A 114,495-nucleotide genomic window follows, 5' to 3' on the forward strand; every position below is an offset into this window, starting at 1 on the left:
CCCCCAGGGCGACGACTGGGACGACGCACTGCTCGGCGACGACGAAGCCGCCTCACTGATCCTCGGCCTCCAGGACCGCGAAGTCCGGGACATCGCGGCCGAGTGGATGGAAGGGGAGGAGGCCGCCCCCGCCCTGCGCCTGTGGCGGGCCCTGGCCCGCCGCTGCGTCGGCGCCTACGGCGAGCACGCCGCGGCCCCCCTCACCCTGGCCGGCTGGGTCTCCTGGTCCACCGGTGACGAGCCGACCGCCCGGATCGCCCTCGGCCTCGCCCTGAGGGCCGACGCCGAATACCGCTTCGCCCAACTGCTCCACCACGCATGCAACGAGGGGATCGACCCCGAGGGGCTGCGGCAGTGCCTGAGGGAGGAGCGGCGCCGCCGCGAACCGAGGCGCAGCCGGTCCTCGGCCGCCACCCGGCCGCCCGGACGGCGGGCCCGGACCGCTCCGCGCCGAGGCCCCCGCCGCACCGCCGGGAGCGGGCAGTGAGCGCGCGCCGGCCGTCGTACGGCGGTCGCCCGCGGTCGCCCCGCGCCGGGTCGGAACCGCCCTCCCCGCGCGGGCTCCGTCCCCGGAGCACCCTGCCGGAGCCCGGGCCCGTGACCCGGGCGGGGGTGGGGGCGTTCAGCTGGGGGGTGGTGCCGCCCCGACCGCGCCGCCACCCGGCTGAACCCACCGGAGCGCAGACAAGGCGACGCATGTCCCACCCCGCACCTCCCCGCCCGACCGCCGTACCCGTGGCCCGCAGGCCCGAACTGCCGCCCGTGCACGGCGCCGTCATCTGCGTCGCCGCGCCCTGCCTGGCCATCTCGCCCGAGCACGGCCAGCTCACCGGGCAGGGGATTGACGGCATCTACCGCTCCGGGCGCCGGCTGCTCTCGCGCTGTGTGCTGCGGATCGGCGGCCGGGACCCGGTCGCCGTCCAGGGCCGCAGCCTGGGCGCCGACCGGGCCGGCTTCACCGCGACGGTGCGCACCGGAGCCGAGCCCGGCCCCGACCCGGACATCGGTGTGGAACGGATCCGCCACGCGGACGGCACCGAACGGATCACCCTGCGCAGCTTCACCGCCCGGCCGGTGCGGCTCAGTGTGGAACTGCTGCTCGGCACCGACCTGGCGGAACTGGCCTCGGTCGCCGCAGGCCGGGCCGGCCCGGAGCTGCCCGCCGCGGTGCACGCCGCCGGCCTGCGCTGGAGTACCGGCGAGGCGCAGGCCGTCACCACCGCCGAGCCGGCACCGGAGGACGCCGTGGCCTCCGCCGGGCTGCTGCGCTGGCAGCTCGAACTGGGCCCCGGCGAATCCCGCACCATCGCACTGCGCACCACCCAGGACCGGGTGGTGCGGGCCGCCGCCGGCCAGGTGGCGAACCCGCTGGCCGACGCCAGGGCGGAAGGGGACGATCCGAGGGCCGAGGCGTGGTTCCGCACCAGCGTCGAGGACCTGCGCGCGCTGCTCTCCCGGGATCCGCAGGAGCCCGGCGACGCCTTCGCGGCGGCCGGGGTGCCCTGGCGGCTGGGCCTGGCACCGGCCGAATCGCTCTGGGCCGCCCGCATGGCACTGCCGCTCGGGACCGGGCTCGCCGCCGCCACCCTGCGCATCCTCGCCCGGACGCAGACCGGCGGGAGCGGCAGCGGGGCGGGGAAGATCCCCGGCCCCCTGCGCGGTGCTGGCCTCCAGCTGCCGCCCGCGTGCACCGGCACCGAGGCGACCCTCGCCTTCCCCGCGCTGCTCGCCGAAGCCCGTCTGTGGGGCATGCCGCAGGACGAGGTCGCCCTGCTGCTCCCGGCCGCCGAACGGTGCCTTGCCTGGCTGCGCGGCGCCTTCGGCACGGACGGCTTCCTGGCCGATCCCGACCCCGGGCCGCGCCGCTGCGAGACCCAGGCCCATGCCCACCGGGCCGCCGTGCTGGGGGCCGACCTCCTCGCCGGCTGCGGACGGCCCGGCGCCGAGGAGTGGCGGGAGCGGGCGGCCGCACTGCGCGAACGGTTCCGGGACGCGTTCTGGATCGACGGCCCGGACGGCGGCCGGCCGGCCGCGGCCCTGCATCCCGACGGTCGGCCACTGCCGCGGCTGACCGGGGCCGCCGCCCACCTGCTCGACGCCGGGCTGCTCAGCGGCGGCCGGCTAGCGCCCGGGCTCCTCGACGGGGTCCGCGCCGAGCAGGTGGCCCGGCTCCTCGGCACCCCCGCCATGGACTGCGGATGGGGGCTGCGGAGCATGGCCCTCAAGGAGCCCGGACACAATCCGTACGGCCACCGCTCCGGCGCGGTACGGGTGCACGAGAGCGCCGTGGCCGTGTCCGGCCTGGCCGCGGCGGGTTTCGAGAAGGAGGCCGCGGGCCTGCTCAGAGGCCTGATGGACGCGGCGGAGGCCTTCGGGTACCGGCTGCCCGAGATGTTCGCGGCGCAGCAGCGGACCGCCGGCAGCGTTCCCGTCCCGCACCCTGCCGCCTGCCGCCCCGCAGCCGTGGCCGCGGCCGCGGGGGTGCATGTACTGACCGCCCTCGCCGGCATCCGCCCCGACGCCCCCGCGGGCACCGTCGCCCTCGCACCCCTGCCCGGCGCCCCCCTCGGCGCGATCCGCCTCGCGGGCCTGCGGGTGGCGGGAGAGGCGTTCGCCGTCCGGGTCAGCCGGCTCGGCCTCGCCATGGTGGAGGAGGCCGCGGATGCGCTCCAACTGGGTGTCTAGGCTGTGGCCGCAAAGATTTGCCGGAGTCGCGGCGTGCGGTGCGGTGCATCGCACGGCGGAGGGCCACGGCTCGTACTGGACGTACCTGCGGGGTCCGACAACGCGGCGAGGTGCCGTACCGGGCGACGTGACCCGGTGAACCGGCGCCGGCGGCGGCCGTCGTGCCCGCCGGGCACACCCGCCGGCCCGCGGGCTGTCGTCTTCAAGGTCACCAAAGCGCTGTTTATCGTCAGGCAGACGACTATGATCGCGGCATGTCGCCCTACGACCCGTCGGCCTATCCGCCCTTCGCAGTCACCGTCGACCTGGTCGTGCTCACCGTGCGGCGCCACGCGCTCTGCGCGCTGGTGGTCCGGCGGGGTGAGCAGCCGTTCCAGGGGCGCTGGGCGCTGCCCGGCGGATTCGTCCGCGGGGACGAGGACCTCGCGGCGGCCGCCGCCCGGGAGCTCTCCGAGGAAACCGGTCTGTGCGCCCACGATCCCGCCATGCCCGGCGCGGGCAACGGGGCACACCTCGAACAGCTGGCCACCTACGGTGATCCGAAGCGCGATCCGCGTATGCGGGTCGTCAGCGTGGCGCATCTGGTGCTGGCTCCGGACCTCCCCGCCCCCCGGGCCGGCGGCGACGCCAACAGCGCCCGCTGGGCCCCCGTCGACGAACTGCTGGCCGTCGGCGACGAGAGCACCGCGGGGCTCGCCTTCGACCACGCCCGGATCCTGGCCGACGGCGTCGAGCGGGCCCGCTCGAAGATCGAGTACTCCTCGCTGGCCACCGCCTTCTGCCCGCCCGAGTTCACCGTCGGCGAGCTGCGCCGCGTGTACGAGGCCGTGTGGGGCGTGGCCCTGGACCCGCGGAACTTCCACCGCAAGGTCACCGGCACCCCCGGCTTCCTGGTGCCCGCCGGAGGGACGACGACCCGTCAGGGCGGCCGTCCGGCCCAGCTGTTCCGCGCCGGCGGGGCGACCCTGCTCAATCCGCCGATGCTGCGCCCGGAGGTCTGACGACCCGTCGGCGGCATGCGGGCGCCCGCGCCCGCATTCGGTCCGCCGGTCGGGGTGAACCCGGCGCAACGATCGGCGCTCCATCGGATCGGTTGCGCCGAAAATCGGACATATCGCGTTATCTTGCTTGCGGTACTCACCCTGCCGCAGAGCGGTCTCACCCCCCGCGAGAGAAGCGATGCTCCAGGCCATCGGACTCACCAGCAAACCACGCACCGACGCCCCGCCCGTCGTGGACGACCTCACCTTCGAGGCCCGCCCTGGGCATGTGACCGCCCTGCTCGGCGAGCCGGGATCGGGCAAGACGACCGCCCTGCGGCTCATGCTCGAACTCGAACCGGGCCGCGGCGTCACCTACTTCCGCGGCCGTCCGCTGCACCGGATCCCGCATCCCGGCCGCGAGGTCGGAGTGGTGCTCGCGGACGTCCCCGGCAACCCGGCGCGGACCGTACGCAACCAGCTGCGGATGCTGTGCGCCGCCGCCGGGGTGCCCGCCTCCCGGGCCGACACCATGCTGGAGGTCGTCGGTATCGCCGGCCTGCGCGACCAGCGCCTCGGCTCGCTGTCGCTCGGCATGGAGCGCAGGGTCGCCCTGGCCTCGGCGCTGCTCGGCGATCCCTGCACCCTGCTCCTCGACGAGCCGGCCGCCGGGCTCTCCCCGCGCGAACGCGGCTGGCTGTACGGACTGCTGCGCGGCCACGCCTCCCTCGGCGGAGCGGTGCTCTTCACCACCGCCGACGCCAAGGAGGCGGCCCGGAGCGCCGACCGGGTCGTCAGCATCGAGGCGGGCCGCCTCGTCGCCGACCAGGAGGCCGCGGAGTTCGCGCGGACCCGGCTCAGGCCGCGGGTCGCCGTGCGCACCCCGCACGCCGCCCGGCTGGCCGACGTACTGGGCCGGGAGGCCCGTGCGGCCCGGCGGGCGGTGGAGATCGTCGAGGAGAGCGGCAGCCGCCTGTCGGTGTACGGCAGCAACTGCGCCGAGGTCGGCGAGGCGGCGTTCCGCCACGGCGTACTGGTCCACCAGCTCGCCGACGAGACCGGTGACGCCGGGGCGCCCGCGGCCCCGGTCCCGCACGCCCGGGCCGCCGCGACGGCTGCCCCCGCCGCGGCCGTACCGGATTCCTCCGGGGAATCCGGCGGTTCCCGCGACGCCCGCTCGCGGCGGCCGGCCTCGGCCGTGCGGCGCGTCGGAGGCCCGCTGCGGCCGCTGCGCTACGAGCTGCTGCGCGTCTTCGGCACCGCCACCCCCCTCCTGACGGCCGGCCTCGTCGTGGTGGTCTCCGTCCTCACCTCCCTCGTGCTGGCCCGGGCCGGGCAGACCCCGCAGAACCGGCTGCTCGCCGCCTGGCCCGAGGTGCTGCCGCTGCCGCCCGCCGCCCTGGGCGCCGGACTGCTCGGCGCACTGGCCTTCGGTGAGGAGTACCGCTATCCCGCCCTCGCCGCCGACCGCGGCACCGTGCCGCGCCGGCTGGGGCTGCTCACCGCGAAGCTCGGCGTCTGCGCCGTTCTCGCCCTGCTGCTGGGTGGCCTGGCGGTGACGGCCGACGCCGCCGCGCTGGCGCTCGTCTTCGACAGCGGCCCCCTGCGCACCCCGGCACAGTGGCTGTCCCCGGCCGCGAGCTGGGCCGGCCTGCTGATCGGCTGCGCCTGGGCCGGGGTACTGGCCTCCGGCGTCTTCCGGTCCGCCACCGCCGGACTGGCGGCGGTGCTCGCCGTGCCCGTGGGAGTGGTTCCGCTGGTACGCAAGGCGCTGGAGGGCTCGTCCGCGTACCCGATGAACGGACTGGGGCCCCGGCTGCGCGGCCTGTCCTGGGTGCAGTGGCCGCCGGAGGCGGACCGGCTGCTCGTGGGGGCCCTACGGGTGATGGCCCAACCCGTCGCGACCGCCCTGGTGTTGTCGCTGATGGTCCTGTTGTGCGCCTATGGGTTCACCGGACTGCGCAGCAGGGTCCGTTGGTGATCGTTCCGTGGCCGGAGCGGTCACGGACGGGACCGTTGCAGTCCATGTCGCGTCAAGCGGACCACAACCCCCACCAATTGGCCCGGTTCTTTACGATAAGTCGTCAATTGCGTAGGTGGCACCGATCACCCTTTCGTGTGCTTTTCACCAAAGACCTCAAGGGTCATGGAGGCACGACCGACAAAGGATTCGTGAGTACCCTTGCGCACACCATGATGACCGCCGCCCGCCATGCCGACTCCGGCCTCGCCGGCGCGGGCGAACTCGACCGCTACCCCTACGCGGAGGCCCCCGGGTCCGACCGCGTCGGAGCACCCCACTGGGACGGCGCCGACGTCGAGTTGAGCCGCGTGGGCCGCCGCGCCGCAGGCAGCCGCGGCCGCGGACTGCACGGCCAACTCGTCCAGCAGCTCGGCCAGATGATCGTCTCCGGCGACCTCGGCGCGGACCGCCCGCTGGTCCCCGAGGAGATCGGCCAGCGGTTCGAGGTCTCCCGCACGGTCGTCCGCGAATCGCTGCGGGTCCTGGAGGCCAAGGGCCTCGTCAGCGCCCGCCCCAACGTCGGCACCCGGGTCCGCCCCGTCGCCGACTGGAACCTCCTCGACCCCGACATCATCGAGTGGCGCGCCTTCGGGCCCCAGCGCGACGACCAGCGCCGCGAGCTCGGCGAGCTCCGCTGGACGATCGAGCCGCTCGCCGCCCGCCTCGCCGCCGGCCACGGCCGGCCGGACATCCAGCAGCGCCTCGCCGACATGGTCGAGATCATGGGCCACGCCCTCGGCCAGGGTGACTCGATCACCTTCGCCCGCGCCGACAACGAGTTCCACGCGCTCCTCATCCAGGTCGCCGGCAACCGCATGCTGGAGCACCTCTCCGGCATCGTCTCCGCCGCCCTCCAGGTCTCCGGCAGCCCGATGACCTCCTGCGACCGCCCGAGCGAGACCTGCGTCGCACACCACGCACGGATGGTCGAGGCCCTCGCCGCGGGCGACGCGGCGGGTGCCGAGAGCGCGATGCGCCAGCTCCTGACGGTTCATCCGGAGGTCGAGCGCGTGGTTCCCGCCCCGCGCGAGCACTGAGGGGCGGGTACGTGGGGGCGGACGACAGGTCGCCGGGCCCCGGTGCCCGGGCCCGGCGACACCGGCGTGCGGAGCCGTACGGGGCCGCCGCTTCTCCTCCCCGCAGCCGAGGGGTGTGACCGTATGACCGGCAGCCGCGTACCCGGGGTGTGACTCGGGCCACGAAGATTGGGCGTAACGCTCCGCGAGGACGCGCGATGACTTAAGAGGTGATGGCCGACGGAGGGAAGACAGCAGCCCTTGGGGGTGCTGTGCAGCTCCCCGGCCCCTGCCCGCGCCGCCGGCCCATCCCCGGTCGGTGGTCGTCGGCTCCGGTCCAGCACCACCAGGCCCGGGGTCGGAAGCCGTTCCCATCGTTCCGAGAGGTTGTTCGTGTCGGCCAGCACATCCCGTACGCTCCCGCCGGAGATCGCCGATTCCGAGTCTGTGATGGCGCTCATCGAGCGGGGCAAGGCCGAGGGGCAGATCGCCGGCGATGACGTGCGTCGGGCCTTCGAGGCTGACCAGATTCCTGCGACCCAGTGGAAGAATGTCCTGCGCAGCCTCAACCAGATCCTTGAGGAAGAGGGTGTGACGCTGATGGTCAGTGCCGCGGAGTCGCCCAAGCGCACCACCCGCAAGAGCGTCGCAGCGAAGAGCCCGGCCAAGCGGACGGCCACCGAGCCCGTCAGGAAGACGGCGGCCAGGGCGACGGCGGCGCAGCCCGCCGCGGCCGAAGCCGAGGCCGCGGACCCGCAGGCCCCGGACGCCCCCGTCGAGGAGGCCGCCGCGGCGCCCGCGGCCAAGAAGACCGCCGCGAAGAAGACGGCCGCGAAGAAGGCCGCGCCCGCCAAGAAGGCGGCTGCCAAGAAGACCGCCGCGAAGAAGACCGCCGCCAAGAAGGACGCCGACGAGGCCGGCGAGGACGAGAACCCGGAAGAGGGTCCCGACGCGGTCAAGGCCGAGGGCGAGGAAGAGGACGAGGGCGGGGAGAACAAGGGCTTCGTCATCTCCGACGACGAGGACGACGCCCCGGCCCAGCAGGTCGTGGTGGCCGGTGCCACGGCCGACCCGGTCAAGGACTACCTCAAGCAGATCGGCAAGGTCCCGCTCCTCAACGCCGAGCAGGAGGTCGAGCTCGCCAAGCGCATCGAGGCCGGCCTGTTCGCCGAGGACAAGCTGGCGAACTCCGACAAGCTGGCGCCCAAGCTCAAGCGCGAGCTGGAGATCATCGCCGAGGACGGCCGCCGCGCGAAGAACCACCTGCTGGAGGCCAACCTCCGCCTCGTGGTCTCCCTCGCCAAGCGCTACACCGGCCGCGGCATGCTCTTCCTGGACCTGATCCAGGAGGGCAACCTGGGCCTCATCCGCGCGGTGGAGAAGTTCGACTACACCAAGGGCTACAAGTTCTCGACCTATGCGACGTGGTGGATCCGCCAGGCGATCACCCGCGCCATGGCCGACCAGGCCCGCACCATCCGCATCCCCGTGCACATGGTCGAGGTCATCAACAAGCTCGCCCGTGTGCAGCGCCAGATGCTCCAGGACCTGGGCCGCGAGCCCACCCCGGAGGAGCTGGCCAAAGAACTCGACATGACCCCCGAGAAGGTCATCGAGGTCCAGAAGTACGGCCGCGAGCCGATCTCCCTGCACACCCCGCTGGGCGAGGACGGCGACAGCGAGTTCGGCGACCTCATCGAGGACTCCGAGGCCGTGGTCCCGGCCGACGCGGTGAGCTTCACGCTCCTGCAGGAGCAGCTGCACTCGGTACTGGACACGCTGAGCGAGCGCGAGGCCGGCGTGGTGTCGATGCGCTTCGGCCTCACCGACGGGCAGCCCAAGACCCTCGACGAGATCGGCAAGGTCTACGGGGTCACCCGTGAGCGGATCCGCCAGATCGAGTCGAAGACCATGTCGAAGCTGCGCCACCCGTCCCGGTCCCAGGTGCTGCGCGACTACCTGGACTGAGCCGGCGGGCGGCCCCGGCGCCGGCAGCCCCGGCTGCGGCGCCGCAGGTCGTGGGGGTGGCCGCGCGGGTGCGCTCGGCCACCGGGCATCCCACTCTGGGTTGAGTCATGCACACTCGGAGTCAGGAGGCCCCATGCGTCGTCCCTTTGCCCGTGTCCTGGCGGGCGCGCTGACCCTGGCGGCGGGAACGGCCGCGGCGCCGCTCGCCCAGATGCCCCGGGCGGCCGCCGACAGCGTGGTGATCGGCGGCAAGCCGGTGAAGGCGGCCGACAGCCCCTGGGTCGTGGCCCTGGCCAGCCGTGACCGGTTCGGGGGTACGCGCGACGGGCAGTTCTGCGGGGGTGTCGTCGTGGCCCCGACCCGTGTGGTCACCGCGGCCCACTGCCTGGGCCGGCAGGTGCTCGGCGGCACCGTGGAGTCCGTGCCCGATTTCCGGGTGATCGCGGGCCGTACGGAGCTCCGGGCGGCCGACGGCCGGGAGATCGCCGTGCGCGGGGCACGGGTCAACCCGGACTACGACCCGCAGAGCAACGCCGGGGACCTCGCCGTACTGGAGCTGGCGGAAGCCGTGCCGGCCCACCACGTGCTGCCCATGGCCGAGGCGGGGCACCCCGCGTACGCGGCGGGCACCGAGGCGGCCGTCTACGGCTGGGGCGACACGAGCGGGTTCGGTGACTACGCGTACGCCCTGCGGGCCGCACGCGTGACCGTGCTGGCCGACGACGTCTGCGGGCGCGCCTACCCCGGGGACGCGGACGGACAGTACCGGGCCGCATCCATGGTGTGCGCGGGAGACGGTGGGGGCGGCAGGGACGCCTGCCAGGGCGACAGCGGCGGGCCGCTGGTCGCGCAGGGGCGCCTCATCGGGGTGGTCTCCTGGGGGCGGGGCTGCGGGCGCGCCGACAGCCCCGGCGTGTACACGCGGATCGCCCCGCTGGCCGGCTTCGTGACGGCGCCGGAGAGGGCCGCGCGGCCGGCCGGAGGGCAGAACGCCGCATGGGCGCCTCCGCGGGCCTCCGGGGGGCGGGCAGGGTCCGTACAGCGGCATCGTGTGCCGTAGCCGGACCCCCGACGTGAGGACGGGCGGCGCCCCTGGGTCTCAGGGGTGCCGCCCGTCGACCGGCCTTGCCGGTCCTGGCTCGTCGGATGCGAGGTTCGGCCTGTGTGTCAGCGGTCCTCGGGTTCGGCGTGGGCAGCCGGAGCGGACGTGAGCCGCTCGGTCTCATCCTGTATTTCCGCGGCGATCTTCTTGAGTTCCGGCTCGAACTTGCGACCGTGGTGGGCGCAGAAGAGCAGTTCACCGCCGCTCAGCAGGACGACGCGCAGATATGCCTGGGCGCCGCAACGGTCGCATCGGTCAGCGGCCGTCAGCGGGGTCGCGGGTGTCAGAACAGTAGTCACGTCGCCTCTTCTCTAGCTCGACGAGCTGTCGTACCAGGGTCAACATCCAACCAGGCCGAAAACGTTCCCGCTCGCGGCTTTTCCTCGAAACTTCCTTCCGAAGCTGGCCGGCTGTTGCCGGTTGGCGGCGAAGGAGCCGTATTGCGTTGCTTTACGGTTTCGCGTTGTCAGTCGTGCGCTTGTTGCAGTTCCATCCTCCCCGGCGTGAGTGCCAGGTTGTTCATGAGGACGTGCCCGAACCCTAAATGGTTCATGCGCGGAAGGGAACGTGATGTTTCCTTCACCCGGCCGGGGGATCGAACATCCGTGCGGATCTGCACTAGGCTGAGGAAAGCGCGAGGGTGGCGTTGCATCGGCTCTACCTGGCCTCGGTACCCTTCGACGGGCACCCGAGCCGCCCCTGCGCCCGACCGGGCCAGAAAAGAAATTCAGCGAGGAGCGAACTGCGTGACCGCCGACACGTCCGTGCCTTCCAGCGCGCTGCTGTCCGGAGCAGACCGGGACGGTTCCAACTACACCGCGCGGCACCTGCTCGTCCTCGAAGGGCTGGAGGCCGTCCGCAAGCGACCCGGCATGTATATCGGCTCCACCGACAGCCGGGGCCTCATGCACTGCCTGTGGGAGATCATCGACAATTCCGTCGACGAGGCCCTCGGCGGCTACTGCGACCACATCGAGGTGATCCTCCACGAGGACTCCTCGGTCGAGGTCAGGGACAACGGCCGCGGCATCCCCGTGGACGTCGAGCCCAAGACGGGCCTGTCCGGCGTCGAGGTCGTCATGACCAAGCTGCACGCCGGCGGAAAGTTCGGCGGCGGCTCCTACGCGGCGTCGGGCGGCCTGCACGGCGTCGGCGCCTCCGTGGTCAACGCCCTCTCCGCCCGCCTGGACGTCGAGGTGGACCGCGGCAGCTCCACGCACGCCATCAGCTTCCGCCGCGGCGTTCCCGGCATGTTCACCGAGCAGGGCCCCGAGAGCCCCTTCGACCCGGCGAACGGCCTGCGCAAGGTCAAGCGCATCCCCAAGGGCAGGACCGGCACCCGGATCCGCTACTGGGCCGACCGCCAGATCTTCCTCAAGGACGCCCGCCTCAACCTGGAGACGCTCTACCAGCGCGCCCGCCAGACCGCCTTCCTCGTCCCCGGCCTGACCCTGGTCGTCCGCGACGAGCGGGCCACAGACGGCGCCGGCAAGACCGAGGAGACCTTCCGCTTCGACGGCGGCATCAGCGAGTTCTGCGAGTACCTCGCCCAGGACAAGGCCGCCTGCGACGTGCTGCGGCTGACCGGATCGGGCACCTTCAAGGAGACCGTCCCGGTCCTCGACGACCGCGGCCACATGACCCCCACCGAGGTCACCCGCGAGCTCGGCGTGGACATCGCCCTGCGCTGGGGCACGGGCTACGAGAGCACCGTCAGGTCCTTCGTGAACATCATCGCCACCCCCAAGGGCGGCACCCACGTCACCGGCTTCGAACGCTCGGTGACCAAGACGGTCAACGAGGTGCTGCGCTCGGCCAAGCTGCTGCGCGTCGCCGAGGACGACGTGGTCAAGGACGACGCCCTGGAGGGCATGACGGCCGTCGTCACCGTCCGCCTCGCCGAACCCCAGTTCGAAGGTCAGACCAAGGAGGTGCTCGGCACCTCCGCCGCCACCCGCGTCGTCGCCGCCGTCGTCGCCAAGGAGCTCAAGGCCTTCCTGACCTCCACGAAGCGTGACGACAAGCAGCAGGCCCGCGCCGTGATGGAGAAGATCGTCGCGGCCGCACGGACCCGGATCGCCGCCCGCCAGCACAAGGAGGCCCAGCGCCGCAAGACCGCGCTGGAGACCTCCTCGCTCCCCGCCAAGCTGGCCGACTGCCGCAGCGACGACGTGGACCGCAGCGAGCTCTTCATCGTCGAGGGGGACTCCGCCCTCGGCACCGCAAAGCTCGCCCGGAACTCCGAGTTCCAGGCACTCCTGCCCATCCGGGGCAAGATCCTCAACGTCCAGAAGTCCTCCGTCTCGGACATGCTCAAGAACGCCGAGTGCGGGGCGATCATCCAGGTCATAGGGGCCGGCTCGGGCCGTACCTTCGACATCGACGCCGCCCGCTACGGCAAGATCGTGCTTCTCGTCGACGCCGACGTGGACGGCGCGCACATCCGCTGCCTGCTGCTCACGCTCTTCCAGCGGTACATGCGCCCGATGGTCGAGGCCGGCCGGGTCTTCGCGGCCGTCCCGCCGCTGCACCGCATCGAGCTGGTCCAGCCCAAGAGGGGCCAGGACAAGTACGTCTACACGTACTCGGACAACGAGCTGCGCCAGACCCTTCTGGAGTACCAGCGCAAGAACATCCGGTACAAGGACTCGATCCAGCGCTACAAGGGCCTCGGCGAGATGGACGCGGACCAGCTGGCGGAGACCACCATGGACCCCCGCTTCCGCACCCTGCGCCGGATCAACATCGGCGACCTGGAATCGGCCGAGCAGGTCTTCGACCTGCTCATGGGCAACGAAGTGGCCCCGCGCAAGGAGTTCATCACGAGCTCCGCGGCGACGCTGGACCGCTCGCGGATCGACGCCTGAGCCCGAGGGCACCGCAGGCCGGGGGCGCGCCTGACGCGGGAAGGCCCCCGGCACACCGGTGCCCTTCGCTCCATCACCTGTTGGAGTGAAGAGCACCGGTACACCAGTCCGGAAACGGTCCATTCCGCACATCCTTGTGAGCACGCGGCCAATGCGGCAGCGGACAAGGAGAGTTCGGTGGACAAGCACGAAGGTCGTGATGCCGGAACGATCCGGCTGGACGACCCCTGGTACGACGCGCTGGCCGTCGGCTGGGGAGAGGGCGAGGAGCCGTCCCCGCCACGGCCGGCCCCGACGGGCCGCCCGGCGCCCGGCGCATCCGACATCTACCTGGAAGTGCAGCGCAGCGCCGCCTTCCAGGAGGTCCGGAGCCGCTATCGCCGGTTCGTCGTCCCCGCGACCGCCGGCTTCCTCCTCTGGTACGTCGCCTACGTGGTCGCCGCCACGGCCGCGCCCGGCCTGATGGCCCGGCCCGTCCTGGGCGCGGTCAACGTCGCCATGCTGGCGGGCCTCGGCCAGTTCCTCAGCACCTTCCTGCTCACCTGGGCCTACGCCCGGCACGCACGGCTGCGCCGGGACCGGGCCGCGCTCGACCTGCGCTGGACCGTCTTCGAGCAGGAACGCGGCCAGGGGCGGACCCGGGCGAGGAGGGCGGGCCGGTGACGTCCGAGCACCAGACCCTCGCGCTGATGCTGTTCAGCCTGTTCATCGCGGTGACCCTGGGCATCACCACCTGGGTCAGCCGCAACCGGCACGGTTCGGCAGAGGAGTTCTACGCCGGCGGGAGGCTCTTCTCGCCGATGGAGAACGGTTTCGCCATCGCGGGCGACTACATGTCCGCGGCCTCGTTCCTCGGCATCTCCGGTCTGATCGCCCTCTTCGGCTACGACGGGATGCTGTACTCGGTGGGCTTCCTCGTCGCCTGGCTGCTCGTGCTGTTCCTCGTCGCCGAACTGGTGCGCAACTGCGGGCGCTTCACCCTCGCCGACGTGGTCGCCGCCCGGATGAGCGAGCGCCCGGTGCGGATCGCCGCCGGCATCTCCTCCGTCGTCGTCTCCGTGCTCTACCTCGTCGCCCAGATGGTCGGCGCGGGCAGCCTCGTGGCGCTGCTGCTCGGGAACTCGGGCGCCGCCGCCCGGACCCTCACCGTGATCGGGGTGGGCGCCCTGATGGTGGTCTACGTGGCCTTCGGGGGCATGCGGGCCACCACCTGGATCCAGATCGTGAAGGCCGTGCTCCTGATGGGCGGGGCGATCCTGCTGACGGTGCTCGTGCTGCTGCGCTTCCACGGCGATGTCGACCGGCTGCTGACCACCGCCGCCGAACGCAGCGGGTACGGAGCGGACTTCCTCAGTCCCGGCCTGAAGTACGGCGGGGACTGGACCGCCCGCTTCGACTTCGTCAGCCTCGGCCTCGCGCTGGTCCTGGGAACCGCCGGACTGCCGCACATCCTGTCGCGCTTCTACACCGTGCCCACCGCCCGGGCGGCCCGCCGCTCGGTGGTCTGGGCGATCGCGCTGATCGGCGGCTTCTACCTGATGACCATCGTGCTCGGCTTCGGCGCCGCGGCCCTGCTCGGGCCGGACGAGGTCCGGGCGTCCAACGCCTCGGGCAACACGGCCGTTCCGCTGCTCGCGGCCTTCCTCGGCGGGGGAGCCGAAACGACCGGCGGCGCCGTGCTGTTCGCCTTCGTCGCCGCCATCGCCTTCGCCACCATCCTGGCCGTGGTGGCCGGCATCACCCTGGCCTCTTCGGCCTCCGTCGCGCACGACCTGTACGCCTCGCTCAAGCGGAGGCGCGCCAGGCAGCGCAGCGAGGTCTCGGTGGCCCGGGCCGCGGCCGTGGGCATCGGGGCGGTGGCGATCGCGCTGGGGCTGCTCGCCCAGAACCTCAACGTGGCGTTCCTGGTGGGGCTGGCCTTCGCGGTGGCGGCCTCCGCGAACCTTCCGGTGCTGCTGTACACGCTGTTCTGGCGTCGGTTCACCACGCGCGGGGCCGTGTGCTCGGTGTACGGAGGCCTGGTTCCGGCGGTACTGCTCGTCCTGGTCTCACCCGTGGTGTCGGGCAGCCCGGAGTCGCTCTTCCCGGGAGTCGACTTCCAGCTCTTCCCGCTGCAGAACCCGGGCATCGTCTCGATTCCGCTGGGCTTCCTGGCCGGTTGGCTGGGCACGGTCGGTTCCGGCGAGGAACCGGACGAGGCGAAGCACGCGGAGACCGAGGTGCGCTCCCTGACCGGCGCCGGAGCGGTCTGAGGGCAGGGCTCAGACCGGTCCTTCCGAGGGGAGCCAGGTGTAGCGGTGCTCTGGGCGGCCGGTCTCGCCGTAGCGCAGGGCCAGGGTGACACGGCCGCTGCGTTCGAGGAGCTTGAGGTAGCGCTGGGCGGTCTGGCGGCTGATGCCCGCACGGTCGGCGATCTGCTGGGTGGACAGGGGGCCGTCGGCTGTGCGCAGGACGCGGCGGACGAGCTCCGCCGTGGTGGGGGAGTGGCCCTTGGGCAGCTCGTTCACGGAGCCGGCGCCGGCCAGGGCTCCGAAGATCCGGTCCACCTCGGCCTGTTCGGCCTCGCCGCCCGTGTCCAGGGTGCGGCGCAGCCCGCCGTACGCCTCCAGCCGGGCGCGCAGTCCGGCGAAGGTGAAGGGTTTGACCAGGTACTGGAGGGCGCCGAGCCGCATGGCGGCCTGCACGGTGGCCAGGTCGCGGGCGGCGGTGACCATGATCACGTCGGTGCCGTGGCCGCGCTGGCGCAGGCGGCGGACGAGGTCCAGGCCGTTCCCGTCCGGGAGGTAGTGGTCGAGGAGGACCAGGTCCACCGGATGGGCGGAGAGGAAGTCCAGGGCCTCTGTTGCCGAATGGGCCTGTGCGGCCACGCGGAAACCGGGAACCTTCGCGACGTACGCCGCGTTGATCCGGGCAACACGCATGTCGTCGTCGACGACCAATACGTGGATCGGGGTCTCGTTCACCGCAGGGCCTCCGGGAGTACGACGGAGAATTCCGCCCCTCCGTCCTCTGCTTCACCGGCCCGGGCGCTGCCGCCCTGCCGCTCCGCCAGGCGGCGCACGAGGGCGAGGCCGAGGCCGCGCTCGCGGTGGGACCGGGGCTGTTTGGTCGACCAGCCCTCGGTGAAGATCTCCTCGCGGCGCGCGGCGGGGACACCGGGGCCGCTGTCGCGCACCCGCAGCACGGCGGTACGGCCCTCCGCGCGCAGCTCCACCTCCACCAGGGGCGCGGCCGCGCCGGCGGCGGCGTCCAGGGCGTTGTCCACGAGGTTGCCGACGATCGTGACGAGCCCGCCCGGGTCGACCAGGCGGTCGGGCAGGAGGGTGGCCGGAGCCAGCCGGAGGGGGATGCCGCGCTCGGCGGCGACGGTGGCCTTGCCGACGAGGAGGGCGGCCAGCAGCGGGTCGCGGACCTTCTCGGTGACCTGTTCGGCGGTCGTGCGGTGCACGCCGGCGACGTCGGTCACGAACTGGGCCGCTTCCTCGTGCAGGCCCAGTTCCAGCAGGCCGAGGAGGGTGTGGAGGTGGTTGGCGTGCTCGTGGTCCTGGGCGCGCAGGGCGTCGATGAGGCCGCGGGTGGAGTCGAGTTCGCGGCTCAGGTGCTCCAGTTCGGTGCGGTCGCGCAGGGTGGCGACGGCGCCTCCGTCCGCGGTGGGCATGCGGTTGGCGACGAGGATCCGGGGGCCCTGGACGGTGAGCAGGTCCCGGCCGGTCACGCGGCCGGAGAGTACGTCGGCGGTGCGGCCGGCGCCGAGGACGTCCTCCAGCGGGCGTCCGGCGCAGCCGGCGGTGGTGTCGGGGGCGAGTCCGAGCAGGCGGGCGGCTTCGTCGTTGACCAGTCTGACGCGGCCGTCGGGGGCGAGGGCGATCACGCCTTCGCGGATGGAGTGCAGCATCGCCTCGCGTTCGGCGAGCAGGCCGGCGATGTCGGAGAAGGCCAGGTCGCGGGTCTGGCGTTGGATCCTGCGGGAGAGGAGGTAGGCGGCGAGGGCGCCCGCGGCCAGGGCCCCGCCGGCGTAGGCGAGGAGCCCCGGGACGGCTCCGAGCAGCCGGTCGCGGACGCTGTCGTAGGCGATGCCGACGGAGACCGCGCCGACGATCTCGCCGTCGGCGGCGACGAGGGGGACCTTGCCGCGGGCGGAGCGGCCCAGGGTCCCGTCGTCGATCTCCATGACCTCGCGGCCGGCCAGGGCGTCGCCCGGGTCGGTGGAGACGCGCAGCCCGATCCGCTCGGGACTCGGGTGCGAGCGGCGGATGCCGTCCAGGTCGAGCACGACGACGTACTCGGCGCCCGTCGCCCTGCGGATCCGCTCGGCCGATGCCTGCACCGGGCTGTCCGGCGACGCCCCGGAGTCCAGGAGGCCGGCGGCGATCGCGGGGTCGGCCGCGGTGCTCTGGGCGATGGCCAGTGCCCGCCGCATCGCCTGGTCGTCGAGCTGCGCGCCGAGCGGTGCCAGGAACAGCCCCGTGGCCAGCACGACGACGCCGGCGGCGATGGCCAGCTGGGTCAGCAGGATCTGCGAGACCGCCCGTCTGGGCAGCCCGAGGCGCCGAGCGCTCATGTGGGGGAACCGCATGGGCAGCAACGGTAGGTCGGCCCCGGCACGAGCGGAACATGTGCGCCTCGCTTGTCGGGTACCCCACTCCCGTCGTGCCCGCACCGTGTTCCACGGGTCACCGCGGGTCAAGGCCGCAGGGCGGGGGCCGCCGGCGAACGGTGTGGCGGCCGCTGTGCCGCCTGCACGGGAGCTACGGCATCGGCTGGGGCGGGCGCGGGCCGTGGTACTGGCCGCTCGGCCGCATCCGCAGCGGGCGCTCCTGGTACTCCTCCAGCGCGTGGGCGATCCAGCCCGCCGTGCGGGCCACCGCGAAGACCGTCTCCCCGGCCTCGGCGGCCATGCCGCACGAGACCGTCAGGACCGCCAGCGCCAGGTCCACGTTGGGGTCCAGCCCGCCCTGGCGGGCCGTCACCGCGGCCACCTCGCGGGCCGCGGCCAGGGCGGGGGCGGCTTGCTCCAGCCCTTCCAGCCGTGCGAACAGTGCCCCCGCCCGCGGATCCTCGCCCTGGTAGAGGCGATGCCCGAGGCCCGGGACCCGGCGTCCCGCGCGCAGGTACTCGGCGACCACCGGCGCCGCGCCGCCCTGCTCCAGCACCTCCACCAGCATGCGGTGCGCGAGCCGCCCCGCCGCGCCGTGCAGGGGTCCTTCGAGCGCACCGAGACCCGCCGACACCGCCGCGTACGGATGCGCGCGCGCCGACGCTGCCACCCGTACGGCCAGGGTGGAGGCGGCCAGGTCGTGGTCGACCAGCAGGGCCAGGGCCAGGTCCAGTACGGCGAGCGCGTCCCGGTCCGGTTCCCGCGGTGTCAGCCGGGACCACAGCCGGTGGGCGATGAGGTCGTCGCCGACCGGCGCGGTGCCTGGCGCCCTGCCCGCGGTCCCCGCCGCGGGCAGGGCGCCGACCAGGGTGGGGATCAGGCAGCGCGCGGAGCCCAGTACCGCCTCCTCGGACAGGTCGAAGCGCAGCGGATCGGCCACCGCGGCGGCGGCGACGGCCACCCGCAGCCGGTCGATCGGGCCGCTGTGCGCGGGCAGGGCGTCCACCGCCCTACGGGCCGCTTCCAGCGCCTCCGCAGGGGCGGTGAACCGGGCCCCGCGGCCGGGGGCCCCCGTCCAGAGCCACTCGGCGACCTCCTCGAAGCGGTACTCCGAGGCCAGGGCCACGGCGTCGACGCCTCGGAAGTAGAACCGGTCGGGTTCGATCAGGGTGAGCGCCGTGCGGACGGAGAGCTCACCGGCGGCGGGAGCCGCCGCCTCGCGTCGGCTGCGGCGGGCCAGCGCCTCCACCTCGGCGGCGTCGAAGCTGCTGCCCCGCCCCGCCGGATCGCGGCGGCTGGCGAGCTGGCCCCGGCTGACGTAGGCGTACACCGTCGCCGGCTTCACGCCGAGTACCCGGGCCGCCTCCCGCGTGCTGAGCCTGCGTCCGCCGTCCGTCTGGTCGCTCATACCGAACACCCTACAGATGGAGTGATGTATTGATTCAATCAATATTGACATCGATTGAATCCATCATGGATGGTCGATGCATGAACACCACCGACAGCGCCACCGACAGCGCCACCGACAGCACCACCGAAGCACCTCGTGGCCTCGCGGGAGTCGTGGTCACCGACACCGCGCTGGGCGACGTCCGGGGCCGCGAGGGCTTCTACCACTACCGCCAGTACTCGGCCGTGGAGCTCGCCGCCGGCCGCGGCTTCGAGGACGTGTGGCACCTGATGTTCCGCGGCACGCTCCCGGCGGACGCCGCCGAGCGCGCCGCCTTCGCCACCGAGACCGCCGCACTGCGCCCGCTCCCCGAGGAGGTGCGGGCCGTCCTGCCGGACCTCGCCCGCGCGACCCGGCTCTCCGGCCCGCTGGCCGGGCTGCGCACCGCGCTCTCGCTCCTCGGAGCGTCCGCCGGCTTCCGGCCGGTGTACGACCTGACCCCCGAGCGCCGGGCCGCGGACGCGCTGGCCGCCTGCGCCGCCGTACCGACCCTGCTGACCGCCCTGCACCGGCTGGGCCAGGGCCTGGAGCCGGTCGAGCCGCGCGCGGACCTCCCGTACGCCGCCAACTACCTCTACATGCTGACCGGTGAGGAGCCCGATCCGGTACGGGCCCGCGCGGTCGAGCGGTACCTGATATCCACCGTCGACCACGGCTTCAACGCCTCGACGTTCACCGCCCGGGTGATCGCCTCCACCGGCGCCGACGTCGCCGCCTGCCTGACCGGGGCCATCGGAGCCCTCTCGGGCCCGCTGCACGGAGGCGCCCCCAGCCGCGCCCTGGACACCCTCGACGCGATCGGGACGGTGGACCGGATCGGACCGTGGATCCGCGAACGCGTCCTCGCCGGCGACCGGATCATGGGCTTCGGGCACCCCGTCTACCGCACCGAGGACCCCCGCTCACGCATGCTGCGCGAGATCGCCCTCGGCTTCGGCGGCCCCCTCGTGGACTTCGCCGTAGAGGTCGAGCGCCAGGTGGAGGAGATCCTCGCCGAACTCAAGCCGGGCCGGGAGCTGCACACCAACGTGGAGTTCTACGCGGGCGTGGTCATGGAGCTGTGCGGACTGCCGCGCGAGATGTTCACCCCGACCTTCTGCGCCGCCCGGGTCGTCGGCTGGAGCGCGAACATCCTCGAACAGGCCGCCGATTCGAAGATCATCCGACCGGCCGCCCGGTACACCGGCCCCACCCCTCCGCAGCCGGTGCCGCTCCTCGGCTGACCCGCCCTGGCTACGATCGACCGGATGAACAGCAGGCAGCCCATCCCCGTCGTCGTCCTCGCCGGATTCCTCGGATCCGGGAAGACCACCGTGCTGAACCACCTCCTCGCCGGCCGCGGGGGCACCCGTATCGGCGTCGTCGTCAACGACTTCGGCTCCATCGAGGTCGACGCGATGTCGGTGGCCGGCCAGGTCGGGGACTCGATGGTCTCCCTCGGCGGCGGCTGCCTGTGCTGCGCCGTCGACGGCAGTGAACTGGACGCGTACCTGGAGAAGCTCTCCGCGCCCGTCCACCGCATCGACGTGATCGTCATCGAGGCGAGCGGCCTGGCCGAACCCCAGGAGATGATCCGCATGCTGCTGGCCAACGAGAACCCGGCCGTCCGGTACGGCGGCATGGTGGAGGTCGTGGACGCGGCGGAATTCGACGCCACCCGGGCCCGGCATCCCGAGACCGACCGCCACCTCGCCGTCGCGGACCTGGTGGTGCTCAACAAGACCGACCGGGTCACCGCGGGCGAACGGACCAGGATCCAGACCGAACTCGCCGCGCTCTGCGCACCGGGCACCCCCGTCGTGGGCGCCGACCACGGCCGTGTCGACCCGGAGCTGCTCTTCGACCGCCGGCCCTGGACCGAGACCCGCGGGCAGCTGTCCTTCGAGGACCTGCTCGCGGAGGCCGAGGGCCACGACCGCTGCGCCCACACCCACGCCGCCTACGAGAGCACGGAGTTCACCTCGCGGCAGGCCCTCTCCCCGCGCCGGTTCATGGACTTCCTCGACCGGCGCCCGGCCGGGCTCTACCGGATCAAGGGCTTCGTGTACTTCGGGGTCCCCGGACACGAGGAGCGCTACGAGATCCAGGCCGTCGGCCGCTTCCTCCGCTTCGCCCCGAGGCCCTGGGGGCCGGGCGAACCACGCCTGACACAGCTGGTCCTGATCGGCGCGGGCACCGACGGCCAGGGCCTGGTACGCGAGTTGGAGGCCTGCCTCGAAGAGGCCCCGCAGGACGCGAACCCCGAGAGCATGTGGGGCGTGCTGCGCTACGTGGACCGGCCCGCGGAGGACTGGGGCGACGCCCGCGAGCCGGACCCGTCCGAAGCGCCCTGGACGGATTGACCACGCAGTGCCGAGCCGCCCCTACTTGCCGTCCGAGAAGTTGTGGACGCCCCACCAGCCGGAGGCGTCGTGGTACAGGCCCACGCCGACCTCGGTGAAGTCCGGACTGACCTGCGCCTTGTAGTGGCCCGGGCTGTGGCGCCACATCGACTGGAACTTCTCGGCGGCTTCCTGCGCGGTCATCGAGGCATCGCTCCACCACACGATGTTCTCGCCCGTCCAGGTGCGCGAGCCGGTGTTCAGGTAGGCACGCTCCTCGTTGGAGGAGTGGCCGAATCCGTTCCTCTTCATGTGCTCGGCCCACCTGCGCGCGAAGTCGCCGAGGTCCTGCCTGAGGACGAGGGGAGGCCTGCCGACGGTGGCCCGTTCGCCGTTCAGCAGCTGCAGGGACAGCGTCTGGGCCGTCCGCACGTCCTTCGTGGAGGTGCGGGCACCGGGCACCTTCGGGTCCGGCCCCACCGGACCGCTGCCCGCAGGGCCGCGCGTCGGCTTCGTGGGCCGGTCGTTCTTCGCGGACGGCTTCGCCGAGGGCTCCGCCGTAGCCGCGGTGCGCGAGGGGGCGGCCGTCGCGCTGGGGACGGGCGTCGCCTCGGCCCCAGAGGTCCCTTCCGTCGCACCCGGCTCGGCGGCGGGTGATGCCGGGCCGGTCGGCGGGCCGTCGACGGGGCCCGTCCCGCCCAGGATGCCCGCGCCACCGCCGTCGGGGGCCGAGGAGGAAGCCGTCGCCGCGGTGCGGGCGGGGGCCTCGGCGGATATGAGCGTGTACGCGCTCCCCGCCCCGGTCAGCAGGACCACGGTGGCGACCGCCGTCGGCACGGACACCTTCCTGCGGACCCGGCGGCGGCCACCGGCAGCCCGGCCCGCGTGACGCGGCCCCGACGGCCGGTCCGGTGCCGCCCGGTCCACGCCCTGCCCGAACTCGTCCTCGCGCAACTGCATCGCATCTCCTCAGAGGTGTGACGGCCCACCTGGCCTGACACATGGGAGACCTGTGGGACGGGCGGCGATAACACTTTCTCCACGTGATGCGGGAGATCCGGGTCGGCCGCGTGACCGGGGCGGGTCCGTGCCGTCACCCGGCGGCGGCCGGACCGCCGGAGCCCTCCGCGTACGCGGCCTCGCCGGTGAGGCAGGCGTGACACAGGCAGCGGTCCGGATGCGGACTGCCCGCAGACGTCGCGGCACGGTACTGGAGCGCGTACCGTTCCAGCGCCGCGGAGGCGTCCACCGCGTAGTCCGCCGAGGTGAAGCCGCGCGCGTAGCGCTCCTCGCGCAGCCGTTCCAGGACGCGCGGCGTGTGGACGAGCTTCGGTCGGAAGCCGTACAGGTGGCGCGTCGCCGTGTCGATGACGATCCACCGGCCGGTGTGCCGTTCCCGCCCCGCCACGGTGACCCGGTCACCACCCGGACCCCAGTACACCTTCGCCACGTACACCTTCGCCCCGCCCTTGAAGAACTTCGTTCCCGGGCGCAGTTCCTGGCCGCCGACTCCGCAACGACGCCAGGCCACGACGTTCGCGGCCACCGTCCAGACCGGCTCCGGCGTCCCTTCACCGGACCCGTTTGCCCGCTCCACCTCTACGCGACCTCCACCCCGTACTCGCGCAGGAGGTCCTCCAGGCCGCCGCGGTAGCCCTTGCCGCCGATCACGAAGTCCCAGTCGCCGTTGGCGCGGCGCCGGAACGAGCCGAGCACCAGCGCCGTTTCGCCCGCCCGGCCGTCGGAGACCTCCAGCTGCCCGGCCTCCGCGCCCGCCGCGTCCAGGAGCCGGATCCGGGCGTCGGTGAAACCGGCCAGGTCGGCGTGCGGATCGGCCTCCGGGTCGACGGCGGCCACCAGCACCAGCCGGTCGGCCTCGCGTGGCAGGGAGTCGAAGGAGACCTCCAGCGCCGCCTTGTCCGGCGCCGCGTGCGCACGGGCACGCACCGAACCGTCGGGCGTGCACGGGTTGTTGAAGAACACGAAGTGGTCCTCGCTGAGCACCCGGCTGCCCGTGCACACGAGGGCGCACACGTCCAGCGCGACCCGGCCCGACCAGGTCATGCCGAGCACGTTGTGGTCGTCCGACGGGGCGGGTTCCGCGGCGACGCGCTGCGCCGGGACCGCCGCCGCCGGGCCGCCGCCGAGGCGCCCGCGCAACCCGTACCGGTGCAGGAGCTCCACCAGCTGCTCCCCGGGAACCAACTCCAGCGGCTTGCCGTTGGAGAAGGTGTACGACGTGGGACCGAAGGACGAGGTGGTGACCAGCACCCCCTTGTTCGCCCCCTTGTCCTGGACCGTGCCGTACAAGTCCCGGACCGCCGTGGGCGGCACGGTGTTGCGGTAGCGCTTGACCTGGACCACGATCCGTCCGCCCGTGATCGGGGCAGGGTCGTTCGCCTCGATGTCCACGCCGCCGTCACCGGACCGCTGGGTGGTCAGCGCCTCCATGCCCATCGCCCGGAAGAGCTCCGCCACCAGGTTCTCGAAGGCGATCGGGTCCATCGCGAAGAGGTCCGGCTCGTCCTCGCCGCCGTCCGCGTGCCCGCCGTGGCTGACGACCTCTCCGCCGACCTCGTCGGGCCTGCGCCCCGCGCGTACGGCCGTCAGCTGGTCGGGACGCGCCGAAAGCTGCCCGCGCAGTCCCTCCACCAGGCAGTCCACCGCGCTGACCTGCTCCAGCCGCAGCCCGGTGAAGGTGCTGCGCGGCGCCGGCACCGAGGCCAGTACGAACTGCGCCTGCTGACCCGTCACCGGATCGGGACAGTCGACGAAGCCGTTCACCACGACCGAGTCCAGCACGCCGAACTCGTCCGCCGCGTACATCTCACGCACCACCAGCAGCATGGACTGCGCCAGCAGGTCCCGGTACAGCGCCCGCCGCTCGGTGACCGGGCGGGGCTTCACCTTGTCCTGGTCCGTGCTCGGCAGGTACTGCACCGAACGGGCCTCCGGAACCACCGTGTAGGACGGCAGCTCCCAGTCCAGGACCAGCTCGCGCCTGGCCGGGTCGTACGCCGCCGCCACCTGGCGCGGCAGCACCTCGGGCCAGGCCGTGGAGGTGTACAGCGCGGCCGAGAAGTACTCGACCACCGCCTCCGCTTCGCCCGCACGCAGCGCGCGGGCCAGCTCGGCGAGGCCGTCGTTGTGCGCGCGGATTCCGGCGAGCTGCTGAGCCGCCCACTGGTCGTACTGCTGGCGATACGCCGCCAGTTGCTGCTGCCGTTGCGCCTCGGCGGCGGTCGCGGCCTGCCAGGCCTGGGTGTACCGGGCGTGCGCCTCCCGCTCGGCCTGCGCCCGGTTGGCCGAGCCGAGCGTCCAGCCGCTGCTCTGGTGCTGGAACTGCTCGATGCGGGGCATCGGCACGGGCTGTGCCAGGGATCCCGGGTTGAACGGCTCCAGCTGCTCGGACCGGACCAGGGCGGACGTCCGGAACGCCGGCGCCCGGCAGCCCTCCACCAGCAGGCCTTGCAGAGCGGCCACCTCGGCGTCGATCTCTGCGGTGCGCCGCCGCGCCTCGGCCTCCCGGTGCTGGCGGTGGCTGCGGGCCGCCTCTCGTTCGTACGCCCGCTGCCGGCGTTCCGCCTCGCGGTGCTGGATCAGCTGTGTCTGCTGCATCCGGCGCTGGGCCTCGGCCCAGTCCCCGATCAAACCGCCCGACCGACGACTCATCAGCTCTGTGTTCTCCCGCCCCACCCGACAGTGCCAAGAGGGAAAACACTAGTCGCCATTCGGGTGGTACGTCCCCCGGACGTACCACCCGAATGGTCGCAACCTCCTACAGCGCCGGTCCCGCCAGCGCCGCCACCGCCGACGGCAGGGGCGCCCCAGAACCGTCCCGGCGCGGGTCCGCCGCCGGCAGCTCGGCCGGAGCGCCGTTGGCCGCCGCCGCGCGGGCGGGGGCGGCGCCGGCCCAGGCCAGCACCAGCAGGTCCTCGCCCTTCAGGAACCGCTGGCAGCGCACGCCGCCGGTGGCACGGCCCTTGCGCGGGTACTGGTCGAAGGGGGTCAGCTTCCCCGACAGCATCGAGTCGTCCAGGGTCCCGTGCGAGCCGGCCACCGTGAACACCACGGCGTCCCGCCCCGGGTCGACCGCCGAGAAGTGGATCACCTTGGCGTCCTGGGAGAGCTTGACGCCCGCCATACCGCCCGCCGGGCGGCCCTGCGGACGCACCTGGCCCGCCGGGTAGCGCAGCAGCTGGGCGTCGTCGGTGATGAAGACCAGGTCCTCCTCGCCCGTGCGCAGCTCGACCGCGCCGACGATCCGGTCACCGTCCTTGAGGGTGATGACCTCCAGCTCGTCCTTGTTCGCCGGGTAGTCCGGCACGACGCGCTTGACCACGCCCTGCTCGGTGCCCAGTGCGAGCCCCTGCGAGGACTCGTCCAGCGAGGTCAGGCAGACCACCTTCTCGTCCGCCTCCAGCCCGGAGAGGAACTCCGAGACCGGCGCGCCGCCCGCGAGGTTCGGCGCGGCGTGCGTGTCCGGCAGCTGCGGCAGGTCGATCACCGGGAGCCGCAGCAGCCGGCCGGCGGAGGTGACCACGCCGACGTCGGCCCGCGCGGTCGCGGCGACCTGCGAGACGATCAGGTCGTGCCTCGCCCGGGAGCCGCCCTCGTCCTGCGGCAGCGGCTCGCCGTTCGCCGTACGGGCCAGCAGGCCCGTCGAGGACAGCAGCACCCGGCACGGGTCGTCCGCGACCTCCAGCGGCACGGCCGCGACCGCGGTGCCCGCCGACTCCAGCAGGACCGTACGGCGCTCGGTGCCGAACTTCTTCGCGACGGCGGCCAGTTCCGCGGAGACCAGCTTGCGCAGCTCGTTGTCGGACTCCAGGATCCCGGTCAGCTCGTCGATCTCGCCCGTCAGCCGGTCGCGCTCGGACTCCAGCTCCAGGCGGTCGAACTTGGTGAGCCGGCGCAGCGGGGTGTCCAGGATGTACTGGGTCTGGGTCTCGCTCAGCGAGAACCGCTCCATGAGCCGGGCCTTGGCCTGGGCGGAGTTCTCGCTGTCGCGGATGAGGCGGATGACCTCGTCGATGTCGATCAGGGCCACCAGCAGGCCCTCGACGAGGTGCAGCCGGTCCCGGCGCTTGGTGCGGCGGAACTCGCTGCGCCGCCGGACGACCTCGAAGCGGTGGTCGAGGTAGACCTCCAGCAGCTCCTTGAGGCCGAGGGTGAGCGGCTGCCCGTCCACCAGCGCCACGTTGTTGATGCCGAAGGACTCCTCCATCGGCGTCAGCTTGTAGAGCTGCTCCAGAACGGCCTCCGGGTGGAAGCCGTTCTTGATCTCGATGACCAGGCGCAGGCCGTGGGCGCGGTCGGTGAGGTCCTTGACGTCGGCGATGCCCTGGAGCTTCTTGGAGCCGACCAGGTCCTTGATCTTCGCGATGACCTTCTCGGGGCCGACCGTGAAGGGCAGTTCGGTGACGACCAGACCCTTGCGGCGGGCCGTGACGTTCTCCACGGCCACCGTCGCGCGGATCTTGAAGGATCCGCGGCCGTTCTCGTAGGCGTCCTTGATGCCCGAGAGCCCGACGATCCGGCCGCCCGTCGGCAGGTCGGGACCCGGTACGAAGCGCATCAGCGCCTCCAGGTCCGCGTGCGGATGGCGGATCAGGTGGCGGGCGGCCGCGATGACCTCGCCGAGGTTGTGCGGGGGCATGTTCGTGGCCATGCCGACCGCGATTCCGGACGCGCCGTTGACCAGCAGGTTCGGGTAGGCGGCGGGCAGCGCCACCGGCTCCCGCTCCTGGCCGTCGTAATTGGCGGTGAAGTCGACGGTGTCCTCGTCGATCGACTCCGTCATCAGGGACGTGGCGTCGGCCATGCGGCACTCGGTGTAGCGCATCGCGGCCGGCGGGTCGTCGTTGCCGAGCGAGCCGAAGTTGCCGTGGCCGTCGACGAGCGGCAGCCGCATCGAGAAGGGCTGCGCCATGCGCACGAGGGCGTCGTAGATCGACGCGTCGCCGTGCGGGTGGAGCTTGCCCATCACCTCGCCGACGACGCGGGCGCACTTGACGTACCCGCGGTCGGGGCGCAGGCCCATCTCGTTCATCTGGTAGACGATGCGGCGGTGCACCGGCTTCATGCCGTCCCGGGCGTCGGGCAGGGCACGGGAGTAGATCACCGAGTACGCGTACTCGAGGAAGGAGCCCTGCATTTCGTCGACGACGTCGATGTCGAGGATCTTCTCCTCGAAATCCTCCGGCGGCGGGGTCTTCGTGCTGCGGCGGGCCATCGCTGCGCGGCTCCTTAACCAAGAATGTATGTGCTGGGTGTCTGGCTGGTCTGGCGGGGGTCTGGCTGGGTCCTGCCGCTGTCGGCAGGGGTACGACGCCGACCATTGTGGCCCGGGGGGCCGACAACGCCGACTCCGACCCAGGTCTGGCCCGGGAACTTATCCGGTGGCCGACGCGCTTGCATACAGTGGCAGGTCTGACGGAAATCTCTGCATCGCGATCGAAGGGACCACATGCCCATGGGTCACACGGCCACAGCCCAGGCCGGCTCCGGCGGCCTGACAGCGACCGAGCACCGGCTGGCCAACGGCCTGCGCGTGGTGCTGTCCGAGGACCACCTGACCCCGGTCGCCGCGGTCTGCCTCTGGTACGACGTCGGCTCGCGCCACGAAGTCAAGGGGCGTACCGGCCTGGCTCACCTCTTCGAGCACCTGATGTTCCAGGGTTCGGCGAGCGTACCGGGCAACGGCCACTTCGAGCTGGTCCAGGGTGCCGGCGGCTCCCTCAACGGCACCACCAGCTTCGAGCGCACCAACTACTTCGAGACGATGCCGACCCACCAGCTGGAGCTCGCGCTCTGGCTGGAGGCGGACCGGATGGGCTCGCTGCTGGCCGCCCTGGACGAGGAGTCCATGGAGAACCAGCGCGACGTCGTCAAGAACGAGCGCCGCCAGCGCTACGACAACGTCCCGTACGGCACCGCCTTCGAGCGGCTGACCGCCCTGGCCTACCCCGAGGGCCACCCGTACCACCACACGCCGATCGGCTCCATGGCCGACCTGGACGCCGCGTCCCTGGAGGACGCGCGCACCTTCTTCCGTACGTACTACGCGCCCAACAACGCGGTGCTGTCGGTCGTCGGCGACATCGACCCCGAGCAGACGCTCGCCTGGATCGAGAAGTACTTCGGCACCATCCCCTCCCACGACGGCAAGCAGCCGCCCCGCGACGGCTCGCTGCCCGACATCATCGGGGAGCAGCTGCGCGAGGAGATCGTCGAGGACGTCCCGGCGCGGGCGCTGATGGCCGCCTACCGCCTGCCGCACGACGGCACCCGCGAGTGCGACGCCGCGGACGTGGCGCTCACCATCCTCGGCGGCGGCGAGTCCTCGCTGCTGCACAACCGCCTGGTACGCCGGGACCAGACGGCCGTCGCGGCGGGCTTCGGCGTGCTGCGCCTGGCCGGGGCGCCGTCGCTGGGCTGGCTGGACGTCAAGACCTCCAGCGGGGTCGAGATCCCCGCCATCGAGGCGGCCGTCGACGAGGAGCTGGCCCGGTTCGCCGCCGAGGGCCCGACCGCGGAGGAGATGGAGCGCGCCCAGGCGCAGCTGGAGCGCGAGTGGCTGGACCGGCTGAGCACGGTGGCCGGCCGCGCCGACGAACTGTGCCGGTACGCGGTGCTGTTCGGCGACCCGCAGCTGGCGCTCACCGCCGTACAGCGGGTCCTCGACGTCACCGCCGAGGAGGTGCAGGCCGTCGCCGCGGCCCGACTGCGTCCCGACAACCGCGTGGTGCTCGTCTACGAGCCCCTGGCGGCGGACGCGGCCGAGGGCGCGGAGGGCGGAGAGGGCGAAGAGAACGCCGGCAGCGACGAGAACGAGGGGGCGGAGCAGTGAGCGACACCGCAGCCGTCACGATGACCTTCCACCCGCGCCCGCAGGCCGGCGAGCCGCAGCCGTGGGCCTTCCCGGCGCCCGAGCGCTCGACGCTGCCCAACGGGCTGACCCTGCTGCGCTGCCACCGGCCGGGCCAGCAGGTCGTCGCGGTCGAGGTGAACCTCGCCGCGCCCCTCGACGCCGAGCCCGAGGGCCTGGACGGCGTGGCGACCATCATGGCGCGCGCCCTGTCGGAGGGCACCGACAAGCACTCCGCCGAGGAGTTCGCGGCCGAGCTGGAGCGCTGCGGAGCCACCCTCGACGCGCACGCCGACCACCCGGGCCTGCGGGTCTCCCTGGAGGTGCCCGCCTCCCGGCTGGCCAAGGCGCTGAGCCTGCTCGCCGAGGCGCTGCGCGCCCCCGCCTTCGCCGACGCCGAGGTCGACCGGCTGGTCCGCAACCGGCTCGACGAGATCCCGCACGAGCTGGCCAACCCCCAGCGCCGCGCCGCCAAGCAGCTCTCCAAGGAGCTCTTCCCGGCGTCCCTGCGGATGTCCCGGCCGCGCCAGGGCACCGAGGAGACGGTCGCCCGGATCGACGCCGCCGCCGTACGCGCCTTCTACGAGGCCCACGTACGCCCCGCCACCGCCACCGCGGTGGTCGTCGGCGACCTGACCGGCATCGACCTGGACGCCGTGCTCGCGGACACCCTCGGCGCCTGGACCGGCGACACCGCCGAGGCGCGCCCCGTGCCCCCCGTGACCGCCGACGACACCGGCCGCGTGGTCATCGTCGACCGGCCGGGGGCGGTCCAGACGCAGCTGCTGATCGGGCGCATCGGGACGGACCGGCACGACCGGGTCTGGGCGGCCCAGGTGCTGGGCACCTACTGCCTGGGCGGCACCCTGACCTCCCGCCTGGACAAGGTGCTGCGCGAGGAGAAGGGGTACACCTACGGCGTGCGCGCCTTCGGCCAGGTGCTGCGCTCCACGGCCGACGGCAAGGGCGCCTCCATGCTCGCCATCAGCGGCTCGGTGGACACCCCCAACACCGGGCCGGCGCTGGAGGACCTCTGGAAGGTGCTGCGCACCCTCGCGGAGGGCGGCCTGACCGACGCCGAGCGCGATGTGGCCGTGCAGAACCTGGTGGGCGTGGCCCCGCTGAAGTTCGAGACGGCGGCCTCGGTGGCCGGCACGCTGGCCGACCAGGTCGAGCAGGAGCTGCCGGACGACTACCAGGCGCAGCTGTACGCGCAGTTGGCCGAGACCGGCACGGTGGAGGCCACCACGGCCGTCGTGAAGGCGTTCCCGGCGGACCGGCTCGTCACGATCCTGGTGGGCGACGCCTCGGTGATCGAGGAGCCCGTGCGGGCCCTCGGGATCGGTGAGGTCACGGTGGTCCCCAACTGACGTCGCGGGTGCCCGGATGACGGGCAACTGACGCTCTGTCCAAGAGGCTCCGGCGGTTTTCCGCCGGAGCCTCTTTTGTCCGTTTGATGGTGAGGTTGCTTGTATGCGGTGTGGCGTACGCAACAAAAAGGCGCGTCTGTTTGGCGATTGACTGATGATCCGCCTAGCGTCATCCGTGCTGTCCGTCAGTTGTGCCCGCCGCACCCGCGGCACCGGACAGCGATCGCCGAGTCCCCGTCAGGCGCGAGCCTGGGGAGCCGGGGACCCACATCAGTCCCTGGGGTGAATCGGACCCCCTCGCAAGAGGAGGCCCGTAGGAGACCTTCCTGCTCCGAACCCGTCAGCTAACCCGGTAGGCGAGAAGGAAGGAAAGGATCAAACCCTTCATGGCGTTTGGCAGTCGTCCCGCTGGTACCGGCAAGCACCGTGGTTCCAGCCGCCTGAGCAAGAAGACCGCCGGCTACGCCGGTATCGCCGCGATCGCCACCACGGGTGTGGTCGGCTCGCTCGCCGCCCCGGCCTTCGCCGCCGACAACCACAGCAGCTCCGCCCCGGAGAACGGGCTGGGTGCCGTCGTCGTCGCCGAGGACCTCGCGGGCGACATCCAGGACCAGGCGGAGGCCCAGCAGCGCGCCGCCGAGCACGCCGCCGCCAAGGCCCAGGCCGAGGCCGACGCCAAGCAGAAGGCCGCCGAGGCCAAGCGCCTCGCCGAGGCGAAGGCGAAGGCCGAGCGCGAGGCCGCCGAGCGCGCCGCCCGCGAGGAGGAGCGCAAGCGCCTCAACACCTTCGTCTCCCCGCTGGACGGCTCCTACGTCAGCACGCAGTACAAGGCGGGCGGCGGCATGTGGTCCTCCGGCAGCCACACCGGCATCGACTTCCACGCCGCCTCCGGCACCTCGGTCCACGCGGTGGGCTTCGGCACCGTCGTCGAGGCCGGCTGGGGTGGCGCGTACGGCAACAACGTCGTCATCAAGCACAACGACGGCACGTTCACGCAGTACGGCCACCTGTCCTCGCTGAGCGTCTCCGTCGGCCAGCAGGTCACCCCGGGCCAGCAGATCGGCCTGTCGGGCTCCACCGGCAACTCCAGCGGCCCGCACCTGCACTTCGAGGCCCGCACCGGCTCGCAGTACGGCTCGGACATCGACCCGATCGCGTACCTGCGCTCGCACGGCGTCAGCCTCTGACCCGCTGAGCGGCCCACCGGGTACCGCGCGCACCTTCACGAAGACCCCGCCTCCCGAGCCGGGGTCTTCGTGTTTTTCGCGTTCCGGCGCAATGTTTCGGAATTCCGTCCGTTCTCGAAATCTTGCTGTGCTGCAATAGGGTCAGGTGTGCGCGGCTGCGCACGGGGATGGCGGTCGGAAATAGGCGGAGGTTCGGTCTTGCGTATTCCTGCGCACGCGGTATGCACTGCAATTCGCGACGACATCGTCTCCGGGGTGTTCGAACCGGGCGGCCGGCTCACCGAGGAGGTGCTGGCCCGGCGGTACGGGGTCTCGCGGGTGCCGGTGCGCGAGGCGCTGCGGACCCTGGAGTCCGAGGGCTTCGTGACCACGCGCCGCCACGCCGGGGCCTGTGTGGCCGAACCGACCGCGCAGGAGGCGGCGGACCTGCTGGAGCTGCGGGTGCTCCTGGAGCCGCTGGCGGCGTCCAGGGCGGCCCGGCGCCGCACCGACGCCCACCTCAAAGTGCTGCGGGGGCTGGTCAGGCTGGGGCAGGAGCGGGCCAGGCGGGGCCAGGGCGAGGATCTGCGGGCGCTCGGGGGCTGGTTCCACGAGACGCTCGCGCAGGCCTCCGGCAGCCCCGGACTGATCGCGCTGCTCACCCAGACACGGCGCAAGCTGGCATGGATGTTCGTGGTGGAGGCGCCCGCCCGGCCCGCGGAGTCCTGGGCGGAACGCGGCGCGATCGTCGACGCGGTGGCGCGCGGCGACGCCGACCGGGCGCGGACCCTGGCCGCGGTCCACGCCGATCGCGCGGCCGCCGCTCACCGGCCGAGGCGGCGTCCGGTGAGCACTTCGCAACCTGCCGTAAACATGTCGGGCGGCCGGCATTAACAGGAGCCGTATACAAAGGGTGGAATGACGGGAATTCGCGGCCGCCGGTGATGGCCGGGGAATTCGCCGCGTCGAATTCCTGTCGGGTGGCGGTAGAGCGATGTGGTGCGGTGTCGTGCGCGCCGCCCCGCCCGGCCGCGCCGCCCGGGCCGCATTCGCCCCTGAATTCCGGTACGAACGCCGAAGCCGGTCCCCCTCGCGAGGGGGACCGGCTTCGCCGCTGGTGTCCGCGGGAGAACCCGAAGGGTCAGACCGTCTCGGGGAGCTCTTCGAGGCCCTCCGCGACCAGCTTCGCGAGGCGGTCCAGGGCGGCCTCCGCACCCTCGGCCTCCGAGGCGAGGACGATCTCCTCGCCGCCCTGGGCGCCCAGGCCCAGCACCGCCAGCATGGAGGCGGCGTTGACGGGGTCGCCGCCGGACTTCGCGATGGTCACCGGGACGCCGGAAGCGGTCGTCGCACGGACGAAGATCGAGGCGGGACGAGCGTGCAGGCCCTCGGCCCAGCCGACGTTGACGCGGCGCTCTGCCATGGTGATGCCCTTCAGGTTCTTACGGTTGTCTAGACCAGTCTCTCACGGCGCCCCGACTGCTCGGACCGACCCTCGGTCTCCATTCCTGATTGCCGCCGCCGAGCGAGCCTTCCCAGCTTGCACCGGTTCGTCCCGGCCTGCCCGCTGCGCCGCGCGAGCGCCGCCCCACCCGGTCCGGTCGCGCCCGGTCCCGCCCGGTCCGGCCGTAAGGTATGCGCATGACCATAGAGTCGGACCCGTCCTACCCGGCCCACTGGGAAGCCGACGTCGTCCTCCGCGACGGCGGCACCGCCCGGATCAGGCCCATCACCACCGAGGACGCCGGCCGGCTCGTCAGCTTCTACGAGCAGGTCTCGGACGAGTCGAAGTACTACCGCTTCTTCGCGCCCTACCCGCGGCTCTCCGCCCGCGACGTGCACCGCTTCACGCACCACGACCACGTGGACCGGGTGGGCCTCGCCGCGACCGTCGGCGAGGAGTTCATCGGCACCGTCCGCTACGACCGCATCGGCCCCGACGGCCGGCCCGCCTCCGCTCCCGCCGACGAGGCCGAGGTCGCCTTCCTCGTCCAGGACGCCCACCAGGGCCGCGGCGTCGCCTCCGCGCTCCTCGAACACATCGGCGCGGTGGCCCGCGAACGCGGCATCCGCCGTTTCGCCGCCGAGGTGCTGCCCGCCAACACCAAGATGATCAAGGTGTTCACGGACGCCGGCTACCAGCAGAAGCGCAGCTTCGAGGACGGCTCCGTCCACCTCACCCTCGACCTCGAACCCACCGCCGAGTCCCTCGCCGTCCAGCGCGCCCGGGAGCAGCGCGCCGAAGCCCGCTCCGTGCAGCGCCTGCTGGCCCCCGGCTCGGTGGCCGTCGTCGGGGTCAGCCGATCCGGCGCCGGCGTGGGCGCGGCCGCCCTGCGCAACCTCCGCGACAGCGGCTTCCACGGCCACCTCTACGCCGTCAACGAGGCCGTCACCCGCGACCTGCTCGACGGGGTCCGGGCCTACCGCACCGTCGGGGCCATCGGAGCCCCCGTCGACCTCGCGGTGATCGCGGTCCCGGCCGACCGGGTCCCCGACGCGGTGGCCGCCTGCGGCGAGCACGGCGTGCAGGGGCTCGTCGTCCTCTCCGCCGGATACGGGGAGAGCGGCCCGGCCGGACTCGCCCGCCAGCGCGAGCTGCTGCGGCAGGCGCGCTCCTACGGCATGCGCCTCATCGGGCCGAACGCCTACGGGGTGATCAACACCGCACCGGAGGTGGAGCTCAACGCCTCGCTCACCCCCGCCCCGATGCCCGTGCGCGGCCGGACCGGCCTGTTCACGCAGTCCGGGGCGATCGGGATCGCCCTGCTCTCGGCGCTGCTGCGGCGCGGCGAGGGCCTGTCGTCCTTCGTCTCGGCGGGCAACCGCGCCGACGTGTCCGGCAACGACATCCTCCAGTACTGGTACGAGGACGAGGCGACCGACGTCGCGCTGATGTACCTCGAAACCCTCGGCAATCCGCGGAAGTTCACCCGCCTCGCCCGCAGGACGGCCGCCGTCAAGCCGGTGGTCGTCGCCAAGGGCGGCCGCCACACCCCCGCCGGACACGTCGTCCCCGGCACCCGCCTGTCGGAGGACACCGTCTCCGCCCTCCTGCGGCAGGCCGGCGTCATCAGGGTCGACACCGTCACCGAACTGGTGGACGTCGGCCTGCTGCTGGCCTCGCAGCCGCTGCCCGCCGGCCCCCGGATCGCGATCCTCGGCAACTCGGAGTCCCTCGGGGTCCTCACCTACGACGCCTGCCTGACCCAGGGCCTGCGGCCGCTGCCGCCCTTGGACCTGACGACCGCGGCGTCCCCGGAGGACTTCCGCGCCGCCCTCGCCGCGGCCCTCGCCTCCGACGACTGCGACGCCGTGATCGTGACCGCCATCCCCTGGGTCAGCGAGCACGCCCTCGCCGACGACCTCGCCGACGCGCTGCGCGAGGCGGTCGCCGCGACCCCCGGCAAGCCGGTGGCGGTCGTGCACGTGGAACTGGCCGAGCTGGTGCGGGCCCTGTCCGCGACCCGCGGGCCCGACGACGGCCCCCCCGGCCACCCCGCGGCCGACACCGCCCGGACCCCGGCCCCCTTCGCAGTGAGCGCCACAGGCACCGGCGCCTCCGTCCCCGGCCCGCTCCGGATCCCCGGCTACCCCGCCGCCGAACGCGCCGTCAAGGCCGTCGCGGAGGCCGTGCGCTACGGCCAGTGGCGCCGCGCCCTCGCCGACGCGGGCCAGGTCCCCGAGTACGAGGACATCGACGAGGCCGGCGCCGCCGCCCAGCTCGCCGGACTGCTCGCGGACGTCGACGGCGGGGCCGTGCTGACCCTGAGCGACTGGGACGCCCGCGAACTGCTCGCCCGCTACGGCATCCGCGTCCTGCCCACGCTCCCCGCGCCCAGCCCCGACGCCGCCGTCCGGGCCGCCGGGATCCTGGGCTACCCGGTCGCCCTCAAGACCACCGCCCCGCACCTGCGCCACCGGGCGGACCTGGGCGGCGTACGGCTCGACCTCACGAACGAGGCCGAGCTGAGGCGCTCGTACGAGGAGCTGACCGACGCGCTGGGCAAGCCGGCCGAGCTCCAGCCCGTGGTGCAGCCCATGGTGCCGCGGGGCGTGGACACCGTCGTGCGGTCCGTCATCGACCCGGCCGCCGGCGCCGTCCTCTCCTTCGGGCTCGCCGGAGTGGCCTCCGAACTCCTCGGCGACACCGCGCACCGGCTGGTCCCGGCCACCGACCGGGACGCCGCCGCACTGATCCGGTCCATCCGGGCGGCGCCCCTCCTCTTCGGCTGGCGCGGCAGCGACCCGGTCGACACCCCCGCCCTGGAGGAGACGCTGCTGCGGCTGTCCCGGCTCGTGGACGACCACCCCGAGGTGATCGGGGTCACCCTGGAACCGGTCGTCGTCGCCGCCGAGGGCGTCAGCGCCCTCAGCGCGACCGTCCGCGTCGCCCACCCGCCCGCCCGCGGCGACCTCGGCCCGCGGACGCTCCCCAGTTACTGAGCGGGTACGGCGCGGTATGAGGGCACCCGGGGGGCCTTACCATTGACCCCATGGCGAAATCCGGTACGACGACCCAGGGGCTGCGCACGGCGATCGAGCGCAGCGGCTACTACCCGGCCCTCGTGGCCGAGGCCGTGGAGGCCGCGGTGGGCGGCGAGCCGATCTCGTCGTACCTGGTCCACCAGGAGACGACCTTCGACTCCAACGAGGTGCGCCGGCACGTCACCGTGCTGGTCCTGACCGGCAACCGCTTCATCGTCAGCCACACCGACGAGCAGGCGGCCGACGCCGGGTCCCCGTCCCCGTACGCGACGACCTCCACCGAGTCGGTCAAGCTCTCCAGCATCTCCTCCGTGGTGCTGAGCCGTGTCGTCGCCAACCCGGAGTCCTACACCCCCGGCACCCTGCCCCGCGAGGTCGTCCTGACCATCGGCTGGGGCGCGGTCTCGCGGATCGACCTGGAGCCGGCCGCCTGCGGCGACCCCAACTGCGACTCCGACCACGGCTACACCGGCAACTCCACCGCCGACGACCTCAGCCTGCGGGTCAGCGAGGCCGGCGACGGACCGGAGGCGGTGCGCCAGACCCTCGTCTTCGCGCAGGCGCTCAGCGAGGCGACAGCGGCCACGTCCTCCACCTCCGCCCGCTGATGGCGTACTCCGCTCCGCAGGACTGGACCGAGCCGGAGCTGCTGGACCTGGCCGGCGCCCCCGTCCCGGAGTACGGTTCCGGATCGCTCGCCGATCTGCTGCCGACGCTCGTGGCCGGGCAGGGCGTCCCCGGCTACACCGCCGCCATCGCCGAGCTGACCCCGGCCGACCGCAACTGCGTCTTCCTGGTCGACGGCATGGGCTGGGAGCAGATCAGGGCCCACCAGGACGAGGCCCCGTACCTGGCCTCCCTCCTCGGCACCTCGCGCGGCGGCACCGGCCGCCCGATCACCGCGGGCTTCCCGGCGACCACCGCCACCTCGCTGGCCTCCGTCGGCACCGGGCTGCCGCCGGCCCGCCACGGCCTGCCCGGCTACGCCGTGCGCAACCCGGCCACCGGCGAGCTGATGAACCAGCTGCGCTGGCACCCGTGGGCCCCGCCGAAGCCGTGGCAGCCGTACCCGACGGTCTTCCAGGAGGCCGACAAGGCCGGCGTCGCCACCGCCCAGGTGTCCTCGCCCGCCTTCCAGACCACCCCGCTGACCAAGGTCGCCCTGAGCGGCGGCACCTTCCTCGGCCGGATGACCGGCGAGGAGCGGATGGACGTGGCCGCCGAACGCCTCGCGGCGGGCGACCGCTCGCTCGTCTACACCTACTACAGCGAGCTCGACGGGGCCGGGCACCGGCACGGCGTGGACTCCGATGCCTGGCGCGGCCAGCTGATGTACGTGGACCGGCTCGTCCAGCGGCTCGCCGAGCAGCTGCCGCCGCGCACCGCGCTGTACGTGACCGCCGACCACGGCATGGTCGACGTCCCCTTCGACGAGGACGCGCGGATCGACTTCGACGAGGACTGGGAGCTCGGCGCCGGCGTCGCCCTGCTGGGCGGCGAGGGCCGGGCCCGGCACGTGTACGCGGTGCCGGGTGCGGAGGCCGACGTGCTGACCGTGTGGCGCGAGGTGCTGGGTGACCGCTTCTGGGTCGCCGGCCGCGAGGAGGCCCTGGAACTGGGCTGGTTCGGTCCGCCGGGGGAGTGTGACGAGCGGGTCCTCGGCCGGATCGGCGACGTGGTCGCCGCCGCCCAGGCCGATGTCGCGATCACCGCTTCGCGCAACGAGCCGAACGAGTCGGCCCTCGCCGGCATGCACGGCTCCATGACCGCGGCGGAGCAGCTGGTCCCGCTGCTCGAAATCCGCACCTGACCCGCCCCGCACCCCGGCCCGGCCGCCCCGGCCGGCCACCTCCCCCCCACGATCCGAAAGGTCCCGTACCTCCCATGCCCGAGCTGGTGTTCTTCTCCGGAACGATGGACTGCGGAAAGAGCACTCTGGCGCTCCAGATCACCCACAACCGCTCGGCCCGCGGCCTGCAGGGCGTGATCTTCACCCGCCAGGACCGCGCCGGCGAGGGCAAGCTGTCCTCGCGGCTGGGCCTGGTCACGGAAGCGGTCGAGGTCACCGACGCCATGGACCTGTACGGCTACCTCGTGGGTGAGCTCTCCCAGGGCGGCAGGGCGGACTACGTCATCGTCGACGAGGCCCAGTTCCTCGCCCCGGAGCAGATCGACCAGCTGGCGCGGATCGTCGACGACCTGGACATGGACGTCTTCGCCTTCGGCATCACCACGGACTTCCGCACGAAGCTCTTCCCGGGCTCGCAGCGCCTGATCGAGCTCGCCGACCGCATAGAGCAGCTCCAGGTCGAGGCCCTGTGCTGGTGCGGAGCCCGCGCCACCCACAACGCCCGCACGGCCGGCGGGGTGATGGTCGTCGAAGGCGAGCAGGTGGTGGTCGGTGACGTGCACCGCCCGGCGGAGGAGATCGGCTACGAGGTCCTCTGCCGCCGCCACCACCGCCGCCGCATGACCTCGGCCGCGGCCCACGCCGCCGCCCTCTCCCCGGACGTGCTCCCGGTCAACAACCCCTGACCGGCGCCGGCGCTCACTCCTGGCGGCGGCGGGCGCCGATGCCCTGGGGGTCGGCCGTACGGGCCAGGGCGCGGCGGGCCGGGTCGGGGTGTGCCCGGTCGACGGACTGCCGCAGCAGGGCCAGTTCGGCGTCGACGGCCGGCCGGGCCGCGGCCGGCACGGCGGCCGGCAGGCCCTCCAGGAGGGAGCCGAGCCGCCGGCAGACCTGGACGGACGAGGCGCCGTACTCGCGGATCTCGGTCACGGCCAGCTGGAGGTAGTCCTCCCAGTCCCGCCCCCGCACCACCAGCCGCGGGGTGCCGTGGCGGTCGCCGAGCACGTAGCGGTCGCGCAGCGCGGTGCGGCCGACCGTGTGGAGGAACGCCTCGATCTGGTTGAGCAGCTGGACCGCGGTCGTCGGGTCGTTCACGGCCGGGGACAGCGCCCGGATCGCGATGTCGACGAGGACCCGCAGCGCGAACGCCGGATCCTGTTCGATGGTCCGCTCGGAGCCGAAGGCGATCAGCCCGGTCACCTGCCGCGGATCGGGCGCCGGCCTCCCGCCGTGGATCTCGGCGACGACGGAGCCGGGCGGTACGTAGTCCCCGACCAGCCGGGTGACGACGAGGAGGCAGTCGTGGCGCGCCGCCAGGGCCGTCAGCCGCCGCGCGTGGAGCGCCTGGATCACCCCGCCGTGCTCGGACCGCACGGCGAGGACCGGACCGGCTCCCGCCGTCGGCCCGGAATCGTCGGCGCGGGGCGCGGCGCCGAGGACGGCCGCCTCCCCGCGGACCAGGACCGTCTCGCCCATCCCGCCGACCAGCCGGGCGATGGCCACGGGCCGGAGGTTGTGGGTGAACCGGTTGAGGTAGACGAGCAGGAGCAGCAGGCTGACGGACACGGCCGTGCCGGCCATCGTCACTCCGAGGTCGGGCACGGAGTCCGCCTCGATGCTGCGCAGCAGGGCGAAGGAGAAGGAGAAGGTGCCGGTGAAGGTGGCCAGTACGGCCTTCTGCAGCCGGTCCCGGTACCACAGGCGCATGTAGCGCGGGGACAGGGTGCCCGTGGCCTGCTGGACGACGAGCACGCCGATCGTGACGACGAACCCGAGCAGGGCGATCATCGCCCCGACGATGGCGGTGAGCACGCCGGCGGCCGTGGAGGCCGAGTACCGCCAGCCGGCCGGGAGCCGGTCCGCGGTGTCGAGGGAGACGGCCCACTCCGCCAGCAGCACGCCGAGGGCCAGGCCGAGCAGCGGCACGATCCAGAGGCTGGCCTTGGTGTACTGCAGCAGCCGGAACCGGGTGGCCCAGGACATCAGCGGCCGCAGCGGGGTTCCGGTGGCCCGCCGGGCGGCGGCGCTGTCGTGCGCGGGTGCGGCACGGGTGACCTCCGACCTCCGGGTCGCGGTGCGGGACGGCTTTCGGGCCCACCGTAAGGCCGCCCGTCGCCCTCCGCACGCCGCCACGGGGCAGTCGGCGGGGGCCGGGCCCGGCGGGGCCGACCGGGCGTCAGCCGGGCCCGGGCGCGGACCGGGTGAGCGGTACGGGTCCGAACAGTACGAGGATGTCCCCCTCCGCCGGGGCGGCGGCCCGGGCGTCGGTGACCGGGTCGAGCCGCCCGTCGGCGCGCACCACGAACAGCGTCTCGAAGTCCTGCGGGACCGGCCCGGCAGCCGGACGCACCAGGTAGCGGGCGCCCTGCCGGTACCGCTCGGCCAGGACGTGGCGGACCAGCCGGGTGCCGAAGAGGAGGTCGCCGCCCGTGTAGGGCGCGATGACGCCGTGGCTCCCGTGCGGCGGCCCGACCCGGTAGACGTGCCCCTCCACGTTGCCCTGCACCATGACCGAGGCCAGTGCGTTGAAGTCGTCGTCGTCCGTGAGCAGGAAGACGGCGGTGACGCCCTCCAGCCGCGCCCGCGGGTTGGTGGCCGTGGCGAGGAGCTCTCCCTGTGCCAGTTCGATCCCGGCGTCCTTGATCCGCTCCCGTTCGTCCTCGTCACCGGCCCACATGAGGACGTCGACGCCGGCCGACCGCAGCGCGCTGCCCATGGCGACGACCCAGCGGTCGCCGCCCACCAGGAGGGGGCGGGTCCGGGAGGGGCGGGCGGCCCCCAGCCGGTGTGCCACGGGGGCGGCGGTCAGCGCGTAGAGCAGCACCGTGCCCACGATCACCAGGAAGGTGACGGGGAGGATCTTCGACGCCCCGGCCAGGCCCTGGTCGGCGAGGTCGGCGGAGAACGCGGAGGCCGTGGACGCCGCGACGATCCCGCGCGGGGCCATCCAGCCGATGAACCCCCGTTCCCCGCGGGTCAGGCCCGACTTCCGCGTGGACAGGACGGCGACCAGCGGTCGTACGACCAGGACCAGGAACGCGACGAGGGCGAGCGAGGGGAGCAGTACGGGCTTCAGGGACGCCGGGGTGACGGTCGACGAGATCGAGACGAACAGCAGCCCGATGATCAGTTGGACCAGGGTCTCGAAGAAGGGCCTGCGGGCGGGCATGTCGAAGCCGGGGATGTTGGCGACCGCCAGCCCGGTGACGATCGCGGCGATCAGCCCGGTGTCGTCGCGGACGATGTCGCACCCCGCCGACACGGTGATCACCACGGCGAGTTGGGCGATCGTGCCCAGCGTCTCCCCGAGCCGCATGACGCGCAGCGTCAGCCACAGCAGGGCGACCCCCACGGCGCCTCCGGCCAGGCCACAGGCCATGCTGATCGCGAACTGGCCCAGCTGGTAGCCCCGTCCCAGGTCGGCCTGCGAGGAGGAGACGGCGTGGAAGACGAGCGCCCCGAGGATGCCGCCGATCGGGTCGATCAGCGTCCCCTCCCAGACCAGGATGTGCCGCAGCCGGTCGGTGGGCCGCACGTATTCGAGGAGCGGGCCCACGACCGTCGGACCCGACACCACGAGGATCACGGCCGTCATGGCGGCGCTGGCCGCCGACATGCCGAACAGCGCGGGGGAGACGGCGCCGACGGCCAGGAAGGTGACGAGGATGCCGACCACCAGCAGCCTGACGACGATCGCCCGGATGCGCCCCCTGAAGTGGCGCAGGTCGAGCCCGACTCCGGCGTCGTAGAGGATCACCGCCACCGACAGGGAGACCAGGGCGGAGAACTCCCCTCCGAGCAGGTTGTCCGGATGGATGACGTCGGTCAGCGCACCCGCGGTGAAGCCGGCCGGCAGCAGCAGGATCAGCGCGGGCACGCGCAGTCTGCCGGCGAGGATCTGCGAGAAGGCGGCCAGTGCCACCGTCAGGGCGATGCCGAGAAGGATCTGGTCCTCGCTCACCGGGGCCCCGTTCCTCCATAGGGCGGGCGCCGGCCCCCGTCAGCCCCCATCGGGGCTCTCGCCCGGTGTGGCGCCGTCGCGCCGGAGATCGGCGTCGGTCAGCGACTCCAGTTCGCCGTGGGTGTCCAGCCAGTACAGCAGGACGACGGCCGGGGCGACCATCACCAGGGCCACCAGCGTGACGAACGCCAGCCAGGTCAGGCTGGAGGGCGCGCCCGCGGCGTCGGCCACGGTCAGGGAGGTGGGGATCAGGTAGGGCCGCTGGGCCATGCCCCAGGCGAGGACCGCCGCCGCGACGACGCCCACCGCCGCGACCCGCACCCAGGTGCCCGGCGGGCGCAGCAGCAGCCAAGCCGTGGCGAAGGTGGCGGCCAGGGCCAGGAGGACGAACAGCAGTCCCAGGCCGTGGGTGAGGCCGTGCCAGATGTGCGGCGCGTCCGAGCGCGTGACGAACAGCGCGACCACGGCCAGTACGGCGACCGCGGCCAGCGCGGCCAGCGCCCGCCCCCGGAAGTGGTCGACGAGGTCGGGCGCGTCGAAGCGGCGGGCGTCACCGGAGAGGAACACCGCCCCGAGGAAGGCCGTCGTCGCGATGGCCAGCAGCCCGAACACCAGGGAGGTCGGGTTGGACCAGGCCTCCGCCGAGGCCTCCGTACCGAGTGCGACCCGCCCCGAGGCGACCCCGCCGACGGCCGCCCCGAGGAAGAAGGGCGTCACGAGCGAGGACAGGGCGAACAGGGTTCCGAAGAGGCGCCGCCCCGCGACGCGGCGGGAGGCCTTGCGGAAGGCGAAGCCGGCGCCGCGCAGGACCATGCCCACGGCGGCCAGGGCCAGCGGCACCCACATCGCGGAGAACACCGTCTGGAAGAAGACCGGGAATCCCGTCCACATGATGACGAAGATGAAGATCAGCCAGACGTTGTTGACCTCCCACACCGGCGCCATGGCGTGGTCGATGAGCCACCGGGGCCGCCTGCCCCGCTCCGCCCCTCCCGCGGTCAGGTCCCAGAAGCCGGCCCCGTAGTCGGTGCCGCCCGCGCAGGTGTACGCGGTCACCGCGAGCAGCAGCACGAAGGCGATGACGTCGGCGGTCACGGGCGGCCGTCCCCGGACGAGGACGGGACGGACGGGCGCGGTCCGTACGGTGTGTCCGCCTCGGGTTCCGCGTCCCGGCCCTGCCCTCCCTGCCGCGCGTCGGCGAGCCGCCACCGGGTCCGCATCTTCAACAGGACCGCGAGGAACGCGCCGAAGACGAACACGTACACCACGACCACCAGCCCGAGCATGATCCACAAGGTGGTCGAGCGGGTCGCGGTGACCGCCTCCGCGACCCGCATGTTCTGGTAGACGATCCACGGCTGGCGCCCCACCTCGGTGGCGATCCAGCCGCACTCCACCGCCACGACCGACCCGACGCCCGCGCAGGCCGCGCCGCGCCAGAACCACTTGGAGGCCGGCAGCCTGCGGTGCCGCCACCACACGAGCGCGTACCAGAGGGCGAGCAGCACCAGCACCGACCCGATCAGGGCCATGAGGTCGAAGGCCCAGTGGGCGATGGTCGCCTGGGTGGCGTTCGGCCGGTCGCTCGCCGGGACGGAGGACAGCCCGATCACCTTGGTGTCCGTGCTGAACCCGGCCAGCAGGGAGTCGAGCTGGGGGATCTTGATGCCGCCCGAGACCGATCCGTCGGGGTGCAGGCGGCCGAACATGTACTCCGGTACGTGCGTGCCGGTGTCCCAGACGATCTCCAGAGCGGCGAACTTCACCGGCTGCTCCTGGAACACCTTCCGTGCGATGGAGTCGCCCAGGAAGAACTGGATCGGGGTGGCGACGGCGGCGACGGTGAAGGGGACGGTGAAGCCGAGCCGGTGGTAGTGGTCCCGGCGGCCCCGCAGCCAGCCGACGGCGTAGACGCCGGCCACGACGTATCCCGCGGTCAGGACCATCGCCACGACGAAGTGCCAGTACTGCGGCCCGAACATCGGGGTGAAGACGGCCTTCCAGATGTTCACGTCGACCGGATTGCCCGCGGAGTCGAGGGAGAAGCCCCGCGGGGTGTTCATCCACGAGTTGGCGGCCAGGATGCCGAACGCCCCCATCAGGGCGGCGGCCGGCAGCGGAAGCCCGAGCAGGAAGTGCGTACGGGGCTTCAGCCGGCGCCATCCGTACAGGTAGACGGCGATGAGCACCGCTTCGAGGAAGAAGGCCCACGCCTCGACACCGAAGCCGATCCCGAACACGTCGCCCCACCTGCCCATGAGCCCCGGCCACAGCAGCCCGAACTCGAAGGACAGCACGGTGCCGGTGACGACCCCGACGGCGAACTGCACCGCCATGACGGCCGACCAGCGCCGGGCCAGCAGCAGGGCCGTGGGGTCGTTGCGGCGGATCCCCCGGTGGTGCATCAGCAGGGTGATGAACGGCAGGGCCACGCCCATCGGCACCAGGATGATGTGCGAGGCGAGCGTGAAGGCCATGAGCTGTCGGGCCGGGAGCAGCTGGGGCGGGGCTTCGGCCGCCAGCAGGAGAACGGTGGTGTGCATGCGTGCCTTCGCTGCTAGGGCCTGTCGTCAAAGTGATCTTGCATTGTGGATCATGGTTGGGTGATACGTCGCCATGAACTGTCGGACGCTGAGTGGGAACTCGTGCAGCCGTTGCTGCCTCGGCCCGTGTTGGGGCGGCCGCGGCTGGACGACCGGACGATCCTGAACGGGATCGTGTGGAAGTTCCGGACCGGGGTCGCCTGGCGGGACGTGCCCGACCGGTACGGGTCGTGGGCCAGCCTCCACACCCGTTTCCGCAGGTGGGCGGCGGACGGAACCTTCGAGCGGATGCTCCAGGCCGCGCAGGCGCAAGCGGACGCGGCAGGCGACATCGAGTGGCTGGTGTCGGTGGACTCCACCGTTGTCCGTGCCCACCAGCACGCGGCCGGAGCCCGAAAAGGGGGCTCCGCAGCCCGGCCCTCGGCCGGTCCCGCGGCGGACTGACCAGCAAGATTCACCTGGCCTGCGATGGGGCGGGCCGCCCCCTCGCGTTCGTCCTGACCGGCGGGAACACCAACGACTGCACCCAGTTCACCGCCGTGATGGACGCGATACGGGTGCCCCGGATCGGGCCGGGTCGACCGCGCATCAGGCCCGACCACGTCATCGGCGACAAGGGCTACAGCTCGAAGGCCATCCGTACTTGGCTGCGGCGGCGCGGCGTCACGCACACGATCCCTGAACGGTCCGACCAGGTCCGCAACCGCACCCGGCGAGGCGGCCGGGGAGGCAGGCCGCCGGCCTTCGACAAACAGGTCTACAAGCGCCGCAACGTGGTGGAACGGTGCTTCAACCGGCTCAAGCAGTGGCGCGGCATCGCGACCAGGTACGACAAGACCGCCCAGTCCTACCAAGCAGCCGTCACCCTCGCGTCGCTCCTGATGTGGGCGTGACACTTTGACGACAACTCCTAGGGGTGTCCGGCGGATCAGGGGCGGTCAGCCCGGGTTGTCCGGTGCCGTGGATCGGAAGGCGGAGGAGGGAGTCGACGCGGGGCGCCGGCGACCGACGACAACGCGGCAAGGCGCGGTGCCGGGCAGCCCGGGCCCGGCCCTGATCCGCCGGACACCCCCTGGTGCTGTGGCCGGGCGCCGGGTCAGCCGCCGGAGGCGAAGCCGGGGAAGAGGGTCATGCCGCCGTCGACGTAGAGGGTGGTGCCCACCACGTAGTCCAGGAGGTCGGAGGCGAGGACGACGACCGCGTCGGCGATGTCCTCGGGATCGCCGATCCGGTCGTACGGGATCAGCTTCAGCAGGTCCTCACGGGCCTGCTCGGTCTCCCACGCACTGCGGTTGATCGGTGTCCTGATGGCCCCGGGGGCGACCGCGTTCACCCGGATCTTCCGCGGTGCGAGCTCCTGGGCGAGGGTCTCCATCATCATGTGCACGCCGCCCTTGGAGGACGCGTAGTTGACGTGCCCCGCCCACGGGATCAGCTGGTGCACCGAGCTCATGCAGATGATCTTCCCGGCCGCCCGGGACACCTCGGGCACGACCCCGCGCCGCAGGAACTCCTTCGTGGCCTCGCGCGCGCACAGGAACTGCCCGGTCAGGTTGACGTCCAGGACCTTCTGCCACTGGGCGAGGGTCATCTCGGTGAACGCGGAGTCCCGTTGCAGGCCGGCATTGGCGACCAGGATGTCGATCGTCCCGAACTCCTCGACCATCCGGTCCACCATGGCGACGACCTGGTCCTCCCGGGACACGTCCGCCTCGTACGCCGCCGCGCGCACCCCGAAGGAGGTGATCTCCCGGACCACCTCCTCGGCGGACTCCCGGTCGGCCACGTAGTTCACGACCACGTCGGCGCCGGCCCTGCCGAGCCCGATGGCGGTCGCCTTCCCGATGCCCGAGTTGGCGCCGGTGACCAGTGCCTTCTGGCCCTTCAGCAGGTGAGCCGCAATCACACCCTGCGGTGCGCCCACGGTGGAATCCACGTTGTGCTGCCTCCTCGACGAGCGGGCCCCTGCGCGCCCCGGCCGAGGCCGGCCGGGCCGACCGCCCACGTAATCACCGGCCGGTACGGGGGGACCGCCGGGCGGGTCCCGGTTGGGCCGTTCGGCGCAGGATCTTCCTCCGGTCGGCGCAGGTCGCCGACGCTGCCCGGCACGCGTCAGCCCAGCCGGGACACGAGGTGGTCACCGACCCGCAGGGCGTTGGCGATGGCGGTCAGGGACGGGTTGACCGCGCCGATGCTCGGGAAGAAGCTCGTGTCGACGACGTAGAGGTTGTCGAGGTCGTGGGCCTTGCAGTTGACGTCCAGCGCCGAGGCGGCCGGGTCGGTGCCGAAGCGGACGGTCCCCGCCTGGTGTGCGGTCGCCCCGATCGGCATGCCCTTGTGCAGATAGATGCTGTGCGGCAGCAGGTGGTGCTCGTGCATGCCGAGGTGCCCGAGCATGCCCTGGAGCTTGTGCCGCAGCCGCCTCAGGCCCTCGATGTTGTTCTTCTCGTCGAGCGTGAGGCGGATGGCGCCGCCGGCTTCCAGGGTGACCCGGCTTTCGGGCAGCGGAAGGTCCTCTCCGCACAGCCAGAAGTCGACGGCGTGGTGCGCCAGTACCTCGAAGGGCATGTCCGGGGTGACCGTTCCGGCCCAGCGCGGCGCCTCGCCGTGGATCTGCTCGGCGTCCGACTTGCCGAGCATCTGGACCCCGCCCAGCGGGAAGTCCCAGTCGTCCGAGCCCAGATACCAGTCGTGCAGGGCGAGGGTCTTCTGGAACCGCGTGGGGTTGGGCTCCTTGGACACCGCCATCAGCGCAAGGTTGTTGTGCCGCATGTAGTGCCGGCCCACCACGTCCGAACTGTTGGCCAGCCCCCGGGGATGGCGGTCGTTCGCCGAGGCCAGCAGCAGGGCGGCGGAGTTGACCGCCCCGCAGGAGACGACCACGACGTCCGCGGAGAAGCGGGTCTCGGACCCGTCGGCGAGCCTGACGACCGCCGCGGTGACGGTGCGCCCCGCCGCGTCGGTCTCCAGCCGGACCACATGGGCGTGGGTGACCATCTCGACGTTGGGGTGCTCCAGGGCCGGCTCCACGCACACCACCTGGGCGTCGGACTTGCCGCGCACCAGGCAGGGGAAGCCGTCCACCCGGTCGCAGCGGATGCACACGCTGGAGGGGGCGGCCCGCCCGTCCGCGTCCTGGACGAGGTCGACCCCGATGGGGAGGTGGAAGGGGTGCAGCCCCCTCTTCTCCAGGTCGTCGCTCAACTGCTGGATGCGCGGCTCGTGTTCGACGGGCGGGTAGGCGTACTGGGCGCTCGCCGGCCCCTCGCCCGGGTCCTCCCCGTGCCGCCCGTGCACGCGGTAGAGGTGTTCGGCCTGGGTGTAGTACGGCTCCAGCTCCTCGTACCGCAGCGGCCAGGCGGGGGAGACGCCGCCGTGGTGGCGGATCTCGCCGAAGTCCTCGGGCCGCAGCCGGAACAGCGCGGCCCCGTAGAACTTGGTGTTGCCGCCGACGTAGTAGTTGACCTCGGGCGGGAACTCGTTGCCGTGCCTGTCGAGCCAGAACTCGGGCGCCCGGTACTTGCCCTTGACGAAGACGGCGGTGGACTCCCAGTTGTCGCGCTCCCGCGGCAGGTAGCCGCCGCGTTCGAGGAGGAGCACCCGCTTGCCGGAGGGGGCCAGCCGGTGGGCGAGGGTACCGCCCCCGGCGCCGGTGCCGATGATGATGACGTCGTAGTGGGGAGTGCCGCCCACGTCGACCACCGTCCTTGGGCTCGCGGTCCGGCCCGGCGGGCCGGCACCTGTCACTCCGCGCAGCGGAGGCCAACCATTCCCACCCCTTCGAAGCTAGCCGCCCTTCCACCGGACGGCGACCGGGCCGGGGACGGGCCGGGGACGGACGGCCGGGGCGCCGTCACAGCACCGCGAGCGGGTTGACGGGGCAGCCGGTGGCGCCCGGCAGGCGCAGCGGGGCGACCACGCACAGAAAGCTCCACCGGCCGGCCTGTGCGCAGGCCTCCGCCAACTCCTCGAACTGCAGGTAGTCCATGAGGTGCACGCCCATCGCCTGCACCGCCAGGACGTGTACGGGGAAGGCGACGCCCGCCACGGCGCTGGGCGCGGTGTCGTTGTTGCCGTCGCCGCCCAGCACGGCCACCTCCCGCTCGGCCAGGAACGGCATGGCCCTCGGGTGCAGTCCCGCCCGGGCCCGGGCCGCCTCCCACGCCCCGAGCTGTCCGCGGCGGCGCCGGTGCCCCACCCGTACGAGCAGCAGGTCCCCGGGGCCGACCCGGACGCCTTGGGCGGTCTCGGCGGCCGTCAGGTCCTGCGCCGTCACGTGGTCCCCCGGCTCCAGCCAGGGCACGCCCCGCAGCCGCGGGACGTCCAGCAGCACACCCCGCCCGACGACACCCTCCCGGACCAGGTCCAGCGAGAGCGAACGGACAGCCGCGGCCGCCGCGTCGCCGGCCGGGACGCCGCCGTAGAGCTCGCCGTCGTACAGCACGTGGCCGAGGGCGTCGAGGTGGCTGTCGGCGTCCCCGTGGACGTTCATCGCGAACCGGTCGACCGCGAAGTGCACTCCGCCGGCCCGGGCCTCCCCAGGGGCGGGACCGGTCATGCGGTGCCTCGCGGGCTCCGGGTTGTCCGGGCCCGGCCGGGTCTCGATCGGCGCGGCCAGGGACACCGTTCGTCCGAGCCGGACCTCGGCCGCGGCCGCCGCGACGCGGGCGGGCGTCAGATGCCGCAGTGCCCCCCGCCGGCCGCCGTGCGTGTCCCCGCCCGCGCCGTCGTGCGCGGCGGGCCGGGCCGTCCGGCGCAGCCGCTCGTACAGCGTCCGGAAGTCAGCCGCGCTCATGGGCGGCGCGGCGGCCGGTCCGGGGCGCCCGGTCATCGGATCGCCGCCCCGTCGGCCGCCCCCCACGGCCGCAGGCCCCAGCGGAGCACATGCCCGGCCCCCGGCTCCAGGACCGTGAGCCCGGTTCCGGTGCGGAAGGCGTCCGCCGGGCAGGACATCGCCTCCACCGCGACACCGCGCCGGCGCCGCCCGGGCTGCCCCAGGGTGTCGCCCGTGTAGACCTGCACGTACCGGGTGCCCTCGCCGAGCCACACGTCGGTCCCGCGCCGCCCCGACGGGTGGGCCAGCCGGACCACCGCCCGCCCGGCCTCGTCCCGTTCGAGTCCGGTGAAGGCGGTGTCCAGCACCTGCGCGCCGATGGGACGGGCGGAGCGGAAGTCGTACTCCGTGCCCTCGACGGGCTCCTCGCCCGTCGGCAGGCCGTCCTCGTCGGTGGTCAGCCGGAGGCGGGCCGGCACGGTGAGCAGCGCCGTGTCGACGAGGCCGGTGCCGACCGTCAGGTACGGGTGCTGCCCCACGCCGTACGGGGCCCTCGCGGTGCCCGCGTTGACGGCGCTCACCAGCACCTCCAGGCCGTCGTCGGTCAGCCGGTACTCCGCGTACACCTCCAGCAGGAAGGGGTACCCGGGCTGCGGGTGGAGGGTGGTGCCGACCCGCAACGCCTCGCCGGAGCGGGCCAGCAGCCGCCACGGGACCCAGCGCAGCAGTCCGTGGATCGCGTTGCGGTGCTCCGGTTCGCTCAGCGGGAGTTGCAGGTCCGCGCCGTCGAAGCGGTAGCGGCCGCCGCCCACCCGGTTGGGCCAGGGCACGAGCAGCTGCCCGCGCCCCGAGGTGACGGGCTCGTCGGCGGCGAACCCGTCCAGCAGCGGCACCCCGCCGGCCTCGTACTGGCGCAGCGCGCCGCCCAGTTCGACCACGACGGCACGCTGCCCGCCGCGGCGCAGCTCCCACTGCTCACCCGTGGGGCCCGCGGACCGGTGCGTCTGCTCGGACATGGGAGCCTCCTCAGGCGGAGCGGACGGAGCGGACGGAGCGGACGGGGCGGCGAGGTCCAGGAGGGACAGCGCGGCCTCCACCACGGCCCCCGGCGGCTGGTCGACCTCCACGACCACCGGGTGCTCGTCGGGCTGCGGCTCCTGGAGGTCGGCGAACTGGCTGTCCAGCAGGGCCGCCGGGAAGAAGTGGCCGTGCCGCGCCTCCAGGCGGGCCCGGACGAGCTCGCGCGTACCGTGCAGGTAGAGCAGGCGCGCCCCCGGCCGGCCCCGCAGCAGCCGGTCCCGGTAGGAGCGCTTGAGCGCCGAGCAGGTGACGACCGCCGGGCGGTGCGCCGCTGCCTCCTCGTCCATCCAGGCGCCGATGGCGGCGAGCCAGGGGGCCCGGTCCAGGTCGTCCAGGGGCTGTCCGGCGGCCATCTTGGCCCGGTTGCCCGCGGAGTGGAACTCGTCCGCGTCCCGGTGGGGCCAGCCCAGCCGCTCCGCGAGCAGCCCGGCCACCGTGGTCTTGCCCGAACCGGACACGCCGACGACGAGTACCTGAGTCGGCCGTCCGGCCTCCGCCGGCATCCGGGCTCAGTCCCCCGTGAGACCGGGGGCCGTGCACAGCGCCCAGACGATCAGGGCGTCGACCGCCAGGAGCACCAGGGCCCAGAACGGCGTGTACGGCAGCCACATGAAGCTCGCCACCATGCTCAGGCCCGCCAGCGCCAGACCGACGATCCGGGCCCACAGGGCACCCCTGATCACGGCCAACCCCGCGCAGAACACCACGACGCCCAGGACGAGGTGGATCCAGCCCCAGCCCGTGAGGTCGAACTCGTAGGCGTAGTGCGGGGTGGGGATGAAGACGTCGTCCCGGGCGATCGCCGAGATGCCGGAGAACACCATCATCAGTCCGCCGAAGACCATCAGGAACCCGGCGAAGAGCAGCCAGCCGCTGCGGGCGCCGAAGCCGCCCTTCCGCGAGGCCGGCGCCGCGGCGTTCGGGCGTGCTCCGCCCGCGTGACTCGTCATGCCATGTTCCTTCCTCACTTCGCCCCGGCTGCGGGGGTCGCGACCGGCTTGCCCACAGGAGGGACCTCGGGCCCGGGCGGCAGGAGTTCGGTGACCACGAAGGCGACCACGGCCGCGATGATGACCACGGGGATCATCGCTCCGCTGCCGAGCAGCAGGACGACGAGCACCACGCTGCTGACCGGTAGCCGCAGCGCGCTGGCGGCCGCGGCGGCCATGCCGGCCGCGAGGCCCGGTACGAGGCCCAGTCCCGGCAGCGGCGCGAACAGCACACCCGCGGCGGCGCCCAGGAACAGCGCCGGGAAGACCGGGCCACCGCGCAGGCTGCCCAGGCAGAGGGCGTAGGCCGCGCCCTTGCACAGCAGGACCGCGATCAGCGCCCCGACGCCCCAGGCCTGCGGATCGGCGGCCATGCTGCCCATCACGCCTTGGCCCGACGAGGCCACGTCGACGGGGGAGTTGCCGGTGACCAGGGCGTAGAGCGCGCCGAAGGCGCCCGCCGCCAGGGCGCAGACGGCCGTGTGGGCCACGGGCCGCCGGGCCACGTACACGGAGGCGTACCGGCCGCCTGCCAGTACCAGGTGAATGAAGACGCCCATGACGACCGCCAGGAGCAGCGACCACCCCACGTCGGCGGCGTCCAGCCGGGGGAAGGGAGCCGTGAGATCGAGCTTCAGGCTGCCCGTCGACAGGCCCGTCCAGCGGCCGAAGCCGGTGAACACCAGCTCGCCGACCCCGCTGGACAGCAGCGCCGGCAGCATGATCGCGAACAGCTGCGGCCCGCCGACGCCTGCCACCTCCATCAGGAGCACGGCGCCGACCAGAGGGTTGCCGAAGATCGCGGAGATGGCCGCAGCGGCTCCGGCCGCGCCCAGGATGATCGTGCTCTGCGGGGTCGCGGGCGCCTGGGCCAGGTCCCTGAACAGCAGTGCGAGCCCGCCGCCGAGGGCGATCAGCGGGGCTTCCGGGCCGAGGGTCGCACCGAGCGGCAGGCTGCACAGCGCTGCCAGGATGACGCCCGGCAGGGCGATCGAGGTGGCTCCTGCGGCATGCAGTCCGGACGCGGGGATGTGGCCGCCCGCGCCGGGCAGGCGCGTCACCACCAGTCCGACCAGGACACCGGCGACCAGCAGCAGCGGCAGCGGCCACCACCAGGGGGGCCCGCTCCAGCCGAGCGCTTCCGGGAGGTCGGCCCACACCAGGTGCTCCAGCTGGTGGAGCGAGACCAGGAACCAGAACGCCGCCAGCGAGACGGGGATGCCGATCAGGGCGCAGAGGACGAGCAGTTTCAGGTAGCCGGGCGTGCGCAGCATGTCCCGAAGCCGGTCGCCCTCGGCAGGTTCCTCGGCCGGTGCCGGCGGTGGCGTACGAGGTGCCGTCATGGGGTCATCCCCTTCCGTCCCCCGTGACCGACCGGCCTGTCAGCCGAGGAGCCGGCTCTTCTGCCGCGTGAACTCCTCCTCGGTGAGCAGCCCCTGGGCCTTCAGCTCGCCCAGCTTCTGCAACTGGTCGAGCTTGCTGCTCATGTCGTCGCCGGCGGGCGGGGGCGCGGCGGCCGGAGCGGGCGGCGCGGCGGCCTGCTGCTGTTCGTAGGCCTGCTGCTGTTCGTACTCCTGCTGCGACCAGCGGCCCGCCTGCCGCCGCGACACGCGGTTGGAGACCGCGGTGGCGGTTCCCGCCACGACGGCCGTGCGGGCGATACCGCGAAGAAGTCCGGGCATGGAGCGTCATCTCCCAGGTAGCCAGGGGGCGGACGGCCGCGCCGCGCGGCCGTCCGCGGGTCGTCATGTGCCGCGGGCCGGAGGTCCGGGGCGCTGCCCGGCGCCTGCCGGCCGCGGCCGGGGCTCACGCCTCCATCGCGTCAAGCGAGGCCAGCAGCGCCTGCACCGGGATCCGGCCGCCGGCCACCAGCTGGGCGCCGCCGCGCCGCAGGGCCCGGGCGAAGGGCGCCGCCCAGACGTTCTCGTACACCAGGATCCCGGCGGAGTTGCCCGCTTCCAGGGCGGCGCCGGCCTCGTCGAGGTCGTCCTGGCCGAGCAGGCCCGAGGCCGCGCCCTCGAAGACGGTCAGGTCCATCTCGCCGCCGCCGGCGTCCTTCAGCTCCAGGGCGACGACCGAGCCATCGGCCTCCTTGCGGACGAAGACCAGGTCGAGGATGCGGATGATGCCGCGGTCGACGAGATCCACGAGCAGGGGCAGGCCCTCACCGGTCATCCTGCTGCCCGGGAACTCGACGATCAGGTAGTCGACGGGCCCCATCGTCTCGATGTCCTCGTTCATGTCGTCGCTCATCACCACTCCTCACGTGCGATGCGGTGGGGGTGACCGCGCCGTGAGCCGCCGGCACCGGGGGCGGGGCGGCCCACCAGCTCATTGCAGCACCCCCACGATGCCTTCGCACCTCCGGCCGCCGCGGGCGGCGGCCGGGACCGACGGCGACCGTGAACGGCGTATGGCGGTCGTGTGGCGGGCCGCCCCGCCCCCTTCACCGGGCCGGCCGGTGCGCCTACGGTCGCACCCGAAGCGCCACCACGACCGTGTGCCCGAGTGGCCCAGGGGCGGGACTGTCCGACGAGGTCGAGCGCGGCGGCGACGACGGCCCGGTCGTGGGCGTCCGGTCCGCGCCAGCGGTCCCGTCCGGGTGGCGGGGCCCGGCAGACGCTACCTTGACGACACCCCCTCGGGGGTGTTCGGGCGTACGAGGGCGAACACCGCGCCCTCCGGGTCCGCCACCGTGGCCTGCCGTCCGCGCATGCCCTCGCGGGGCGGGTCGACGAGGCGCCCGCCGAGCTCCTGGACCCGCTGCGCGGCCGCGTCGGTGTCCTCCACCGCGAAGTAGACCAGCCAGTGCGGACCCCGGTCGTGCGGCAGCGAACGTCCCACGCCGTGAACGGCGGCGACGGGCCGGCCCCCCAGGTTCAGGGTGAGGTGGTCGAAGTCGTCCGACGCGACGGCGTGGGCCTTCGCCTCATGGCCGAACACGTGCTCGTAGAACTTGCCGACCGTCGAGGTGTCCTGGGTGATCAGCTCGTGCCAGACGGGGGTGCCCGGCCCGCCGTGCGGCCGGGTACCCGGGCCGGGCTGCGCCTGCCACAGCCCGAAGACCGCCCCCAGCGGGTCCGAGCAGATCGCCACCCGCCCCGCGGCACCGGCGTCCAGCGGTCCCACCGCGACGGTGCCGCCGCACGCCCGGACCGACTCGGCGGTCGCGCCGGCGTCGTCCGTGGCCAGATACGTGGTCCAGGCCGTCGGAAGGTGCCCGTCGGGCGGCATCTCGCCGATCCCGGCCACCTCGTGGCCGTCCAGCACCGCGCGGACGTAGGGGCCGAGCTGCTCGGGCCCGGGCACGTACTCCCATCCGAACAGGTCGGCGTAGAAGTCCTCGGTGCGCCCCAGGCCGTGAACCATGAGACTCACCCAGCACGGGGTGCCGGGCGTGCGCCGGGTTGCTTCCGCTGCCTCGGTCATGTCAGCCGTCTCCTCCGTCGTGCCGTCGCCGGAGCCGATGGTTTCACTCCGACGGACGCGGCGCGCCCCGACCGGGCCGCATTCCGGCGGTCCGGAACGGAGTTGACCGGATCAGGGTGCCCCTCTGATGACGGCCCTGTTACGCGCGTGGCGGGCGGGGAGGAAGATGGCCGCCATGACTGCGAAACATGCGATCCTCTCCGCCGCCGATCTCCGGGACGAGCTGGCGGGACCCCGCCCGCCGGTGCTGCTGGACGTCCGCTGGCAGCTGGGCGGCCCCGACCAGCGGCCCGCGTACGAGGCCGGACACCTGCCCGGCGCGGTGTACGTCGACCTCGATCGCGAACTGGCAGGTCCGGCCGGGTCGGGCGGGCGCCACCCGCTGCCGGACACGGAGGCCTTCGGTGCGGCGATGCGCAGGGCGGGGGTCTCGGCCGAGGCGCCGGTGGTCGTGTACGACGGCGGCCAGGGCTGGGCGGCGGCCCGAGCGTGGTGGCTGCTGCGCTGGACAGGTCACCCGAACGTGCGAGTCCTGGACGGCGGCCTGGCCGCGTGGACGGAATCCGGCGGCGCCCTCACGGCTGAGCGAGTGATTCCGCTTGAGGGCGATTTCAAGCCAAACCCTGGCGTGCGCGGGCTGCTCGACGCCGACGCGGCGGCGCGACGGGCCCGGGAGGGCGTCCTGCTGGACGCCCGGGCGGGGGAGCGGTATCGCGGTGAGGTGGAGCCGATCGACCCGGTGGGCGGCCACATCCCGGGCGCACTGTCGGCCCCCACCACCGAGAACGTGGGCCCCGACGGCCGCTTCCTGCCTGCGGACGCGCTGCGCAGCCGGTTCGAGGCGCTCGGCGCGACGCAGGGCACCCCGGTGGGCGTCTACTGCGGCTCGGGGGTCTCCGGAGCCCACGAGGTGCTCGCCCTGGAGGTGGCCGGCATCGAGTCCGACCTCTACGCGGGCAGTTGGTCGCACTGGTGCACCGACCCGGCCCGCCCCGTGGCCACGGGCCCGGAGCCCCAGTAGGGGCAAGGCCGGCCGGCCCTGGCACCCGCCGCCCGCCGGTCCCGTAGCCGGCAGCCCGCCGCCCCGGACGGCGGCGGGCGCTACTCCTGCTTCTTGCGCCGGGTACCGAAGACGATCTCGTCCCAGCTCGGGACCGCCGCACGGCGTCCGGGGCGGACTCCGTCGGCTTCCGCCTGCCGGTCGGTGGTGCCCGTCAGCCGGTCGCGGTGGCCCGCCACCGTGCGGGGCATCAGGACGTCGGCGTACGCGGCGCCGGCGCCGGCCGACGCGGCGGGAGCCGGCGGCTCCTCCGCCTCGGCTTCCGCCTCGGCCGGCTCGGTGCGCTCGGGGACGACCATGTCGCCGCGGAAGCTCGGTACCGCCTCCAGCAGGCTGGTCAGCGAGTCCCGCTCCTCCTCCGGCTCCGGTACGGGCGCCGGCCGCGGCTCCACCCGCTCCAGCTGCCGGTCCAGGGCGCGGTCCAGCGGCCGGTCGCGCGGCAGGCGCGCGATCCTCGGCACGAAGGGGAAACTCGGCTCGGGAGCCGCCGGCAGGTCCTCCGACTCGCCGATGAGGGAGCGCGCCTCGTCGTCCACGGCCACGACCAGCCGGCGCGGCGGGTCGTAGGTCCAGCTCGCCGAGTGCGGCTCGCCGGCGACCCGGTAGACGAGAAGGACCTCCCAGGTGCCGTCGTCGCGGCGCCAGGAGTCCCACTGGACGGACTCCTTCTCGGCCCCGCGCAGGGTCAGGCGTTCCTGCACGGCCTCGCCGAGCTGCGGCCCGGTGTTCTCGCCGGGGCGGCGCACCGGGGTCTTGCGGGCCCGCTCGGCCATGAAGGCGCGCTCGGCGAGCACGGGGCCCTCGAAGCGGCGTACGCGGTCGACGGGGATGCCGGCGAGCTGGGCGACCTCCTCCGCGGAGGCACCGGCTCGTATGCGCGCCTGGATGTCGCGGGGGCGGAGGTGGCTCTCGACCTCGATCTCGATCTGGTTCAGACGCGCGCGGTCGTTGCGTACGGCAGCCCGAAGCCGCTCGTCGATCGGAAGCGTGTACTCGGTGCTGTCCGCAGCCTTGAGCACCAGTCGTGTGCCGTCATTGGAGACGGCCACGACACGCAGTTCGGGCATGGGGACCTCCCGGGTGGTGCCTGCCGACGTCACGTGCGTCGCTGCTTCCGCTAGTCGAGTGTGGCCTGCCCGGGTGCAGCCTGCCACAACCTTGCCGAGTTAAACCGGCGTGTCGGGCATGCGCCCTTGATCGCCGTTATGGCACGGTTACCTGTTGAGCACGCACAGTGACCGGACGGTTACTGTGCGCAGCAGGATCCGTGCCATGCCGCGGCATCGCCGGTCTTCGAGTGCCGCATTCCGTCAGCCGGCCCCCTCTCCCGGGTCCGGACATCCGAAAGGAAGGACAGCCCCAGGGCTCGCCACAGTACTCCATTCGGGCCACCTGGGTGGACCGCCGCGCCGCCGAAAGTTTCCCGGACGGCGGGAGTCGTGCTGCCCGCCGCCGGGTCCCGCCCGCGTCCGCGCCCCTCCCACGCCCCGCCGACGGGGGCGTGGGGCCGGGCGCGTGCCGGTTCGTCAGGTACCAAGGACACGCCGCAGGTAGTCGTTGCCGAAGACCCGGTCCGGGTCGAGGCGGTCGCGCAGTGCGGTGAACTCGCCGAAGCGCGGATAGGCCTGGGAGAGGTACTCCGCGTCCCGCGTGTGCACCTTGCCCCAGTGCGGGCGGCCGCCGTGCGAGGTGAAGGTGTGCTCCGCCGCCGTGAAGTAGGCCTGGTACGGCGTGCCCCTGTACATGTGCACCGCGATGTAGGCCGTCTCGCGCCCCGAGGCCGTCGACAGCGCGATGTCGTCCGCCGGCGCGGTCCGCACCTCCACCGGGAAGCTGATCCGCAGCCGGGAGCGGTCGACCGTCGCGCGCAGCTCCCGCAGCGCCTCGACGACCGCCTCGCGCGGGAGGGCGTACTCCATCTCCACGAACCGCACCCGGCGCGGGCTGGTGAACACCTTGTACGGGATGTCCGTGTAGGTGCGCGCCGACAGGGCGCGGCTGGCCACGCGGGCGATGGAGGGGATCGTGGCCGGGACCGCGCGGCCCAGCGAGTTGACGGCCTGGAAGAGGCCGTTGGAGAGCAGTTCGTCCTCGATCCAGCCGCTGACCGGCCCGGGCGGGGCGGCGGGGCCCTGGCTGCGGTTGTTGCGCTTGGTGTTGCAGTTGCCGGTGTGCGGGAACCAGTAGAACTCGAAGTGCTCGTTCTCGGTGAAGTGCTCCTCGAACTCGGCGGTCACCCGGTCGAAGCCCATGGGCTCCTCACGGGCGGTCAGGAAGAAGAGCGGCTCCACGGCGAAGGTGATCGCGGTGACGACCCCGAGCGCGCCGATGCCCACCCGGGCCGCCGCGAAGACCTCCGGGTTCTCCTTCTCGGAGCAGACCAGCACGCTGCCGTCGGCCGTGACCAGCTCCATGGCGCGGATCTGCGCGGCGATGGAGGCCGAGTCCCGGCCGGTGCCGTGGGTGCCGGTGCTGGTGGCGCCGGAGACCGTCTGCTCCATGATGTCGCCCATGTTGGTGAGCGACAGGCCCTGGGCGGCGAGGGCCCGGTTGAGGTCCTTCAGGGTGGTGCCCGCCCCCACCGTGACGGTGCCCGCGGCGCGGTCGATCGACCGGATCCCCGCCAGGGCCTGCGGCCGTACGAGGACCCCGTCGGTCGCGGCGGCCGCGGTGAAGGAGTGGCCGGTGCCGACCGCCTTCACCCGCAGCCCGTCCTCGGCGGCCCGGCGGACCGCCTCCTGGAGCTCCCCGACCGAGGCCGGGGCCACCACGCGGGTGGGTGTGGCGGTGACGTTGCCCGCCCAGTTACGCCACGCGGTCGCCGTGCTGCCGTTCCGTGCTGTCGCCGTCCCCATCGGTTGCTGGCTCCTCCCCTTGCGCCGGCCTCGTCAGCCGGCGGTATCCCGCGAACGCCACCGCCGCCGCGGCCGCCCCCGCCGAGATGGAGACGACGTACCCGGTCCGCGCGCCGGCCGCGTCGACGACCCAGCCGGTCACGGAGGACCCCAGCGCGATACCGACCGCGAGGCCGGTGCTGATCCAGGTCATGCCCTCGGTCAGCTTCGCGTGTGGTACGTGCGCCTCGATCAGGGCCATCGTGGTGATCATCGTGGGAGCGATGGCGAGGCCCGAGACGAAGAGCGCCACGGCCAGAAACGGAAGGTTCCCGGCCAGTAGGAGGGGGATCATACTCACGGCCATCGCACATACGCCCAGTACCCAGCGCACTTCCGTACGGCCCTTGAGGTGGAGCAGCCCGAAGACGATGCCCGCCAGACAGGATCCGGCCGCCCAGATGGCCAGGATGAAGCTTGCGGCGGACTTCTGGCCCTGCTCCTCGGCGAAGGCCAGCGTGGAGACGTCGATGGAGCCGAAGATCGCGCCGGTCGCCACGAACGTGGCCGTCAGGACCTGCAGGCCGGGGGAGCGCAGGGCCGAGGTGCGGCTGCCGTCCTGCGTGCGCGGGTGCGGCGCGGGCTCGGTGGACCGCTGCGCGGTGAGCAGCCAGACGCCGACGAGCAGGCAGACGGCGGCGATCAGCGGGCCGGCCTCGGGGAACCAGGTGGTGGACAGTCCGATGGCGATGATCGGGCCGAAGATGAAGCACACCTCGTCGACGACGGACTCGAAGGAGTACGCGGTGTGCAGTTCGCGCGGTGAGTCGCGGTAGATGACGGTCCACCGGGCGCGGACCATCGACCCGACGCTGGGCACGCAGCCGGCCACTGCCGCGCAGACGAAAAGGGTCCAGTCGGGCCAGCCGTTCGCCGCTGCCACCAGCAGCACGGCGACAGCGGCCACACAGATCAGGGTGGCGGGGCGGAGCACCGCCCGCTGCCCGTGCTGGTCCACCAGCCGGGACACCTGTGGGCCGACCACGGCCGCGGCGAGGGCGAGGGTGCCGGTCAGGGCGCTCGCCATGGCGTAGCGGCCGGTGATCTCGGAGATCATCGTCAGGATGCCGACGCCGACCATGGATATCGGCAGGCGGCCGATCAGGCCGGCGGCGCTGAACCCCTTGGTGCCGGGGGCCGCGAAAATCGCGCGGTAGGGACTGGGCAAGGCGCCCTCCGTAAGGGACGTGATCGGCCCGTACAGGTTACGACGGCCGATGGGGCACCGCACGGGAGAATGTCCGGAACACCCGGAACTTAGGCTCACCTTACCTGTCTCGGTGTCCGGCTCGCGGACAGGGCGGTTCTCCCCGGAGCGGGCCGAGTGGCAGGATTCGATGCATGTCAGACCAGCTCCCCCCGCCCGCCGGCGGGCCCGCCGCCCCCTACGACGCCCTGCTGCTGCTGTCCTTCGGCGGCCCCGAAGGGCCCGACGACGTCGTGCCGTTCCTGGAGAACGTCACGCGCGGCCGCGGCATCCCGCGCGAGCGGCTCAAGGAGGTCGGGCAGCACTACTTCGGCTTCGGCGGGGTCAGCCCCATCAACGCGCAGAACCGCGCGCTGCTGGACGCGCTGCGCAAGGACTTCGCGGAGCACGGGCTGGACCTGCCGGTCTACTGGGGCAACCGCAACTGGGCCCCGTACCTGACCGACGTGATGAGGGAGATGGCCGCCGACGGACGCCGCCGCATCGCCGTGCTCGCGACCAGCGCCTACGCCTCGTACTCCGGCTGCCGGCAGTACCGCGAGAACCTCGCCGACGCCCTGGCCGCCCTGGCCGAGGAGGGCGTCGAGCTCCCCCGGGTCGACAAGCTGCGGCACTACTTCAACCACCCCGGCTTCGTGGACCCCATGATCGAAGGCGTGGTGGCGGCGCTCGACGAGCTGCCCGAGGCGGTCCGGGAGGGCGCCCACCTCGCCTTCACCACCCACTCCATCCCGACCGCCGCGGCCGACGCCTCCGGCCCCGTGGAGGACCACACCGAGGGCGGCGAGGGCGGCGCGTACGTCAGGCAGCACCTCGACGTCGCCCGGGTGATCGCCGACGAGGTGGCTGTGCGGACCGGCGTCGCGCACCCCTGGAAGCTCGTCTACCAGTCCCGCAGCGGCGCCCCGCACATCCCGTGGCTGGAGCCCGACATCTGCGACCACCTGGAGGCCCTGCACGCCGAGGGCGCGCCCGCCGCGGTCATGGTGCCCATCGGCTTCGTCTCCGACCACATGGAGGTCCTGTACGACCTGGACACCGAGGCCACGGCCAAGGCGGCCGAACTGGGCCTGCCCGTCGCGCGCTCGGCGACCGTCGGAGCCGACCCGTCCTTCGCCGAGGCCGTACGCGAGCTCGTGCTGGAGCGCGCCGCAAAGGAGCGCGGGGAGCCGGCCGAGGAGTGCTGGGTGGGCATGCTGGGCCAGAGCCACGACCTGTGCGCGGTGGGCTGCTGCCCGGCGCGCAGCCCCCGGCCGGCGGCCGCGGGCGCGGACAGCCCCTACTGAACCCCCGCCGGCGGACAGCCGTAGCAGCCGTGCCGGCCGTACGAGCCGTACGAGGAAGAGGAACCGTGATTTCGGAAGAGCTGAAGGCCGAACTGCTGGACGTCGGCATGGAGGCCGCCCGGCAGGCCGGGGCTCTGCTGCGCGACGGCCGGCCGGCCGACCTGGCGGTGGCGGCGACGAAGACCAGCCCCATCGACGTGGTGACCGAGATGGACATCGCGGCGGAGAAGCTGATCACCGGCATCCTCGCCGAACGGCGGCCCGATGACGGCCTGCTGGGCGAGGAGGGCGCGGACACCCCGGGGACGAGCGGGGTGCGGTGGGTCGTCGACCCGCTGGACGGCACCGTGAACTACCTCTACGGCCTCCCGAGCTGGGGCGTGTCCATCGCCGCCGAGTACGGGGGCGAGACCGTGGTCGGCGTCGTGGCGGCGCCGATGCGCGGGGAGGTCTACCACGCGGTCCTCGGCGGCGGGGCCTGGCTGGGCACGGCCCGCCTCGCCTGCCGTCCTGCGGCGCCGCTGGACCAGGCGCTGGTCGGCACCGGCTTCGCCTACGTCCAGACCCGGCGGGCGCACCAGGCCGATGTGGCGCAGCGGATCATCCCGCTGGTGCGGGACGTCCGGCGCGGCGGTTCGGCGGCGCTGGACCTGTGCGACGTGGCCGCGGGGCGGCTGGACGGCTACTACGAGCGCGGCCTGAACCCCTGGGACCTGGCCGCCGGCGAGCTGATCGCCCGCGAGGCGGGTGCCGTGACCGGCGGCCGCCCGGGGGAGCCGGCCTCGGGCGAGCTGGCGCTGGCCGCGAGTCCGGCCGTCTTCGCCTCGCTCCAGCCGCTGCTGGAGGAGGCCGGGGCCTGGCACGACTGAAACGTGCGGTGAACGACGTTGACCCCGGCCGCCCGAAGGGGGCGGCCGGGGTCAACGTCGTCTCGGAGTCCGCGCTCGGCAGCCGGGCAGGAGCCCGTCAGCGGCCGGTCAGCAGGAGGGCACGGCGGCCGTGACCGGGACGCCGTGCTCGGCGGCCAGGCGCTGGAGGTCCTCCAGCTCCGCCTGCTCCACTTCCGCGAGGAAGTCGTCGCCCGTCTCACGGGCGTGCCTGAGATCCGACTGCGTGGCCCTGATGCGGTGCAGGAGACCCGCGGTGAATGCGTCCATGATGGGTTCGCCCCCTCTTCGTGGGTCGGCGGCGGCACGTGGTGATACCGCCGTCAGGGAGTGGATGGGGTGTCCTCACGTCCTCCCCTGCGCCCCGGGCGCAGAAACCTCCGAAGGCCGGGGAATCCCCACTTCCGTCCCATGGGCCCCTCCACGACCCGTCTTACAGCCGGTTTACGGCTGAAACGTGCAGGATGTACGACGCAACACAGGTGTGCCCCTCAGGGCTCGGAGGAAGGAAACGACGTGCGCGTACTCGTCGTCGAGGACGAGCAGCTGCTCGCCGATGCGGTGGCCACCGGCCTGCGCCGGGAGGCCATGGCCGTGGACGTCGTGTACGACGGCGCCGCCGCCCTGGAGCGGGTCGGCGTGAACGACTACGACGTGGTCGTGCTCGACCGGGACCTCCCGCTCGTACACGGCGACGACGTGTGCCGGAAGATCGTCGAGCTCGGCATGCCCACCCGTGTCCTGATGCTGACCGCCTCCGGCGACGTGAGTGACCGCGTGGAGGGTCTGGAGCTCGGGGCGGACGACTACCTGCCCAAGCCCTTCGCCTTCACCGAGCTGACCGCCCGGGTGCGGGCCCTCGGCCGGCGCACCACCGTCGCGCTGCCGCCCGTACTGGAGCGGGCCGGGATCAAGCTGGACCCGAACCGGCGCGAGGTGTTCCGCGAGGGACGGGAGGTGCAGCTGGCCCCGAAGGAGTTCGCGGTGCTGGAGGTCCTCATGCGCAGCGAGGGGACCGTGGTGTCGGCCGAGCAGCTGCTGGAGAAGGCCTGGGACGAGAACACCGACCCGTTCACCAACGTGGTGCGCGTGACGGTGATGACCCTGCGCCGCAAGCTGGGCGAGCCGCCCGTCATCGTGACGGTGCCCGGCTCCGGATACCGGATCTGACGCGTGGCGACCACCCCGGCGCCACCCGCGGCGCCGCCGAAGCCGACCTGGGACCCCGGCCAGCCCGAGGGTCCCTTCCCGTGGCTGAGGCCGACCATCCGCATACGCCTCACCCTGCTCTACGGCGGGATGTTCCTGATCGCGGGCATCCTGCTGCTGTCGATCATCTACCTGCTGGCGGCCCAGGCCCTGCGGCAGGGCAACGCCATGCCGTTCCAGATCATCGGCGGACAGAACGTCCAGGTCTCCAGCCCCGCCTGTCCCGGCGTGGGTGTCGGCCAGTCGTACGACCAGTTCAACGCGGCGATCAGCAAGTGCGCCCTCGAACAGCGCCGGCACGCCCTGGACGACCTGCTGAGCCGCTCGCTGATGGCCCTGCTGGGCCTCAGCATCATCGCCTTCGCCTTCGGCTACGCGATGGCCGGCCGGGTGCTCTCGCCCCTGGGCAAGATCACACGTACCGCCCGCCGGGTGGTCGGCTCCGACCTGACCCGGCGGATCGAGCTGGACGGCCCGGACGACGAGCTCAAGGAGCTCGCCGACACCTTCGACGAGATGCTGGACCGGCTGGAGCGGGCCTTCACGTCCCAGCAGAGGTTCGTCGCCAACGCCTCGCACGAACTGCGGACGCCGCTGGCGATCAACCGGACCCTGCTGGAGGTGCACCTGTCCGACCCGGGTGCCCCGGTGGAGCTCCAGCAGCTCGGCAAGACCCTGCTCGCCACCAACGAGCGCAGCGAGCAGCTGGTCGAGGGCCTGCTGCTGCTGGCCCGCAGCGAGAACCAGATCGTCGAGCGCAAACCCGTGGACCTGGCGGAGGTCGCCTCGCGCGCCGTCGACCAGGTGCGGGCCGAGGCGGACGCCAAGGGCGTGGAGATCCGCGGCGAGCGGGCGCCGGCCGTGGTGCAGGGCAACGGCGTCCTGCTGGAGCGGATCGCCCTCAACCTGGTGCAGAACGCCGTCCGGTACAACGTCCCGGAGGACGGCTGGGTGGAGGTCACCACCACCGCCCAGCACGATCAGGCGGTGCTCCTGGTGTCGAACACGGGTCCCGTGGTTCCCGCGTACGAGGTGGACAACCTCTTCGAGCCGTTCAGGCGGCTGCGTACGGAGCGTACGGGCAGTGACAAGGGTGTCGGACTGGGCCTGTCGATCGCGCGCTCCGTGGCGCGCGCACACGGCGGCAGGATCCAGGCGATGCCGCGGGAGGGCGGTGGCCTCGTGATGCGTGTCACTCTGCCTTTGTGAGACCCCCCACCCCGTGTTCGCTTTTGGCTGAATGCATGTCTTGTGAATCCATCAGCCCTTGTGTGATCGATCACAGTGGGTGGTGTCCGGCCATGTGCGTTCGGTGACTCGGCGGCGGCCGGAACGCCCGGGAAGTCCGGGTTTCCGGCCCCCCGAATGGCGGGAAATACACGGGGTGGCGTTTGTGCAAGACGGCGCCCGGACCGTGTACGGTCCCGGTCGTCATCCCAGCCAATCGCCCCTCAAGGTGGGCGGCTGGGTGTCGATTGAGTAACAGACCTTGATGTGAGGCAAAATCTCCGCCTCAGGTCGGGCACAAGTCCGGCCTCTCGTGCGTTACGTGCGCTGAGACACCGCTAACACCCAGAGGGGGAGAGCGAACAATGGCAACGGACTACGACACCCCGCGCAAGACCGACGACGACGTCGACAACGACAGCATCGAAGAGCTGAAGGCTCGACGCAACGAGAAGTCGTCCTCGTCCGTCGACATGGACGAATTCGACTCGGCCGAGAGCCTGGAGCTTCCCGGTGCGGACCTCTCCAACGAGGAGCTGGCCGTCCGGGTCCTGCCCAAGCAGGCCGACGAGTTCACCTGCATGAGCTGCTTCCTGGTGCACCACCGCAGCCAGCTGGCTCGTGAGAAGAACGGCCAGCCGATCTGTCGCGACTGCGACTGAGAGGCGTAGGCCGTGGCTGGCTCCACACCCTTTCGGAAGCGCCGCTTCCGAAAGTCGGGTGATCCGGCGGAGACGCAGGTGGTGACCACGGACCCGGAAACGGGTACCGAAGCCCCCGGCGGCTCCGCCAGTGCGGCGCTCGCCGTGCCCTCCGCCGCCGCCCCGGCGGCGCCGGACACGGAGCCCGGCGAGGAATCCCGGCGCGGCCCGGGGGGCCGCCGCCTGCAGGCCGTCAGGAACGGCGTGCGCAAGGGCGGCGAGGGCGTGCGCGGAGCCGCCCTCTACATCACCGACAGGATCATCGAGAACGCGCCGCGTGTTCCGGTCCGGGACCTCGCGACGCTGCGCGCGCAGTTCCCCGGCCTCGGCCCCGAGCAGCTCGCGGACAAGCTGATCACGGGCGCCACCGCCGCCTCGGCGACCGTCGGGGCGAGCATCGGCGCGGCGGCCATGCTGCCCGTGCCTCCCGCGATGCCCGCCGAACTGGCGGCGGAGATCACCGGCGTCGCGGCCATCGAGCTGAAACTCATCGCGGAACTCCATGAGGTCTACGGCCAGCGGCCGCCCGGCAACCTCAAGGAGCGCACGTTCGCCTACCTCACGGCGTGGACGGAAGAACGCGGGGTCGACCTGACCAAGCCCACGACGCTGAACGCGGCGCTCGGCGGGCAGATGAAGCGCGAACTGCGCCAGCAGATCGTGAAGCGGATGATCCGCAGCCTGCCGAACCTCATGCCGTTCATGGTGGGCGCGGCGGTCGGAGCGGTCATGAACCGCCGCGACACCCGCAAACTCGCCGAGAAGGTCCGTGGAGACCTGCGCAGGCAGGCGGTGGCCTGGGAGGCCCTGCGCTCCCTGCCGCCCCTGGAACGGCCCGTGGAGCCCCTTCCCGAGGCCACCATGGCCGCCCTTGAGGGGCCGGAGTACTTCACCGAGGGGCCGGAGTACTTCACGCGCGACTGACGCCGCCCGCGCCGGCCCCCGCCGAAGGCCCGGCGGGTCAGGCCGCCCGCGCCGCGCGCAGCGCCGAGACCAGCGCCTGCGGCTCCCGGGTGGAGACGTAGACGTACGGGGTCGGGTCGGCGGGGTCGGTGACCTCGACGCGGACCGCCGTCGGCACGTAGCTGCGCATCAGCATGAAGGCCCGGGTGTCCGCCTTGTACGTCCGCCAGGCGCGGGCCTCCTCCGCGTCCAGGATCTCGGGCTCGCCCAGCGCCGACACCGGGATCCGCGCGTCACCGACGGCCAGCGCGCCGTTCACCACGCGCACGCGCGCGGATCCGTACGAACTCACCAGCAGCCCCGCCAGCGCGGTGCCCCCGACCAGGCCGGCCAGCAGCGGCAGCGTGCCCAGGGGCAGCAGCATCAGCGCGCCCGCGAGGCCGGTCAGTACGGCGATGCCCCACCAGGAGCGGGGGGCGGTCAGGCGTTCGTCGTGGTGCGCGGTGGAGAGCTGCATGCGTTCAAGCCTGCCACGAGGCGACCGGCGGGTAGCCGCGCGGGTAAGGTCTGCGGCTGTGAGTGGACGAAACACAGCGCTGACGCCCCCGGCCGATGCCGCCGCACCGGTCCGGCATCCCGACGCGCCGGCACCCGGCGAACTCCTCGGTGCCCACTACGAGCACTGCTTCGGCTGCGGCGGGAGCCAGCCGCACGGGCTGCACCTGGAGGCCCGGGCCGGCGACGGCGTACGCGTCACCGCCGAGTTCACCGTCAGGCCCGCCCACCAGGGCGCGCCCGGGCTCGCCCACGGCGGGGTGCTCGCCACCGCACTCGACGAGACGCTGGGCTCGCTGAACTGGCTGCTGCGCGTCATCGCCGTGACCGGACGGCTGGAGACGGACTATGTGCGGCCGGTGCCCGTGGGCACCGTGCTGTACCTGGAGGCCGAGGTCACCGCTGTCGCCGGCCGCAAGATCTACTGCACGGCCGTGGGCCGGACAGGCGGGCCGGAGGGCCCGGTCGCGGTCCGTGCCGACGCGCTCTTCATAGAGGTGAAGGTCGACCACTTCATCGACAACGGTCGGCCCGAGGAGATCCGGGCGGCCATGGCCGACCCGGACCAGGTCAGGCGCGCACGCGCCTTCGAGGTGAACCCCTGATGTCCCTGAACGACAACGGATCCCGGAAGAACAGCGGATCCCGCCATGACGTCGACGTGCTGATCCGCCGCGTCGACCCGGAGGTTCCCCTTCCGGCGTACGGGCACCCCGGTGACGCCGGCTGCGACCTGGTGACCACCGAGGCCGCCGTGCTGGAGCCCGGAGAGCGCGCGGTGCTGCCCACCGGCGTGGCGATCGCCCTGCCCGACGGGTACGCGGCCTTCGTGCACCCGCGCTCGGGTCTGGCCGCCCGCTGCGGGCTCGCGCTCGTGAATGCCCCGGGGACGGTGGATGCCGGGTACCGTGGAGAGATCAAGGTGATCGTGGTCAATCTCGACCCTCGCGAGAGCGTGCGGTTCGAGCGTTTCGACCGCATTGCCCAGCTGGTTGTCCAGCGGGTCGAGAAGGTGCGCTTCCACGAGGTGGCGGAACTTCCCGGCTCGGCCCGGGCCGAGGGGGGTTTCGGCTCCACCGGCGGTCATGCGGCCGTGGCCGGATCCGGGGCTGGTCAGCAGGGTGGGAATGGCTACGCTTCGGTCGTAACCGACCGGGAAGGACAGTGACGTGTTCGGACGTCGCAAGAAGAACGACTCCGCCAAGGACGGCGGCGCGGCCGAGCAGGTCGTAGACGGCGTCGCCGCCGCTGAGCAGGACGACGCGGACGCGCCGGAAGAGGCGGCGCCGCGCCGGATCAACCTGCCCCCGGCCCCGCGGCCGGACGGCCCCTGGGACATCTCCGAGGTGCTCGGTAGCCCGGCCGACGGCCGGGTCGACCTGGGCGGCATCTTCGTACCCGGTGTCGACGGCATGGAACTGCGCGTCGAGGTCGCGGGGGACGCCATCGTGGCCGCCACCGTCGTCCTGGGCGACAGTGCCGTACAGCTGCAGGCCTTCGCCGCGCCCAAGAAGGAGGGCATCTGGGGCGAGGTCCGCGACGAGATCGCCGCGGGCATCACCCAGCAGGGCGGCATCATCGACGAGGTCCAGGGCCCGCTGGGCTGGGAGCTGCGCGCGCAGGTGCCCGTCCCGCTGCCGGACGGGCAGACCGGCGCCCAGCTGGTCCGCTTCGTCGGCGTCGACGGTCCGCGCTGGTTCCTGCGCGGCGTCATCTCCGGCCAGGGCGCGGTGCGCCCCGAGTCGGCGGGCGTGCTGGAGCAGATCTTCCGGGACACCGTCGTCGTCCGCGGCGACGGCCCGATGGCCCCGCGCGACCCGATCGTCCTGAAGCTGCCGAACGACGCCCAGATGGTGCCGGACGGCGTGCAGACGGAGGACCAGGAAGGCTCCCGCTTCGGCGGCGGCATGGGCCAGCTGGAACGGGGCCCGGAGATCACCGAGGTCCGCTGACCCGGACGCCCCGGACCGCGGGGGTACGCGGTGTCGACGGCCGGTGGGCCCACCCCGACGGGTGGGCCCACCGGCCGTTCTGCGCGCCTCGTCCGCCCCGCTGCTTGAGGCGTGGCCCCCGCCTGCGCGGCACCCGTCGCCCCCTCGCCACCGAACCGGGCACGGGACACCGCTACGGGAGGCGGTCGGCGCGCCGGTAGGCTTTCAGGTATGAGTGCTGAACCGCGTCCCGAGAAGCCAGCGAAGCCGGCCAGGCCGGCGGGCCGGTTCCGCCGGATGATCGAGCGGCTGTCCACCTCGCAGGAGGAGCTGCACTCCGCGGAGCTGCAGGAGGACGCAGAAGCCGCGGGCTGTACGCGGATCTGCGACTGCGACGACCGCCAGATAGTCAAGGTGACCGGCACCCTGCGCACGGTCACCCTCCGCCCGCGCGCCGGCGTCCCCGCCCTGGAGGCCGAGCTGTTCGACGGCTCCGGCGCACTGGACGTCGTCTGGCTCGGGCGTCGCTCGATCGTGGGAATCGAGCCCGGACGACGCATGATCGCCTCAGGGCGGATCTCGCTGAGCCACGGCCGTCGGGTGCTGTTCAACCCGAAGTACGAACTCCGACCGCTCGGACAGGAGCAGTAACCGGCGATGTCACTCGACAAACCGACCAATCCGGAGCCCGGCGCCGAGCCGTCCGCGGGCCAGTCCGTGGGCCAGTCCGCGCGCCAGTCGGCGGACCATGCCGCTGACCAGAAGGCCGTGACGCAGGCGGCGCTCTTCGACGCGTTCGGAGGTGTCCGGGGCACCGTCGAGACGATGCTCCCCGGGCTGCTCTTCGTCATGATCTACACGGTCAACAAGGACGTGAAGATGTCCGCCCTCGCGGCGGGCGCGGTCGCCGTCCTGCTGGTGATCGTGCGGCTGCTGCGCAAGGACACGGTGAAGCACGCCTTCAGCGGGGTCTTCGGCGTGGGCGTGGGCGTGGCCTTCGCCCTCTTCACGGGCAGCGCGAAGGGCTTCTACCTGCCGGGCATGATCTACGGCGTCGGCCTGGGCGTGGCCTTCACGGTCTCGGCGCTGGTGGGCTTCCCGCTGCTGGGCGTGATCCTCGGCCCGGTCTTCAAGGAGAACCTGTCCTGGCGCACCCGCAATCCGGGGCGCAAGAAGGCGTACACGAAAGCCAGTCTGGCCTGGGGGATCATCTTCCTCGCCAAGTACGCGATCCTCTTCCCGCTGTACTGGTGGGGCGACGCGACGCAGCTCGGCTGGGTACTGATCGCGCTGAAGCTCCCGCCGATGGTGCTCGCGGTGTACTTCACCTGGGTCTTCCTGGCGAAGGCGCCGCCGCCGATCGACGTCATCGCGGAGTGGGAGGCCAAGGAGGCCGCCGAGGAGGCCCGCAAGGCGCCGTCGCACCGCAAGGTGTGACCGGCCCCGCCCGCGGCGCGGCTGTTCCGCAGCGCCGCGGCGGGGAGGCACGAAAAGGGGGCGCGCCCGCCGGGCTCGCCCCCTTCGTCCGTCGTGTGTGTCGCCGGTCCAGTGCTGCGGCCGGGAAGGTTCACCGGGTCACGGCGCCCGGCACGGCACCTCGCGGTGTTGTCGGACCACGCACGTACGTCCGGTACGAGCCGTGGCCCTCCGCCTTGCGATGCACCGCACCGGACACCGCGCCCCGGCAAACCTTCCCGGCCATAGCACTAGCGGCGGGCCTGGAGAAGATCCTCCAACTGCTCCTCGCGGGCCTGGGCCGCCACGAAGAGGAGCTCGTCGCCCGGCTCCAGGGTCTCCTCGCCGTGCGGGGTCAGCACCCGGTTGCCCCGGATGATCGTCACCAGCGAGGTGTCCTCGGGCCAGTTGATCTCGCTGATCTGCCGCCCGGCGACCGAGGAGTCGGCCGGCAGGGTCAGCTCCACCAGGTTGGCGTCGCCGTGGCTGAAGCGCAGCAGCCGCACCAGGTCGCCGACGCTCACGGCCTCCTCGACCAGGGCCGACATCAGGCGCGGTGTGGAGACCGCGACGTCGACGCCCCACGACTCGTTGAAGAGCCATTCGTTCTTCGGGTTGTTGACGCGGGCCACCACCCGCGGAACCCCGTACTCGGTCTTGGCGAGCAGCGAGACGACGAGGTTGACCTTGTCGTCCCCGGTCGCCGCGATGACCACGTTGCAGCGCTGCAGCGCCGCCTCGTCCAGCGAGGTGATCTCGCAGGCGTCGGCCAGCAGCCACTCGGCCTGCGGCACCCGTTCCACCGAGATGGCGGTCGGCGCCTTGTCGACCAGCAGCACCTCGTGGCCGTTCTCCAGCAGTTCGCCCGCGATGGAGCGGCCCACCGCGCCTGCCCCGGCGATGGCGACCCTCATGCGTGTGCCTCCTCAGGCCCCTCGGAGAAGGCAGCCTCGACCTTGTCGATCTCGTCCGTGCGCATCATCACGTGGACGAGGTCGCCCTCCTGCAGCACCGTCTGCGACGTCGGCAGCATGGCCTCGCCGAGCCGGGTGAGGAACGCGACGCGTACGCCGGTCTCGTCCTGGATCCTGCTGACCTTGTGGCCGATCCACGCGGGCGAGGTGTGCACCTCGGCGAGCTGTACGCCGCCGCTGGGGTCCCGCCACAGCGGCTCGGCGCCCGACGGCAGCAGCCGGCGCAGCATCTGGTCGGCGGTCCACCGCACGGTGGCGACCGTCGGGATGCCCAGGCGCTGGTAGACCTCGGCGCGCTTGGGGTCGTAGATGCGGGCGGCGACGTTCTCGACGCCGAACATCTCCCGGGCCACCCGTGCGGCGATGATGTTGGAATTGTCACCACTGCTGACGGCGGCGAACGCGCCCGCGTCCTCGATTCCCGCCTCCCTCAGGGTGTCCTGGTCGAAGCCGACCCCGGTGACGCGGCGCCCGCCGAAACCGGCGCCGAGCCGGCGGAATGCGGTGGGGTCCTGGTCGACGACTGCGACCGTATGCCCCTGCTGTTCCAGGGTTTGCGCGAGGGCGGAGCCCACTCTTCCGCAACCCATGATGACGATGTGCACGGCCGTCCTTCCGGCTGTCAGCGACTCGCTGGTTCCCAGCCTCATTGCATCTCTGGTTTAACAGGGTCTCAGACCATGGCCCAAGCTACACACGGGCGGTCAGGGGTGCGGCCTCTTGCCCGCTTCTCGCGACGCGGCCGAGCCGGACGGGGCGCGTCCGGCCGCGCATCCGGGGCACGTCCGTCACATACGAGCGGCGCGTCGGTGGCGCATTCGCGCCCCCGGGCGGCGCGACGGTGGCGCATTCGCGCACCCGGGCGGCGCGACGGTGGCGCACTCGCGCCCGCCCGCGACGCCACGTCCGCAGTGCGCCGACAGCGCGTTCGTGGTGCCCTGGTGGTGCGCTCGGGGAGGAAATGCGGCGGGATTGCGGGATGAGGGGGTGGGGGTTCGTCAGTCCGATTTCGAAGGCTTACGATCCTCTGCGTGTCCAAACTGACCGACGTGCCCAAACGGATCCTGATCGGCCGGGCGCTACGCAGCGACCGCCTCGGGGAAACCCTCCTTCCCAAGCGGGTCGCGCTCCCCGTCTTCGCGTCCGACCCTCTGTCGTCGGTGGCATACGCCCCGGGCGAGGTCCTGCTGGTCCTGTCGATCGCGGGCGTGTCCGCGTACCAGTACAGCCCCTGGATCGCCCTCGCGGTCGTGGTGCTGATGTTCACGGTGGTCGCCTCCTACCGGCAGAACGTCCACGCCTACCCCAGCGGCGGCGGCGACTACGAGGTGGCCAACACCAACCTCGGCCCCCAGGCCGGCCTGACCGTGGCGAGCGCCCTGCTCGTCGACTACGTCCTCACGGTCGCCGTGTCGATCTCCTCCGGAGTGGAGAACCTCGGCTCCGCGGTGCACTTCGTCATCGAGCACAAGGTGCTCTCGGCGATCGTCATGATCCTTCTGCTCACGCTGATGAACCTGCGCGGTGTGAAGGAGTCGGGCAAGCTCTTCGCGATCCCGACCTATGTCTTCGTCGGCGCCGTCTTCGTCATGATCGCCTGGGGTGCCTGGAAGGGCATCGTCCTCGACGAGACCATGTCGGCGCCGACGGCGGACTTCGAGATCGAACCCGAGCAGACGGGCCTCGCCGGCTTCGCGATGGTCTTCCTGCTGCTGCGCGCCTTCTCCTCCGGCTGCGCGGCACTCACGGGCGTCGAGGCCATCAGCAACGGCGTCCCCGCCTTCCGCAAGCCCAAGAGCAAGAACGCCGCGACCACCCTCGCCCTCATGGGCGGCCTGGCCGTCACCATGTTCTGCGGCATCATCGGCCTGGCCATGGCCACCGACGTGCGGATGGCCGAGAACCCGGCCGTCGACCTCCTGCACGACGGTGTCCCCGTCGGCCCCGAATACGTCCAGGACCCGGTGATCTCCCAGGTCGGCGAGGCCGTCTTCGGCGGCGGCAGCATCCTGTTCATCCTGCTGGCCACGGCCACCGCGCTCGTCCTCTTCCTCGCCGCGAACACCGCGTACAACGGCTTCCCGCTGCTCGGCTCGATCCTCGCGCAGGACCGCTACCTGCCGCGCCAGCTGCACACGCGCGGCGACCGGCTCGCCTTCTCCAACGGCATCGTGCTCCTCGCCGGCGCCGCCATACTGCTCGTCTGGATCTACGACGCCGACTCGACCAAGCTGATCCAGCTGTACATCGTCGGCGTGTTCGTCTCCTTCACGCTGAGCCAGATCGGCATGGTCCGGCACTGGAACCGGCACCTCAGGACCGAGCGCGACGCCGCCGCCCGCCGCCGCATGCACCGCTCCCGGGCGATCAACACCTTCGGCGCCTTCTTCACCGGCATGGTCCTGGTCGTCGTCCTGGCCACCAAGTTCACCCACGGCGCCTGGGTCGCCCTGCTCGGCATGGTGATCTTCTACGGAACGATGACCGCGATCCGCAAGCACTACGACCGCGTCTCCGCCGAGATCGCCGCCGCCGAGGGACCCAGCGACGACAGCGTGCGCCCCTCCCGCGTCCACTCGATCGTCCTGGTCTCCAAGGTGCACAAGCCCACCCTGCGCGCCCTCGCCTTCGCCAAGCTCACCCGCTCCGACACCCTCGAAGCGGTCAGCATCAGCGTCGACACGGCCGAGACCAAGGCCCTGCGCGAGGAGTGGGACCGGCGCCGGATCAACGTCCCGCTGAAGATCCTCGACTCGCCGTACCGCGAGATCACCCGCCCGGTCGTCGAGTACGTCAAGGGCCTGCGCAGCGAGAACCCGCGCGACGCGGTCAGCGTGTACATCCCGGAGTACGTCGTCGGCCGCTGGTGGGAGCACCTGCTGCACAACCAGAGCGCGCTGCGCCTCAAGGGCCGGCTGCTCTTCACCCCCGGTGTGATGGTCACCTCGGTGCCCTACCAGCTCGAATCCTCGGAGCTCGCCAAGCGGCGGGCCAAGAAGCGCCAGGAGTGGAACGCCCCGGGCTCGGTCCGCCGCGGCCCGGTCGACACCCCGCGCTCGCCGAAGGCGCCGACCGACAAGCGCTGAACGGGCCGGCGAACGGGCTGGCCGACGGGTTGGTGAACGGCCGGACGAGATCCACGTAAACTGGTGGGTCGGTCGTCCGGCCGTTCACTTTTTTTGGTCTTTCCTATCCTTGGAGCCTCCCCGCCATGACGGAGCAGAACGAGAAGCAGTCACTGGTAGGGGAGGAGTACGAGGTCGAGGTCGGCCCCGTCGCGCACGGCGGCCACTGCATCGCCCGGACCTCCGAGGGCCGGGTCCTGTTCGTCCGCCACACCCTGCCCGGCGAGAGGGTCATCGCGAAGGTCACCGAAGGCGACGCCGACTCCCGCTTCCTGCGCGCCGACGCGATCACCGTGCTCGAAGCCTCCAAGGACCGCGTCGAGGCCCCCTGCCCGTACGCCGGCCCCGGCAAGTGCGGCGGCTGCGACTGGCAGCACGCCAAGCCGGGCGCGCAGCGCCGGCTCAAGGGCGAGGTCGTCGCCGAGCAGCTGAAGCGGCTCGCCGGGCTCACCGCCGAGGAGGCCGGCTGGGACGGCACCGTCATGCCCGCCGAGGGCGACAAGCTGCCGGCCGGCCAGGTGCCGCAGTGGCGCACGCGCGTGCAGTACGCCGTCGACGAGGACGGCACCGTCGGCCTGCGCAGGCACCGCTCGCACGAGATCGAGCCGATCGACCACTGCATGATCGCGGCGCCGGGCGTCAGCGAGCTGGGCATCGAGAAGCAGGACTGGCCCCAGATGGCCACGGTCGAGGCCATCGCCGCCTCCGGCTCCCAGGACCGCCAGGTCGTCCTCACCCCGCGCCCCGGCGGCCGCCTCCCCCTGGTCGAGCTCGACCGGCCCGTCTCCGTCCTCCGCGTGGAGGAGAAGGACGGCGGGGTCCACCGGGTCCACGGCCGCCCCTTCGTACGGGAGCGCGCGGACGGCCGTACGTACCGCGTGGGCATGGGCGGCTTCTGGCAAGTCCACCCGCAGGCCGCGGACACCCTGATCAAGGCCGTCATGCAGGGCCTGATGCCGCGCAAGGGCGAGATGGCCCTCGACCTGTACTGCGGCGTCGGCATCTTCGCCGGCGCCCTCGCCGAACGCCTCGGCGAGACGGGCGCCGTGCTCGGCATCGAGTCGACGAAGCGCGCGGTGGAGGACGCCCGGCACAACCTGGCGGACTTCCCCCGGGTCCGCATCGAACAGGGCAAGGTCGAGACGGTCCTCCCCAAGACCGGCATCACGGAGTGCGACCTGGTCGTCCTGGACCCCCCGCGCGCCGGCGCCGGCAAGCAGACGGTCCGCCACGTCGCGTCCCTCTCGGCCCGCCGCATCGCGTACGTCGCGTGCGACCCGGCGGCCCTGGCCCGCGACCTGGCCTACTTCGCGGAGGCCGGCTACAAGCCCCGCACCCTCCGCGTCTTCGACCTCTTCCCGATGACCCACCACGTCGAGTGCGTCGCGATCCTTGAGCCCGCCGAAAAGGGACTCTGACCTGCAGGTTTGGCGAGTGTGCATGGTGGGCGCTACACCGTAGGCGCCGTCCGAATTCCCGGTGCACGGTCCGTATCCGACTGGCGAGCCGGCGGCGGCCGCCTGCCGCGCAGGCCGGTCCGCGGCGGCCGGCGCCAGTAGGAGAAGCTGGAGCGGGCGATACGAGTGTGGCGCACAGCTGCCGCCCTGCCCCGAGGGCCCACCAACCGCTCCCGTCCGTCGCGACGCGGCACGCCGAGGGGTGGCGCGTCAGTGACGGCAGGCGGCCAAGATGGCCAGCAGGACGAGCGCGATGGCCGCGAGCTGGAGGCACGCGCGGGCTCCGCCCGAGTCCCTCCTGCGGCTCTCGATCTGACCGCCGGGGGGCGTCCCGGGGTGCTTCCCGGCGTAGTGCTCGATCTGCTGGCGCAGTCCCTCGGACTCTCCCAGCCAGGGCGTCTTGAAGCTGCAATCGCCGCACCAGTAGCGGTAGACCACGTGGACTCCTCGTCTGCCGTCGGTGTGTGCGCCGGACCCACGACAGTGACCTTCGTCATGTGAAGTGAACAGGACATAGAACCGGCCATCCGTGACCGGTGGTCAGTGGCTGTCGGTAGGCTCACCGCCGTCCGTACTGCCGAGTAGGGAGTTGCCCCGTGACCGATGACCTCGGCACGCTGTTGCGCGCGCTGCGCGATGCGGCGCAACTGACGCAGGAACAGGTCGCCGAGCAGTCCGGGGTCAGCGTGCGTACCATCCGCCGGCTGGAGAGCGGCACATCCACGAACCACCGGATGGGCACGGTCAATCTGCTCGCTGACGCCCTTGAACTCGGCGAGGAGGACCGTCGCCGCCTGGCGGCCGTGATCGCCCGACCGCGCGGCGAGGCGGTGCCCCAGACAGACGGCTCCGTGCCCCGCTCCGAGTCCGAATCCCACGGTGAGCCCGGAAGCCGGCCTCCGCAGGACCCCGATCGCGTGCCCGGACACCCTTACGGGGTGGTCGCCTCCATCGCCGAACCAGGTCGGCCGCCCGGTGACGGGCTGCCAGGGCCCGCTGCTTCCGCGACTGCGTCAGCGGCTCCCGCCCCGTCCCCCGTACACCCCGTACTCGCCGACGCCGTACGCGAGCTCGCGATGGAGGTCCGGCGCCGCTGGCGTCGCGAGGAGGGGCAGCGCCGGGTCCACGACCCCTTCCCCCTTCCCGTCAGGTGGGAGCCGGCACCTGCCGGTCTGACCGACCGGCCGGAGAACATTCAGCGCCTCGGCCCAGGGGGGACACCCCGGGAGGTGAACGTGAACGGTGACCTGGGTGGCGTCCTCGACGTCTATTGCAGGATCCCCTCGGGACGACTGACGATCCTCGGCCGGGCCGGCTCCGGGAAGTCCGTCCTCACCATCAGACTCACCCTGGACCTCCTGGAGGCACCGGCCACACACGGCCGCGTGCCGGTCATCTTCAGCATCAGCTCGTGGGACCCGACCGCCACCGCACTGCGGGACTGGCTGATCGGCCGCCTGCTGCGCGACCACCCGCATCTGGCTCGTCGCGGCCCCTACGGGACGACGCTCGCCGCGGCCCTCGTCGACGCCGATCTCGTCCTCCCCGTCCTCGACGGCTTCGACGAGATCGCCGAGGGCCTGCGGGGGGCGGCCCTGGACGCGCTCAACACCACCTCGTCACCACTCGTCCTCACCAGCCGGCGCGACGAGTACGCCCAAGCCGTCCAGGCGGCACATGCGCCGCTCGTCTGGGCGGCGGCCATCGAACTCGTCGACCTCACTCCGGACGACCTCGCCGGGTACCTGCCCCGTACCGTCCGGACGATCGCAGGCGACACACACGTCACAGCAGGTACCGGCGGTGCCGGGGATGTATGGGACACGGTCCTCGAAGAACTGCGCACACGGGGCACCCCCGCGGGCGCGAACCTCGCCACGGTACTGACCACCCCGCTCATGGTTATCCTCGCCCGCACGCTCTACGGCGAGATGCCGGGCCGGGATCCCTCCGAACTCCTCGACGCCGCCCGTTTCCCCACGGCGAAGGCGCTGGAGGAACACCTGCTGGCCGGCTTCGTGCCCGCCGTCTACCGCCACCGCGCCCCCGAACGGGATGCCGGGGGCCGGCGGCCCAGGAGCCCGGGCTGGGACTCCGCACGTGCCGAGCGCTGGCTCGGCTACCTCGCCCACCACCTGGTCGGTCTCGACCGCGACCGGCACGACCTCGCGTGGTGGCACGTCGGCGACTCACTGTCCCGTGCGACCCGCACCCTCGTCATCGCCTTGGCCACCGCTCTGAGCGTCACCCTGGCCGACTGGCTGATCGGCCTGCTGCTGACCCCGCTCGGCATCGGTGAACTCCTGCTGCAGGGCGCTCTCATGGGCCCGGTTGCGGGACTCGCCTTCGGGTCCGTCTATGCGCTCATGGACAGGTCCGGGCTCCGGACGGACTTTGAACCGGCCCGCATCCGAGTGACGCTGCGGGCCGCCCACGACCGGCTCGGCCGCAGTCCCCTGCGCACCTTCATCGTCCGATTCGGGCACGGTATGTTCGGCGGGAGCGTCATGGGCATCGGCTGTGCCTGCGCGCTCGCCCTTGAGCGCTCTCTGTACTCGGGGATCCCGCTCGCGGAGCCCCGGGTCATCGAGGGCACTCTGATCAACATGCTGTTCCTGGGGCTGACCTTCGGCTCGGCCGCCGGCCTCGTCTTCGGGCTCATTGCCGCGCTGGAGGCGCCCGTGGACGTCACCGCCGCGGCTACCCCGGTCAGTGCGCTGGCGTCCAACCGCACGACGGTGGGCCGGCAGTTCCTCGTCCTGGCCACCGCGCTCACAGTGGCCATCGCCTTCGGCGGGTACCTGCTCGTCCTGCTGCTCCAGGGGTCACTGGGCCGGCTCAACTGGGCAATGCCGGACAGCCTGTTCATCGGATCGATCGGCGGACTCGGAGGCGCGGGGTCCTACGTGCTCGCTTTCACCGCATGGGGGCAGTGGTTCGTGTTCGCCCGAGTCTGGCTGCCGCTGACCGGGAGGCTCCCCTGGGATCTCGTCGCCTTCCTGGAGGATGCCTACCACCGCGGAGTACTTCGGCAGACCGGCGCCGTGTACCAGTTCCGCCACGTCCGGTTGCAGCATCACCTCGGGAGCGCGTTCCGCCGACAGGACACCGCCTTCGCACCGGTCACCCTTCCGTCCCCACGGACTGGCGCCGACGCCTCCTGACCACGGGCGTGCGACACCAGACGACCGTCGGGACGACCGGTCGGGGCAGGGATGGCCCACTCCGGTGAATGCCGGTCACATATGGCCGGTGGCACGGCCTGTCCGTCGAAGGGCACGGGAGACCAACATCGGGGCGTCCGGTCCGCCGCACCTCACCGTGCCGCGGGCACACCCCTCGACGAAGGGTTCCCGATGATGTCCCTCCGCCGCACCACCGCAGGCGTCGCCCTCGCGCTTGCCGCCCTCACGGGCGCCGCCACGGCGCACGCCGACACCCTGAGGACCGCGCCCGCGGTCACCGGCCCCCCTGCCGTCGCCGCTCTCCCCGTCTTCACCGACGGGCACGGGCTGACCGTGCTCCCCGGGGCCACCGAGGTGCACAGCCCCACGGACTTCACGCTCACCGTCACCACGAAGCAGCTCTCGGGGCAGCACAAGATCCGCGTTCTCCTTCCCGCCGGGTACGACGCCGCCCCCGAACGGCGGTGGCCGGTCACCTACTTCCTGCACGGCGGCGGCGGCACCGTCGACGACGTCGCGGCCGCCCCGGCACTCCACTCCGACTCGATGATCACCGTGGTGCCGGACGGCGGGTTGAAGGGCTGGTACGCCGACTGGCAGATGCAGAACACCGCCGAAGGCGCCGCGAACTGGGAGACCTTCCACCTCACCCAGGTCGTCCCGTTCATCGACGCCAACCTCCGTACCCGCACCGACCGGGACCACCGGGCCGTCGTCGGACTGTCCATGGGCGGCTACGGCTCCCTCCACTACGCCGAGGCACGCCCCGACCTGTTCGGTCACGTCGCCGCGCTCTCCGGAGGAATCGACTTCGGCATGCCGCAGGTCCGCGCCGCCGTCCTGGCCACCGAGCTCAACCTCACCGGCGCCTGGTGCGCCGTGAGCAGTTCCTCCAGCACGTCCGGCTCCGGCAAGTGCACCGGCTACGGTCCCTACGTCGACAGCGACGCCATCTTCGGCTCCCCCTACCCGGTTTTCAACGCCGACCGCGTGTGGAAGGCCGTGGACCCGGCCGCGCCTGCCAACCTCGCCAGGCTGTCCCGCACCGGCATCACCCTCTACACCGGCAACAACGATGTCATCGACGTCCACACCGCGGCGGCCTCCAAGACCGTCAAGGCCCGCCTCGACCAGCTCGGCGTCCCCAGCCGCCTCGTCAACTACGGCAACGGCGCCTCATTGGCCCCGGGCTGCAACGGCGGCCACAACTACGGTTGCTGGGCCCCGGCATTCGCCGACTACGTTCCGGGCCTCGAAGCCGCCTTCGCCGCGGCGGGCTGACGCACGCCCAGGCCCCCCCGGGCCCGCGCACACCCCATCGCATCGCACTCACAGGCACCATCTGCTCCCCTTCCCCTCTGCTCGGAGGAACGACCATGACCGAATCGCCCCCCACGGGCCGCCGACCCCACCTCTCTCGCCGTACCGTCCTCAGGGCCGGCGGCGGCCTTGCCCTGGGCGCAGGCCTGGCCGCCGTCGCCCCGGCCACCCCCGCCTGGGCCGCACAGCGCGGCACCCCCCTGTGCGACGAGCCCGGGGACTCGGCCGCCGCCCAGGGGATCGGCTCCAGCGACCTCGCCATCCCGTACTACCGCGAACACGACGGCACCTGGGGCTACGTCTTCGGCGACACATGGTCCGGCATGCAGCAGTACGGCGACTACCTCGGCTCGCCGCTGATGCTTTGCCAGGGCGGGTTCGACGCCTCCGGCGCGACCCCCATCTCGTTCACCTGGGCATTGCCCACGGGCGGCCAGGCCCGGCAACTGTTCGACTACCGGACCAACGCGGACAACGGGTTCGGCTTCGAGGTGAGCCGCATCCCCAACGATTGCATCGAGTTCGGCGGACGCACGTACATCCAGTACACCTCGGTCGGCACGTGGGAGCCGCCCGCGGGCTACGACGGCTCGGTGATGTCCGGCGTCGCCTACTCGGACGACCACGGCGTCACCTGGCACGACTACCCGTACCACTGGGCGGGTGACATGCAGGGCGTGAACCAGTCCATGTACGGGATGTGGTCCTTCGCGGGCATCGACCCCGACGGCTGGCTCTACATCTTCTCCAAGCGCTGGAACGGGACACACCGCAACACCGCCGACGGTGGGGCCATCCAACTCTTCCGGATCCGCCCCGACGACTTCCGGGCGGGGAACTTCGGCGCCCAGCAGAACTGGGCACACCACGAAGGTCGCTGGCAGTGGACCAACGCCGTCGGGCCCTCGCCGATCCTGACCGGCAACCACATCGGCGAGTTCTCGGTCAAGCGGATCGGGGGCCGGTACTGCATGAGCTACTTCGACGTCACCGACTACTCCATCAGCACCCGGTCCGCGTCGCGTCCCGACGCCGTGTGGACCGCACCCAAGCCGCAGATCGTCGGGGACAACCGCTGGCCGGCGAACCACTGGGGCAAGCCGCAGATCCCCTACCTGTACGGCGGCTACATCCACCCGGGCAGCGCGAGTGCGACCTCGCTCACCCTCATCGTCTCCCAGTGGCCCGGCGTCCTGCACCAACCGCCCTACCGGGTCCTGCAGTTCGACGGCATCAACCCCTAGCCGCGCCCTACGGCACCGCGGCGGGGCGCCTCAGCCGTGATCCACATCGCGTCGATCGACACCCCGCCAAGGGCATGGCGGACGAGGCACGAACAGCCACCCCGACAGACAGGAAGCACGCATGTTCCGACGACTCAGCACACTCACCATGACCCTGGCACTCGCCGGGACCCTCGGCGCCGGCACCGCCTCCGCCGCCGACACCGCGCCGGAGGACCGCGTTTCCGGCAAGCGCGTGCACAACGGCATGCAGATCGCCTTCAACCCGGCCATGCCCGACGCCTTCTGCACCGTGGGAGCGGTCGGCAAGGACGACTACGGGCGGAAGATCGCCATATCCGCGGGCCACTGCATCAACGACCCGCGCTATGCGGACCGCGAGATCCACGAGAACATCGCCCCCGTCTACCACCGGCAGGACATCGCCGCCGGCCCGATCGGGTACGTGCGCTATTTCAAGGACCCCGAGGGTTCGATGACCGGACACCTGACCAAGGACTACATGATCATCGAACTGGTCGATGGAGTGGCACTCTCATCACAGGGGCCGCATCTGAAGCAGACCGACGAACTGGAGGTCCCCGGCGGCAAGGCCAGCCCGAACGCCCTGTCGCCCGCCCGCGACGACGAGCGTCTCCTCGGCGCCGCTCTGTTCAACAACAACGAACTCGTGGTGTCCGGGCAACTGGGCGTCTGGTACGGGCGGATCACCAACAGCAGCAGCGGCATCTACCAGTCGCACGCCAAGCACAAGGGTGGCGACTCCGGCGGCCCGGCCATCTGGCACGTACCGGGCACCGCGTACCCCTCTGAGGCCAATGGATTCCAGGCGGAGGGCCCCTGGGCGGGCATAACCAAGGGCATCATCCTCGGCATTCCCCCCTACGTGTACACCAGCTCGGCCAACATCCTCGCCGACCTGCGCGCCCGTGACACCGCCGATCCCGCCGACGTCTACGGCTCGGGCTTCGAGGTGACAAGCAACCCGTAGAGCAGCACGTTCTTACGAGCGCCCACACAGGGAGGAGGGCCGGCCGATCAGAGACGTGGACATCGCGGAAGCCGGACTTGTCGTGCTGGCTTGATCGCACTTCGGGAGATCACGGCATGACCCGTCCGCGACCCGCTCCCTCATCAGTCCGACGCGCGGCGCGTCCTCTTCGGCATGTCCTGACCGCCCACCGCCCGCGAAACTTTCGATCAGTAACACAGGGGGAACCTTGCACACTCGTACGGTACTCGCCGTCCTCGCCGCCGCCACATTCGCACTCACCGGATGCTCCGGCGCCCAGGAGCTGTCTTACGGTGCCACGGCGAAGAAGGACAACCTTGAGGTCAGCGTGTTGCGCGTGGTCGCCGGGACCTCCGGCGACCTGTCCGTGCTCAAGGAGGCAGCCAAATATCAAGGCCGTACGCCGTACTACGTCCATTACCGCGTGACCAAGACCGACGCCGGCGATGTGAACGGACCCTCCTTCGACGTCACGGCGGACGGTGCCCTGTTGACCCGGTTGAACATCATGAGCGCCTTCCCGGAACCCATCGTGGGCACGGACGGGAAGCTCAGCTACAAGGACGCTCCGAAGTTCGACAAGTGCCTCGACGAACACAACTTCAGCGAGTTCAAGCAAGCCGCGGCCGGCGAGAGTTACGAGGCATGCACGGTCTACCTCTCCGCCTCGGGCTCCAACGCGGCGCCCGAGAAGGTCGAGTGGGTAAAGGGCGGCCTTCTGCGGCGCAGCGACGACCAGGCGTTCGCCGTCTGGAAATGAGCCCACCCGCGGAGAGCGCCACTCAGTCGGGAACGCACAGCCGCTTGGGTTGGCGACGGTGCCGTTGCGGGAGCGGGCTACAGCGGCGCCACCCGCTCCCACAGGTCGTCGCCGGGGCTGTCCGACCGGCGCGGCGAGCGCTACGGAACGGGCCCGGTCCGTGCTGAGTCAACGGCGTGGCGCCATGCCGCTTCCTGTGCTCAGAAGCAGTTGGGCGTCCCAAGCCTTCGATCCTGCCGCCTGCCAGACACACCCCACCCCCCGATCTGCGGTTCGGTAGCGAAGGCGCCTCGCGTGCAGGCTATGCTGCAACCCGTCCCACGGGGGAAGTCCGGTCGAAGTCCGGCGCTGACCCGCAACGGTAGACGGAGGCGCACACGCGGCTCCGTGAGCCCGATTACCCGCGGCGACGAAGGCTCCTGTCAATTCGCCGTGGACTGCGAGAAGGCGCTGCGCAGGGCGCCCCGCGTCCCGGGCCGCTCCTGTGCTCATGCAGGCACGGCTTGAGGCGAAGGCGATCCGCCCGTGGCCACACCCCTGGAACTCGAACCAGCCGCGCCACCTCACACAGCGCCTACCGGCGTCGGCCCTGCGCCGCCCAAGCGCGTATCCCTGCCCCTGCTCTTCGCCACCCTGTGCTTCGCGCTTGTGCTCTCCATCGTTTGTGGGGCGGGGCTGGGGGCGTCGGGACTGTCCTGGGGCGAGGTGCTGCGTTTTCTGTGGGCGGGGCTGACCGGCGGTTCCATAGCGCATGACGAAGTCCCGGCTTACACGATCGTGTGGGAGCTGCGCTTTCCGAGAGCGGTGCTGGCCGCGGTCGTCGGAGCCGGCCTGTCGGCGATCGGGGTGGCCGTGCAGGCCATGGTCCGTAACGCCCTCGCCGACCCGTTCGTCCTGGGCATATCCTCGGGCGCGGCCGTCGGCGCCAATGCCGTCCTCCTCTTCGGAGCCTTCGGCGCTCTCGGCCTGTGGGCCCTGTCCACGGCGGCCTTCCTCTCCGCGCTCCTCGCCATGGCGCTGGTGTACGCGATCGCCCACACCGCTGATGGTCTGACCCCGCTGCGGCTCGTCCTGACGGGCACCGCGATGTACTACGGCTTCTCGGCCGTCACCACCTTCATGGTGTTCGCGGCCGAGCGCGGCGAGGCGGCCCGCTCCGCGATGATGTGGCTGCTCGGCAGCCTCGGCGGAGCCAGCTGGGCCTCCGTTCCCATCGCCGCGGGAGCCGTGCTCCTCGGCCTCGCCCACCTCACCGTGTCGGCGCGTCGCCTGAACGCCCTGGCGATGGGTGACGAGACCGCGGCCGCCCTGGGGGTGGACGCGGGGAGGCTGCGCAAGGAGCTGTTCCTGGTCTGCGCCGCCGTCACGGGGACCGTGGTCGCGGTGAGCGGAGCGATCGGTTTCGTCGGCCTGATGGTCCCGCACGCCGCACGGATGCTGGTCGGCGCGGACCACCGCCGGCTGCTGGCCGTCGCCCCCCTCGCGGGCGCCGTCCTGCTGATCTGGGTGGACATCCTGTCCCGGGTGGTGCTCGCGCCCGTCGAGCTGCCGGTGGGCGTGCTGACCGCCGCCATCGGCGTGCCGTGCTTCGTCCTGCTGATGCGCCGCCGCTCCTACACCTTCGGAGGCGCGTGATGCGGATCGACATCGACGCACTGACGGTCGAGGTCGCCGGCGCGCGGCTGGTACGGGAGGTCACGCTCCGCGCGGACGAAGGGCAGGTCGTCGGGCTCGTCGGGCCCAACGGCAGCGGCAAGTCCACGCTGTTGCGCTGCGTCTACCGGGCCCTGCGCCCCTCGGCCGGTACGGTCCTGCTCGGCGGTGAGGACCTGCACTCCCTGAGTGCGCGCGAGGGCGCCCGTCGGCTGGCCGCCCTGCCCCAGGAGGCGGTCACCGAGTTCGACTTCACCGTCGCCGAGGTCGTGGCGATGGGGCGCCTGCCGCACCAGCGGTCCATGGCCCGGGCAACCGACGAGGACCGGAAGGCGTGCGAGGCCGCGCTGGCGAGGGTCGGCGCCGGCCACCTCGCCGACCGCGGCTTCCTCACCCTCTCCGGCGGCGAGAAGCAACGGGTCCTGATCGCCCGCGCCCTCGCGCAGCAGCCCCGGGTACTGGTGCTCGACGAGCCGACCAACCACCTCGACATCGCTCAGCAGTTGGAAGTGCTGGCTCTGGTGCGCGGCAGTGGGCTGACGGTGCTCACCGCGCTGCACGACCTCAACCTCGCCGCGCTCCACTGCGACCTTCTCCACGTCATCGACAGCGGCCGGATCGTCGCCTCCGGCGCTCCGCACGACGTGCTCACGCCCGAGTTGCTGGCCGAGGTCTTCGGCGTACGGGCCCACCGGGTACCGCATCCGGAGTCCGGCGCCGTACAGCTGCTCTTCGACCGTCTCCTGCCCGATCAGTCCGCTTTCTGAGGAGTCATGGCCATCATGCCGAACCTGGTACGCCCCGCCGCACTCGCACTCGCCGCCGCCCTGATGCTCACCGGATGCGGCGCGGAGGTCACGTCTCGGGAAGGAGAGGGTGGCGATGCCAAGGCAGGCGGCGGCCGATATCCGGTGACCATCGAGAACTGCGGCCAGAAGAAGAGCTATGACAAGGCCCCCCAGCGCGTGGTGACCAATGACGTCGGTATTACCGAGATCATGTTCGCGCTCGGACTAGAGGACCGTATGGCGGGCTATGTGATGCCCGACGACAGGGGCGATCTCGCATCCGTTCCCTGGAAGGACGCTTACCAGAAGACGAAGTGGCTCTCGAAGAAGACGATCAACAAGGAGCTGGTCCTCGACGCCCGCGCCGATCTGGTGTTCGCGGGCTGGAACTACGGCTTCAACGAGGGGGAGGGCTTCAGCCCCGCCGAGTTGGAGAAGGTGGGCATCGACTCGTATCTGCTGAGCGAGTCGTGCCGTAACGGGCAGGGAAAGGCGCGCGGGGTGATGCCGCCGCTCGAAGCGCTGTACACCGATTTGCGGAACCTGGGAAAGATCTTCGATGTCGACGACCGGGCGGAGGCCCTCGTCGCGGGCTTTGAGAAGCAGGTGGCCGAAGCGGAGGCGAAGGCCCTGAAGGGCGCTGACCGTCCGCGCGTCTTCCTCTACGACGACGGGCAGGACAAGCCGCTGACCTCGGGTCTGTACGCCGGGCCGCACGACATCATCACGAGGGCGGGTGGCGATCACGTCATGAAGGACCTCAAGGACAGCTGGGCGACGGTGGGCTGGGAGACCGTGGTCGAGCGTGACCCTGAGGTGATCGTGATCAACGATTACGGTGACACCACCGCGGACCAGAAGCGGAAGTTTCTGAAGTCCTATCCGCCGCTCGCCGGCGTCTCGGCCGTCAAGAACGACCGGATCGTCGTCCTCGACTACGCGGAGCTGGTGGAAAGCCCGCGCAATCCCGCGGCCATCGCCTCACTCGCCGCGGACCTGAGCACATTCTCTCGCGGCTGACCAGCCGAGTGACGCCGGCCGCCGCCTCAGCACGCGGGCTGCGGCGCCGGCCGTCGCAACAGCGCCGCCTCGGTCCACCAGCGGGCCATGACCGGCCCGAAGAGAGCCTCCGACCCAGTCTCTGGTCCGGCCCGCTCCCGAGAACGGGCTCTTGGACGTACCCGCCGCGGCAGCCCGGGGTCAATGGATCAACGGTGCCGTGCCGGGTGTGGTCGGAACTCCGTGGCTCGGGCAGCTCGGTGGCACCGGGGAGAGGGCGGTCCGTTCAGGGCCTGGATCTGCGAGGCGAGCCCAGCCCAGCCCTCAAGTCCGGCTGGCTGGACCGGGCGGAACCGTGACGAGCTTCTCGCCCTCGGAGGCGCCCTGCGTTGACCTGCTCGCGGCGCAGCTCGGTGGACTCGCTGGGCACAATGCCCGATATGTAGCAACTCCTCACTGTCTGTCCCTCCCTTGCGCGGCGCCCTTTGCGAGCCGCTATTGAAAATGAGTGTCATAGTCGTATAAGAATGCCGGGTGCTCATCTCACGACGGTTGCCGGAGCGCCCGTTGGCCGGAGTCCGGCCCTTCGCGCTCCCCGCACTTCGACATCCCACGGTCTCCGCGCTGCTGGCGGATCACCGTGTCCTGCTGGCCGACCTTCTCGACGGCCTGGGGTCACCTCTGCATGTCGCGCTCCCCGAGATCTTCGAGGAGAACGTCGTCAGACTCCGCCGGGCGTTCGCCGACGCGGGCGCCGACGTCGACATCCTCTTCGCCAAGAAGGCGAACAAGGCTGACTGCTACGCCAGTTCTGCCGCCACCCTGGGTGTGGGAGTCGATGTCGCCAGTACCCCCGAACTGGTCAAGGCGTTGGCCGGTGGCGTGCCCGGACACCGGATCGGAGTATCCGGACCGGAGAAGGACGACACGCTGCACGCCATCGCCGTTCAGCACGGCTGCCTGGTCGCCGTCGACTCGATCAGCGAGCTCCGCCGACTCGCCGCGACCGCCCGGCTCGCGCGGCGACAGGCCACCGTGCTGCTGCGGTCCCGGACCGTCGGCCAACCAGGAAGCCGCTTCGGGATGTCCGCCGCCGAGCGTGGGACCGCCGTCGGTCTGTGCGCGGAACTCGCGGACCACATAGGCCTTCGAGGCTTCTCGTTCCACCTCAACGGCTACTCCGGCGCGGAACGCGCGAGGGCCGCGAACGAGATGATCGAGCACTGCCTCGACGCCCGGCGGTACGGCCTGATGACTGCCGAACTGGTCGACATCGGCGGTGGCTTGCCGGTTCGCTATGTCGAGCCGCGGATCTGGAACGAGTTCCTCGCGCAGAACGATCCGACCCACTACCACGCGGCCAAGGACTTCGAGGACTTCTACCCGTACGGCGGCCAGGCCGCCGATCAGACGGCCCACGCGATCATGAGGCACCCGGTCGACGGTGGCGAGAGCCTGGCCGCGAAGGCGAGGCGTCACGGCATCCGGTTCGTCGTGGAGCCCGGCCGGGCGTTGCTGGACCAGGCCGGCTTCACCCTGTTCCGCGTACAACAGGTCGACGACCGGCGGAAGTCCGACGGGTACGCGATCGTCACCGTCGCCGGCAGCAGCTTCAGCCTCTCCGAGCAGTGGTTCAACAGTGACTACCTCCCCGACCCGCTGCTGATGTCCGTCCAGCCGACCGCCGACGAGCTGTTCCCGGCGTGTGTCGCGGGTTCGACCTGCCTGGAGAGCGACATGTTGACCTGGCGGAAGATCGGCTTCCCGCAGCCCGTGCGGCGCGGTGACCACCTGGTCTACCTCAACACCGCCGGCTACCAGATGGACTCCAACGAGTCGCCGTTCCACGACGCCCCGCTGCCGTCGAAGGTCGTCGTACGGCTGGGTGACGGCGAGACCGCGCCGCGCTGGCGACTGGACGGCATCCGATGAGACCTCGCACCGATCCCATCAGACCCCCACGAAGGAGAAGACCGGCATGTCTCTGAGCTATGCCCCGCCCGGGCAGTTGTGGCTGTTGCCGCAAGCGCAGCAGGAAGGGCTGCACCTCGACCACCGGCAGGTGATCGCGGTCGTCGAGCAGGCCTACCGCGCGCTGCGCGAAGGCGGCTCGAACAACCCGGTCAAGACGATCATCGACGATCCCGACCACCGGTCGCTCAGCTATTCGATGGTGGCGAGGGACGCCGGCAGCGGCACCGTCTGCTTCAAGGGCGTCTACGAGTTCGACCCGAGGCGGACGAGAGACAGTTACCGGTTCCACTCGTTCGTCTTCCTCGTCGACGACACCACGGGGGCGCCGATCGCGCTGATGGACGTGGTGAAGCTCGGCCCCCTGCGGTCCTCGGCCACCACCGCCCTGTTCGCCCGTGCCGCGTGCCCCGACGCGCGGACCGCGCTCGTCATCGGCACCGGGGTCCAGGGGCAGGCAGCCCTGCCGATGCTCGTCGCGGCGATGCCCGAGCTGGAGCGCCTGCAGGTGTTCGGCACGTACCCCGAGGGGCTCCGCGCCGTCCAGGACAGCGTCGACGGCCGCGAGGTCGAGATCGTCAAGGACCTGAGGGGGGCCGCCGGCGAGGCGGACATCGTGGTCGGCGCCGCCGGCCTGTCCGTCACGGAGGAGGTCCGGCGCGACTGGATGAAGCCGGGCTCGGTCGCCGTACTCCTCGGGTACGGCGTGCACGCCGACGTGTGCCACGGTGCGGACTACCGGATCGCCACGGACACCGCCCAGATGCACGCCACCTGTGAAGACCTGCGGGGCGCGGACGGCAGCCTGCCGCAGGTCGACGCCCAGCTCCCCGACATCCTGCTCGGCACGGCACCCGCCCGACGCCGTCCGGACGACGTGGTCTTCGCCTACAACAGCGGCATGGCGGTCACCGACGCCGCGCTCGGCCGGTACATATCCGACCTCGCGCTCGCGGCCGGGCGAGGGGACAAGGTCAACTTCTGGTGAGCACCGAAACGACCGACACGACACCTACGAGCGGCGCTCAGACGACCGGCGCCGCCTGGTGGGTCAGGAACTCATCAGCGCTGCTCAAGCTCGCGTTCCCGCTGATCCTCACCAACTTCGCCTATGTCGCACTGACCACGGTCGACATCGTCATGCTGGGCAGGCTCGGAGCGGTCGAGATCGCCGCCGCCGGTCTGGCCATCGCGCTGTTCAACCAGTTGCGCACCACCGGTACGGGCCTGGTGACCGGAGTCAGCAACCTGGTGGCCGAGGCGCGCGTGCGGGACGACAGAAAACGCGTCGGTGCACTGCTCTTCGCGGGTTTCTTCTGGGCGACCGTCTGCGGTGTGGTCTTCTGCGTGGCGCTGATGCTCATCGGGCCGCTGCTCGTCCTGCTGGGCCAGGACCCGACCGTGGTCGACAAGGCGGGTGAGTTCCTGATGGTCCTGGCACCGGGCATGCTGCCCTGCCTGTGGTTCCAGAACCTGCGGCACTTCACCACCGGCCTCAAGCGGCCCGGCCCGCTGCTGGCCATCACGCTGGCCTCGGTCGGCGTGACCATCGCCCTGAACTACGTTCTGGTCTACGGCAAGTTCGGCCTGCCCGCCTTCGGTTTCGTCGGCGTCGCGATCGCCACCGTCACCGTGTTCCTGTTGTCCTTCCTGGCGTTCGTCGCGGTGATCCTGCGTGACCGTACCCTCCGCCCGTACCTCACCTCGCCCCACGCGCGGCGCTGGAACGGGGAAGCGGTCCGGTCGGTATGGCGCCTCGGCCTGCCGATCTCCGGCACCTACGCCTCGGAGGCCGGGTTCTTCAGCGTGCTCACCCTGGTCATCGGCTCCCTCGGCGTCGAGGCGCTGGCCGCCCAGACGGTGCTCAACCAGATCGTCTACATCGTCTTCATGGTCTCCGCCGGCCTCTCCCACGCGGCGTCGATCCTCATCAGCGAGGCCGACGGCCGCGACGACTACCGGGAGGCCCGCAGGACGGGGCTGCTCGGCATCGCCTGGGGCACGATCGCGACACTGCTGGTCGCCGTCGTGTACGTGCTGGCGCCGGACGCGGTCGTGTCCCTGTTCCTCTCGGCCGAGCACGCCGGCGACACGGACATCATCGCGCTGACCGCGACCGGACTGCTGATCGCCGCCCTCATGCAGGTCTTCGACGCCACCCAGAACATCGGCAACGGCATCCTGCGAGGCATCGGCGACACCGCCGGACCCTTCCGCATCTCCCTCGTCGGGTACTGGTTGATCGGCCTTCCCGCGGGCTACCTGCTCGGGATCACGGCCGGCTGGGGCGTCGAGGGCGTCTGGACCGGCCAGACCATTGGCCTCGCCGCCACCGCCGCCCTCCTGCTGGCCGCCTTCCTGCGCCGCGTCGACCGGCTGCACCGCGAGACGTCCGGCGCACCCGTCCCGGAACCGGAGCCGTCATGAACCCCGTCCTCTCGCACACCCCGTCCACCTCTTTGATCCGCAGGGAGGTGGCGGGACTGCCCCGCTACGATCCCGGCGCCGACCCGGACGAGGTGGCCGCCCTCAGCGGCTCCGGCCGTGTCATCAAACTCTCCAACAACGAGAACCCGTTCGGCGTCTCCCCGGCGGTGAGCGAAGCCGTACGCAAGGCCCTTGCCGACGGCGTGTCCCGCTACCCCGACCCCGCAGGACGACGACTGGCGGAGGCCATCGGGAGGAGCCTGGACGTGCCGGCCGACCGTGTCGTGCTCGGAAACGGCTCGGAGAACATCCTGGAGCTGCTGTGCCGGGCCGTCCTCGACCTCGGTGACCTGGTGGTGACCCAGGCGCCCGGCTTCAGCCTGCACGAGACCTTCCCTCGCATCATGGGCGCCCGGGTCCACAAGGTCCCGGCCACCGCCGAGTTCGGGTTCGACGCGGACGCCTGGCGCGACGCGCTGGCGGCAAGTCCGAAGCTCGTCTTCCTCGCCAACCCGTGCAACCCCACGGGCGCGATGCTCGACGCCGACGAACTGGAGCAGGTCGTGGCCGCCCTCCCGGAGTCGGCCCTGCTGGTGCTCGACGAGGCGTACGGCGAGTTCGCCCGGTCCCGTCCCGGCTACCCCGACGGCCTTGAAGCCCTGCGCGGACTCGACCGCCCGTGGATCGTGCTGCGCACCTTCTCCAAGGCCTACGGTCTGGCGGGAGTTCGCGTCGGATACGGCATCGCCTCCGACGAGACGCTGATCCAGGCCCTGGACCGAGTCCGCACCCCGTACAACGTGAACCACCCGGCCCAGGAGGCCGCGATCGCCGCGCTGGGCGACCACGCACACCTGGCGGACACCGTCCGCCGCACCGCCCTGGAGATCGCCCGGGTCACCGACCGGTTGAGCGAAGCGGGACTGAGCGTCGTCCCGTCCTCGACCAACTTCCTCTTCATCGACACCGGCCACCCCGCCGACCATGTCGCCCGGGAACTGCACCGCGCCGGGGTCATCGTCAAGGCGTGGCGCGAGCCGGGTTACGAGACATACATCCGAGCCTCGCTGTCGACCCCCGGGGACAACGACGTCTTCGTCCGGTGTCTGACCGAGATCTGCGCGAAGGACAAGCCGTGATCACGAGCAGGATCTCCGACCTGATAGGGCGGACGCCGCTGCTGAAGTTGCCCGTCGCGGAAGGCGGGGCCACCGTCCTGCTGAAGCTGGAGCAGTTCAACCCCACCGGGACGGCCAAGATCCGGATGGCCAGGAACATGATCGACGAGGCGGAGGAGGCCGGGCTCCTGGCCCCCGGCGGGTGGCTGGTCGAGTCCACCTCCGGCAACACCGGTCTCGGCCTGGCGCTCGTCGCCGCCGAACGGGGCTACAAGTTCACCGCCGTGGTCGACAACCACTCCAGCCCGGACAAGCTACGGGGCATGGTGGCCTACGGCGCCGACATCCTCAATGTCGCCGGGGACGAGGAAGGACTCGCCACCGCCGAACGCGACACCACAGCAGAGCGACTCGCCGCCGAACACGGCGCGTACTGGACCGCCCAGCACCGCAACGTGGGCAACCCCAACGGCTACCGGCCGCTCGCCCGTGAACTCCACGCCGACCTGGGCGACGACATCGACTACCTGTACGGGGCCGTCGGCACCGGCGGTTCGCTCTGCGGCACCGGCCGCTTCCTCCGCGAGCGCATCCCGGAACTGAAGATCATCGGTGTCGAGCCGGTGGGCTCCGTCGTCTTCGGCGGTCAGGGGGCGCCCTACCACCAGTCCGGGACGGGTACGCCGGCGGGGTCGGAGATCGGCTGTGTCGTCGACTACGAGGTCTTCGACGAGGGGATCAAGGTCAGCGACGCGGAAGCCTTCGAGACCTGCCGCTATCTGGCAAGGAACTTCGGTGTCCTGATCGGCGGCTCGGCGGGCGGCGTGGTGTACAAGGCCCTGGAGCGGGCGCAGTCCGCGCCCCCCGGCACCACCATCGTCGTGCTGGTCTGCGACGGCGGCGACAAGTACCTGGACACCGTCTTCAACGACGACTGGATGGCGGCCAACAAACTGTTCGACGAGCGGGCCGTCCGTCGCCTTGCCGCGATGCTGCGGTAACGCCCCACCCCGACCGGACGACCGGAACTGCTCGGCGCGTCCGGTCCATTCCGCCGATGGGCGGTACGCGGCGCCGTGCGACCACCGGCGCGAAGCGCCCCTGCGAAGAGTCCGTCAGGCGGTCCGCATGGGCTGCCAGGACCATCCTGCCCCTGCCTGAGAACTGGTACCTTCCTGCCAATGAAAACGAAAACGATAACCACAACGGTTACGGCTCTGCTGGCCCTCGCACTCGCGGGATGCACCGCGCAGCCGGCGTCCGATGACGGCAAGCCCGCCACGGCGACGCAGACGGGCGCGACGACGACCTACCCGTTCACCCTCAAGAACTGCGGCACCGACGTGACGGTCAAGGCCGCACCGAAGAAGGTCGTCACCCTCAACCAGACCGCCGCCGAGATCCTCATCCACCTCGGGGTGGGCGACCGGATCGCGGGCACGGGCTACGAGATCGAGAAGACGCCGCCCGCGATCGCCGCGCAGTACAACAAGATCCCGGTCCTGTCCGCGCCCGGGGCGGAGATCAAGCACGAGAAGCTGCTCGCAGCTCAGCCGGACTTCGTCTACGGATCCTTCGCGAGCATGTTCACCAAGGAACAGTCCGGCGAGCGCAAGCAGCTCCACGACCTGGGCGTTCCCACCTACCTGACCGAGTTCGACTGCACGTACCACGAGAGCGTGGCCGACGCGGACTTCACCATGCTGTTCGAGGAGTACCGCCGACTCGGCAAGATCATGGGGGTGCCCGAGGCCGGCGAGAAGCTGGCGACCGAGCAGAAGGCCGTGGTCGACAAGGCGGTGGGCGCCGTCCAGAAGCGGGAAAAGCCGCTGAAGGTGATGTGGTTCTACTCCACCTACGAGGGCACCCCGTGGGCCGCCGGGCCCGGTGGTCTGCCCCAGCACCTCTCCGGGCTCGTCGGGGTCGAGAACATCTTCTCCGACGCCAAGACCAAGTGGGCGGAGGTGAGCTGGGACGAGGTCGCAGCCCGGAACCCCGACGTCATCATCCTGGCCGACCTGACCCGGGGCGAACCGAACGACACCGCCAAGGAGAAGATCGAGCTCCTCAAGAAAGACCCCCTCACCAGCAAGCTCGCCGCCGTGAAGGGCGACCGGTTCATCACCATCCCCGGCAGCCACATGGACCCCGGCTACGGCAGCGCGTCCGCGGTTCCCGCGCTGGTCGACGGCCTGAACAAGCTCGGGTGACCCCTCTACCATCATGACGACGAGTTCACACGAGACCGCCGCGCGCACCGAAGCCCCGACCTCCCGCCGCGAAGGGGCTCCGGTGCGCCGGCGGCGCGCCCCGACGGTGGCGCTTCTGTTCCTGGCCGTGACCGCACTGCTGGTGTCGGTCGTCGCCGCATCGCTGTTCGGGAGCGCGGACATCCGCCCCCTGGATGTCGTCTCCACGATCCTCCGGCACATCGGCCTGGGCGGCATCGCCCCCACCGAGCCCCTGCCGGGGCTCCTCGACGCCCTGATCTGGGAGTCCCGCTTCCCGAGAGTCCTGCTCGCCGCCGCCGTCGGCATGGCCCTGGCGGTCTCCGGCGCGGTCCTGCAAGCCGTCACCCGGAACCCGCTGGCCGATCCCTACCTGCTGGGGGTCTCCTCCGGCGCCTCGACCGGAGCGGTCGCCGTGCTCCTGCTGGGCATCGGCGGCAGTGTCTCCCTCTCCACCGGAGCGTTCGCCGGCGGCCTGGTCTCCTTCGGCCTGCTGTTGCTCCTGCTCGGCGGAGGGCGTGTGTCCAGCCCCTCCCGGGTGGTGCTGACCGGCGTGCTGGTGTCTCAGTTCTTCGCTGCGGTCACATCGGTCATCCTCATGGTCAGCGGCGACGCGAACTCCACCCGCGGCTTCACCTACTGGCTGCTCGGCACCCTCGGCGGCGCCCGATGGGAGGGGGTGACCGTCACCGTCGTCATCATCCTGATCGGGGTGGCCGCCGTGCAGTTCTTCGCGCCCGCCCTCGACGCCTTCACCTTCGGGTGGGACTCCGCGGCCGCCCTGGGGATCAACGTCACCGCGGCCCGCGTCTGGCTCATGGTGCTGACCTCCGTCATCACGGCGGCTGCCGTGGCCGCCTCCGGCGCGATCGGCTTCATCGGCCTGCTCGTCCCGCACGCCGTGCGGGCCCTGGCCGGCCCGACGCACCGCTCCCTCCTGCCCCTGTCCGCCATCGCCGGCGCCGTCTTCCTCATCTGGGTGGACGTGTTCGCACGCACGGCCTTCTCCCCCCACGAACTGCCCGCCGGCGTCATCACCGCCCTCCTCGGCGCGCCCGCCTTCGCGCTGGTCCTGAAGCGTCTGGAGGCCTGATGGGCCGCATCACCACCACCCACCTCTCCTGGTCGGTCAAGGGCCAACGGCTCCTCGACGGAATAGACATGGAGGCCTACGACGGAAAGGTCACCGGCCTCCTCGGCCCCAACGGCTCCGGCAAGTCGACCCTCCTGCGCCTGCTCGCCGGACTGCGCCGCCCCGACACCGGAGGCGTCCACTACGACGACACCAGCCTTCAGGCCCTCGGCCGCCGGGTTCTGGCGCGACGGCTCGCCGTCGTCGAACAGGACGTCACCGCGCACCACCACGTCACCGTCCGCCAGGTGGTCGAACTCGGCCGCACGCCCTTCCGCGGCCGCTTCGACGCCCTCACCGAGCACGACCGGCGGACCGTCGACGCCGCGCTGGAGCGGACCGACCTCACCGACCGGCAGGGCCGGAGCTGGCACACCCTCTCGGGAGGCGAGAAGCAGCGCGCCCAACTCGCCCGCGCCCTCGCACAGGAACCCCGCGAAATCCTGCTCGACGAGCCCACCAACCACCTGGACATCCGTCACCAGCTCGAACTGCTCGACCTGCTCACCTCGCTCGACGTGACCTGCGTCGTCGCCCTGCACGATCTGAACCTCGCCGCGCGGTACTGCGACCATCTCGTCCTCCTCCAGCGCGGACAGGTGGTCGCCGCCGGGGCCCCGGACAGCGTGCTGACTCCGGACCTGATCAAGTCCGTCTACGGTGTCGAGGTCCTCGTCGACCGCGAACCCGCCACGGGGACCCTCCGCATCACCTACCTCGGCACCGCTACGCGAACGACTTCCGTGCAGGCGATGCAGCTCGACCCCGGATAGGGCGCGACGGCTGTCGGCCCGACGCCCGCCCTCTGCTGACGACACTGATATGGCCACCGACTCGGTCGGTGGCCATAGCAGTGTCCCAGCGCGCCCTTCGGCGCCGCCTCACCGCCCGGCGTACGGCGCTTCGGTTCAGATCTCATGTCGAAGATGCCGCGGAAGGTGGAGGCGGAGCGTCCGCGTGCGGCTCCCTGTGGTCCCCCTCGCGGGCCCGCAGAGTGCCGCACGCGCACGGGAGCGACCGTAAATGCTTACGGTAGCCATTTTCGACAAGGGTGCTCCGTGTGGCCGGGATCGTCCCGCCGGACGGATGCGGGGTGGGTTCCGGTGGCTACCAGGACGACTTGGTCACTCCGGGCAGGAAGCCGGCGTGTGCCTGCTGTCGCGCCCGCACCCGAGAGAGTCCGAACTTGCGCAGGTAGCCGCGCGGACGGCCGTCGACGCTGTCGCGGTTGCGTACCCGCGTGGCGCTGGCGTTGCGCGGCTGCCGACGCAACTCCGCCTGGGCGGCCTCGCGTTCGGCCGTGGTGGAGGAGGGTTGGCGGATGATCTCCTTGAGCTCCCCCCGCCGGGCGGCGTACCGCTCGACGGTCTCCTTGCGCTTCTCGTTCTGCGCGATCTTGCTCTTCTTCGCCATCAGACCTTCACCCCTCGCGCGCGGATCCGGGCCACGGCGGCCTCGACGCCGATGGCGTCCACCGTCTTGATCGCCCTGGCGCTGAGGATGAGCCGGACGTGCCGCCCTTCGCTGGGCAGCCAGTAGCGCTTGCGCTGGATGTTCGGGTCGAAGCGGCGCGAGGTGCGCCGGTGGGAGTGGGAGATGTTGTTGCCGAAGCCGGGCTTGGCGCCGGTCAGTTGGCAGTGGGCGGACATGGGTGCGGCCGCCTTTCTCGCCGAAGGGCGTATTGGTAATGGAAATCGTTCCCATATAGTAGCCCTCATGGCACGCAACGAGATCCGCCCGGTCATCAAGCTCCGCTCCACGGCGGGCACCGGGTTCACCTATGTGACGCGCAAGAACCGCCGCAACGACCCCGACCGGATGGTGCTGCGCAAGTACGACCCCGTCGCCCGGCGCCACGTGGACTTCCGCGAAGAGCGCTGACCCCACACCCCCTCACCCCATCCCACCCCTGAAAGGCCCTGGCATGAAGCCCGGAATCCACCCCGCCTACGAGCCCGTCGTCTTCCGCGACTCCGCCTCCGGCACCGCGTTCCTCACCCGCTCCACGATGACGAGCGACAAGACGGTCGAGTGGGAGGACGGCAACATCTACCCGGTCGTCGACGTGGAGATCTCCTCCGCGAGCCACCCCTTCTACACCGGTACGGCGCGCGTGCTCGACACCGCCGGCCGCGTCGAGAAGTTCCAGCGCCGTTACGGAGCCCGCTGATGGAGCACGAAGGGGGGCTGCCCGTCGTCATCGTCGCCGGGCTCCACTCCGAGGCGCGAGCTGAGGTCGTCGACCGCCTTCTGCGGTCCGTCCCCGGAAGCGTTGCGCTCCACCACGACCTGGCGGGGGCGCCCGAGGGCAGCGTCCTGCGGCTGATCCGTGACGCCGACGGCGTCCTCTCGCGTGGGGAGACGCCTCTGGTCAACGACTGCGCGTGCTGCGCCCTGCGCGAGGACCTGGTCCCGGAACTTGAGCGGATGGCCGACAGCGGCCTGACCCGCCTCGCGGTGGTCGAGCTGTGGGACTCGGTCGAACCGAAGGCCATGGCGGAGGTGATCGCCGCCCACGGCGGGGACCGCCTGGCCCTGACGAACGTGATCACCGCCGTGGACCCCGCCCTCGTCCTGCCCTGCCTCGGCAACGGCGACGACCTGGCCGAGGCCGGACTCGCCGCGGCCCCGACCGATCAGCGGACCGTGGGCGACACCTGGGCCCGCCAGCTGGAGTACGCGCCCGTCCTCGCCGTCGTCGACAACGACGAGGCCGACGAGGAGGACCGCGCGCTCCTCGCGCAGCTGCATCCCACCGCGCTGCGCGTGCCGGCCGCCTCCGCCGAACTCGCCCGCATCGCCCTCGCCGGCTTCGATGTCGAGGCCGCGGCCGCCGCCCAGCACCCCGCGTGCGCGCTGCTGCCCCAGGAGGCGGACGCGGCCGGGGTCACCACCTTCGTCTGGCGGCGCCACCGCCCGTTCCATCCGGAGCGGCTGTACGAGGCGCTGGAGGACCTGTGCTGTGCGGCGGCCCGCAGCCGGGGCCGGTTCTGGCTGGCCGACCGGCCGGACACCCTGCTCGCCTGGGACGCGGCCGGCGGGGCGTTGTGCGTGGAGAACGCGGGCCCCTGGCTGGCGTCGCTGCCGGACGCGGCCTGGGAGATGGTCCCGCCCGTGCGCCGCGCGGCGGCCGCCCTGGACTGGCACCCGGAGCACGGCGACTGCTGCCAGCACCTCGTCTTCACCTCGCCCGGCCTCGACCGCGACGGCCTGGAACGCCTCCTCGACTCCTGCCTCCTGACGGACGCGGAGTACGAGTCAGGGCGTGAGGCGTGGAAGCACCTGCCCGCCGCCTTCGACGCCCTCCTCGACGCCGCCTGACCCTCACCGTTGGACCGTTCACGGCCTGGCCCGACCGACCGTGACGGAAACCTTTCCGCAAAGGAGACCCTGCCATGGCCCGACGCCCCGAGCCCCGCAAGCCCGTCAAGTCCCGCCCCAACCCGCTCGACGCGGCCGGGATCACGTACATCGACTACAAGGACACCGACCTGCTGCGGAAGTTCATCTCCGACCGCGGCAAGATCCGCAGCCGACGCGTCACCCGCGTGACCGCCCAGCAGCAGCGCGCCCTCGCCACCGCCATCAAGAACGCCCGGGAGATGGCCCTGCTGCCCTACTCCAGCCGCTGACGGGCCCACCCGGCGGGTCCACTGGAGGGACAAGCCGCGCGGAGGGACAATCATGATGATTGTCGTTTCGGCGCCAATGTGCCGCGTTTCTCCTACCGTTTCCACACCGCGCCGCTCGTACCGGCGAAGGACTACGACGGCATCGCTTTCGTCGCCCGCTCGACCTGCTCCCACCCGCTGCCGCAGGCTGAGAAATGAGGGCAGACCTGCTCACGGCCACATCTCCAGCAGGGCGTTCAGCGTCAGCTTCCACATCGGCTCGGCCCCCGTCCCGAAGGCGGCGGCGAGCGCGTACCCCACGGCGGCGTCGTGGGGCTCCGCGTGCTCGCCGCTGTTCGGCTCCTCCCACTCGGCGCTGACCGACCCGTCCCCGGTCGACGTGAAGACGCCAAGGAGACGGCCGTCGCGCAGCAGACGGCTGGTGCCCAGAGAGTCCGGCACCAGCAGATACCCGTGTCCCCGCGCCGCGGATTCCTGTACGTCGGCCGCTGAGCGCTACCGTGCCAGGAACGGACCGGGCGCGCCGTTCCAGGAAATCCGCGGCGCTTCCCTTGCACGGGTGCAGGCGACGAACAGGAGGCTCAGCTCACTGAGGCGGTTTTCCCGGTGTTGCTGGGCGTCCACTTCTACGGGGGTCAGGGCCGAGACCAGAGGAACGACGCTCTCGCTGACACCGGCGACGGCGACGAAGCGGAACTCCAGGCCCTTCATCCGATGCATGGTCCCGATGCTGACACCGTCGCCGGGCCCCTGCGTACCGCCGAGGAGCCGGACCGGGAGCTCTGCCTGTTCCAATGCGTGGGCGATCTCCTTGCCCAGTTGCAGGTACCGGACGGCCACCCCGATCTCGCTCGGTTCCACACCGTCGGCCGCCCACTGGACGATCTGTGCAGTGAGGTCCGCGATCTCTTCGACCTTGCTGCCCGCCGCCAGGAGTTCGGGGTGCGCACCGTTCAGTCCTGATCGGTAGCCCGCCAGCGATTCGGTCCCGCCGTCCATGTCGTCCGGGTTCTCGCGGCCGAGCAGGGACGTCGACCACTGCAGAATCTGGCGGCCGGAACCTTCTACCCTGTCTCGCGGCACGCTGCACGCCAGCACCGACGGTGGGGCGACCTTCACCACACGTGCGACCGGCCTGCCCGACGGCCGGCTCACGGCCGTCCCCGGCGTCGCCGGAGACCTGTGGATCGCCGCCGGCGGCGAGGGGCTGCTGCACTCCACCGACGGCGGCCGCACCTTCACCCGGCTCACCTCGGTGAAGTCCGCCTCCGCCCTCGGCTTCGGCAAGGCCGCACCCGGCGCCTCGTACCAGGCCCTGTACCTGATCGGCACCGTCAAGGACGTCACCGGCGTCTTCCGCTCCACGGACAAGGGCGCCACCTGGCTCCGCGTCAACGACGACGCCCACCAGTGGGGCAGCATCGGTGGCGTCGGCGTCATCACCGGCGACCCGGACACCTATGGCCGCGTCTACGTCGGCACCAACGGCCGCGGCCTCCAGTACGGCGACCCCTCCTGACCCCGACACCGGATGCACTCACGTCGGACCGCGTGAGCTGACGCGCGATCACTGAAAGACCGCCGCCCTCCTGACCGAAGCAACACCCCGGTCGGAGGGCGGCTTTCCGCTGTAGGGCGGGTCCAGCGCTTCACCCGGATGCGGCCCTGCGCCAGCGTGGACGCTGCCGGGGGGTAGGCGTACGGGCAGCAGAGCGTTCCCGGCACGGCGGAAGGCAACCCATGAGCGCATCGCTCCCCCCGCACGCGGTCTCCGGCACCGGCCCTGAGGGGGGCAGGTCGATGGTGGTGTGCCCGCGCATGCCCGGAGCATGGCTCGGCGCGCCGCTGGGCCCTCCTGTGCGTGCCACGGTGAAGGCGGCTCGCTCATCGTGATCGTTTCCGGGCATCAGCCTCCCGCTGGCGACGACGGACGCGTCGGGAGCCATGCAGCGGAGGCAGCTGGGAATCGCAGGCTCGTACTCGCGATTCTGGTTTATGACCTTTTTATGGGTATACGTCCGGCGTGAACCGCTCCTTCTCAGGAGGCCATCATGGCGTCAACCCACCGCGCACCCATCGAAGAGCACCCCGACCTGAAGGACCTGCACGCCCGGCACGACCGTGCCGCCGCCACCCCGCGCGCCCAGATGGTCGAGGCCCTGGCCTTGATCACGGGTCTCTACCTCGCCGCGTCCCCCTGGATAGCCGGCTTCAACGGCTTCACCACGCTGGCCGTCACCAACCTCATCGCGGGCATCGCCTACATGCTGTGCATGGGCGGCCTCGGCAACTCGTACGAGCGGACCCACTCCATGGCCTGGGCCGCAGCCGCCATCGGCATCTGGACCTGTGTGGCCCCCTGGATCGTCGCCGGTGACGTCGCGCACACGCGGTCCATCACCAGCAACCTCATCACCGGGGTCCTGGCCACCCTCCTTGCCCTTGCCGCCGCCTCCGCCGCCCGGGACAGCGAGACCGGCCGCCACGGCCCCGGCACACGCCGTCCCATGACCGGAGCCCGCTGAGCGCCCGGCCCGACGACCAGACGCTCACAGCAGGCCTCGTGACCGGCGCCGGTCCTGGGGGCCCCCGGGACGTGGAAGGACGACAGGAGCAGGACCAGGTCCGGCGCCTGAGCGGCCGGTCACCTGAGAAGCAGCGTGACGGAGTAGAGCCCCAGTACGGCCACGAGCAGGCCGGTGATGCGTCTGCGGAGGAGAGCGTAGCGGCGGGAGTACTCCGCTTCGAGTTCTCCGGCCCGTGCGACCGTCTCGGCGAGCATCTTCTTGCGCAGGCCCAGGTGGTGGTGTGCGAAGCGGCGGCTGATCTCGTCCTGTTCGGCGGGGCCGAGCCAGGTCAGGGCGGCGGCGAAGGCCTCACCGTGAGCCCGTGCCTCCTGCAGCGCCGCCTGGCTCATCAGGTATCCCTCGATCCGGGAGAGTCCGGCCGCCGCTTCCTTCGAGCGTCTTCTCATCGTCGGCCCCGGACTACCGCGGCTGCTCCGGGCCCTTGCCCCGTAGCGTGCCGCGCGGGGCGGAGGCCCTGTCCTGGTCGACGACGTCGCGCCGGTGGTCGCCGGCGTAGTCGAATGCGGCGATCTCGGGGTGGTGGAGGTCGAAGGCCGGGGACTCGGAGCGCACGCGGGGGAGGGTGACGAAGTTGTGCCGCGGGGGAGGGCAGGACGTGGCCCACTCCAGGGAGCGGCCGTAGCCCCACGGGTCGTCCACCTCGACGCGAGGTGCGAACTTGGCCGTCTTCCACACGTTGTAGAAGAACGGCAGCGTGGAGAGGCCGAGCACGAAGGCGCCGATCGAGGAGAGGGTGTTGAGGGCGGTGAATCCGTCGGCGGCGAGGTAGTCGGCGTAGCGGCGGGGCATCCCCTCGGCGCCGAGCCAGTGCTGGACGAGGAAGGTCAGGTGGAAGCCGATGAACAGTGTCCAGAAGTGGATCTTCCCGAGACGCTCGTCGAGCATCGTCCCGGTCATCTTCGGCCACCAGAAGTAGAACCCGGCGAACATGGCGAAGACGACCGTCCCGAAGACCACGTAGTGGAAGTGCGCCACCACGAAGTAGGAGTCGGTGACGTGGAAGTCCATGGGCGGTGAGGCCAGGATGATGCCGGTCAGGCCGCCGAAGAGAAAAGTGACGAGGAAGCCGATCGACCAGAGCATGGGTGTTTCGAACGAGATGGAGCCCTTCCACATGGTGCCGATCCAGTTGAAGAACTTCACTCCCGTCGGGACGGCGATCAGGAACGTCATGAAGGAGAAGAACGGCAGCAGCACGGCGCCGGTCGCGAACATGTGGTGTGCCCACACGGTCAGCGAGAGGCCGGAGATCGCGATCGTGGCGCCGATCAGGCCGAGGTAGCCGAAGAGCGGTTTGCGGGAGAAGACCGGAAAGATCTCGGTGACGATGCCGAAGAACGGCAGCGCGATGATGTAGACCTCCGGGTGCCCGAAGAACCAGAACAGGTGCTGCCACAACAGCGCCCCGCCGTTGTCCGGGTCGAAGACCTGCGCGCCGAAGCGCCGGTCGGCCTCCAGGACCAGCAGCGCCGCGGCGAGGACGGGGAACGCGAAGAGCACCAGCACCGACGTGAGCAGGATGTTCCAGGTGAAGATCGGCATCCGGAACATCGTCATGCCGGGCATGCGCATGCCGATGATGGTCGTGGCGAAGTTGACCGAGCCGAGGATCGTGCCGAAGCCGGCAAGCGCCAAGCCCATGATCCACATGTCGCCGCCCACGAAGGGGGTGCGTTCGCCCCCGCTGAGCGGCGTGTACGCGGTCCACCCGAAGTCCGCCGCGCCCTGAGGCGTGAACAGGCTCGCCACCACGATCAGCCCGCCGAACAGGAACAGCCAGAACGACAGCATGTTCAGCCGTGGGAAGGCCACGTCCGGTGCACCGATCTGCAGCGGCATGATGGCGTTGGCGAACCCGGCGAAGGTCGGAGTCGCGAACAACAGCAGCATGATCGTGCCGTGCATGGTGAACACCTGGTTGTACTGCTCGTTCGAGACGATCTGCATGCCGGGCCGGGCCAGCTCCGCGCGCAGCAGCAGCGCCATGACCCCGCCGATCACGAAGAAGCCGAACGACGCGATCAGGTACAGGTGCCCGATCTTCTTGTGGTCGGTGGTCGTCAGCCAGGCGACGACCACGCTCCCCGGTGTGCGGCCCGGGACCGGGATGGGTGTGACAGGCTCGGTCGACGTCGCCATGGGCGGTTCCTCTGCGTCGGTTCGCACGGGGGTGGGCGCCCACGTGTCCGCCGCAGCAGGGTGTTACGCCCGGCTCAGGTGTACTACGCAAAGTGACGAGTGGCTACAGGACAGCCGGGCGGTGACCCGGATGGCGTACCACTCGTCGCCCGCCGATCCTCCCCACAGCCGTGAGCCCCCTGGGCACCTCCGCATGAAGGATCGGCACCGGGGAAGACGCCTGCTGATCACCCCGCTCCACGTACCGAGGTGGGCCAAGGCGGGCAGGGTGCGGAACGGTAGCGGTGGCCGCCATGGAGCGGAGACAGGACAGGACTCGTCACGGCGACGCGCACGCGGCGAGGGAGGGCCGCGCGAAGCCCGTGCAGGACCTCGAAGGCCTCCCTTCGAGCGCCACCGCGCCCGGCGCCGCGCCCGCCACCGCATCCGGCGCCGCGCCCCAGGACGCCGCTCTGGCCGAGCTCGCGGACTGGGTGCGCATAGCGTCCGTCTCCTCCGACCCGGACCGGGCCCACGACGTGCGCCGGTCGGCCCGCTGGCTCGCCGGGGCACTGCGCCGCACCGGCTTCCCGCGTGTCGAGATCTGGGAAACGGAAGGCCTGCCGGCCGTCTACGCCTCCTGGCCGGCAGCCGATCCGGAGGCACCGGCCCTGCTGGTCTACAGCCACCACGACGTGCACGCCGTCGATCCTTCCGAATGGCAGGTCACCGAGCCGTTCTCGCCGCTCCTGCGGGACGGCCGGCTCCACGGCCGAGGGGCGTCGGACGCCAAGGGCCAGATCATGAGCCACCTGTGGGCCCTGCGCACGCACCTCGCGCAGCGCACCGCCCCGGCCGTGACGGTGCGGTACCTGATCGAAGGTGAGGAGGAAGTCGGCTCGGTACACATGGCCGACCTGCTGTCGGAGCACGCCGAAGACCTGGCCGCCGACGTCGTGATGGTGTCCGACTCGATGCTCTGGTCCCTGGACGAGCCCACCGTGTGCGCCGCGGTGCGCGGGTCCGTCACCGCGTCCCTCACCGTCCGCGGGGCCGCCCGTGACCTCCACAGCGGCGCCGTCTCCGGCGCCGCCGCGAACGCCGCGGTCGAACTGTGCCGCCTCGTGGACCTCCTCGGCGACGCGTCGGGCCGCGTCACCCTGCCCCACTTCTACGACGCGGTGGCCGCCCCGCCCCCCGACCTGCGCGCCGGCGTGGGCTCCGTCGCCTTCGACCTGACGGACTGGCAGGCCGAGACCGGTACGCTCGGCGCCCCCGGCGAAGCGGGGTTCACGGTCCCCGAACGGCTGTGGACCCGCCCTTCCTACGAGGTCGCCCGCCTCACCGCCGGTCGCACCGACGCACCGGCACTCGGCCTCATTCCGGCGGAAGCCAGTGCCGACCTGCTGTTCCGGCTCGTACCCGACCAGCGGGCCGACCAGGTCGCCGACCAGCTGCGAGCATGGCTGGCCCGGCACCGGCGGCCCGGGTTCGGCTACGGCCTGGAGATCTCCTCCACCATCTCGGACCCCTACCGGACACCCCCGGACACGCCGGCGCTCACGGCCCTCACCCGAGCCGTCAGCCAGGCCTACGGGGCTCCGGCCCGGCACATCGGCAACGGGGGAGCGGCTCCCGGCGCGCAGCTCGCCGGCGCCTGCGACGCGCCGGTGCTGTTCTTCGGGACGGGCCTCCCCGCAGACGGTTGGCACGGCCCGGACGAGCGGGTCGAGGTCCAGGCGCTGCGCCTCGGAGTCGGCACGCTGACCCGCTTCCTCGACGAGGTGTCGACCGGCGACGGGCGAACCCGCCAGAAGACGTGACGGACCGGCCGCGCGGGGCACGCCGTGCCGGTGGTGCGCGCCGCCTGGTGGCCTAATTCCGCGCGCCGGGTGCCCGCGCCCTGCCCAGAGTGGGTCACACGAGACGCGACGGCGGCGCCCGGCCCTCCCCCGAGGGCGGGTGGCGTCGGGCGCCGGAACCGAGGGAAGGCAAGGCACAGCATGGACAGCGCGGTACAGGTCGACCTGACGGGCAAGCAGGCTCTGGTCACCGGCGGGGCCCGGGGGCTGGGCGCCGCCATCGCACGGCGGCTCGCCGCGGCCGGCGCCTCCGTGCTGGTCGCCGACGTACGCAAGGACCTCGCCCAGCAGCTGTGCGCGGACCTCGTCGTGGCGGGCGGCCGTGCCCGCTTCGTCGAGATGGACGTGTGCGACCCCGTCGCGGTCGCGGCCGTCCTCGGGGACGTCGAGGCGGACGGCGGCCGGGTGGACATCCTGGTCAACAACGCGGCGGTCGACGTGTCCAAGTCCGTCGAGCACCTGACCGCGGAGGAGGTCAGACACGTGGTGACCACCAACCTGCTCGGCCCGATGTACCTGTGCCTGCACACCTACCGGCGCATGGTGGCCGCGGGCGGTGGCCACATCGTCAACATCCTGTCCACCGCGGCGAACCGGACCTGGACGGAAGCGGGCCCCTACGCGGCGAGCAAGTCCGGGCTGCGGGCGTTCACCCACACCCTGTTCAAGGAGGCGCAGCGGGACTGCACCGGGATCGGCGTCACCGGGATCATCGCCGGGGGCATGGAGACCGCTTTCATCATGGACCGGTTCCCGGACGCCGACACCGCGCTGCTCCAGAGCCCGGAGGTCGTGGCCGACACGGTCATGTACGCGCTGTCCGTGCCCGCCGGGAGCGTGGTCGGCGAGCTCGTCGTGGTGCCCCGCCGGGAACCCTCCTGGCCCTGACGGAAGGCTCGACCATGATCAGTCCTCTGGACTTCTCGCCCACCACGGCGGTGGTCACCGGCTCCGACTCCGGAATCGGCCGCGCAGTCGCCGTCCATCTGGCCACGGCCGGACTGGACGTCGGCATCACCTGGCACGAGGACGAGGAGGGGGCCGAGCGCACGGCCGCGGAGGTCCGGGCGCGCGGCCGGCGTGCCGTGCTCGCCCGCCTCGACCTCACCGACCTGCCCGCCGCCGCCGACGTCGTCGACCGGCTCGCCGACGGACTCGGGCGGATCGACGTGCTCGTGAACAACGCGGGCACCGGAACCGCCACACCCTTCCTGGACCTGGACCTGACCACCGTCCGCCAGGTCCTCGACGTCGACCTCGTGGGCCCGCTGCTGTGCGGTCAACGGGCGGCCCGGCACATGATCCGCCAGGGCACCGGCGGCCGGATCGTCAACGTCACCTCCGTCCACGAACACCAGCCGCGCGTCGGCGCAGGACCGTACTGCGCCGCCAAGGGCGGACTGGGCCTCCTCACACAGGTGATGGCACTCGAACTCGCCGAACACGGCATCACCGTGAATGCGGTGGCTCCGGGGGAGATCGCCACGCCCATGACCGGCCAGGAGGACGAGGACGTACGGGCGCAGTCCCGGCCGGGCGTCCCCGCCGGCCGGCCGGGCGACGCCCACGAGGTCGCCGCCGTCGTCGCCTTCCTGGCCGGAGCCTCGGCTTCCTACGTCACCGGTGCCTCCTGGGTGGTGGACGGGGGCATGCTGCGGATGGGCCCCATGGCCGGGTCGCACATGGACCACGACCGGTGGCGCCGGCCCTGAGCGCGGTGGCGCAGGTCCGTGCTCCCCCCTCCCCCCCCGGCGGCCGAACCTGGGGTCCCGTACCGGCCCGGTCGGGGCGGGTGCCCGCCGGCCCGGTGCTAGCTTCGCCCGGTGGCAGCGGACCGACGGCGGAAGGACCACCCGGTGGGCGGTGCGGGAAGCACGTACCAGGGCGCCGGACAGCGCGCCCACATCGGTTCGTTCGCCTCCGGCGGAGGCCGCGGGATCACCACGGCGGCCGTGGACCCCGTCACGGGGGCGCTCACCGTACTGGGCGTCGTCGAGAGCGCCGGGGACGCCCCGTGCCTGGCCCTGTCCGCCGACCGGCAGGTGCTCTACGCCGCCGGGGGCACCGATCCCGGCACGGCGGCCGCGTACCGGATCACCGCAGACGGCCTCGCCCCGCTGGGAGGGCCCGTCCCAGTCGACGGCGTCGGTCCCGTGCATCTGAGCGCCGTCGGGGACCGGCTGCTGGTCGCCAACTACGCGTCCGGCAACGTCAGCAGCCTCCCGATCGCGGCCGACGGCAGGCCGGAGGGCACAGCCGCCGTCCTCGCCCCCAGCGGCCGCGGGCCCGACCCCGAGCGGCAGGCAGGCCCGCACCCCCACCACGTGACGCCCGATCCGAGCGGCCGCTGGGTGCTCGGCGCGGACCTCGGTACCGACTCCGTACGCGTGTACGAGCGCGATCCGGTCGGCGGGCCCCTCCGCGTACGGGCCGAGACGCCGCTGCGTGCCGGGAGCGGTCCCCGGGAGGTGGCCTTCCACCCGCGCGGGGACGTGGCGTACGTGATCCACGAGCTGGAACCGCAGCTGACCGTCTGCCGGTGGGACGCCGGCTCCGGGCGCCTGTACCCCACCGGTGAGGTCGCGCTGGGCTCGGGCGACGCAGCGGCGGGCACCAGGGAGTACCCGTCGGTCGCGCTCGTCTCCCCGGACGGCCGCTTCGTGTGGGCGGCGATCCGGGGCAGCAGCCTCGTCACCACCCTGTCGCTGTCCGACGGCCCCGAGAAGCCGCGGATCACCGATGCCGCGGACTGCGGCGGTCAGTGGCCGCGGCACCTCGCGATCGGCCCGTCGGCCCGGCACCTGTACGTGTCCAACGAGTGGTCCGGCGACGTCACCTGGTTCGACATCGACCCGGAGACCGGACACCCGCTCCCCGCGGGCCGGCTTGAAGTCCCGGCCGCCGCCTGCGTCGTCATCGTCTGAACACGGTGACCGTCACCTGAACACGGCGACGGTCACCCGACTGCCCGCTCCCGCGTGCCGCACCCCCACGGCTCCAGCAGGCTGGGGCCGTACCCGCGGGCTCTTCTCCGGCGTGAGCGGGGGCCGTCTGCCGCCCCTCCCGGTTGCCGCGTCCCGCGCCGTCCCTGCCGCACGAGGAGATCACCATGGGCTCATCGCACGCGCCGCGCTGGGAGCACGCCGTCGTCACCGGCGGTGCGGGCTTCGTCGGCTCCCACCTGTGCTCCGCCCTGCTGGCCGCCGGGACCGCGGTCACCTGCGTCGACGACTTCAGCACGGGGCGGCCGGAGAACATCTCGGAACTGCTCGACCGTCCCGGATTCACCCTGCTGGAGACGAACGTCTCGCGCCCCTTCACCGTGCGGAGGGACCCGGACCTCGTACTGCACCTGGCCTCCCCGGCCTCCCCCGCCGACTACCTCCGGCTGCCGCTGCACACGTTGGAGGCGGGAAGCCTCGGCACACGCAACGCCCTGGAGCTGGCCCGCCACAGCGGTGCCCGCTTCGTCCTCGCCTCCACGTCCGAGGTCTACGGGGATCCGCAGGAGCACCCGCAGAGCGAGCGGTACTGGGGCCACGTTAACCCCGTCGGCCCGCGCAGCGTCTACGACGAGGCCAAACGCTTCGGCGAGGCACTGAGCAGCGCCCACGCGTCGGCCCTGGGCACGGACGCGTGCATCGTGCGGCTGTTCAACACCTACGGTCCGCGCATGCGGGGCTATGACGGTCGCGCCGTTCCCACCTTCATCCGGCAGGCGCTGGCGGGTGCCCCGCTGACCGTCACCGGCGACGGCCTCCAGACCCGTTCGCTGTGCTACGTCGAGGACACCGTCGCCGGCATCCTCGCGGCGGCCGACCACGGGATGCGGGGGCCGGTCAACCTCGGCAACCCCGACGAGCTCACCATGCTGGAGCTGGCCCGCTGGATCGTCGAACTGACCGGCTCCTCCTCGCAGATCACCTTCATCGAGCGGCCGACCGACGACCCGACCGTGCGCTGCCCGGACATCACGCTGGCCCGGGACAAGCTGCAGTGGGAGCCGCGCGTGGCGGCCGAGGACGGGCTGCGCCGCACGATCGCCTGGTTCCGCGCGGAGGGCGACGGCTGAGCCCTTCGGCTCCCTCGTGCTCCACCGGCGGCCGCGCCCCCTCGGCCCCGCCCGGTTCCCCCAGCCGAAAGGGCACTTCCCCCGATGCGCATTCTCGGAATCAACGCGCTCTTCCACGACCCGTCCGCCGCCCTCGTCATCGACGGCCGTACGGTCGCCGCCGCCGAGGAGGAGCGGTTCTCCCGCCGGAAGCACGGCAAGCGGCCGGTGCCCTTCTCCGCCTGGGAGCTGCCGGAACAGGCCGCGGCCTGGTGCCTGAAGCGGGCCGGCCTGCGTCCGCGGGACCTCGACGCGGTGGCGTACTCGTACGACCCGGCTCTGGCGCGGCCGGCCGACGCCATGGGCCTGCACGACCCGTGGGACCACCTCCGCCAGACGTACGCGCGTGAGGCGCCAGGGTTCCTGGCGACCGCCCTGCCCGGCCTCGATCCCGGTCTCGTGCGCTTCGTTCCGCACCACATGGCCCATGCCGCGTCCGGCGCCTTCGCGGCGGACGGCGCCGACCGGAGCTCCGTCCTGGTCCTCGACGGGCGCGGGGAACGCGCCTCGCACCTGGCGGCCCGCCGGATCGGCGACAGGCTGGAGCCGCTGTACGCGCAGGAGCTTCCGCACTCGCTCGGCCTGGTCTACGAGGAACTCACCGAGCACCTCGGGTTCTTGAGGTCCTCCGACGAGTTCAAGGTGATGGCCCTCGCCTCCCACGGGCGCCCGCGGATGCTGGCCGAGCTGCGCCGCCACGTCCACCCGACGGGCGACGGCGGCTTCCGTGCCACCGGAGTGCCCTGGGGCGAGTTCTGCCCGTCCCGGGGCGCGGACGAGCCGTGGAGCGGGGCCCACGCCGATCTCGCCGCGAGCGCCCAGGCCGTCCTGGAAGAGACGATGCTGGACCTGGTCCGATGGCTCCACGGCCGCACCCATGACGACGTGCTCACGCTGGCCGGGGGCGTCGCGCTGAACTGCGTGGCCAACTCCCGTATCGCGCGCGAGGGTCCGTTCTCCCGCGTGTGGGTCCAGCCGGCCGCCGGAGACGCGGGAACGGCCCTGGGGAGCGCGCTGCTCCTCGCCGCCGGGGCGGGGGACGCCCCCGAGCCCATGGCCGGCGCGGACCTGGGCCGCGACTGGTCCGACGCGGAACTGGGTGCCTGGCTCAAGACGGCCGGAGTGCCCTTCGAACGGCCCCAGGACATCGCGGCCACCGTCGCCGAGGCGCTCGCCGACAACGCCGTCGTGGCCTGGTTCCAAGGCCGTTCGGAGTTCGGCCCGCGGGCCCTGGGACACCGCTCGTTGCTCGCCCATCCCGGACACGCGGGAAACCTGGAACGTCTCAACGACGTCAAGGGCCGTGAACAGTTCCGCCCCGTGGCCCCGATGGTGATCGCCGACCGGGCGGCCGAGATCTTCGACGGACCGCTGCCGAGCCCGTACATGCTGTTCGTCCACGACGTGGCCGCCGACTGGCGCGAGCGCATCCCGGCGGTGGTCCACGTCGACGGCACCGCCCGCATCCAGACCGTGGATCCGGAGCGTGAGCCCCTGGTGGCACGGATGCTCACCGAGTTCGAACGGCGCACCGGACTGCCGGTCGTGGTCAACACCAGCCTCAACACCGCCGGCCGGCCGATGGTCGACGACCCCCGGGACGCCCTGGAGTGCTTCGGCTCGTCGCCGGTGGAACTGCTGGCCATCGGGCCGTACGCCGTGCGCCGGGCCGGCATCTTCCGCTCCGGCGAGGAAGGTTGACCGCCATGTACCCGACTCCGATGCGCCCGACCCCCGTGCACCCGGCCCCCGTGGTCCCGCCGCCTTACGCGATCGTCGTACCCACCCTCGGCCGGCCCAGCCTCAGGGCCTGCCTGGACGCCGTCGCCGCCGCCACGGCCTCCGGGTGCGGCCCCGCACGGATCGTCCTCGTACACGACCGTCCGGGCCCCGACGGAACTCCACCGGCGGTGGACGTCCCCCCGGCGCTCCAACCGATCACGACCGTCGTGGCCGGCCGTGCCCGGGGCCCGGCGGCCGCCCGCAACACCGGAACACGGGCGGCGGGCCAGGTGCCCTGGATCGTCTTCCTCGACGACGACGTGGTTCCGGCCCAAAGCTGGGGAGAGGCCCTGGCGCGTGATCTGGCCTCGGCGTCCCGGGACACCGCGGCCGTCACGGCCCGCATCGAAGTCCCCCTTCCGCCCGGCCGCCGTCCCACGGACTGGGAGCGCAACACGGCCGGACTGGCCACCGCCCGCTGGATCACGGCGGACATGGCCTTCCGCCGCGAGGCGCTGGAAGCCGCCGGCGGCTTCGACGAGCGCTTCCGGCGCGCCTTCCGGGAGGACGCCGACCTGGCCCTGCGGCTGATCGAGGGCGGCTGGGTCCTGGCTTCGGGAAGCCGCCGTACCAGCCATCCGGTCCGCCCCGCCGATCGCTGGATCTCCGTACGGCTCCAGGCAGGCAACGCCGACGACGTACTGATGGGCCGCCTGCACGGTCCCGGCTGGTGGGGCCGGGCGGGCGCCCCTCGCGGGCGCCTGCCGCGCCATGCCGCCGTGACCGCGGCCGCCGCCGCTGCCGCCGGCTGTGCGCTCGCGGGCAGGAGGGGCGCCGCCGCCTGGTGTGCGGCCGGCTGGGTGGCGGGCGCCGCCGAGTTCGCCGCGGCCCGGATCACACCCGGGCCGCGCACCCGGGACGAGGTCGTCACCATGGCGGTCACGAGCGCGGTCATCCCCGCGCTGGCGGTCTGGCACTGGCTGCGCGGGACGGTCGTACACCGCCGTGTCGGCCGGGCGCAACCGGCGGCGCCGCCCGGGAGCCGCCCCGCGGCTCCGCAGGAGGCTCCCCGCGCGCAGGTGCGGTCGTGAGGGACCGGCCCGTCGCGGGCACGTCCGCCGGGAAGGCCGCGCCGGGGGCCGTCCCCTGGCTGTGGGACCGCCCCCGTAAGGCCAGTACTCCGCGTCGGCCCGGGCGGTCCGGCGGGCTGCCGGAAGCGGTCCTCTTCGACCGTGACGGCACGCTCGTCGCCGACGTCCCGTACAACGGCGACCCCGCCCGGGTCGCGCCCATGCCCACGGCGCCGGCCGCGGTGGCCGCGCTGCGCCGGCTCGGGGTTCCGGTCGGTGTCGTGAGCAACCAGTCGGGCGTCGCCCGCGGGCTGCTGACGCGGGAGCAGGTCGCGGCGGTGCGCCGACGCGTGGACGAACTGTTCGGCCCGTTCGACGTGTGGGCCGTGTGCCCCCACGGCCCCGAGGACGGCTGCGGCTGCCGCAAACCCGCACCGGGGCTGGTCCTCGCCGCCTGTGAGCGGCTGGGCGCCGCCCCCGAACGGACCGTCGTCGTCGGCGACATCGGCTCCGACGTGCGGGCCGCCTCCGCCGCGGGCGCGCGCGGAGTGCTGGTGCCGACACCCGTCACCCGCCCCGAAGAGGTCGCGGCCGCCCGCGAGACGGCGGGCGATCTGCTCGCCGCCGTCCGCCTCGTCTGCCCGACCGGCTCCGAAGCCGGCCGCGGCACGCACCCCGGCCCGACCCGAGCCCCGGCGCGGCAGCGCCCGCGCGCCACCGGTGGTGCCCGATGACCGCCCCGCGCAGTCTCGTCGTACGCCTCGACAGCGCCGGGGACGTACTGCTGGCCGGTCCCGCCGTGCGCGCGGTGGCGGCCGGCTCGTCCCACACCACGCTGCTCTGCGGGCCCCAGGGCGTCGCCGCGGCGCGGCTGCTGCCCGGCGTGGACCAGGTGCTCGTGTACGAAGCCCCCTGGGTGGGGCTGGAGCCGGGCCGCACCTCGCGCGAGGAGTGCGGCCTGCTCGTCGACGCCCTCGCAGCCGGCCGGTTCGACCGCGGCGTGATCCTGGTGTCCCACCACCAGAGCCCGTTGCCGGCGGCCCTGCTGCTCGCGCTCGCGGGAGTGGAGCAGGTCGCGGCCGACTGCGAGGAGTACCCGGGTTCCCTGCTCGCGCTGCGCCACCACCGGCTGCCGGACCGCCACGAGGCGGAGGCGGCCCTCGACCTGGTGCGCGACTTCGGTTTCCCGCTGCCCGACGGCGACGGCGGCGGCCTGCGCGTGTCCGTTCCGCCCGACACGTCGCGGCTGACGGGTCCCGAACCGTACGTGGTGCTGCATCCCGGAGCCGCGGTGGCCGCACGCGCCTGGAGCCCGGCCAGGGCGACACGCGCCGCGGCCGCGCTGCACGAGGCCGGGCACCGGGTGGTGGTCACCGGCGGCCCCGCGGAGAAGGCGCTGACCGCCGCGGTGGCCGGCCGTCACGGGCTCGACCTGGGCGGCGTCACGACCGACCTGCACGAACTGGCCGGGGTCCTGTCCGCCGCGCGGGTCGTGGTGGCGGGCAACACGGGCCCGGCCCATCTGGCCGCCGCCGTGGGCACGCCCGTGGTGTGCCTGTTCGCACCCGTGGTGCTGGCCGACCGGTGGCGGCCGTACCGGGTACCGCACGTACTCCTCGGCGACCAGCGGGCTCCGTGCGCCGGCAGCAGGGCGCGGAGCTGCCCCGTGGCGGGCCACCCGTGCCTGGACTCGGTGGACGACGGCGAGGTGCTGGCGGCCGTCGCCGGACTCCTCACGGGCGGCCCGCCGGGCGGCCGCGGACCGCGAGCGCCCGGACGGAGCGAGACCGACGGAGGAGTGACCGCATGAACATCCTGCTGTGGCATGTGCACGGTTCCTGGACCACCGCGTTCGTCCAGGGACCGCACACCTACCTCGTACCGGTCACCCCGGACCGGGGACCCGACGGGCTGGGCCGCGCCCGGACCTTCACCTGGCCCGATTCCGTACGGGAGGTCACTCCGGCCGAACTGGCCGATGCCCCGGTGGACCTGGTCGTGCTCCAGCGGCCCCACGAGTGGGAGCTGGCCGAACGCTGGCTGGGCCGCCGTCCCGGACGCGACGTCCCCGCCGTGTACCTGGAGCACAACGCACCGGACGGCGACGTGCCGCGCACCCGCCACCCCTGCGCCGACCGGCAGGACGTGACGCTCGTCCA

101 protein-coding genes, 2 pseudogenes and 2 riboswitches (2 of these 105 running past the window's edge) are annotated in these 114,495 nt (G+C 72.3%); of the genes and pseudogenes, 67 read left to right on the top strand and 36 right to left on the bottom strand.

What is annotated here, in order from left to right; genetic code table 11:
* The 7 genes from BSL84_RS25030 to BSL84_RS25060 form a co-directional block, all read left to right on the top strand.
* On the top strand, positions 1-487 hold the end of the coding sequence (locus tag BSL84_RS25030; protein ID WP_079273286.1) for a DUF4192 domain-containing protein. The gene continues 782 nt to the left of window position 1, outside the view; only the last 487 of its 1,269 coding nucleotides appear in the window; its start codon lies off the left edge, out of view; its stop codon occupies positions 485-487.
* A 209-nt stretch (positions 488-696) separates the two neighbouring features.
* On the top strand, positions 697-2,685 hold the full coding sequence (locus tag BSL84_RS25035; protein ID WP_075971151.1) for a glycogen debranching N-terminal domain-containing protein: 1,989 nt from the start codon (positions 697-699) through the stop codon (positions 2,683-2,685).
* Positions 2,686-2,939: 254 nt separating this feature from the next.
* Complete coding sequence (locus tag BSL84_RS25040) at positions 2,940-3,686, top strand: NUDIX hydrolase (protein WP_030037476.1); 747 nt, start codon at positions 2,940-2,942, stop codon at positions 3,684-3,686.
* 178 nt (positions 3,687-3,864) lie between these two features.
* Complete coding sequence (locus BSL84_RS25045; RefSeq protein ID WP_075971152.1) at positions 3,865-5,646, top strand: ABC transporter ATP-binding protein; 1,782 nt, start codon at positions 3,865-3,867, stop codon at positions 5,644-5,646.
* Between the two features lie 137 nt (positions 5,647-5,783).
* Positions 5,784-6,725, top strand: coding sequence for a FadR/GntR family transcriptional regulator (locus tag BSL84_RS25050; protein WP_324610048.1), 942 nt, complete (start codon positions 5,784-5,786; stop codon positions 6,723-6,725).
* A 372-nt stretch (positions 6,726-7,097) separates the two neighbouring features.
* The gene (locus BSL84_RS25055; RefSeq protein ID WP_267894050.1) at positions 7,098-8,672 is read left to right on the top strand and encodes an RNA polymerase sigma factor; all 1,575 of its coding nucleotides are present in this window, start codon (positions 7,098-7,100) and stop codon (positions 8,670-8,672) included.
* Between the two features lie 133 nt (positions 8,673-8,805).
* The gene (locus BSL84_RS25060) at positions 8,806-9,732 is read left to right on the top strand and encodes a S1 family peptidase (protein ID WP_079273287.1); all 927 of its coding nucleotides are present in this window, start codon (positions 8,806-8,808) and stop codon (positions 9,730-9,732) included.
* Positions 9,733-9,839: 107 nt separating this feature from the next.
* Here BSL84_RS25060 and BSL84_RS25065 read toward each other — a convergent pair whose 3' ends face one another.
* Positions 9,840-10,073, bottom strand: coding sequence for a DUF7455 domain-containing protein (locus BSL84_RS25065; protein WP_030028922.1), 234 nt, complete (start codon positions 10,071-10,073; stop codon positions 9,840-9,842).
* A gap of 447 nt (positions 10,074-10,520) precedes the next feature.
* On the opposite strand from BSL84_RS25065, the gene BSL84_RS25070 reads away from it, so the two are divergent.
* From BSL84_RS25070 to BSL84_RS25080, 3 genes are all read left to right on the top strand, one after another.
* Positions 10,521-12,641, top strand: coding sequence for a DNA gyrase/topoisomerase IV subunit B (locus BSL84_RS25070; protein ID WP_075971155.1), 2,121 nt, complete (start codon positions 10,521-10,523; stop codon positions 12,639-12,641).
* A 177-nt stretch (positions 12,642-12,818) separates the two neighbouring features.
* Positions 12,819-13,304: a DUF485 domain-containing protein gene (locus tag BSL84_RS25075; RefSeq protein WP_037662184.1), complete on the top strand. Its 486-nt coding sequence runs from the start codon at positions 12,819-12,821 to the stop codon at positions 13,302-13,304.
* Positions 13,301-14,893, top strand: a complete 1,593-nt coding sequence (locus tag BSL84_RS25080) for a cation acetate symporter (RefSeq protein ID WP_075971156.1) — start codon at positions 13,301-13,303, stop codon at positions 14,891-14,893. Before BSL84_RS25075 ends, BSL84_RS25080 begins: the two co-directional genes overlap by 4 nt.
* 9 nt (positions 14,894-14,902) lie before the next feature.
* On the opposite strand, the gene BSL84_RS25085 is transcribed toward BSL84_RS25080, so the two are convergent.
* The 3 genes from BSL84_RS25085 to BSL84_RS25095 form a co-directional block, all read right to left on the bottom strand.
* On the bottom strand, positions 14,903-15,562 hold the full coding sequence (locus BSL84_RS25085) for a DUF7342 family protein (RefSeq protein ID WP_234308458.1): 660 nt from the start codon (positions 15,560-15,562) through the stop codon (positions 14,903-14,905).
* 38 nt (positions 15,563-15,600) lie between these two features.
* Positions 15,601-17,202 carry an ATP-binding protein gene (locus BSL84_RS25090; RefSeq protein WP_234363505.1) on the bottom strand — a complete coding sequence of 534 codons (1,602 nt, stop codon included), beginning with the start codon at positions 17,200-17,202 and terminating at the stop codon, positions 15,601-15,603.
* A 187-nt stretch (positions 17,203-17,389) separates the two neighbouring features.
* Complete coding sequence (locus BSL84_RS25095; protein ID WP_075971158.1) at positions 17,390-18,646, bottom strand: citrate synthase; 1,257 nt, start codon at positions 18,644-18,646, stop codon at positions 17,390-17,392.
* A gap of 80 nt (positions 18,647-18,726) precedes the next feature.
* Here BSL84_RS25095 and BSL84_RS25100 point away from each other — a divergent pair, with 80 nt between their 5' ends.
* Both BSL84_RS25100 and BSL84_RS25105 read left to right on the top strand, forming a co-directional pair.
* A complete protein-coding gene (locus BSL84_RS25100; protein ID WP_075971159.1) occupies positions 18,727-19,911 on the top strand; it encodes a citrate/2-methylcitrate synthase in 1,185 nt (394 codons plus the stop codon).
* A gap of 24 nt (positions 19,912-19,935) precedes the next feature.
* Positions 19,936-21,030 carry a CobW family GTP-binding protein gene (locus BSL84_RS25105; protein ID WP_045322617.1) on the top strand — a complete coding sequence of 365 codons (1,095 nt, stop codon included), beginning with the start codon at positions 19,936-19,938 and terminating at the stop codon, positions 21,028-21,030.
* 21 nt (positions 21,031-21,051) lie between these two features.
* Here the strand turns inward: BSL84_RS25105 and BSL84_RS25110 are convergent, their stop codons facing one another.
* From BSL84_RS25110 to BSL84_RS25125, 4 genes are all read right to left on the bottom strand, one after another.
* Positions 21,052-21,969 (bottom strand): CAP domain-containing protein, encoded by a 918-nt coding sequence (locus BSL84_RS25110; protein ID WP_075971160.1) that lies wholly within the window; start codon positions 21,967-21,969, stop codon positions 21,052-21,054.
* Between the two features lie 133 nt (positions 21,970-22,102).
* Entirely contained in the window at positions 22,103-22,555 is a 453-nt protein-coding gene (locus BSL84_RS25115; protein WP_234308456.1) for a hypothetical protein, read from the bottom strand.
* A gap of 53 nt (positions 22,556-22,608) precedes the next feature.
* Positions 22,609-24,681, bottom strand: coding sequence for a restriction endonuclease (locus BSL84_RS25120; protein ID WP_199838748.1), 2,073 nt, complete (start codon positions 24,679-24,681; stop codon positions 22,609-22,611).
* 106 nt (positions 24,682-24,787) lie between these two features.
* Positions 24,788-27,244 (bottom strand): DNA gyrase/topoisomerase IV subunit A, encoded by a 2,457-nt coding sequence (locus BSL84_RS25125; protein ID WP_045322614.1) that lies wholly within the window; start codon positions 27,242-27,244, stop codon positions 24,788-24,790.
* A gap of 240 nt (positions 27,245-27,484) precedes the next feature.
* On the opposite strand from BSL84_RS25125, the gene BSL84_RS25130 reads away from it, so the two are divergent.
* From BSL84_RS25130 to BSL84_RS25145, 4 genes are all read left to right on the top strand, one after another.
* Entirely contained in the window at positions 27,485-28,861 is a 1,377-nt protein-coding gene (locus BSL84_RS25130) for a M16 family metallopeptidase (RefSeq protein WP_030026994.1), read from the top strand.
* 20 nt (positions 28,862-28,881) lie between these two features.
* Positions 28,882-30,249, top strand: a complete 1,368-nt coding sequence (locus BSL84_RS25135; protein ID WP_075972221.1) for a M16 family metallopeptidase — start codon at positions 28,882-28,884, stop codon at positions 30,247-30,249.
* Between the two features lie 214 nt (positions 30,250-30,463).
* Positions 30,464-30,623, top strand: a riboswitch (cyclic di-AMP (ydaO/yuaA leader).
* A gap of 12 nt (positions 30,624-30,635) precedes the next feature.
* Complete coding sequence (locus BSL84_RS25140) at positions 30,636-31,436, top strand: M23 family metallopeptidase (protein WP_030026992.1); 801 nt, start codon at positions 30,636-30,638, stop codon at positions 31,434-31,436.
* 198 nt (positions 31,437-31,634) lie between these two features.
* Positions 31,635-32,309: a GntR family transcriptional regulator gene (locus BSL84_RS25145; protein WP_075971162.1), complete on the top strand. Its 675-nt coding sequence runs from the start codon at positions 31,635-31,637 to the stop codon at positions 32,307-32,309.
* Between the two features lie 247 nt (positions 32,310-32,556).
* Here the strand turns inward: BSL84_RS25145 and BSL84_RS25150 are convergent, their stop codons facing one another.
* Complete coding sequence (locus BSL84_RS25150; RefSeq protein WP_030026990.1) at positions 32,557-32,838, bottom strand: HPr family phosphocarrier protein; 282 nt, start codon at positions 32,836-32,838, stop codon at positions 32,557-32,559.
* Between the two features lie 212 nt (positions 32,839-33,050).
* Between BSL84_RS25150 and BSL84_RS25155 the strand changes: the two genes are divergently transcribed.
* The 4 genes from BSL84_RS25155 to BSL84_RS25170 all read left to right on the top strand — a co-directional run bounded on the left by BSL84_RS25155 (position 33,051) and on the right by BSL84_RS25170 (position 38,435).
* Positions 33,051-35,858 (top strand): bifunctional GNAT family N-acetyltransferase/acetate--CoA ligase family protein, encoded by a 2,808-nt coding sequence (locus tag BSL84_RS25155; RefSeq protein WP_075971163.1) that lies wholly within the window; start codon positions 33,051-33,053, stop codon positions 35,856-35,858.
* Between the two features lie 50 nt (positions 35,859-35,908).
* Complete coding sequence (locus BSL84_RS25160; protein WP_030026988.1) at positions 35,909-36,508, top strand: DUF5998 family protein; 600 nt, start codon at positions 35,909-35,911, stop codon at positions 36,506-36,508.
* Positions 36,508-37,710, top strand: a complete 1,203-nt coding sequence (locus BSL84_RS25165; RefSeq protein ID WP_045322612.1) for an alkaline phosphatase family protein — start codon at positions 36,508-36,510, stop codon at positions 37,708-37,710. Before BSL84_RS25160 ends, BSL84_RS25165 begins: the two co-directional genes overlap by 1 nt.
* A gap of 74 nt (positions 37,711-37,784) precedes the next feature.
* On the top strand, positions 37,785-38,435 hold the full coding sequence (locus BSL84_RS25170; protein WP_030026986.1) for a thymidine kinase: 651 nt from the start codon (positions 37,785-37,787) through the stop codon (positions 38,433-38,435).
* Between the two features lie 13 nt (positions 38,436-38,448).
* Here BSL84_RS25170 and BSL84_RS25175 read toward each other — a convergent pair whose 3' ends face one another.
* The 4 genes from BSL84_RS25175 to BSL84_RS25190 form a co-directional block, all read right to left on the bottom strand.
* Positions 38,449-39,732, bottom strand: a complete 1,284-nt coding sequence (locus BSL84_RS25175) for a DUF2254 domain-containing protein (RefSeq protein ID WP_045322611.1) — start codon at positions 39,730-39,732, stop codon at positions 38,449-38,451.
* Positions 39,733-39,925: 193 nt separating this feature from the next.
* The gene (locus BSL84_RS25180) at positions 39,926-41,710 is read right to left on the bottom strand and encodes a cation:proton antiporter (RefSeq protein WP_075971164.1); all 1,785 of its coding nucleotides are present in this window, start codon (positions 41,708-41,710) and stop codon (positions 39,926-39,928) included.
* A gap of 39 nt (positions 41,711-41,749) precedes the next feature.
* A complete protein-coding gene (locus BSL84_RS25185) occupies positions 41,750-42,805 on the bottom strand; it encodes a cytochrome d ubiquinol oxidase subunit II (protein ID WP_075971165.1) in 1,056 nt (351 codons plus the stop codon).
* Positions 42,802-44,253: a cytochrome ubiquinol oxidase subunit I gene (locus tag BSL84_RS25190; protein ID WP_075971166.1), complete on the bottom strand. Its 1,452-nt coding sequence runs from the start codon at positions 44,251-44,253 to the stop codon at positions 42,802-42,804. The genes BSL84_RS25185 and BSL84_RS25190 overlap by 4 nt, the downstream gene beginning before the upstream one ends.
* Before the next feature lie 63 nt (positions 44,254-44,316).
* Here BSL84_RS25190 and BSL84_RS34900 point away from each other — a divergent pair.
* Positions 44,317-45,146 (top strand): annotated as a pseudogene (locus BSL84_RS34900) (IS5 family transposase).
* Between the two features lie 203 nt (positions 45,147-45,349).
* Here the strand turns inward: BSL84_RS34900 and BSL84_RS25205 are convergent.
* The 9 genes from BSL84_RS25205 to BSL84_RS25250 form a co-directional block, all read right to left on the bottom strand.
* Positions 45,350-46,189 carry an SDR family oxidoreductase gene (locus tag BSL84_RS25205; protein WP_045322603.1) on the bottom strand — a complete coding sequence of 280 codons (840 nt, stop codon included), beginning with the start codon at positions 46,187-46,189 and terminating at the stop codon, positions 45,350-45,352.
* 176 nt (positions 46,190-46,365) lie between these two features.
* Positions 46,366-47,955 (bottom strand): GMC oxidoreductase, encoded by a 1,590-nt coding sequence (locus BSL84_RS25210; RefSeq protein ID WP_075971167.1) that lies wholly within the window; start codon positions 47,953-47,955, stop codon positions 46,366-46,368.
* Between the two features lie 151 nt (positions 47,956-48,106).
* Positions 48,107-49,084, bottom strand: coding sequence for a cyclase family protein (locus BSL84_RS25215; protein WP_234363507.1), 978 nt, complete (start codon positions 49,082-49,084; stop codon positions 48,107-48,109).
* Positions 49,081-50,610: a gluconokinase, GntK/IdnK-type gene (locus BSL84_RS34905; protein ID WP_079273288.1), complete on the bottom strand. Its 1,530-nt coding sequence runs from the start codon at positions 50,608-50,610 to the stop codon at positions 49,081-49,083. Before BSL84_RS34905 ends, BSL84_RS25215 begins: the two co-directional genes overlap by 4 nt.
* Before the next feature lie 6 nt (positions 50,611-50,616).
* A complete protein-coding gene (locus BSL84_RS25230) occupies positions 50,617-51,057 on the bottom strand; it encodes a DUF7144 family membrane protein (protein ID WP_075971168.1) in 441 nt (146 codons plus the stop codon).
* A 14-nt stretch (positions 51,058-51,071) separates the two neighbouring features.
* Entirely contained in the window at positions 51,072-52,439 is a 1,368-nt protein-coding gene (locus BSL84_RS25235) for a chloride channel protein (RefSeq protein WP_045322600.1), read from the bottom strand.
* Positions 52,440-52,478: 39 nt separating this feature from the next.
* Positions 52,479-52,778 carry an SHOCT domain-containing protein gene (locus BSL84_RS25240; RefSeq protein WP_030036284.1) on the bottom strand — a complete coding sequence of 100 codons (300 nt, stop codon included), beginning with the start codon at positions 52,776-52,778 and terminating at the stop codon, positions 52,479-52,481.
* Positions 52,779-52,902: 124 nt separating this feature from the next.
* A complete protein-coding gene (locus BSL84_RS25245) occupies positions 52,903-53,349 on the bottom strand; it encodes a DUF6325 family protein (RefSeq protein WP_234308453.1) in 447 nt (148 codons plus the stop codon).
* A gap of 369 nt (positions 53,350-53,718) precedes the next feature.
* A complete protein-coding gene (locus tag BSL84_RS25250; protein WP_075971169.1) occupies positions 53,719-54,525 on the bottom strand; it encodes a VOC family protein in 807 nt (268 codons plus the stop codon).
* A 175-nt stretch (positions 54,526-54,700) separates the two neighbouring features.
* On the opposite strand from BSL84_RS25250, the gene BSL84_RS25255 reads away from it, so the two are divergent.
* Positions 54,701-55,546, top strand: coding sequence for a sulfurtransferase (locus BSL84_RS25255; RefSeq protein ID WP_075971170.1), 846 nt, complete (start codon positions 54,701-54,703; stop codon positions 55,544-55,546).
* Positions 55,547-55,626: 80 nt separating this feature from the next.
* Here the strand turns inward: BSL84_RS25255 and sepH are convergent, their stop codons facing one another.
* From sepH to BSL84_RS25270, 3 genes are all read right to left on the bottom strand, one after another.
* Positions 55,627-56,652 (bottom strand): septation protein SepH, encoded by a 1,026-nt coding sequence (gene sepH, locus BSL84_RS25260; RefSeq protein ID WP_030036277.1) that lies wholly within the window; start codon positions 56,650-56,652, stop codon positions 55,627-55,629.
* A gap of 459 nt (positions 56,653-57,111) precedes the next feature.
* Entirely contained in the window at positions 57,112-58,440 is a 1,329-nt protein-coding gene (locus BSL84_RS25265; RefSeq protein WP_075971171.1) for a D-arabinono-1,4-lactone oxidase, read from the bottom strand.
* Positions 58,391-59,647, bottom strand: coding sequence for an MFS transporter (locus BSL84_RS25270; protein WP_045322599.1), 1,257 nt, complete (start codon positions 59,645-59,647; stop codon positions 58,391-58,393). Before BSL84_RS25270 ends, BSL84_RS25265 begins: the two co-directional genes overlap by 50 nt.
* A gap of 173 nt (positions 59,648-59,820) precedes the next feature.
* On the opposite strand from BSL84_RS25270, the gene BSL84_RS25275 reads away from it, so the two are divergent.
* Both BSL84_RS25275 and BSL84_RS25280 read left to right on the top strand, forming a co-directional pair.
* Positions 59,821-60,972 (top strand): ferrochelatase, encoded by a 1,152-nt coding sequence (locus BSL84_RS25275; protein WP_075971172.1) that lies wholly within the window; start codon positions 59,821-59,823, stop codon positions 60,970-60,972.
* 107 nt (positions 60,973-61,079) lie between these two features.
* Positions 61,080-61,841, top strand: coding sequence for an inositol monophosphatase family protein (locus BSL84_RS25280; protein WP_420711197.1), 762 nt, complete (start codon positions 61,080-61,082; stop codon positions 61,839-61,841).
* A gap of 108 nt (positions 61,842-61,949) precedes the next feature.
* Here BSL84_RS25280 and BSL84_RS25285 read toward each other — a convergent pair whose 3' ends face one another.
* Entirely contained in the window at positions 61,950-62,129 is a 180-nt protein-coding gene (locus BSL84_RS25285; RefSeq protein WP_030036267.1) for a hypothetical protein, read from the bottom strand.
* 246 nt (positions 62,130-62,375) lie between these two features.
* On the opposite strand from BSL84_RS25285, the gene BSL84_RS25290 reads away from it, so the two are divergent.
* From BSL84_RS25290 to BSL84_RS25305, 4 genes are all read left to right on the top strand, one after another.
* Positions 62,376-63,029 carry a response regulator transcription factor gene (locus BSL84_RS25290; RefSeq protein WP_030036265.1) on the top strand — a complete coding sequence of 218 codons (654 nt, stop codon included), beginning with the start codon at positions 62,376-62,378 and terminating at the stop codon, positions 63,027-63,029.
* Between the two features lie 3 nt (positions 63,030-63,032).
* Positions 63,033-64,277 carry a sensor histidine kinase gene (locus tag BSL84_RS25295; protein ID WP_030036263.1) on the top strand — a complete coding sequence of 415 codons (1,245 nt, stop codon included), beginning with the start codon at positions 63,033-63,035 and terminating at the stop codon, positions 64,275-64,277.
* A 383-nt stretch (positions 64,278-64,660) separates the two neighbouring features.
* Positions 64,661-64,957 carry a DUF4193 domain-containing protein gene (locus BSL84_RS25300; RefSeq protein WP_030036261.1) on the top strand — a complete coding sequence of 99 codons (297 nt, stop codon included), beginning with the start codon at positions 64,661-64,663 and terminating at the stop codon, positions 64,955-64,957.
* Between the two features lie 12 nt (positions 64,958-64,969).
* Positions 64,970-65,920: a hypothetical protein gene (locus BSL84_RS25305; RefSeq protein ID WP_045322598.1), complete on the top strand. Its 951-nt coding sequence runs from the start codon at positions 64,970-64,972 to the stop codon at positions 65,918-65,920.
* A 37-nt stretch (positions 65,921-65,957) separates the two neighbouring features.
* On the opposite strand, the gene BSL84_RS25310 is transcribed toward BSL84_RS25305, so the two are convergent.
* Complete coding sequence (locus BSL84_RS25310) at positions 65,958-66,416, bottom strand: DUF3093 domain-containing protein (RefSeq protein WP_030650600.1); 459 nt, start codon at positions 66,414-66,416, stop codon at positions 65,958-65,960.
* A 58-nt stretch (positions 66,417-66,474) separates the two neighbouring features.
* On the opposite strand from BSL84_RS25310, the gene BSL84_RS25315 reads away from it, so the two are divergent.
* From BSL84_RS25315 to BSL84_RS25335, 5 genes are all read left to right on the top strand, one after another.
* On the top strand, positions 66,475-67,059 hold the full coding sequence (locus BSL84_RS25315) for a PaaI family thioesterase (protein ID WP_030035909.1): 585 nt from the start codon (positions 66,475-66,477) through the stop codon (positions 67,057-67,059).
* Complete coding sequence (dut, locus tag BSL84_RS25320; protein WP_045322597.1) at positions 67,059-67,622, top strand: dUTP diphosphatase; 564 nt, start codon at positions 67,059-67,061, stop codon at positions 67,620-67,622. The genes BSL84_RS25315 and dut overlap by 1 nt, the downstream gene beginning before the upstream one ends.
* Before the next feature lies 1 nt (position 67,623).
* The gene (locus tag BSL84_RS25325) at positions 67,624-68,406 is read left to right on the top strand and encodes a DUF3710 domain-containing protein (RefSeq protein WP_030035913.1); all 783 of its coding nucleotides are present in this window, start codon (positions 67,624-67,626) and stop codon (positions 68,404-68,406) included.
* Positions 68,407-68,616: 210 nt separating this feature from the next.
* Entirely contained in the window at positions 68,617-69,036 is a 420-nt protein-coding gene (locus tag BSL84_RS25330) for an OB-fold nucleic acid binding domain-containing protein (RefSeq protein ID WP_075971173.1), read from the top strand.
* Positions 69,037-69,042: 6 nt separating this feature from the next.
* Entirely contained in the window at positions 69,043-69,822 is a 780-nt protein-coding gene (locus BSL84_RS25335; protein WP_079273289.1) for a DUF3159 domain-containing protein, read from the top strand.
* Between the two features lie 269 nt (positions 69,823-70,091).
* Here BSL84_RS25335 and BSL84_RS25340 read toward each other — a convergent pair whose 3' ends face one another.
* Together BSL84_RS25340 and BSL84_RS25345 are read right to left on the bottom strand one after the other, a co-directional pair.
* On the bottom strand, positions 70,092-70,754 hold the full coding sequence (locus BSL84_RS25340; protein ID WP_030035919.1) for a potassium channel family protein: 663 nt from the start codon (positions 70,752-70,754) through the stop codon (positions 70,092-70,094).
* Entirely contained in the window at positions 70,751-71,419 is a 669-nt protein-coding gene (locus tag BSL84_RS25345; RefSeq protein WP_030035921.1) for a potassium channel family protein, read from the bottom strand. Before BSL84_RS25345 ends, BSL84_RS25340 begins: the two co-directional genes overlap by 4 nt.
* Positions 71,420-71,845: 426 nt before the next feature.
* On the opposite strand from BSL84_RS25345, the gene BSL84_RS25350 reads away from it, so the two are divergent.
* A complete protein-coding gene (locus tag BSL84_RS25350) occupies positions 71,846-73,900 on the top strand; it encodes an APC family permease (RefSeq protein WP_030035923.1) in 2,055 nt (684 codons plus the stop codon).
* Between the two features lie 125 nt (positions 73,901-74,025).
* Positions 74,026-75,357 carry a class I SAM-dependent RNA methyltransferase gene (locus BSL84_RS25355; protein WP_075971174.1) on the top strand — a complete coding sequence of 444 codons (1,332 nt, stop codon included), beginning with the start codon at positions 74,026-74,028 and terminating at the stop codon, positions 75,355-75,357.
* A gap of 249 nt (positions 75,358-75,606) precedes the next feature.
* Here the strand turns inward: BSL84_RS25355 and BSL84_RS25360 are convergent, their stop codons facing one another.
* On the bottom strand, positions 75,607-75,834 hold the full coding sequence (locus BSL84_RS25360) for a hypothetical protein (RefSeq protein WP_075971175.1): 228 nt from the start codon (positions 75,832-75,834) through the stop codon (positions 75,607-75,609).
* Positions 75,835-75,992: 158 nt separating this feature from the next.
* Here BSL84_RS25360 and BSL84_RS25365 point away from each other — a divergent pair, with 158 nt between their 5' ends.
* The 16 genes from BSL84_RS25365 to BSL84_RS25440 all read left to right on the top strand — a co-directional run bounded on the left by BSL84_RS25365 (position 75,993) and on the right by BSL84_RS25440 (position 96,006).
* Positions 75,993-78,560 carry an XRE family transcriptional regulator gene (locus BSL84_RS25365; protein ID WP_075971176.1) on the top strand — a complete coding sequence of 856 codons (2,568 nt, stop codon included), beginning with the start codon at positions 75,993-75,995 and terminating at the stop codon, positions 78,558-78,560.
* A 192-nt stretch (positions 78,561-78,752) separates the two neighbouring features.
* Positions 78,753-79,862 carry an alpha/beta hydrolase gene (locus BSL84_RS25370; protein ID WP_199838749.1) on the top strand — a complete coding sequence of 370 codons (1,110 nt, stop codon included), beginning with the start codon at positions 78,753-78,755 and terminating at the stop codon, positions 79,860-79,862.
* A 95-nt stretch (positions 79,863-79,957) separates the two neighbouring features.
* A complete protein-coding gene (locus BSL84_RS25375) occupies positions 79,958-81,145 on the top strand; it encodes a DUF4185 domain-containing protein (protein WP_030036018.1) in 1,188 nt (395 codons plus the stop codon).
* 121 nt (positions 81,146-81,266) lie between these two features.
* Entirely contained in the window at positions 81,267-82,136 is an 870-nt protein-coding gene (locus BSL84_RS25380) for a hypothetical protein (protein ID WP_030036020.1), read from the top strand.
* A 229-nt stretch (positions 82,137-82,365) separates the two neighbouring features.
* Positions 82,366-82,917, top strand: a complete 552-nt coding sequence (locus tag BSL84_RS25385) for a hypothetical protein (RefSeq protein ID WP_045323431.1) — start codon at positions 82,366-82,368, stop codon at positions 82,915-82,917.
* A 289-nt stretch (positions 82,918-83,206) separates the two neighbouring features.
* Positions 83,207-83,341: riboswitch (cobalamin riboswitch) on the top strand.
* A gap of 113 nt (positions 83,342-83,454) precedes the next feature.
* Positions 83,455-84,552, top strand: a complete 1,098-nt coding sequence (locus BSL84_RS25390) for a FecCD family ABC transporter permease (protein WP_420718803.1) — start codon at positions 83,455-83,457, stop codon at positions 84,550-84,552.
* Positions 84,552-85,337: an ABC transporter ATP-binding protein gene (locus BSL84_RS25395; RefSeq protein WP_075971178.1), complete on the top strand. Its 786-nt coding sequence runs from the start codon at positions 84,552-84,554 to the stop codon at positions 85,335-85,337. The genes BSL84_RS25390 and BSL84_RS25395 overlap by 1 nt, the downstream gene beginning before the upstream one ends.
* Before the next feature lie 15 nt (positions 85,338-85,352).
* Positions 85,353-86,378 (top strand): ABC transporter substrate-binding protein, encoded by a 1,026-nt coding sequence (locus tag BSL84_RS25400; protein WP_075972225.1) that lies wholly within the window; start codon positions 85,353-85,355, stop codon positions 86,376-86,378.
* 513 nt (positions 86,379-86,891) lie between these two features.
* Entirely contained in the window at positions 86,892-88,289 is a 1,398-nt protein-coding gene (locus BSL84_RS25405) for an alanine racemase (RefSeq protein ID WP_234363508.1), read from the top strand.
* 46 nt (positions 88,290-88,335) lie between these two features.
* Positions 88,336-89,316, top strand: coding sequence for an ornithine cyclodeaminase (locus tag BSL84_RS25410; protein WP_075971180.1), 981 nt, complete (start codon positions 88,336-88,338; stop codon positions 89,314-89,316).
* On the top strand, positions 89,313-90,755 hold the full coding sequence (locus tag BSL84_RS25415; RefSeq protein WP_079273290.1) for an MATE family efflux transporter: 1,443 nt from the start codon (positions 89,313-89,315) through the stop codon (positions 90,753-90,755). Before BSL84_RS25410 ends, BSL84_RS25415 begins: the two co-directional genes overlap by 4 nt.
* A complete protein-coding gene (gene hisC, locus BSL84_RS25420) occupies positions 90,752-91,894 on the top strand; it encodes a histidinol-phosphate transaminase (RefSeq protein WP_075971181.1) in 1,143 nt (380 codons plus the stop codon). The genes BSL84_RS25415 and hisC overlap by 4 nt, the downstream gene beginning before the upstream one ends.
* Positions 91,891-92,874, top strand: a complete 984-nt coding sequence (locus BSL84_RS25425) for a PLP-dependent cysteine synthase family protein (protein ID WP_030036037.1) — start codon at positions 91,891-91,893, stop codon at positions 92,872-92,874. The genes hisC and BSL84_RS25425 overlap by 4 nt, the downstream gene beginning before the upstream one ends.
* A gap of 180 nt (positions 92,875-93,054) precedes the next feature.
* Complete coding sequence (locus tag BSL84_RS25430; protein ID WP_075971182.1) at positions 93,055-94,083, top strand: ABC transporter substrate-binding protein; 1,029 nt, start codon at positions 93,055-93,057, stop codon at positions 94,081-94,083.
* Positions 94,084-94,165: 82 nt separating this feature from the next.
* Positions 94,166-95,194 (top strand): FecCD family ABC transporter permease, encoded by a 1,029-nt coding sequence (locus tag BSL84_RS25435; RefSeq protein ID WP_075972227.1) that lies wholly within the window; start codon positions 94,166-94,168, stop codon positions 95,192-95,194.
* On the top strand, positions 95,194-96,006 hold the full coding sequence (locus tag BSL84_RS25440; RefSeq protein WP_045323439.1) for an ABC transporter ATP-binding protein: 813 nt from the start codon (positions 95,194-95,196) through the stop codon (positions 96,004-96,006). Before BSL84_RS25435 ends, BSL84_RS25440 begins: the two co-directional genes overlap by 1 nt.
* 334 nt (positions 96,007-96,340) lie before the next feature.
* Here the strand turns inward: BSL84_RS25440 and rpsN are convergent, their stop codons facing one another.
* Together rpsN and rpmB are read right to left on the bottom strand one after the other, a co-directional pair.
* Positions 96,341-96,646, bottom strand: a complete 306-nt coding sequence (gene rpsN, locus BSL84_RS25445) for a 30S ribosomal protein S14 (RefSeq protein ID WP_075971183.1) — start codon at positions 96,644-96,646, stop codon at positions 96,341-96,343.
* Complete coding sequence (gene rpmB / locus BSL84_RS25450) at positions 96,646-96,882, bottom strand: 50S ribosomal protein L28 (RefSeq protein ID WP_075971184.1); 237 nt, start codon at positions 96,880-96,882, stop codon at positions 96,646-96,648. The genes rpsN and rpmB overlap by 1 nt, the downstream gene beginning before the upstream one ends.
* 67 nt (positions 96,883-96,949) lie before the next feature.
* On the opposite strand from rpmB, the gene rpmG reads away from it, so the two are divergent.
* The 4 genes from rpmG (at position 96,950) to rpsR (ending at position 98,865) form a co-directional block, all read left to right on the top strand.
* Positions 96,950-97,114, top strand: coding sequence for a 50S ribosomal protein L33 (gene rpmG, locus BSL84_RS25455; protein WP_030493469.1), 165 nt, complete (start codon positions 96,950-96,952; stop codon positions 97,112-97,114).
* Positions 97,115-97,157: 43 nt separating this feature from the next.
* Entirely contained in the window at positions 97,158-97,403 is a 246-nt protein-coding gene (locus BSL84_RS25460; protein WP_075971185.1) for a type B 50S ribosomal protein L31, read from the top strand.
* Positions 97,403-98,554 carry a CobW family GTP-binding protein gene (locus tag BSL84_RS25465; protein WP_075971186.1) on the top strand — a complete coding sequence of 384 codons (1,152 nt, stop codon included), beginning with the start codon at positions 97,403-97,405 and terminating at the stop codon, positions 98,552-98,554. Before BSL84_RS25460 ends, BSL84_RS25465 begins: the two co-directional genes overlap by 1 nt.
* Before the next feature lie 74 nt (positions 98,555-98,628).
* Positions 98,629-98,865, top strand: coding sequence for a 30S ribosomal protein S18 (gene rpsR, locus BSL84_RS25470; protein ID WP_030036055.1), 237 nt, complete (start codon positions 98,629-98,631; stop codon positions 98,863-98,865).
* A 210-nt stretch (positions 98,866-99,075) separates the two neighbouring features.
* Here the strand turns inward: rpsR and BSL84_RS35650 are convergent, their stop codons facing one another.
* Both BSL84_RS35650 and BSL84_RS35655 read right to left on the bottom strand, forming a co-directional pair.
* On the bottom strand, positions 99,076-99,306 hold the full coding sequence (locus BSL84_RS35650) for a hypothetical protein (protein WP_234363509.1): 231 nt from the start codon (positions 99,304-99,306) through the stop codon (positions 99,076-99,078).
* Positions 99,307-99,360: 54 nt separating this feature from the next.
* On the bottom strand, positions 99,361-99,864 hold the full coding sequence (locus tag BSL84_RS35655) for a 3'-5' exonuclease (RefSeq protein WP_107484840.1): 504 nt from the start codon (positions 99,862-99,864) through the stop codon (positions 99,361-99,363).
* Between the two features lie 67 nt (positions 99,865-99,931).
* Here BSL84_RS35655 and BSL84_RS25485 point away from each other — a divergent pair.
* Positions 99,932-100,384, top strand: a pseudogene (locus tag BSL84_RS25485) (WD40/YVTN/BNR-like repeat-containing protein); the annotation flags it as partial.
* Between the two features lie 532 nt (positions 100,385-100,916).
* Positions 100,917-101,390: an SPW repeat protein gene (locus BSL84_RS25490; RefSeq protein WP_075971187.1), complete on the top strand. Its 474-nt coding sequence runs from the start codon at positions 100,917-100,919 to the stop codon at positions 101,388-101,390.
* A 119-nt stretch (positions 101,391-101,509) separates the two neighbouring features.
* Here the strand turns inward: BSL84_RS25490 and BSL84_RS25495 are convergent, their stop codons facing one another.
* Positions 101,510-101,839, bottom strand: a complete 330-nt coding sequence (locus BSL84_RS25495) for a hypothetical protein (RefSeq protein ID WP_030027230.1) — start codon at positions 101,837-101,839, stop codon at positions 101,510-101,512.
* 13 nt (positions 101,840-101,852) lie between these two features.
* Entirely contained in the window at positions 101,853-103,592 is a 1,740-nt protein-coding gene (ctaD, locus tag BSL84_RS25500) for a cytochrome c oxidase subunit I (RefSeq protein WP_075971188.1), read from the bottom strand.
* 293 nt (positions 103,593-103,885) lie between these two features.
* Between ctaD and BSL84_RS25505 the strand changes: the two genes are divergently transcribed.
* From BSL84_RS25505 to BSL84_RS25550, 10 genes are all read left to right on the top strand, one after another.
* Positions 103,886-105,394, top strand: coding sequence for a M20/M25/M40 family metallo-hydrolase (locus tag BSL84_RS25505; RefSeq protein WP_079273481.1), 1,509 nt, complete (start codon positions 103,886-103,888; stop codon positions 105,392-105,394).
* Positions 105,395-105,574: 180 nt separating this feature from the next.
* On the top strand, positions 105,575-106,321 hold the full coding sequence (locus BSL84_RS25510) for an SDR family oxidoreductase (RefSeq protein WP_030027233.1): 747 nt from the start codon (positions 105,575-105,577) through the stop codon (positions 106,319-106,321).
* Between the two features lie 14 nt (positions 106,322-106,335).
* Positions 106,336-107,145 (top strand): SDR family oxidoreductase, encoded by an 810-nt coding sequence (locus tag BSL84_RS25515; protein ID WP_045323725.1) that lies wholly within the window; start codon positions 106,336-106,338, stop codon positions 107,143-107,145.
* Positions 107,146-107,256: 111 nt separating this feature from the next.
* Positions 107,257-108,357 (top strand): lactonase family protein, encoded by a 1,101-nt coding sequence (locus BSL84_RS25520; protein ID WP_234363510.1) that lies wholly within the window; start codon positions 107,257-107,259, stop codon positions 108,355-108,357.
* A 185-nt stretch (positions 108,358-108,542) separates the two neighbouring features.
* Positions 108,543-109,505, top strand: coding sequence for an NAD-dependent epimerase/dehydratase family protein (locus BSL84_RS25525; RefSeq protein WP_030027236.1), 963 nt, complete (start codon positions 108,543-108,545; stop codon positions 109,503-109,505).
* 84 nt (positions 109,506-109,589) lie between these two features.
* On the top strand, positions 109,590-111,245 hold the full coding sequence (locus BSL84_RS25530; protein WP_045323723.1) for a carbamoyltransferase: 1,656 nt from the start codon (positions 109,590-109,592) through the stop codon (positions 111,243-111,245).
* Between the two features lie 5 nt (positions 111,246-111,250).
* Entirely contained in the window at positions 111,251-112,357 is a 1,107-nt protein-coding gene (locus BSL84_RS25535) for a glycosyltransferase family 2 protein (RefSeq protein ID WP_234308560.1), read from the top strand.
* A complete protein-coding gene (locus BSL84_RS25540; protein WP_075971190.1) occupies positions 112,354-113,070 on the top strand; it encodes a D-glycero-alpha-D-manno-heptose-1,7-bisphosphate 7-phosphatase in 717 nt (238 codons plus the stop codon). The genes BSL84_RS25535 and BSL84_RS25540 overlap by 4 nt, the downstream gene beginning before the upstream one ends.
* On the top strand, positions 113,067-114,146 hold the full coding sequence (locus tag BSL84_RS25545; protein WP_075971191.1) for a glycosyltransferase family 9 protein: 1,080 nt from the start codon (positions 113,067-113,069) through the stop codon (positions 114,144-114,146). The genes BSL84_RS25540 and BSL84_RS25545 overlap by 4 nt, the downstream gene beginning before the upstream one ends.
* Positions 114,143-114,495: the beginning of a glycosyltransferase gene (locus tag BSL84_RS25550; RefSeq protein WP_075971192.1), read on the top strand. It continues 610 nt past the right edge of the window; 353 of the gene's 963 nt are visible here — the first part of the coding sequence; it begins with the start codon at positions 114,143-114,145; the stop codon falls past the right edge of the window. The genes BSL84_RS25545 and BSL84_RS25550 overlap by 4 nt, the downstream gene beginning before the upstream one ends.

The sequence above is a fragment of the Streptomyces sp. TN58 genome (assembly GCF_001941845.1).
Taxonomy (GTDB): domain Bacteria; phylum Actinomycetota; class Actinomycetes; order Streptomycetales; family Streptomycetaceae; genus Streptomyces.

What these genes read in the sequence shown, in the direction of transcription:
- BSL84_RS25285 (WP_030036267.1), bottom strand. Translation starts at nt 62,129, where the DNA reads ATGGACGCATTCACCGCGGGTCTCCTGCACCGCATCAGGGCCACGCAG.
- BSL84_RS25300 (WP_030036261.1), top strand. Translation starts at nt 64,661, where the DNA reads ATGGCAACGGACTACGACACCCCGCGCAAGACCGACGACGACGTCGAC.
- BSL84_RS25380 (WP_030036020.1), top strand. Translation starts at nt 81,267, where the DNA reads ATGTTCCGACGACTCAGCACACTCACCATGACCCTGGCACTCGCCGGG.
- BSL84_RS25495 (WP_030027230.1), bottom strand. Translation starts at nt 101,839, where the DNA reads ATGAGAAGACGCTCGAAGGAAGCGGCGGCCGGACTCTCCCGGATCGAG.
- sepH (WP_030036277.1), bottom strand. Translation starts at nt 56,652, where the DNA reads ATGCCCGAACTGCGTGTCGTGGCCGTCTCCAATGACGGCACACGACTG.
- BSL84_RS25515 (WP_045323725.1), top strand. Translation starts at nt 106,336, where the DNA reads ATGATCAGTCCTCTGGACTTCTCGCCCACCACGGCGGTGGTCACCGGC.
- BSL84_RS25465 (WP_075971186.1), top strand. Translation starts at nt 97,403, where the DNA reads ATGGAGCACGAAGGGGGGCTGCCCGTCGTCATCGTCGCCGGGCTCCAC.
- BSL84_RS25100 (WP_075971159.1), top strand. Translation starts at nt 18,727, where the DNA reads ATGAACACCACCGACAGCGCCACCGACAGCGCCACCGACAGCACCACC.
- BSL84_RS25340 (WP_030035919.1), bottom strand. Translation starts at nt 70,754, where the DNA reads ATGAGGGTCGCCATCGCCGGGGCAGGCGCGGTGGGCCGCTCCATCGCG.
- BSL84_RS25460 (WP_075971185.1), top strand. Translation starts at nt 97,158, where the DNA reads ATGAAGCCCGGAATCCACCCCGCCTACGAGCCCGTCGTCTTCCGCGAC.
- BSL84_RS25255 (WP_075971170.1), top strand. Translation starts at nt 54,701, where the DNA reads ATGACTGCGAAACATGCGATCCTCTCCGCCGCCGATCTCCGGGACGAG.
- BSL84_RS25355 (WP_075971174.1), top strand. Translation starts at nt 74,026, where the DNA reads ATGACGGAGCAGAACGAGAAGCAGTCACTGGTAGGGGAGGAGTACGAG.
- BSL84_RS25105 (WP_045322617.1), top strand. Translation starts at nt 19,936, where the DNA reads ATGAACAGCAGGCAGCCCATCCCCGTCGTCGTCCTCGCCGGATTCCTC.
- BSL84_RS25430 (WP_075971182.1), top strand. Translation starts at nt 93,055, where the DNA reads ATGAAAACGAAAACGATAACCACAACGGTTACGGCTCTGCTGGCCCTC.
- BSL84_RS25215 (WP_234363507.1), bottom strand. Translation starts at nt 49,084, where the DNA reads ATGACCGGGCGCCCCGGACCGGCCGCCGCGCCGCCCATGAGCGCGGCT.
- BSL84_RS25535 (WP_234308560.1), top strand. Translation starts at nt 111,251, where the DNA reads ATGTACCCGACTCCGATGCGCCCGACCCCCGTGCACCCGGCCCCCGTG.
- BSL84_RS25240 (WP_030036284.1), bottom strand. Translation starts at nt 52,778, where the DNA reads ATGCCCGGACTTCTTCGCGGTATCGCCCGCACGGCCGTCGTGGCGGGA.
- BSL84_RS25135 (WP_075972221.1), top strand. Translation starts at nt 28,882, where the DNA reads ATGACCTTCCACCCGCGCCCGCAGGCCGGCGAGCCGCAGCCGTGGGCC.
- BSL84_RS25525 (WP_030027236.1), top strand. Translation starts at nt 108,543, where the DNA reads ATGGGCTCATCGCACGCGCCGCGCTGGGAGCACGCCGTCGTCACCGGC.
- BSL84_RS25095 (WP_075971158.1), bottom strand. Translation starts at nt 18,646, where the DNA reads ATGAGCGACCAGACGGACGGCGGACGCAGGCTCAGCACGCGGGAGGCG.
- BSL84_RS25490 (WP_075971187.1), top strand. Translation starts at nt 100,917, where the DNA reads ATGGCGTCAACCCACCGCGCACCCATCGAAGAGCACCCCGACCTGAAG.
- BSL84_RS25125 (WP_045322614.1), bottom strand. Translation starts at nt 27,244, where the DNA reads ATGGCCCGCCGCAGCACGAAGACCCCGCCGCCGGAGGATTTCGAGGAG.
- BSL84_RS25235 (WP_045322600.1), bottom strand. Translation starts at nt 52,439, where the DNA reads ATGACGGCACCTCGTACGCCACCGCCGGCACCGGCCGAGGAACCTGCC.
- BSL84_RS25505 (WP_079273481.1), top strand. Translation starts at nt 103,886, where the DNA reads ATGGAGCGGAGACAGGACAGGACTCGTCACGGCGACGCGCACGCGGCG.
- BSL84_RS25395 (WP_075971178.1), top strand. Translation starts at nt 84,552, where the DNA reads ATGCGGATCGACATCGACGCACTGACGGTCGAGGTCGCCGGCGCGCGG.
- BSL84_RS25155 (WP_075971163.1), top strand. Translation starts at nt 33,051, where the DNA reads ATGCGCATGACCATAGAGTCGGACCCGTCCTACCCGGCCCACTGGGAA.
- hisC (WP_075971181.1), top strand. Translation starts at nt 90,752, where the DNA reads ATGAACCCCGTCCTCTCGCACACCCCGTCCACCTCTTTGATCCGCAGG.
- BSL84_RS25085 (WP_234308458.1), bottom strand. Translation starts at nt 15,562, where the DNA reads ATGCGTGTTGCCCGGATCAACGCGGCGTACGTCGCGAAGGTTCCCGGT.
- BSL84_RS35655 (WP_107484840.1), bottom strand. Translation starts at nt 99,864, where the DNA reads ATGGACGGCGGGACCGAATCGCTGGCGGGCTACCGATCAGGACTGAAC.
- BSL84_RS25330 (WP_075971173.1), top strand. Translation starts at nt 68,617, where the DNA reads ATGAGTGCTGAACCGCGTCCCGAGAAGCCAGCGAAGCCGGCCAGGCCG.
- BSL84_RS25045 (WP_075971152.1), top strand. Translation starts at nt 3,865, where the DNA reads ATGCTCCAGGCCATCGGACTCACCAGCAAACCACGCACCGACGCCCCG.
- BSL84_RS25335 (WP_079273289.1), top strand. Translation starts at nt 69,043, where the DNA reads ATGTCACTCGACAAACCGACCAATCCGGAGCCCGGCGCCGAGCCGTCC.
- BSL84_RS25170 (WP_030026986.1), top strand. Translation starts at nt 37,785, where the DNA reads ATGCCCGAGCTGGTGTTCTTCTCCGGAACGATGGACTGCGGAAAGAGC.
- BSL84_RS25310 (WP_030650600.1), bottom strand. Translation starts at nt 66,416, where the DNA reads ATGCAGCTCTCCACCGCGCACCACGACGAACGCCTGACCGCCCCCCGC.
- dut (WP_045322597.1), top strand. Translation starts at nt 67,059, where the DNA reads ATGTCCCTGAACGACAACGGATCCCGGAAGAACAGCGGATCCCGCCAT.
- BSL84_RS25265 (WP_075971171.1), bottom strand. Translation starts at nt 58,440, where the DNA reads ATGGGGACGGCGACAGCACGGAACGGCAGCACGGCGACCGCGTGGCGT.
- BSL84_RS25275 (WP_075971172.1), top strand. Translation starts at nt 59,821, where the DNA reads ATGTCAGACCAGCTCCCCCCGCCCGCCGGCGGGCCCGCCGCCCCCTAC.
- BSL84_RS25510 (WP_030027233.1), top strand. Translation starts at nt 105,575, where the DNA reads ATGGACAGCGCGGTACAGGTCGACCTGACGGGCAAGCAGGCTCTGGTC.
- ctaD (WP_075971188.1), bottom strand. Translation starts at nt 103,592, where the DNA reads ATGGCGACGTCGACCGAGCCTGTCACACCCATCCCGGTCCCGGGCCGC.
- BSL84_RS25120 (WP_199838748.1), bottom strand. Translation starts at nt 24,681, where the DNA reads ATGAGTCGTCGGTCGGGCGGTTTGATCGGGGACTGGGCCGAGGCCCAG.
- BSL84_RS25190 (WP_075971166.1), bottom strand. Translation starts at nt 44,253, where the DNA reads ATGCACACCACCGTTCTCCTGCTGGCGGCCGAAGCCCCGCCCCAGCTG.
- rpmB (WP_075971184.1), bottom strand. Translation starts at nt 96,882, where the DNA reads ATGTCCGCCCACTGCCAACTGACCGGCGCCAAGCCCGGCTTCGGCAAC.
- rpmG (WP_030493469.1), top strand. Translation starts at nt 96,950, where the DNA reads ATGGCACGCAACGAGATCCGCCCGGTCATCAAGCTCCGCTCCACGGCG.
- BSL84_RS25060 (WP_079273287.1), top strand. Translation starts at nt 8,806, where the DNA reads ATGCGTCGTCCCTTTGCCCGTGTCCTGGCGGGCGCGCTGACCCTGGCG.
- BSL84_RS25165 (WP_045322612.1), top strand. Translation starts at nt 36,508, where the DNA reads ATGGCGTACTCCGCTCCGCAGGACTGGACCGAGCCGGAGCTGCTGGAC.
- BSL84_RS25410 (WP_075971180.1), top strand. Translation starts at nt 88,336, where the DNA reads ATGTCTCTGAGCTATGCCCCGCCCGGGCAGTTGTGGCTGTTGCCGCAA.
- BSL84_RS25130 (WP_030026994.1), top strand. Translation starts at nt 27,485, where the DNA reads ATGGGTCACACGGCCACAGCCCAGGCCGGCTCCGGCGGCCTGACAGCG.
- BSL84_RS25375 (WP_030036018.1), top strand. Translation starts at nt 79,958, where the DNA reads ATGACCGAATCGCCCCCCACGGGCCGCCGACCCCACCTCTCTCGCCGT.
- BSL84_RS25250 (WP_075971169.1), bottom strand. Translation starts at nt 54,525, where the DNA reads ATGACCGAGGCAGCGGAAGCAACCCGGCGCACGCCCGGCACCCCGTGC.
- BSL84_RS25160 (WP_030026988.1), top strand. Translation starts at nt 35,909, where the DNA reads ATGGCGAAATCCGGTACGACGACCCAGGGGCTGCGCACGGCGATCGAG.
- BSL84_RS25230 (WP_075971168.1), bottom strand. Translation starts at nt 51,057, where the DNA reads ATGACGAGTCACGCGGGCGGAGCACGCCCGAACGCCGCGGCGCCGGCC.
- BSL84_RS25530 (WP_045323723.1), top strand. Translation starts at nt 109,590, where the DNA reads ATGCGCATTCTCGGAATCAACGCGCTCTTCCACGACCCGTCCGCCGCC.
- BSL84_RS25140 (WP_030026992.1), top strand. Translation starts at nt 30,636, where the DNA reads ATGGCGTTTGGCAGTCGTCCCGCTGGTACCGGCAAGCACCGTGGTTCC.
- BSL84_RS25150 (WP_030026990.1), bottom strand. Translation starts at nt 32,838, where the DNA reads ATGGCAGAGCGCCGCGTCAACGTCGGCTGGGCCGAGGGCCTGCACGCT.
- BSL84_RS25545 (WP_075971191.1), top strand. Translation starts at nt 113,067, where the DNA reads ATGACCGCCCCGCGCAGTCTCGTCGTACGCCTCGACAGCGCCGGGGAC.
- BSL84_RS25440 (WP_045323439.1), top strand. Translation starts at nt 95,194, where the DNA reads ATGGGCCGCATCACCACCACCCACCTCTCCTGGTCGGTCAAGGGCCAA.
- BSL84_RS34905 (WP_079273288.1), bottom strand. Translation starts at nt 50,610, where the DNA reads ATGCCGGCGGAGGCCGGACGGCCGACTCAGGTACTCGTCGTCGGCGTG.
- BSL84_RS25040 (WP_030037476.1), top strand. Translation starts at nt 2,940, where the DNA reads ATGTCGCCCTACGACCCGTCGGCCTATCCGCCCTTCGCAGTCACCGTC.
- rpsN (WP_075971183.1), bottom strand. Translation starts at nt 96,646, where the DNA reads ATGGCGAAGAAGAGCAAGATCGCGCAGAACGAGAAGCGCAAGGAGACC.
- BSL84_RS25370 (WP_199838749.1), top strand. Translation starts at nt 78,753, where the DNA reads ATGATGTCCCTCCGCCGCACCACCGCAGGCGTCGCCCTCGCGCTTGCC.
- BSL84_RS25245 (WP_234308453.1), bottom strand. Translation starts at nt 53,349, where the DNA reads ATGAGCGACGACATGAACGAGGACATCGAGACGATGGGGCCCGTCGAC.
- BSL84_RS25090 (WP_234363505.1), bottom strand. Translation starts at nt 17,202, where the DNA reads ATGAGCGCTCGGCGCCTCGGGCTGCCCAGACGGGCGGTCTCGCAGATC.
- BSL84_RS25110 (WP_075971160.1), bottom strand. Translation starts at nt 21,969, where the DNA reads ATGCAGTTGCGCGAGGACGAGTTCGGGCAGGGCGTGGACCGGGCGGCA.
- rpsR (WP_030036055.1), top strand. Translation starts at nt 98,629, where the DNA reads ATGGCCCGACGCCCCGAGCCCCGCAAGCCCGTCAAGTCCCGCCCCAAC.
- BSL84_RS25175 (WP_045322611.1), bottom strand. Translation starts at nt 39,732, where the DNA reads ATGTCCTGGGCCACCCGGTTCCGGCTGCTGCAGTACACCAAGGCCAGC.
- BSL84_RS25035 (WP_075971151.1), top strand. Translation starts at nt 697, where the DNA reads ATGTCCCACCCCGCACCTCCCCGCCCGACCGCCGTACCCGTGGCCCGC.
- BSL84_RS25400 (WP_075972225.1), top strand. Translation starts at nt 85,353, where the DNA reads ATGCCGAACCTGGTACGCCCCGCCGCACTCGCACTCGCCGCCGCCCTG.
- BSL84_RS25280 (WP_420711197.1), top strand. Translation starts at nt 61,080, where the DNA reads ATGGAGGCCGCCCGGCAGGCCGGGGCTCTGCTGCGCGACGGCCGGCCG.